The 112196-nt window shown below is 68.1% G+C and carries 102 protein-coding genes, 1 tRNA gene and 1 rRNA gene; 39 read left to right on the top strand and 65 right to left on the bottom strand.

Features of this window, described 5'->3' with window-relative positions; genetic code table 11:
- Positions 1-332: 332 nt before the first annotated feature.
- The 6 genes from ACIA1L_RS29430 to ACIA1L_RS29405 all read left to right on the top strand — a co-directional run bounded on the left by ACIA1L_RS29430 (position 333) and on the right by ACIA1L_RS29405 (position 6254).
- Positions 333-1217, top strand: a complete 885-nt coding sequence (locus ACIA1L_RS29430; RefSeq protein WP_396076257.1) for a bifunctional DNA primase/polymerase — start codon at positions 333-335, stop codon at positions 1215-1217.
- A gap of 427 nt (positions 1218-1644) precedes the next feature.
- Entirely contained in the window at positions 1645-2340 is a 696-nt protein-coding gene (locus ACIA1L_RS29425) for a hypothetical protein (RefSeq protein WP_396076256.1), read from the top strand.
- A gap of 249 nt (positions 2341-2589) precedes the next feature.
- Positions 2590-2790: a hypothetical protein gene (locus tag ACIA1L_RS29420; protein ID WP_396076255.1), complete on the top strand. Its 201-nt coding sequence runs from the start codon at positions 2590-2592 to the stop codon at positions 2788-2790.
- Positions 2791-2882: 92 nt separating this feature from the next.
- On the top strand, positions 2883-4661 hold the full coding sequence (locus tag ACIA1L_RS29415; protein ID WP_396076254.1) for a DNA cytosine methyltransferase: 1779 nt from the start codon (positions 2883-2885) through the stop codon (positions 4659-4661).
- Between the two features lie 230 nt (positions 4662-4891).
- Positions 4892-5698 (top strand): hypothetical protein, encoded by an 807-nt coding sequence (locus tag ACIA1L_RS29410; protein ID WP_396076253.1) that lies wholly within the window; start codon positions 4892-4894, stop codon positions 5696-5698.
- 217 nt (positions 5699-5915) lie between these two features.
- Positions 5916-6254, top strand: a complete 339-nt coding sequence (locus ACIA1L_RS29405; RefSeq protein WP_396076252.1) for an Lsr2 family protein — start codon at positions 5916-5918, stop codon at positions 6252-6254.
- A 271-nt stretch (positions 6255-6525) separates the two neighbouring features.
- On the opposite strand, the gene ACIA1L_RS29400 is transcribed toward ACIA1L_RS29405, so the two are convergent.
- Both ACIA1L_RS29400 and ACIA1L_RS29395 read right to left on the bottom strand, forming a co-directional pair.
- On the bottom strand, positions 6526-6852 hold the full coding sequence (locus ACIA1L_RS29400) for a hypothetical protein (protein ID WP_396076251.1): 327 nt from the start codon (positions 6850-6852) through the stop codon (positions 6526-6528).
- Positions 6852-7415, bottom strand: a complete 564-nt coding sequence (locus tag ACIA1L_RS29395; RefSeq protein WP_396076250.1) for a hypothetical protein — start codon at positions 7413-7415, stop codon at positions 6852-6854. The genes ACIA1L_RS29400 and ACIA1L_RS29395 overlap by 1 nt, the downstream gene beginning before the upstream one ends.
- A gap of 617 nt (positions 7416-8032) precedes the next feature.
- On the opposite strand from ACIA1L_RS29395, the gene ACIA1L_RS29390 reads away from it, so the two are divergent.
- The 9 genes from ACIA1L_RS29390 to ACIA1L_RS29350 all read left to right on the top strand — a co-directional run bounded on the left by ACIA1L_RS29390 (position 8033) and on the right by ACIA1L_RS29350 (position 14337).
- Positions 8033-9064, top strand: a complete 1032-nt coding sequence (locus ACIA1L_RS29390) for a hypothetical protein (RefSeq protein ID WP_396076249.1) — start codon at positions 8033-8035, stop codon at positions 9062-9064.
- Positions 9052-9813, top strand: coding sequence for a hypothetical protein (locus ACIA1L_RS29385; RefSeq protein WP_396076248.1), 762 nt, complete (start codon positions 9052-9054; stop codon positions 9811-9813). The genes ACIA1L_RS29390 and ACIA1L_RS29385 overlap by 13 nt, the downstream gene beginning before the upstream one ends.
- 386 nt (positions 9814-10199) lie before the next feature.
- Positions 10200-10622 carry a single-stranded DNA-binding protein gene (locus ACIA1L_RS29380; protein WP_396076247.1) on the top strand — a complete coding sequence of 141 codons (423 nt, stop codon included), beginning with the start codon at positions 10200-10202 and terminating at the stop codon, positions 10620-10622.
- A gap of 78 nt (positions 10623-10700) precedes the next feature.
- Positions 10701-11153: a hypothetical protein gene (locus ACIA1L_RS29375; RefSeq protein WP_396076246.1), complete on the top strand. Its 453-nt coding sequence runs from the start codon at positions 10701-10703 to the stop codon at positions 11151-11153.
- 513 nt (positions 11154-11666) lie between these two features.
- The gene (locus tag ACIA1L_RS29370; RefSeq protein ID WP_396076245.1) at positions 11667-12188 is read left to right on the top strand and encodes a hypothetical protein; all 522 of its coding nucleotides are present in this window, start codon (positions 11667-11669) and stop codon (positions 12186-12188) included.
- 85 nt (positions 12189-12273) lie between these two features.
- Complete coding sequence (locus ACIA1L_RS29365) at positions 12274-12495, top strand: hypothetical protein (RefSeq protein WP_396076244.1); 222 nt, start codon at positions 12274-12276, stop codon at positions 12493-12495.
- A gap of 219 nt (positions 12496-12714) precedes the next feature.
- Positions 12715-13293, top strand: coding sequence for a hypothetical protein (locus tag ACIA1L_RS29360; protein ID WP_396076243.1), 579 nt, complete (start codon positions 12715-12717; stop codon positions 13291-13293).
- 245 nt (positions 13294-13538) lie between these two features.
- The gene (locus ACIA1L_RS29355) at positions 13539-13664 is read left to right on the top strand and encodes a hypothetical protein (protein ID WP_396076242.1); all 126 of its coding nucleotides are present in this window, start codon (positions 13539-13541) and stop codon (positions 13662-13664) included.
- A 115-nt stretch (positions 13665-13779) separates the two neighbouring features.
- Entirely contained in the window at positions 13780-14337 is a 558-nt protein-coding gene (locus tag ACIA1L_RS29350; protein ID WP_396076241.1) for a hypothetical protein, read from the top strand.
- Here ACIA1L_RS29350 and ACIA1L_RS29345 read toward each other — a convergent pair.
- Both ACIA1L_RS29345 and ACIA1L_RS29340 read right to left on the bottom strand, forming a co-directional pair.
- Positions 14281-14892: a hypothetical protein gene (locus ACIA1L_RS29345; RefSeq protein WP_396076240.1), complete on the bottom strand. Its 612-nt coding sequence runs from the start codon at positions 14890-14892 to the stop codon at positions 14281-14283. The genes ACIA1L_RS29350 and ACIA1L_RS29345 overlap by 57 nt on opposite strands.
- Before the next feature lie 70 nt (positions 14893-14962).
- The gene (locus ACIA1L_RS29340; protein ID WP_396076239.1) at positions 14963-15400 is read right to left on the bottom strand and encodes a hypothetical protein; all 438 of its coding nucleotides are present in this window, start codon (positions 15398-15400) and stop codon (positions 14963-14965) included.
- Positions 15401-16197: 797 nt separating this feature from the next.
- Here ACIA1L_RS29340 and ACIA1L_RS29335 point away from each other — a divergent pair.
- The 4 genes from ACIA1L_RS29335 to ACIA1L_RS29320 all read left to right on the top strand — a co-directional run bounded on the left by ACIA1L_RS29335 (position 16198) and on the right by ACIA1L_RS29320 (position 20832).
- The gene (locus ACIA1L_RS29335) at positions 16198-16599 is read left to right on the top strand and encodes a hypothetical protein (protein WP_396076238.1); all 402 of its coding nucleotides are present in this window, start codon (positions 16198-16200) and stop codon (positions 16597-16599) included.
- 104 nt (positions 16600-16703) lie between these two features.
- Positions 16704-17840, top strand: coding sequence for a tyrosine-type recombinase/integrase (locus tag ACIA1L_RS29330; protein WP_396076263.1), 1137 nt, complete (start codon positions 16704-16706; stop codon positions 17838-17840).
- A 20-nt stretch (positions 17841-17860) separates the two neighbouring features.
- Complete coding sequence (locus ACIA1L_RS29325) at positions 17861-20320, top strand: tyrosine-type recombinase/integrase (protein ID WP_396076237.1); 2460 nt, start codon at positions 17861-17863, stop codon at positions 20318-20320.
- On the top strand, positions 20317-20832 hold the full coding sequence (locus ACIA1L_RS29320) for a DUF6262 family protein (RefSeq protein ID WP_396076236.1): 516 nt from the start codon (positions 20317-20319) through the stop codon (positions 20830-20832). The genes ACIA1L_RS29325 and ACIA1L_RS29320 overlap by 4 nt, the downstream gene beginning before the upstream one ends.
- Positions 20833-21069: 237 nt before the next feature.
- Here the strand turns inward: ACIA1L_RS29320 and ACIA1L_RS29315 are convergent, their stop codons facing one another.
- Positions 21070-23700 carry an NB-ARC domain-containing protein gene (locus ACIA1L_RS29315; RefSeq protein WP_396076235.1) on the bottom strand — a complete coding sequence of 877 codons (2631 nt, stop codon included), beginning with the start codon at positions 23698-23700 and terminating at the stop codon, positions 21070-21072.
- Positions 23701-24318: 618 nt separating this feature from the next.
- On the opposite strand from ACIA1L_RS29315, the gene ACIA1L_RS29310 reads away from it, so the two are divergent.
- From ACIA1L_RS29310 to ACIA1L_RS29285, 6 genes are all read left to right on the top strand, one after another.
- Positions 24319-24783, top strand: a complete 465-nt coding sequence (locus ACIA1L_RS29310; RefSeq protein WP_396076262.1) for a hypothetical protein — start codon at positions 24319-24321, stop codon at positions 24781-24783.
- A 198-nt stretch (positions 24784-24981) separates the two neighbouring features.
- Positions 24982-26016, top strand: coding sequence for a phosphoadenosine phosphosulfate reductase family protein (locus ACIA1L_RS29305; RefSeq protein ID WP_396076234.1), 1035 nt, complete (start codon positions 24982-24984; stop codon positions 26014-26016).
- Between the two features lie 338 nt (positions 26017-26354).
- Positions 26355-26942: a hypothetical protein gene (locus ACIA1L_RS29300; protein ID WP_396076233.1), complete on the top strand. Its 588-nt coding sequence runs from the start codon at positions 26355-26357 to the stop codon at positions 26940-26942.
- Between the two features lie 880 nt (positions 26943-27822).
- Complete coding sequence (locus tag ACIA1L_RS29295; RefSeq protein ID WP_396076232.1) at positions 27823-27990, top strand: hypothetical protein; 168 nt, start codon at positions 27823-27825, stop codon at positions 27988-27990.
- A 498-nt stretch (positions 27991-28488) separates the two neighbouring features.
- The gene (locus tag ACIA1L_RS29290) at positions 28489-28824 is read left to right on the top strand and encodes a hypothetical protein (RefSeq protein ID WP_396076231.1); all 336 of its coding nucleotides are present in this window, start codon (positions 28489-28491) and stop codon (positions 28822-28824) included.
- A gap of 303 nt (positions 28825-29127) precedes the next feature.
- Entirely contained in the window at positions 29128-29313 is a 186-nt protein-coding gene (locus ACIA1L_RS29285) for a hypothetical protein (RefSeq protein ID WP_396076230.1), read from the top strand.
- A 22-nt stretch (positions 29314-29335) separates the two neighbouring features.
- On the opposite strand, the gene ACIA1L_RS29280 is transcribed toward ACIA1L_RS29285, so the two are convergent.
- Positions 29336-29818: a hypothetical protein gene (locus ACIA1L_RS29280; RefSeq protein WP_396076229.1), complete on the bottom strand. Its 483-nt coding sequence runs from the start codon at positions 29816-29818 to the stop codon at positions 29336-29338.
- A gap of 211 nt (positions 29819-30029) precedes the next feature.
- On the opposite strand from ACIA1L_RS29280, the gene mobF reads away from it, so the two are divergent.
- The 3 genes from mobF to ACIA1L_RS29265 all read left to right on the top strand — a co-directional run bounded on the left by mobF (position 30030) and on the right by ACIA1L_RS29265 (position 42939).
- On the top strand, positions 30030-34340 hold the full coding sequence (mobF, locus tag ACIA1L_RS29275) for a MobF family relaxase (RefSeq protein WP_396076228.1): 4311 nt from the start codon (positions 30030-30032) through the stop codon (positions 34338-34340).
- A gap of 294 nt (positions 34341-34634) precedes the next feature.
- A complete protein-coding gene (locus ACIA1L_RS29270; RefSeq protein ID WP_396076227.1) occupies positions 34635-34856 on the top strand; it encodes a hypothetical protein in 222 nt (73 codons plus the stop codon).
- 253 nt (positions 34857-35109) lie between these two features.
- Positions 35110-42939 carry a putative Ig domain-containing protein gene (locus ACIA1L_RS29265; protein WP_396076226.1) on the top strand — a complete coding sequence of 2610 codons (7830 nt, stop codon included), beginning with the start codon at positions 35110-35112 and terminating at the stop codon, positions 42937-42939.
- 783 nt (positions 42940-43722) lie between these two features.
- Here the strand turns inward: ACIA1L_RS29265 and ACIA1L_RS29260 are convergent.
- From ACIA1L_RS29260 to ACIA1L_RS29160, 21 genes are all read right to left on the bottom strand, one after another.
- Complete coding sequence (locus tag ACIA1L_RS29260) at positions 43723-44172, bottom strand: hypothetical protein (protein WP_396076225.1); 450 nt, start codon at positions 44170-44172, stop codon at positions 43723-43725.
- 780 nt (positions 44173-44952) lie between these two features.
- The gene (locus ACIA1L_RS29255; protein WP_396076224.1) at positions 44953-45591 is read right to left on the bottom strand and encodes a hypothetical protein; all 639 of its coding nucleotides are present in this window, start codon (positions 45589-45591) and stop codon (positions 44953-44955) included.
- Between the two features lie 94 nt (positions 45592-45685).
- On the bottom strand, positions 45686-46378 hold the full coding sequence (locus ACIA1L_RS29250) for a DUF981 family protein (RefSeq protein WP_396076223.1): 693 nt from the start codon (positions 46376-46378) through the stop codon (positions 45686-45688).
- A gap of 2 nt (positions 46379-46380) precedes the next feature.
- Positions 46381-46887 carry a MarR family winged helix-turn-helix transcriptional regulator gene (locus ACIA1L_RS29245; protein WP_396076222.1) on the bottom strand — a complete coding sequence of 169 codons (507 nt, stop codon included), beginning with the start codon at positions 46885-46887 and terminating at the stop codon, positions 46381-46383.
- Positions 46884-47273: a hypothetical protein gene (locus ACIA1L_RS29240; protein WP_396076221.1), complete on the bottom strand. Its 390-nt coding sequence runs from the start codon at positions 47271-47273 to the stop codon at positions 46884-46886. Before ACIA1L_RS29240 ends, ACIA1L_RS29245 begins: the two co-directional genes overlap by 4 nt.
- A 68-nt stretch (positions 47274-47341) precedes the next feature.
- Positions 47342-48355: a hypothetical protein gene (locus tag ACIA1L_RS29235; protein WP_396076220.1), complete on the bottom strand. Its 1014-nt coding sequence runs from the start codon at positions 48353-48355 to the stop codon at positions 47342-47344.
- 29 nt (positions 48356-48384) lie between these two features.
- A complete protein-coding gene (locus ACIA1L_RS29230) occupies positions 48385-48834 on the bottom strand; it encodes a hypothetical protein (RefSeq protein WP_396076219.1) in 450 nt (149 codons plus the stop codon).
- Positions 48831-49097 carry a hypothetical protein gene (locus ACIA1L_RS29225; protein WP_396076218.1) on the bottom strand — a complete coding sequence of 89 codons (267 nt, stop codon included), beginning with the start codon at positions 49095-49097 and terminating at the stop codon, positions 48831-48833. Before ACIA1L_RS29225 ends, ACIA1L_RS29230 begins: the two co-directional genes overlap by 4 nt.
- Positions 49097-49483, bottom strand: a complete 387-nt coding sequence (locus ACIA1L_RS29220) for a hypothetical protein (RefSeq protein WP_396076217.1) — start codon at positions 49481-49483, stop codon at positions 49097-49099. Before ACIA1L_RS29220 ends, ACIA1L_RS29225 begins: the two co-directional genes overlap by 1 nt.
- Positions 49480-50103, bottom strand: a complete 624-nt coding sequence (locus ACIA1L_RS29215; protein WP_396076216.1) for a hypothetical protein — start codon at positions 50101-50103, stop codon at positions 49480-49482. Before ACIA1L_RS29215 ends, ACIA1L_RS29220 begins: the two co-directional genes overlap by 4 nt.
- A gap of 1 nt (position 50104) precedes the next feature.
- A complete protein-coding gene (locus ACIA1L_RS29210) occupies positions 50105-51964 on the bottom strand; it encodes a type IV secretory system conjugative DNA transfer family protein (protein WP_396076215.1) in 1860 nt (619 codons plus the stop codon).
- On the bottom strand, positions 51961-53580 hold the full coding sequence (locus ACIA1L_RS29205) for a hypothetical protein (protein WP_396076214.1): 1620 nt from the start codon (positions 53578-53580) through the stop codon (positions 51961-51963). The genes ACIA1L_RS29210 and ACIA1L_RS29205 overlap by 4 nt, the downstream gene beginning before the upstream one ends.
- Entirely contained in the window at positions 53577-55091 is a 1515-nt protein-coding gene (locus tag ACIA1L_RS29200) for an SCO6880 family protein (protein ID WP_396076213.1), read from the bottom strand. The genes ACIA1L_RS29205 and ACIA1L_RS29200 overlap by 4 nt, the downstream gene beginning before the upstream one ends.
- Positions 55092-55109: 18 nt before the next feature.
- Positions 55110-56891, bottom strand: a complete 1782-nt coding sequence (locus ACIA1L_RS29195) for a hypothetical protein (protein ID WP_396076212.1) — start codon at positions 56889-56891, stop codon at positions 55110-55112.
- Between the two features lie 263 nt (positions 56892-57154).
- Complete coding sequence (locus tag ACIA1L_RS29190; RefSeq protein ID WP_396076211.1) at positions 57155-57484, bottom strand: hypothetical protein; 330 nt, start codon at positions 57482-57484, stop codon at positions 57155-57157.
- A complete protein-coding gene (locus tag ACIA1L_RS29185; protein ID WP_396076210.1) occupies positions 57481-58527 on the bottom strand; it encodes a hypothetical protein in 1047 nt (348 codons plus the stop codon). The genes ACIA1L_RS29190 and ACIA1L_RS29185 overlap by 4 nt, the downstream gene beginning before the upstream one ends.
- 487 nt (positions 58528-59014) lie before the next feature.
- A complete protein-coding gene (locus ACIA1L_RS29180) occupies positions 59015-59332 on the bottom strand; it encodes a hypothetical protein (RefSeq protein WP_396076209.1) in 318 nt (105 codons plus the stop codon).
- A 21-nt stretch (positions 59333-59353) separates the two neighbouring features.
- Positions 59354-59974 (bottom strand): N-acetyltransferase, encoded by a 621-nt coding sequence (locus tag ACIA1L_RS29175; RefSeq protein WP_396076208.1) that lies wholly within the window; start codon positions 59972-59974, stop codon positions 59354-59356.
- A gap of 107 nt (positions 59975-60081) precedes the next feature.
- Entirely contained in the window at positions 60082-60903 is an 822-nt protein-coding gene (locus ACIA1L_RS29170) for a hypothetical protein (protein WP_396076207.1), read from the bottom strand.
- Positions 60904-61298: 395 nt separating this feature from the next.
- A complete protein-coding gene (locus tag ACIA1L_RS29165; protein WP_396076206.1) occupies positions 61299-62168 on the bottom strand; it encodes a L,D-transpeptidase in 870 nt (289 codons plus the stop codon).
- Positions 62168-64072, bottom strand: coding sequence for a protease pro-enzyme activation domain-containing protein (locus ACIA1L_RS29160; protein ID WP_396076205.1), 1905 nt, complete (start codon positions 64070-64072; stop codon positions 62168-62170). The genes ACIA1L_RS29165 and ACIA1L_RS29160 overlap by 1 nt, the downstream gene beginning before the upstream one ends.
- Before the next feature lie 480 nt (positions 64073-64552).
- Between ACIA1L_RS29160 and ACIA1L_RS29155 the strand changes: the two genes are divergently transcribed.
- A complete protein-coding gene (locus tag ACIA1L_RS29155) occupies positions 64553-65224 on the top strand; it encodes a hypothetical protein (protein ID WP_396076204.1) in 672 nt (223 codons plus the stop codon).
- Positions 65225-65265: 41 nt separating this feature from the next.
- On the opposite strand, the gene ACIA1L_RS29150 is transcribed toward ACIA1L_RS29155, so the two are convergent.
- The gene (locus ACIA1L_RS29150) at positions 65266-65451 is read right to left on the bottom strand and encodes a hypothetical protein (RefSeq protein ID WP_396076203.1); all 186 of its coding nucleotides are present in this window, start codon (positions 65449-65451) and stop codon (positions 65266-65268) included.
- A 143-nt stretch (positions 65452-65594) separates the two neighbouring features.
- On the bottom strand, positions 65595-66299 hold the full coding sequence (gene fabG / locus ACIA1L_RS29145; RefSeq protein WP_396076202.1) for a 3-oxoacyl-ACP reductase FabG: 705 nt from the start codon (positions 66297-66299) through the stop codon (positions 65595-65597).
- A 317-nt stretch (positions 66300-66616) separates the two neighbouring features.
- Here fabG and ACIA1L_RS29140 point away from each other — a divergent pair, with 317 nt between their 5' ends.
- Positions 66617-67432, top strand: coding sequence for a hypothetical protein (locus tag ACIA1L_RS29140; protein WP_396076201.1), 816 nt, complete (start codon positions 66617-66619; stop codon positions 67430-67432).
- A 31-nt stretch (positions 67433-67463) separates the two neighbouring features.
- Here ACIA1L_RS29140 and ACIA1L_RS29135 read toward each other — a convergent pair whose 3' ends face one another.
- Together ACIA1L_RS29135 and ACIA1L_RS29130 are read right to left on the bottom strand one after the other, a co-directional pair.
- A complete protein-coding gene (locus ACIA1L_RS29135; protein ID WP_396076200.1) occupies positions 67464-68465 on the bottom strand; it encodes an MBL fold metallo-hydrolase in 1002 nt (333 codons plus the stop codon).
- Between the two features lie 506 nt (positions 68466-68971).
- Positions 68972-69427 (bottom strand): PRC-barrel domain-containing protein, encoded by a 456-nt coding sequence (locus ACIA1L_RS29130; RefSeq protein ID WP_396076199.1) that lies wholly within the window; start codon positions 69425-69427, stop codon positions 68972-68974.
- A gap of 289 nt (positions 69428-69716) precedes the next feature.
- On the opposite strand from ACIA1L_RS29130, the gene ACIA1L_RS29125 reads away from it, so the two are divergent.
- Entirely contained in the window at positions 69717-70082 is a 366-nt protein-coding gene (locus tag ACIA1L_RS29125) for a hypothetical protein (RefSeq protein WP_396076198.1), read from the top strand.
- A gap of 104 nt (positions 70083-70186) precedes the next feature.
- Here ACIA1L_RS29125 and ACIA1L_RS29120 read toward each other — a convergent pair whose 3' ends face one another.
- Positions 70187-70366, bottom strand: a complete 180-nt coding sequence (locus ACIA1L_RS29120) for a hypothetical protein (protein ID WP_396076197.1) — start codon at positions 70364-70366, stop codon at positions 70187-70189.
- 97 nt (positions 70367-70463) lie between these two features.
- On the opposite strand from ACIA1L_RS29120, the gene ACIA1L_RS29115 reads away from it, so the two are divergent.
- Positions 70464-70634 carry a hypothetical protein gene (locus ACIA1L_RS29115; RefSeq protein WP_396076196.1) on the top strand — a complete coding sequence of 57 codons (171 nt, stop codon included), beginning with the start codon at positions 70464-70466 and terminating at the stop codon, positions 70632-70634.
- Positions 70631-71041, top strand: coding sequence for a glyoxalase (locus ACIA1L_RS29110; RefSeq protein ID WP_396076195.1), 411 nt, complete (start codon positions 70631-70633; stop codon positions 71039-71041). The genes ACIA1L_RS29115 and ACIA1L_RS29110 overlap by 4 nt, the downstream gene beginning before the upstream one ends.
- A 154-nt stretch (positions 71042-71195) precedes the next feature.
- Here ACIA1L_RS29110 and ACIA1L_RS29105 read toward each other — a convergent pair whose 3' ends face one another.
- Positions 71196-71552, bottom strand: a complete 357-nt coding sequence (locus tag ACIA1L_RS29105; protein WP_396076194.1) for a hypothetical protein — start codon at positions 71550-71552, stop codon at positions 71196-71198.
- Here ACIA1L_RS29105 and ACIA1L_RS29100 point away from each other — a divergent pair.
- From ACIA1L_RS29100 to ACIA1L_RS29090, 3 genes are all read left to right on the top strand, one after another.
- Positions 71542-71733: a hypothetical protein gene (locus ACIA1L_RS29100; RefSeq protein ID WP_396076193.1), complete on the top strand. Its 192-nt coding sequence runs from the start codon at positions 71542-71544 to the stop codon at positions 71731-71733. The genes ACIA1L_RS29105 and ACIA1L_RS29100 overlap by 11 nt on opposite strands.
- 63 nt (positions 71734-71796) lie before the next feature.
- On the top strand, positions 71797-72474 hold the full coding sequence (locus ACIA1L_RS29095) for a VOC family protein (RefSeq protein ID WP_396076191.1): 678 nt from the start codon (positions 71797-71799) through the stop codon (positions 72472-72474).
- Between the two features lie 544 nt (positions 72475-73018).
- A complete protein-coding gene (locus tag ACIA1L_RS29090; RefSeq protein WP_396076190.1) occupies positions 73019-73762 on the top strand; it encodes an EAL domain-containing protein in 744 nt (247 codons plus the stop codon).
- Between the two features lie 458 nt (positions 73763-74220).
- On the opposite strand, the gene ACIA1L_RS29085 is transcribed toward ACIA1L_RS29090, so the two are convergent.
- The 3 genes from ACIA1L_RS29085 to ACIA1L_RS29075 all read right to left on the bottom strand — a co-directional run bounded on the left by ACIA1L_RS29085 (position 74221) and on the right by ACIA1L_RS29075 (position 77560).
- Positions 74221-74514: a helix-turn-helix domain-containing protein gene (locus tag ACIA1L_RS29085; RefSeq protein ID WP_396076189.1), complete on the bottom strand. Its 294-nt coding sequence runs from the start codon at positions 74512-74514 to the stop codon at positions 74221-74223.
- 645 nt (positions 74515-75159) lie between these two features.
- Positions 75160-76224 (bottom strand): hypothetical protein, encoded by a 1065-nt coding sequence (locus ACIA1L_RS29080; protein WP_396076188.1) that lies wholly within the window; start codon positions 76222-76224, stop codon positions 75160-75162.
- Between the two features lie 385 nt (positions 76225-76609).
- Positions 76610-77560, bottom strand: a complete 951-nt coding sequence (locus tag ACIA1L_RS29075) for a tyrosine-type recombinase/integrase (protein ID WP_396076187.1) — start codon at positions 77558-77560, stop codon at positions 76610-76612.
- 609 nt (positions 77561-78169) lie between these two features.
- Between ACIA1L_RS29075 and ACIA1L_RS29070 the strand changes: the two genes are divergently transcribed.
- Positions 78170-79165 carry a helix-turn-helix domain-containing protein gene (locus tag ACIA1L_RS29070; RefSeq protein WP_396076186.1) on the top strand — a complete coding sequence of 332 codons (996 nt, stop codon included), beginning with the start codon at positions 78170-78172 and terminating at the stop codon, positions 79163-79165.
- Positions 79166-79273: 108 nt separating this feature from the next.
- Here ACIA1L_RS29070 and ACIA1L_RS29065 read toward each other — a convergent pair whose 3' ends face one another.
- The 8 genes from ACIA1L_RS29065 to ACIA1L_RS29030 all read right to left on the bottom strand — a co-directional run bounded on the left by ACIA1L_RS29065 (position 79274) and on the right by ACIA1L_RS29030 (position 86913).
- Positions 79274-80236, bottom strand: a complete 963-nt coding sequence (locus tag ACIA1L_RS29065) for a tyrosine-type recombinase/integrase (protein WP_396076185.1) — start codon at positions 80234-80236, stop codon at positions 79274-79276.
- Positions 80237-80352: 116 nt separating this feature from the next.
- Positions 80353-80426, bottom strand: a tRNA-Pro gene (locus ACIA1L_RS29060).
- Positions 80427-80531: 105 nt separating this feature from the next.
- Positions 80532-81959, bottom strand: a complete 1428-nt coding sequence (gene der, locus ACIA1L_RS29055) for a ribosome biogenesis GTPase Der (protein ID WP_396076184.1) — start codon at positions 81957-81959, stop codon at positions 80532-80534.
- Positions 81956-82636 (bottom strand): (d)CMP kinase, encoded by a 681-nt coding sequence (gene cmk, locus ACIA1L_RS29050; RefSeq protein WP_396076183.1) that lies wholly within the window; start codon positions 82634-82636, stop codon positions 81956-81958. Before cmk ends, der begins: the two co-directional genes overlap by 4 nt.
- A 214-nt stretch (positions 82637-82850) precedes the next feature.
- The gene (locus ACIA1L_RS29045; RefSeq protein ID WP_396076182.1) at positions 82851-83588 is read right to left on the bottom strand and encodes an alpha/beta fold hydrolase; all 738 of its coding nucleotides are present in this window, start codon (positions 83586-83588) and stop codon (positions 82851-82853) included.
- 4 nt (positions 83589-83592) lie between these two features.
- Positions 83593-84351, bottom strand: a complete 759-nt coding sequence (locus tag ACIA1L_RS29040; protein WP_396076181.1) for a pseudouridine synthase — start codon at positions 84349-84351, stop codon at positions 83593-83595.
- Positions 84320-85351, bottom strand: a complete 1032-nt coding sequence (scpB, locus tag ACIA1L_RS29035; RefSeq protein WP_396076261.1) for an SMC-Scp complex subunit ScpB — start codon at positions 85349-85351, stop codon at positions 84320-84322. Before scpB ends, ACIA1L_RS29040 begins: the two co-directional genes overlap by 32 nt.
- Positions 85352-85653: 302 nt before the next feature.
- Positions 85654-86913 (bottom strand): segregation and condensation protein A, encoded by a 1260-nt coding sequence (locus tag ACIA1L_RS29030; protein WP_396076260.1) that lies wholly within the window; start codon positions 86911-86913, stop codon positions 85654-85656.
- Positions 86914-87143: 230 nt separating this feature from the next.
- On the opposite strand from ACIA1L_RS29030, the gene ACIA1L_RS29025 reads away from it, so the two are divergent.
- Complete coding sequence (locus ACIA1L_RS29025; RefSeq protein ID WP_396076259.1) at positions 87144-87971, top strand: DUF72 domain-containing protein; 828 nt, start codon at positions 87144-87146, stop codon at positions 87969-87971.
- 15 nt (positions 87972-87986) lie between these two features.
- Here ACIA1L_RS29025 and ACIA1L_RS29020 read toward each other — a convergent pair whose 3' ends face one another.
- From ACIA1L_RS29020 to ACIA1L_RS28935, 18 genes are all read right to left on the bottom strand, one after another.
- Positions 87987-88658, bottom strand: coding sequence for a hypothetical protein (locus ACIA1L_RS29020; RefSeq protein WP_396076180.1), 672 nt, complete (start codon positions 88656-88658; stop codon positions 87987-87989).
- A 1-nt stretch (position 88659) separates the two neighbouring features.
- Complete coding sequence (locus ACIA1L_RS29015; RefSeq protein WP_396076179.1) at positions 88660-89592, bottom strand: ParA family protein; 933 nt, start codon at positions 89590-89592, stop codon at positions 88660-88662.
- A 113-nt stretch (positions 89593-89705) separates the two neighbouring features.
- The gene (locus ACIA1L_RS29010; RefSeq protein WP_396076178.1) at positions 89706-90620 is read right to left on the bottom strand and encodes a site-specific tyrosine recombinase XerD; all 915 of its coding nucleotides are present in this window, start codon (positions 90618-90620) and stop codon (positions 89706-89708) included.
- Positions 90621-90631: 11 nt separating this feature from the next.
- Positions 90632-91747, bottom strand: a complete 1116-nt coding sequence (gene ald / locus ACIA1L_RS29005; protein WP_396076177.1) for an alanine dehydrogenase — start codon at positions 91745-91747, stop codon at positions 90632-90634.
- Between the two features lie 209 nt (positions 91748-91956).
- Complete coding sequence (locus ACIA1L_RS29000; protein WP_396076176.1) at positions 91957-92136, bottom strand: hypothetical protein; 180 nt, start codon at positions 92134-92136, stop codon at positions 91957-91959.
- A 247-nt stretch (positions 92137-92383) separates the two neighbouring features.
- Complete coding sequence (locus ACIA1L_RS28995; RefSeq protein WP_396076175.1) at positions 92384-92983, bottom strand: NUDIX domain-containing protein; 600 nt, start codon at positions 92981-92983, stop codon at positions 92384-92386.
- Complete coding sequence (locus ACIA1L_RS28990; protein WP_396076174.1) at positions 92980-94704, bottom strand: CTP synthase; 1725 nt, start codon at positions 94702-94704, stop codon at positions 92980-92982. The genes ACIA1L_RS28995 and ACIA1L_RS28990 overlap by 4 nt, the downstream gene beginning before the upstream one ends.
- A gap of 134 nt (positions 94705-94838) precedes the next feature.
- The gene (locus ACIA1L_RS28985) at positions 94839-97004 is read right to left on the bottom strand and encodes a hypothetical protein (protein ID WP_396076173.1); all 2166 of its coding nucleotides are present in this window, start codon (positions 97002-97004) and stop codon (positions 94839-94841) included.
- Positions 97005-97102: 98 nt separating this feature from the next.
- On the bottom strand, positions 97103-98230 hold the full coding sequence (locus ACIA1L_RS28980) for a glycosyltransferase family 4 protein (RefSeq protein WP_396076172.1): 1128 nt from the start codon (positions 98228-98230) through the stop codon (positions 97103-97105).
- Positions 98227-99795, bottom strand: a complete 1569-nt coding sequence (gene murJ / locus ACIA1L_RS28975) for a murein biosynthesis integral membrane protein MurJ (protein ID WP_396076171.1) — start codon at positions 99793-99795, stop codon at positions 98227-98229. The genes ACIA1L_RS28980 and murJ overlap by 4 nt, the downstream gene beginning before the upstream one ends.
- A complete protein-coding gene (locus tag ACIA1L_RS28970) occupies positions 99792-100655 on the bottom strand; it encodes a hypothetical protein (RefSeq protein ID WP_396076170.1) in 864 nt (287 codons plus the stop codon). Before ACIA1L_RS28970 ends, murJ begins: the two co-directional genes overlap by 4 nt.
- 97 nt (positions 100656-100752) lie before the next feature.
- A complete protein-coding gene (locus ACIA1L_RS28965) occupies positions 100753-101676 on the bottom strand; it encodes a copper transporter (RefSeq protein WP_396076169.1) in 924 nt (307 codons plus the stop codon).
- 28 nt (positions 101677-101704) lie between these two features.
- A complete protein-coding gene (steA, locus tag ACIA1L_RS28960) occupies positions 101705-102883 on the bottom strand; it encodes a putative cytokinetic ring protein SteA (protein ID WP_396076168.1) in 1179 nt (392 codons plus the stop codon).
- Positions 102884-102957: 74 nt separating this feature from the next.
- Positions 102958-104706 (bottom strand): DNA repair protein RecN, encoded by a 1749-nt coding sequence (recN, locus tag ACIA1L_RS28955; RefSeq protein WP_396076167.1) that lies wholly within the window; start codon positions 104704-104706, stop codon positions 102958-102960.
- 52 nt (positions 104707-104758) lie between these two features.
- Positions 104759-105646: an NAD kinase gene (locus ACIA1L_RS28950; protein WP_396076166.1), complete on the bottom strand. Its 888-nt coding sequence runs from the start codon at positions 105644-105646 to the stop codon at positions 104759-104761.
- A complete protein-coding gene (locus ACIA1L_RS28945; protein ID WP_396076165.1) occupies positions 105643-106503 on the bottom strand; it encodes a TlyA family RNA methyltransferase in 861 nt (286 codons plus the stop codon). The genes ACIA1L_RS28950 and ACIA1L_RS28945 overlap by 4 nt, the downstream gene beginning before the upstream one ends.
- A gap of 31 nt (positions 106504-106534) precedes the next feature.
- The gene (locus ACIA1L_RS28940; protein ID WP_396076164.1) at positions 106535-106864 is read right to left on the bottom strand and encodes a hypothetical protein; all 330 of its coding nucleotides are present in this window, start codon (positions 106862-106864) and stop codon (positions 106535-106537) included.
- Positions 106861-107694, bottom strand: a complete 834-nt coding sequence (locus tag ACIA1L_RS28935) for a phasin family protein (RefSeq protein WP_396076163.1) — start codon at positions 107692-107694, stop codon at positions 106861-106863. The genes ACIA1L_RS28940 and ACIA1L_RS28935 overlap by 4 nt, the downstream gene beginning before the upstream one ends.
- A 118-nt stretch (positions 107695-107812) precedes the next feature.
- On the opposite strand from ACIA1L_RS28935, the gene ACIA1L_RS28930 reads away from it, so the two are divergent.
- Positions 107813-108148, top strand: a complete 336-nt coding sequence (locus ACIA1L_RS28930) for an alkyl sulfatase C-terminal domain-containing protein (RefSeq protein ID WP_396076162.1) — start codon at positions 107813-107815, stop codon at positions 108146-108148.
- 8 nt (positions 108149-108156) lie between these two features.
- Here the strand turns inward: ACIA1L_RS28930 and ACIA1L_RS28925 are convergent, their stop codons facing one another.
- The 3 genes from ACIA1L_RS28925 to rrf form a co-directional block, all read right to left on the bottom strand.
- Complete coding sequence (locus ACIA1L_RS28925; RefSeq protein ID WP_396076161.1) at positions 108157-109140, bottom strand: HAD-IIA family hydrolase; 984 nt, start codon at positions 109138-109140, stop codon at positions 108157-108159.
- Entirely contained in the window at positions 109137-110036 is a 900-nt protein-coding gene (locus tag ACIA1L_RS28920; RefSeq protein ID WP_396076258.1) for a Replicase polyprotein 1ab, read from the bottom strand. Before ACIA1L_RS28920 ends, ACIA1L_RS28925 begins: the two co-directional genes overlap by 4 nt.
- 2066 nt (positions 110037-112102) lie before the next feature.
- Positions 112103-112196, bottom strand: a 5S ribosomal RNA gene (rrf, locus tag ACIA1L_RS28915); the annotation flags it as partial.

Genomic DNA, 112196 nt, shown 5'->3' with positions numbered 1-112196 from the left:
GCCGCACCCGAAAGCCGGCAACCACACCATCCAGCCACACCCGGCCCGCTCGGGTCGTCAGCACAACCTACTGACCCCTCAAACTTAAGGACCTCACCATGCCACCGACGACCATCGGCGTGGCGTCCTACACCGCGCCGCCTCGCCCGTTCAGCGCCGCCACCCCGTGTCGATGTACCGCCGGCCGGCGTCGTTCTGCCCTCGCCGGACAGTTCCAGTTCTTATCCGCGGGGCGGGTAGGACGCCGCACCGAGACTGCCGCCCCGGGACGAGAGGGACGGTGAACGGCCGTGGTCTGTTCGCTTCCGCCGCCCGCAACAGCGCCACCCGCCATGGTAGGGGCATCACTGCTGGCCGCGGCGTTGGGCTACGCCCAGGCCGGGATCCCCGTGATGCCGCTCTACACGCCCCGACCCGACGGCACCTGCGACTGCCGCGACGGCCCCGACTGCGGCTCACCCGGCAAGCACCCCCGGCTCCGCCACGGACTACGCGACGCTCGCACCGACCCGGACGCGGTACGTCGCTGGTGGCGGATGTGGCCTTACGCCAACATCGGTTTGGGCACCGGCACGGTCCTCGACATCTGCGACATCGACACCAACACCGGCCTCGCCGCGATCCTCGACGTCCTCGACGTCGTGCGCCCCGCCGGGCCCCTCGTGCGGTCCGGGCACGGCTGGCACCTGTGGTACGCCGCATCTGGACTACCGTCGCGGGTCGGTGTGCTGCCCGACGTGGACTGGCGCGGCACCGGCGGCCTCATCGTCGCTCCACCCTCGCTGCACTCCACCGGCCTCCGATACACCTTCCAACAGCCCTGGACACCCGGCGAGGCACTACCCGCGTGCCCGCCGTCGCTACGCCGCTTGGTCCTACCTGCGGCGCCCGCGGATGCCGGTGACGGCACCACCACCATCAAACACCTCGGCAGGTACGCCGAAGCCGCCCTGAACGGCGAGATCGAACGCATCCTGCAAGCACCGCGCCCGCACCTGCGCGACGGGCACCGCCTCGCCAGCGGCGGCCGCAATACCGCCCTGAACCTCGCCGCATTCAACCTCGGCCGCCTCGCCGCCACCAACTGCGGCCTCGATCAGACCACCGTATGGCAACGCCTCACCGAGGCCGCCCTGCAGGCCGGTCTCGGCAGAACCGAAACCCACCGCACCATCCGCTCCGGCTGGAATGCAGGGCTCCTCCGCCCGCGCCGCTAGCAACGACCCAGTTCCATCTCGATCCGACCACCGATGAGGGCGCGGATCCCGAATGCTCAGCACCCGGGATCCGCGCGCCCGCTCCGATCCCGCGGTTGTCCACGCCCTGACGTGGAGGCCAACCGTCACCGACCGCGCCGCCGTCGAACGGCGAAGCGCCGGCCCCGTGTAGTGGGTAGGCGGGCTACCGCGGCCCGCTACGGCGGTGCCTGTGCCAGCTGCGACGACCGCATCGGGCGGTACGCCCTCGAGCTACGGCCTACACCACCGCGAACCCGCAGGTCCTACCGGCTCACCTCGGGCGAGCTCTCGCCCTTGAGTTCTGACCGGCGCCTGCGGACGCCGCTCGAGTCGCATATCGCGACTGCAGGGCGGTCGCCCAGAGGCGCCGGCACACACGCTGAAGGCCCCGAGCGAAGGGAACACAATGACCGACCTTCCGCAGGACCACATGAAGGCGATCGACAAACGCGCCGCCCTCACGCCGGGAGAGTTCCGGTGGGGAATGCCGCAGTACCACCGGGCTCGGGTGCCGCTGGCAGTGGCGGATCTACGCGCATACGACAACGGCAGGCTCACGGTCGGCCAGGTGCTCGGCAGAAATTACGCCGAGGTCTATCGGGACTCGAAGCTGGTGGCCCGGATGTGGCTCTACAGACAGGTCATGACGCACCTACGTTTGAGCAAGCTCGATACTGCACTGAACGTGGGCGACGAAATCCTGACCTGGCACCTGGCGGACAGCCAGGACAAGCCGGTGGCCTGGAACGGACCGGACGAGAACGAGTCGACGACGTTCAAGATGCAGACCGCCGTAAGCCGCCAGCAGATGCGGGTGTGGTGCCCGGCCGAGAGCGCCGCCCCGGCTTGGCTACCGCTGACCGGCGACAAGGACAGCCGGATCCTGGTAGAGAAGCTCACCAAGCCGGCCCCGTGGCTGGGCGGGCCGTGGCGGCTGACCGTGCCCTCCCCCGAGGAGGGCGCCACGCACGAGAAGTGGTGCGCGACCAAACACGACGCCATGGCCTACGCCCGGCTGTGGCGGACAGTGCTCGACTACCACGATGCCGTGACCGGCTACTTCAACCGGGTCACGGAACAGTTCGGGCGGTTCCCCCGCTGACGAGCGGGGCGGGACAGACCACGACGATGCAGCGCCGCAACATGCACTTCCTGCACCGTGACTACCCGGATGTGTTCGCCGACCTGGTGTTCCCCGACGACACCTGCCTGGGCGCGTTGGTCGCAGACCTGCCACCCGCCACGGTCGATGCGACGTGCGCTGACGCAAGAACACGTCAGCAGCTCCCCCTGTCCACGGATCACCAGGTCACCGTATCGGACTCAAATCCTCCCTCTGAACGAGAGGTCCATGACCGTGAACACCGCCAACCCTTCACATCCTGCACACCCCGATCCCGGAGACAGCACCGCATCGATCACCGTGTCGGTCAAGCAGTGCTGCGGGATCCTCACGGGCGACGAGTGCGACTGCGCCGCGTTCGCCGCCGAGGCCCTCGTCGTGTTCACCCGCCCGATCATCCTGCCGCCCGCACCCGATCGGCGATCGTAATGGGACGCCTCAAGGCCAGGTCACGCACCGCTACACACCGCCCGGCGAAACGGCGGCGCCGATTTCGTCACGACGCCCCGATCGCCGTCGACATGTTCAGCGGGTTCGGCGGCTTGACCGACGGCATCCGCCAGGCCGGATTCGACACGATCCTGGCGGCGAACCACAACGAGTACAAGACGCTGGTGCACGAGGCGAATCATCCCTACGCCGAGCATTGGATCGCCAACCTGGCGGACCCGGAATCGTCCGACTATCACGGCGCCGCCGACCTGCCGGCTGCGGACCTGCTGGTCGCCGGGATCACCTGCACCAACCACTCCGGCGCCAACACGCAGAAGGCATACGAGCAGGGCCTGACCCTGTTCGACATTGCCGGCGACGAAGAGTATGAGCAGCGTGTCACCCGTTCCGAACGCGACCGGGCCACCGCACTGTGCATCCTGCAGTACGCCGAGAAGCACCACCCGCGGATGATCCTGATCGAGTGCACCACCGAGTTCACCTCGTGGGGTCCGGCCATCCCCGGCCGCAAGAACGTCGGCGATGGCAGCACCTACCGGTGGTGGCGCCTGCAGCTGCGCAACATGAAGTACAAGGGCCGGGGCGTCTACCTCAACAGTCAGTTCTTCGGTGTACCGCAGTCGCGGGACCGGATCTACCTCGCGTTTTGGGACCAGAGCCTGCCCGACCCCGACCTCGACCACCGGCCGGCCACCTACTGCCAGCACTGCGACGACATCGTGCCTGCCGTGTGGACGTGGAAGACCGGCATCCCGCCGACCGGAGTGGTCCGTTACGGCCAGCAGTACCACTACCGATGCCCCCGCTGCCGCCGCGAGATCGTGCCCGCCATGGCCGCATCGATCACGGCAATTGACCTGACCAACCTCGGCACCCGCATCGGTGACCGCGCCAAGCCGCTGGCACCAGCGACGATGGCCCGCGCCGAACGGTGCCGTCGCCGGTTCGCGCAGTTCCCGGCGGTGCTGATGCCCGCCAAGGCCGTGCACGGCACGGAGAAGCATCCGTGGCAGCCGATGGCCACCCAGACCAGTCAACAGGAGACCGCGATCCTGTCCACCGGCACGTCCCCACCGCCGGTGGCGCTGACGGGACATGTCATTGCCGCGCACCGGCACAACGGCGACGGCCAGCACATCGGCCGGCCGATGGACACCGTGACCAGCACCCACGAAAAGGCGATGCTGGTCGCCGCGGTCAACAACTATCAGGGTGTTCCCCGCGGCCTGCACGCGCCGCTGCCGACGCAGGCAGGCTCGGAAACGCTCAGCCTCGTGTCCGGCGGCGTCGTGCCGTTTCGCAAGAACACCGTGCCGACCTCGCATGCCGAGCCGATGCCGACCGTCACGTCGGAGCAGATTCCCGGGCTGCTCACCGCGACCGCCACCGTCAATCATGACCCGGGCGACAATGACCGCAACCGAACCCTTCCCGCTGAAAATCCGGTCCGCGCCGACGGTGCGCTTGCCAACGGCCAAGGTTCCCTGTTCTCCGACTGGTTGGAGCTCGGTGACAGCGCCGACCCGGAGATGCCTCACCAGCCGCGAGGCACGCATGGAGCCTTCCCCACCCCGCGAACGCTCGAACTCCCGGACGCCGAGTGGCGCGCCATGCTCGCAGAGATCGCCCTCGAGGACTGCCACTTTCGGATGCTCGGCCCACACGAGATCGGTCGTGGCTGCGGATTCGACGTGGACTTTCCCGGACATCAAGGCACCTTCGAGGTGTGGGGCAGCGCCCGCGACCAGGTGGACGGGTTCGGCAACGCCGTATCACCCGCCGTCGGCCAGTGGATCGGGTCACGCCTACGCGCCATCCTCGACACCAGCCCGCCCGTCGCAGCATAAGACGCCGCCCGTCTAGTGAGGTCACCACCACACAGGCAACGACGCATACCCACCTGCCCGCATTTCGAAAGAGTGGCCGAGGCAGGCAGACCCCTTCTCTCCCACGATGGAGTTCATCTGCCATGAACATGACCGGAATCGACACGGCGAATAGCACCGGCCCCCCACGTGGACGCGGCCGAAACCCCCATCCAACGCTTCCGCCAGCAGCGGACCGAGGTATGAGGCACATGAGCACCCACACGTTCGAGCTGCTCAACGGCACCGTTACCGCCGCTGCCACCATCCGTCGCAGCGGCACCGTCATCTACCGGCTCGCCGGCCGCGCCACCGGCAGCGTCGCGTTCCTACCGGACGTCCTCGACGACCAGCCAATCCCGGACCGGCTCATCATCCGCTGCGGCGACGGCGACCACCTATTCGCCGCTCGCCTGCGCGACCTGCCGAATTTCGGCGAAGCGACGCTGATCGGCGGCGGGGACGGTATCGACCTGGCGCAGCCTAACTGGTTTCAACAGCTTTGGTTCCAGCCGCATCCCGGGGCCACTCCCGCCTACCGCAGCGCCGCAGCCATCGCGTACGCGCGAGTGGTGATCCAAGCCCTCGCCGCCCACTACCGAACCCTCAACCGAGCGCCGCTGATGCTCGCTGCGGCGCGCCGCACCGCCGACCGGCGCCTGGCCCGCACGTTTCACACCCAGATCCGCCCGGCCAACCGGATGTTCACCGAGGACCGGGCTGCCCTGAGCGCGATGTGGGCGACAGCCGACGGCCTGCAGCAGCTATCCCCGCTGCGGCTGCTGCCCAGCTCACCCGCACGGGACTGCGGGGCAACGATCTCGGCAGATCCGGACGTCTACGTCACCAGCGACGACGACGGTGACTGGCTGACCTGTCCCGCGTGTGACCAGCCCACCGTCACGATCACCGCCGGTGCGGCTCTCGGAGGCCTACTCGCCGCGCACGCCGATCACGCCTGCCCGCGCATCGGATCGCCCTCGCGGGCCGTCCTGATCCCGCATACCGACCCGGCCTGAGTCCCTACCTCCCGGTCTCTCCACACCGCGAAGCCGGGGCCGTGTCCACACCCCATTTCGCGTCGCCCAATGCGCTGCTGTCCGAGTCCGGCAAGGTAGACAGCGTGATTGCCGAGAGCGGCTCGGTTGACCAGCGCCATGCTAATGGCGGGTCGTGATAGTCAGCGCGCATTGCGCATATCCAGTACGGTGGAATTTCTCTCAGGAATGAGGACTCATGGCCAAGCAGATCATCACGCTGTTGACCGACGACATGGACGGCGGCGAAGCTGCCCACACCGTCGAATTCGGCCTCGACGGCGTCAGCTACACCATCGACCTGTCCGAGAAGAACACCGCGAAACTTCGCAAAGTTCTTAGCCCGTACCTGAGCGCGGGTACGCGGGTCGGCCGCAGTGGCGGCACCGGCCGCATCGGTTCGCGCGTCGCTGCGGCCGCCCGGCCGAACCGAGACCAGAACCGCGAAATCCGGCAATGGGCGACCGAGAACGGCTACGAGGTGTCCGAGCGGGGCCGCATTCCGGCGTCCGTAACCGAGGCATTCCACGCCCGCTAATAGACAGACATACTCTCCAACCGGCGCTGCTGCGTTGCCTGGCAACTTACCCCGACCACGGTGACCGCGGCCTCGGCCGTCCTCACCGACCACCGATCCGGGTCTTCGTGTGCACGGGGCGGCCGGGGTATCGGGCATCCTCGCCGTCGTGCAACCGCGCCCGAGCGCCGGATAGTCCACCACGCGAGCCACGCAGACATACATGCCTCGTGCCATGGGCGAGATCGGGCCGCCGGTGAGAATTCAAGGCTTCCGGTTCCGCTCGGGTTGATTACACGTCGCGTCGCCTGATCAGTTCCTGTGTGCCTCGCAGGCGGGCCAGGTGCTGGTCACGCATCGGATCGCCGGGGGCGCAGAGGTCGGCCAGGACCTGGAAGGACTCGGCGGCGGAATCCAGCGCCCCGGCACCCGGATCGATCTCGTCGAGGGCGATCAACATCGGGCCACGCAATTTATGGGCGCGAGCCACCAGCGTCGGGTCGCCGTCCGAAGCGGCCAGCCCCTGCTCGGTCAGGCGCACAACCTCGTACAGGCCCGCAGAGTCCACGTTCGCTCCTCGGCTGTCGAAGCGCACGTACAGCGCCGCAGCGTAGTCCATCAGCCGGACGGCGAGGTTCGGCCGACCCGATCCTGCCTTCTGCACCACGCGTTGGAACGCGCGGACGTACGTGTCGGCCACGCGCGGATCGCGGTCACGTTGTTGCGCGGCGCGGACCGCCGAGGCGTGACCTTGCACGGCGCGCAGGACCACGGTCGGCAAATCTGTTTCTGGCCGCGGCCGATTGCGTCGGCGACTTCGTCGCGGACCATCGGCGGCACGCCCGCCGGGTCCAAGACATGCACGACGACCTGCAGCGCGCCGACGGCCTGACGTTCCTCAATCGGATTGCCGAGCGCGCCGGCGCGGATGCGGTGCAGGACAGCCACTGCCATCAGCGCACCCGGGTCGACCACTTCGGGCAGGTCGGGACCGAGACCGAGGTGCTCGTCCAGCACCACGGAAGCTTCCTCGAGGGCAGCCGTCTCCAGCGCCGCTCTCGGATCCTGCGCGTCGGTGCAGGCCTGTACCCGGCGCTGCAGCCGCTGCGCGGCCGTCTCCGCCGCCGGAGGCGCAGCCGAGGTGGCGGGCCGCCGCTTGCGACCAAACGTGAACCAGGACATGGCGGTTAACCATACGGGGCAAGCCCACTTTCGGCGCCCTGCACAACCCCCTGGGGCGCTGGCCTCGGTACACAACACGCCGACCGCGCGGCCCACAACGCACCGATTTGCGGCGGATTTCGCGCGGCATGCGCGAACCGGGCAGCTCGCCTGCCGCCGATAACGGCCCGGAACACGTGGGCGCCTCTATCAGCGCCAGTGAAGTGGCATGCCATCAGCGGACCGCAGGCGAACGGGATAGCCAGAGGAGCCGCCACTGAGGACCCAAGGTCAGCCCACCGGCGAAGGGGGTTCACAAACCCCGGCAGACCATCTTGGCGGTCTTGTCTCGCTGCGCTCGACGCCAAGATCGTCCGCTCAGGCAGGGTTTGCACCCCCGCCCCCGGCGGGCTCTGACCGGCCCGTCAGCGCGTCACCCCGGCACCCGCACCGCGACGACCTGGACCGGCAACGCCGGCACGGGCCACACGGAGCCACCGCTGTAGCGCAGGACTCTCAAGGTTGCCAGCTCCACGGCGCATGTCCGGTCGATACACCACGGCCAGGACCGCGCTGTGCCGCCTCACCCTTGATTCGCCACGGTGACGCGACCGTCCGCCGCTCTTGGGAGACATCCGATGACCGTAGACGCTCTCACCGCATCTATCGACCCCGACTCCGAAACACCGGTGCATCGCTGCGAACGGTGCGCCGATGTGCAGACCAACCTGGTGTGCAGCTCGTGCGTCTCCTGCAACGACTGCCAGCGGGTGATCCGACAGGACGATGTCCAGGAGACCTTGGACGGCGCAGAGGTCTGCGAGACCTGCCTGTTCACCGCCTACTCGCGCTGCTGGGAGTGCGACGGATGGAACCGCGATGGTGACGACTGCGCCAACGGTTGCGACGATGACGACGACGTGTATTGCGGTGGCCTCATCCGCGAATATGGCTACAAGCCCGGCCCTGACTTCCGCGGTGACGGACCGCTGTTCCTCGGCCCCGAGATCGAGGTCGAGGTCTTCGACGGCGACCTGCGCAGGTGCGCCCAACTCGCCATCGATCATCTCGGAGAACTCGGCTACCTCAAGGAAGACGGCTCGCTACATCACGGCTTCGAGATCGTCACCCATCCCATGAGCTACGACTGGGCAATCGCGCACTTCCCGTGGGACATGCTCGCCGAACTGCAACGCTCCGGCTGCCGCACCAACGACGACACCGGAATGCACGTGCACGTGTCCCGCGCTGCGTTCACCGGCGCTGGTCACATCTATCGGTGGATGAAGTTCGTCTACCGCAACGAGAGCGACGTGATTGCGTTGGCCCGTCGCACGTCCACCCTGTTCGCTGCGTTCAGCGCCGACGCTCGCCGCTCAGTTAAGGACCACGCGAAGGGTGGTTACGGTGACGACCGGCACCACGCCATCAACACCACCAACGCCGCCACGTTCGAGTTGCGCATGTTCGCCAGCTCCCTCGAACCAGCCGAAGTCAAGGCGGCATTAGCGTTCGCCGCCGCGTCCATCGAGTACACCCGCGAGCTCACCGTCGCCGCCATCTGCCACGACCGCGGCTGGACCTGGCAGGCGTTCGTCGGGTGGCTCGCCGAGCACCCCACTTACGCACCGCTGCACAATCACCTGGAGCAGCAGTCATGTGCCTGCTGACCTTCCTGCCCCCGAACGTGACACCCGACCTCGACGCGCTGCACGTCGGCGCCGACTACAACCCCGACGGTCACGGCTTCGCCGTCGTCACCGACAGCAGGATCACCATCGGCCACGGCATGACCGCCGACACGGTGATCGACGCATTCGTCGCGGTCCGGCGCACCCATCCGGGCGGGCCTGCCCTGTTCCACTCCCGCCTGGCCACCCACGGCACGATCGCCGAAGCCAACTGCCATCCGTTCACCGTCGGCGGTGACCCCCGCACGGTCATCGCCCACAACGGAGTCCTGCCCGCCGATGTCCAGCCGCTTCCCGGCGACCCACGCTCCGACACCCGCATCACCGCCGAGGACCTGCTCCCGGCGCTCGATCCGCTGCGGTCGCGCAGCACCCGGCAACGGTTGACCCGGTGGATGACCACCGCGAACAAGATGGTGATCCTGACCGTCGATCCCCGCTCCAAGCAGCAGGCGTACATCCTCAACGAGCAGGAGGGCGTTTGGGACGGCGGCATCTGGTACTCCAACGACAGCTATCAACCCGAGGGTCCGGCGGGGATACGGAGATGGTGGACCGAAGACGAGTGGCCGTTCGAGGAGTGCCCCTACTGCGCGGGCGCCCTGGACGTTGTCCGCGAACGGTGCTCTGACTGCCTGTGGTGCCTAATCTGCGGTGAACTTCCGCAGGAATGCTTCTGCTACGAGCCGGACACGCTCGAACCCGCCGTCACCGCGGCGCGTCGCTGACAGTACCGGCAACACACGTCCCGCGGGTAACACAACCCCGCGTGCCAAGCTCCCCCTGCCGGTGGACTGGTCTCGTAGATCTCCGATCGCCGCCGCGCAAACCGCCAGCCGGCGGCCGGTGCAGGCGAACGGGTTGACCGGAGAAGCCGCCGCTGAGGACCCGAAGGTCAGCCCACCAGCGCCGGGGGTTAGCAAACCCCGGCAGACCATCTTGGCGAACGTGTCTCGCTGCGCTCAACGCCAAGATCGTCCGCTCAGACAGGGTTGGCACCCCCGGCCCCGGCGGGCTCTGACCGGCCCGTCAGCGCGACACCCCGGCACCCGGATCACCCGATCCGCAACCACCAGGGGCGCTCGCACCAGAACCAGCCGAACGGAGCCACACCATGTCGACCTTCAACTTCCACTTCGAGGGCAACCTCGCCGACGACGCGGAATTGTTCACCACCAAGGACGGCACGATCGGATGCCGGCTGAGGGTCCTGCACAACCGACGCCGCCGCACCGACAACGGCTGGGTCGAGACACCGCCGATGGCGGTAGCGGTCACCGCCTGGGAGAAGCTCGCCGAGAACGTGTGCGACCTGAAGAAGGGCGACACCGTGGTCGTCGACACCCGCGACAACCTGTCCTTCCACACCTACCAGCGTCCGGACGGCTCCGTCGGCGCCATCCTGCAAGCCACAGCCGCCTCCGTGGGCGTCTCCTGCCGCTGGAATCCCGCCGAGGCCATCCGGCCCGAACCTGCCGCCGCCGGTTGGGACCCGACCGCCGAGCAGCCGGACGACCGCGAGCCCGCCACCGTCTGACGCGCCCTGCCGGGACCGGCCCACACGGCCGGTCCCGGCACCAGCCAGCCACCTAGCTCTACTTCCGGGGAGTACACCATGGACCAGGCATTCCACTGCACCATCCAGGGCACCGTCGTCGGCAGCACCGAGCTCGGCCACGCCGGCCGGACCGGAATGGCGTATGCCCGATTCCGCATCATCCACCCCACCGGCTACCGCAAGAACGGTCAGTGGGTTCCCACCGCGCCGATGGAGTTCCAGGTCACCTGCTGGACCGAACAGCAGATCCTGCTCGCCCGACGCCTCAAGGCCGGCAACGAGGTCCTGGTCGACGTCAAGAAGATCACCGCGCTCACCCAAGACCGCACCGACGAACCGGTCACCAACCTCACCCCGGCCGGGTTCACCATCCTCGACGCCCCCAAGCCAGCACCTGCGGCTCGCGGGCAACGCAGCGGCGACCTGGTCCAAACCCCCTACGGCGAAACCATCGCCGCCGACGCATGGCCCGACGTGGTCACCGACCTGGAACTAGTGCACCACGGCTGAGACGACAGGCTCGCGGCGACCCAGACAGTCGTCGCGAGCCCGTCCAGTTGTGGCGCGGCGGCAAGCGTCTACACCTGCAGGACCGCCTGAACCGGCACATGGAGCAGGAGAACGCCGCCGAGGACGCCCGGAAGTACGAGAAGGCCCAGCTCCTCAACACGGTGTGGGAGTTCGCCCAGGGCCTCGACCCTGAGCAACGCGGAGCCGTGCTAAACGGCCGATCGGCGAAAGTGCCGACCCCGCGCCAGATGAAAGCGACGGAAGGTGCACCGATGACCGACAAGATGCAGGCCAAGCTCGTACTCGAAGCAGTATGGGAATTCGCCCTCAGCCTCACGCCCGACCAGCGGCAGGCCTTCATGGACGGCCGCATGTCCGTGGCCCTTCTGCCCGGCGCCCACGGGCGCGGGCTGGATCTCATGCTCGACCCGGCTCTACCAGACCCTGCCCGTATCGCATTCACTCCCAGATCGGCACCCCGAGGTGAACGCACCGGACCGTACTGTGTCGGACATGGACGAAGACGACCGCGCTCGCGGAATGAACTACTGGGGCTTGCCAGCCGGCCTGATGATGCTCGGCGTCTTCTGGGCATTGCTCGACCTGTTCGTAGGGGAGACCGGGCCGCCCTGGCTGCACTGGGCGGCCACCCTGGGCGAGGCGGCCTTACCGATCGGTGCAGGAATCCTGTTCCTGCTCAACCCGCTCCACCGCAAAGGACTACCCTCGCGGGACCTCGACCGGTTGAGCGCCAGTGTTCACCAAGCCGACGTCAACCGGCAGACCCGACGCCTACTCGCCGCAGCGCTGGTCTTGGCCTGCATCGCCGTTCCTGCCGGCATCATCCGCGTGGTCATGGCAACTGCCAGTCCCACCAGTAGTGTCGTCCTGCACAGCATCGTGTTCGCTCTCCTAGTGGCGTTGTCGGCGACGCTGGTAGACATGCACGCCGAGTGGCTGGATACGTACACCGCGGGCAAGCTGGCTTGGGTCATCCGCATCTTCCGGCGCATTCACCGCCGACCTACTGCCTGACGATCAGTTCACGCCAGGGGTGAGCTGAGACACCTCTGTCCAGTCCGTCCCTGGCCTGCCCCCTGTGTCGAGAAGAGGCCCCCTCGTGACCCCGGCCTCGAGTACCCGTCATGCGTTGCCCCTGCCCGCACCGTGGCTCACCATCCATGCCGCCGACACCACCGACCAGGTCACCGGCAACGTCCGATACCAATTCCGCGCGGCCCGCGCCGCGGGCACATTGGTCATCGCCTCGGACCTGGACTCTGCCGAGGGCGCTCACAGCGCCCGCATCCGGATCCAACTCGGCGACGGCCACCGGCGGTAGGACTACCGGCGCGACGACCTGCCGGTCATCAACGGCGTCACGCTCATCGGCGGATGCGTCCTCGATCCGGTCGAGTACCTCACCCGCACAGCCGAACGGACCCGGCCGGACTGGCGCCGGCCCACCGCGCCGTACCTCTCGACTGCAGGAGCTGTCCACAGCGGCACCCAAGCACCAGCCAGCACGCGCCGCACCCTCCGCAATCCGGAAGGCAGCGCCATGAACGACAACACCGACGTCACGGCAACCCAGACGTGGGGAAAGTCCGAGACACGCTTCTCTTCGCCGAACTCATCGACCGCCGCGGCGGCGCGGCAGTTTCTCGACAGACGACGCCCCGATTACGCCGCGAAATGGGCCGACGATGCGCAATGGGCCGCAAGGCTGCCCCATACGCTGAGCTGGAAGTCTCTCGCGGACCTCTACGACGCCCGGTTCCACCCGAAGGACCAGCTCGCCATACCGGGCCGAAATCTCACCGATGACAACTCCGACGCCGACACCGACCGCGCCAACACCATGAGTACCCGCAACCCCGAGGCGAAGTGGGACTACTGGAGCATCGGCGGCGGGTGGCGCGGTCACTTCGCGGTCAAGCATCCAGGTGCGGGACTCATCCTCACCCCGCCCGAGCACCCCTCACCAGGCGATGTGGTGTCCGCCGACCAGACAATCCGCTGCGACGGTGGCCCCAAGTCACTGCTCGACTTCGAGGCCATGCGGTGCGCGCGAGCCGTTGAAGCCGACCGACGGTACGACCAGTGGGAGACAGTCTGTGAGGCAACACCCGTCGTCTAGCCCTGGTCGCACTTCTACGGTCTCGTCACCGCGCAAGCCATCTCGATCAACGACGCCCGCGAGCAGTACCGCGACCAACCGCGATCACCAAAGCACGCCGCACCGGTCTCGACTCCGGCTGGGACCAGTGCGTCGTCGAGGAGTTCCTTGCCAACCGCGCGGAATACGTTGCCCGAGCCCGAGCCGCGGCCATTCCTGGATACGCCCTCGTGACTTGTGATTTGCGGTGGCTAGCGCCCGGACGCGTGGGATGGTTCGGCCTCAGCAGCGACGGAACCGGCGAACGCGACGCCTACCACGCCGAGGTCAACAGCTACCTCGACAGACTGCACGACGACGACACCATCGTCGTGCTCGACTGCCACAGCTGAGCCGCCCGACGAACGCCGCGTGGTCGCACCCCACACCACAGGCTTTCTCTTCAGGCCCGCACGAGGCAACACGAGCTCCTCAGGCCCGCACCTTACCCGCCGCAAGGAAGCCTGAATGTCCGTCACCTTCGCCGCCGAACTTCCCGACGGCACCGACAACCGTACGTTCCTCATCGTCTGCGATTCCACGACCGCACCGCTCGCACACATCGTCGGCTACGCCGAGGCCGAAGTCGAGGCGCAAGCCCACGGCCTGCTGTGCAACCGCTGCGCCGACTACGGCGCCGAGATACGCGAAGAATTCGCCGAAGGCGACCCCGTTCCGGTCAACGTCGCCAACGCCAACGCCGTCGAACTCCTGCAGCTGCTCGGATTCGACCTGGACCTGCAGGACGCGGCGGTCAGTCCGCTGGGCGACCCGCTCCCCGAGATGGTCGGCGCCATCGCGGCACGCCTGTTCTTGGACCGCGTCGACGTCGCGTTGTCCGGCGCGCTCGATGTGAACGACTGCGGCACGACGCCGTTGACGTACCGGCTCGGCGACACCGACCGTACGGGCGCCATCGTCCACGACTTCGGCCGCCGGCCCGGCTACCTGACCGACCGGCTCCGCCAGCTACGCGACCTGGCCCTCGCATGCGAGGCCCGCGGCCTGCGCGTGGTCTGGGACTGACCACCCGCATGCCTCCGCCCCGCCCACCGCCAAACCCCTTTCGTCACCCTTCGACTGAAAGCGGAATTTGCCATGTTCGACGACACCTCCGAAGGCCGGAAGATGCTCGCCGCAGCGCAGGACGTGAGAACACGCTTCCAGCCTGACGAATTCACCCGCGAGGTCGCGATGGCTATGTGCCGCCGCGCCGCGGACTTCCCGCAGCAGGTGCACTTCGCCGCGCAGCAACGCACGGCCGAGATCCGCCCCGGCAGCATCGACTGGCGCGACCCGCAGGTGTACGTCGCACTGGTCACGCCCGGCAAGGAATACGGCATCTGGGAGCACGGCCAGCCGGTCGAGCAGGTGCCCGGCTTCTGGCTCGGCATCACCGTCGACGAGCAACGCACCGCCCGCAACCTGGCCGAACAAGCCGCGGCCGTGCACCTGGCTGGGCGTCCCGGAACTGTCGGCTACGCCCGGGTCAATGCCGATGGCCGCGCCGTCATGTTCGAGAGCCTGCCGTGCGAATCGGTCCAGCACGACACTGCGGACAGCAGCACCGGACCGGAACATCCGAAACAGGGACCCTGGGGCGTCCGCGGCGATCAAAGCCGAAAAGAACATGCTCGTCGCGGCGCCCAGCTCACCCGGAGCGCACCAGCAACTGCCAGCCCGGACCGTTGCTTTGCTCGATCAATATCAAGCCGAGCCGAGTCAATACGTCAGCGACCCGTGCCGCCTCAGTGGCCGAGACCACGGCGAGAGCCGCAGGGTCTACCTGGACGCTTTTGCCGTAACCAGCCTCATATCTTCGGCCAGCAGCGATAAGCGCACAACCGTCCCAGTTGTAGGCGTGCGACACCAGTTCCACTCCCAGAACGCGACGGATGGCATCCGGCGGATATTCGCCAGGCTGGATACGATTGCCGACAAGGTCGCGCAGCCTCTCGTCGATCAGATCGGCAACGTCGGTCGGCTCATCATCACTCAGCGGCAGCCCAGTCACCTTCCAGCCGTTGAGCGGATCGCCGAGGTCAAACCCGTACACCAGCAGCGCCTTAGGCTGTTCATCCATCGACACTCGGCCATGCGACTAGGCGTAGACAAACCTTCGCAACCATAGGCCCAGTCTAAACGTCCGCCCACCGCTCCTTCTGCCATCGTCGGTGTACAAATTCATCGCGCACGAATCCGTACTTTCCGCCAGATGGTTCCTGCGGCGCGTGTTCGGCGGCGCCGCTATCTACAGCCTCGCGGGATGGTCGCATTCTCCCGACCCGATGCCCGTCCAGCCATCGGGATGCCTGGCCACCTCAGGGACCTTAACCGCGCCTACGGCGCGGACTACTGCTACCGCAGCCTCGCGCACATTGACGTGCGCGGCCGATCCCCATCTTCTCAACCGGTCCGCCCAGAAGATCCGCGGTCGGAACCGAGAAGCCAGCGAACAGATCCGGTGGTTGATCGCGCTCGCCGCCACCCCGCTCCTATGAGTCGCCGACGCTGGCTCGCTGCACGCTGCCCTACACGAAGAGGGCAGCTCGCCGTTCCGGCACGGCGGCAACCGGCGCAGCTATTCCGCCACAGCGGTCCAGTCACCCGTCGACGCATATCCCTGTGCCCAGCACCGCCTACCCACTCAAAGTCGACCAGCCAGTCGCGGAGCCCACGCATGCGTGACCAACGCACTCGTGTGCCACCCCACGCATAGGTCACGCCCAGCGCCAACTGCCCGAACCGCCTTGGCCTTGTTCCCGGCCTGCGCGACTACAGCGAGGTGATCGTCACCTCCGCAGACGGAACGGACCCTCGGGAATTACTCCGACTGAGCAGAAGGGATATGGCGGGATCCCCTAGTAGAGAAGAGCATCCGCCCCGATGAATCCGGTCCTGACCGCCGCCGAACGCCTCACCGTTCGTCCGAAGAAACTACTCACCGCGTCGAACCGCAACCTCGCCCGCGACAACATCCTCAGCTGGACCCTCCCGGCCGGCCCCGTCCGCCTGGCGGACGGCCGAACAGTCAACCCGTGCCCCAGCGCAGGAATCTGCCTCAGGGCCTGCTACGCGATGAACGGCACCTATCGGATTCCCAGTGTGCGCGAACGACACCAATGCAATCTTGCGTACGTCCTCGACGACCTACCCGGCTGGACCGCACACATGATCACCGAAATCAACACCCGGCGGCAGCCCGTGATTGTCAGAATTCACGACGCCGGCGATTTCTTCTCAGTTCTCCGGGGTTCGTCAGTCTGTGGTGTGATGTTGGGCCGGTGACCGGTGTGGCATGTTTCGCACGGGTTCTCTGGGGGTGTAGCTCTGTGGCTTCTTATTGATCAGTAACGAGGGGTAGTAACACGATGCGCGCGTTTGCGGTGACGATGCCGTCCGGCAGCCGCTATTGGACAGTGCTCGATGACCAGATGGACGCCGTTCCGGTGGCTGACCGGTTCCTGCGCGAGCTGCGATTTGGTCGGGATCGCGCCGAGTCGACGACCAAGTCGTATGCGGCGGCGGTGGCGCTGTACTTGCGCTGGTGCCGTCGTACCGGCCGGGACTGGACAACCGCGGCCGCGGACATCGGGCTGTTCATGACCTGGTTGAAATACACCGCCGGCTCCGGTGACGGCGGAGTCGTCTCCGGGCCTGGCGGTGCGGCGGTCCGCAGCGAACGGCGAATCAATGGTGTTCTGGTCGCCGTGCGCGGCTTCCTCTCGTTCGCCGCCGCCGAGAACACTGCCCCGGGCTGGATCTTGGGGCAGCTGTACGAGCTGGCAGACACCCGTGATTTGCCGCTCGAGGCTCAGGGTGAAGACAGCCGCCTGGGCTATCGGATGCGTGCCCGGCACCGGTTGCAGGAACCAGACAGCCCGGTTGACCGGGCCAGCGACGAGGAGATCGTCGCACTGTTCCAGCAGTGCCGCAGCGCCCGCGATCGGTTGATTGTTCTGCTGCTCGCCCGAGCGGGTCTGCGCCGCGGCGCCGCGGCCGGACTGCGCCGCAGCGACATGCATCTGGCGGTGGACAGCAGCGTTCTTGGCTGTCTCATCGAAGGAGCACACGTGCACGTGGTGCGCCGGGAGAACAGCAACGGAGCCTGGGCGAAGTCCCGGCGTTCCTACGCGGTCCCGGTCGACTTCCTGCTGGTGCAGGCCCATGACCTGTACATCGCCGAGCGGCAGCAGTGTCCGGCCGCCGTGTCGAACGACTTCCTGCTGGTCAACCTGTTCCGGCGGCCGGTGGGCGCGCCGATGACGCCGGACGCGATCGGGGAGCTGATTGAGCGGCTGGCTGCCCGTGGCGGGCTGCGGCGCCGGGTCACGCCGCACATGCTGCGGCACGGGTTCGGTTCGACGCTGGCCGACGCGGGCGCGACCCTGGACGAGATCCAGCACCTGATGGGTCACCAGCATCACTCGTCATCGCAGCCTTATCTGCATCCCGATCCGGCCCGGCTGCGGTCGGCGGTCAGCCGCGTCGGCTCGCCCCGGGAGTTCGCCGAGGACGGTGCGAGGTGACCGGTGCGCAGCGAGCGGCAGTGCCATTGGTCGACGGCGACAGCAGGATCATCGCCAGCTTGTGGCGGGCGATCGAGTCCGACTTCCTGACGCTGATGTCGTGGCAGCCGGAGATGCGCGTGCTGACGTTCCCGCGGTCACATCCGCTGCTCGGCATCCGGGTCTGCGTGGTGCTCGGGTGCGAACAGACGCGCTCCAAGGCGACCGGTCTGTGCCCTACCTGTGACGCGCGCTGGCAGCGGCAGGCCGATCGGCCGGCGCTGGAGGACTTCATTGCGGTCCGCCGGGTGTACCTGTGGTCTAACGAAAGCGTGCCCTGCTCGGTGCCCGGGTGCGAGCTGCCGGGCAAGGGTTGGAAGTCCAAACTGTGCCACGCGCACTACCAGCAGCGGCTGCGCACTGTTCGTCTGCCGCTGGAGCTGTTCTTGCGTCACCCCGACGTCGTTCCCTTGCCCGGGTACGGGGTCTGTCTGGTGGCGGCGTGCAGCCGGGACCGCGAGGGCGCCGGCTCCTACTGCGGGCGACATCGTGACCGCTGGCGCCGGCACCGCGCCGAACACCCCGGCGCCGATGAGCTGCGATGGCGGCAAACCGATCCGGCCGCGGTCGACCGTGACCAGGTCAGCTTGGGAGGGCTCGCGCCTCGCATCGTCGCGGAGATCGTTTTCGCGTTGCAGGAACGTACTCGGCAGGGAATCCGAACCTACCCTCACCAGCTACGCCCGATCTGCACAGCCGCATTGTCGTGCCATGCCCGGTCGTTGCAGAACATCCCAGCAACGATGCTGGCGTCGGTGCCCGCCACCGTGCACAAGAGCATGGTCACCGCCGCTCGCCGACAGCAGCTGAGCCCGGAAACCGAACGGATCAAAGACGAATGGGATCTCGCCGCGTTCGGCCACGGGGGAACGCTCACGTTCACCGAGATCAGCCAGCCGTGGCTGCGGGAAGCCACCAAACGGTGGGCCTACGATGACCTGCCCCGGCGCCGCGGCGATGTCGGCCGGGTAGTCCAGACGCAGATCAACTCGCTGGTACTGCTGTCGGACAGTCTCCGGCTGCAGCGCGAAGACGGCGGCGACCGGCTCGCGGCACTGTCGAGGACGGACATCACCGCATTCGGCAATCGCATGGCCTACCTGCACCAACAAGGTGTCGTCAGCGGACACAAACGGATCTACACATGCCGCGACGTACGCCGCATCGTGACCCGGATGCGCGGCATGGGACTGACCCGCACCGGTCAGCCGCTACATCGCCTGCCCGAGGACTTCGCGCTCGGCCAGCACGACGTTCCGGAAACACCCGACGACGCGGAAGGTGGGCGCGACCTTCCCCCCGAGGTCATGCGTCATCTCTGCCAGTATCTGCCCCGCCTGGACGACGTCAGTGTCGAACTTCGAGTAGCGGTCGAGTTGATCATCGACACGGGGCGGCGCCCCAACGAAATCTGCCAACTACGCTGGGACTGCCTCGAACGCGACGGCGACGGCAAACCCGTCCTGATCTACGACAACCTGAAAGCCAACCGTCTCGCGCGCCGGCTGCCGATCCCGGAAGCGACCGCCGCGCTGATCACCACGCAGCAGCAGCGGGTCATCGCCCGTTTCCCCGGTGCGTCACGGAATCAACTGAAGTTGTTACCCGCGCCGACCCGCAATCCCCGCGGAGCCAAAGGGATCGGCAAGATCTGGGTATCCGGGCGCCACCGCCGGTGGGTCGACAGCCTGCCGCCGCTCCTGGTCCCCGTCCCCGTCATCGAGGACGGCCAGCAGATCACCAAACAGCTACCGTTCGACCCGGCACGGGTCTGCTTGTACGCCTACCGCCACACCTACGCGCAACGGCACGCCGACGCCGGAGTCGCCGTCGACGTACTACGCGAACTCATGTCACACCGTCAGATCAGCACCAGCCAGCAGTACTACCGCGTCGGCGAACAGCGTCGCCGAGACGCCGTCGAACGGGTCACCACCATGCAGTTCGACCGCCGCGGCAACCGGATCTGGCGCCAAGCCAAGGCCCTGCTGGACTCCGAGCGGGTCCGCCGCGCCGTGAGCGAAGTCGCTGTCCCCTACGGCTCCTGCAGCGAACCCAGCAACGTCGCCGCCGACGGCGACGACTGCCCCGTCCGGTTCCGCTGCGTCGGCTGCGCCCACTTCAGCACCGACATCTCGCACCTTCCCGACCTCGAAACCTACCTCGCAGACCTCCTACGCAACCGCGAACGGCTGCTGGCCACCGTCGTGGTCGACCACTGGGCCAAGGCCGAAGCGATGCCCAGCGACGCCGAGATCAGCCGCGTCCGCCGGCTGATTGCCCGGGTCAAAGCCGACCTGGACGATCTCACCCAGGCCGAACGCTCCCAGATCGAAGACGCCGTCGCCATCGTCCGCCGCAACCGCGGCACCATCGTCACGCTTGGGCTGCCACGAGCGCGTCAACCCCTACCCGACGTCCGACCGGAGCGCACCGCATGAACGACCACATGAGCCACGGCCGGCAAGCCGACTCCGCACGCCGCCGTCAACGCGTCATCAAGGCTCTCAACACCAGCATCACCGCCGGCAGCGAGATCAGCGTCTCAGCCATCGCCCGAGGCGCTAAAGTCGACAGGTCGTTTCTCTACCGCCACCCCGACCTGCTCGCGCAAATACACACCGCACAAGCAGAACCCGTCGCCATCACGGGCAGGCCGAGCGTAACGATGGCCTCCCTGCGAACGGACCTCGTCAATGCGCAGGATCGGGCCAACCGGCAGGCTTCCCGGATCCGGCAACTGGAGAAAAAGCTCTCCGAACTCATGGGTGACCAAGTCTGGCGTGAGTCTGGACTCGGCGCTCCCGACGACGTCGACCAGATGAAGCGTCGCATCAACGAGCTCGAACAACAAGTCGTTGATCTCGAGGACGCCCTGTTTGAACGCAACCAAGAAGTCGAGGCGGCCAGAGCGGCCAACCGTGACCTCATGAACCAACTAAACCGCTCATGACCAGCACCCTGATCGTCCATGCGGCTGTCTGTGCAGCCCCAGGCAGCAAAGGATGCTGACCCCGACGGGCCGCGCTCGACTACGCTAAGTCACTTAAACGAAGAGAAGCGCTTTCCGGCAACCCAGATGAGTGCGTAGCGCCTTCCAACGCTCTCGCTCAGGAGCGTGAACGCGCGATAGCGCACCGCGCTCGCTGCACATCGGAGAACCCGCTCGCCGGCGACTCGAAGAGTGGTGTCAGGTGTCGGTCTCCCCGGCGAGGCTACTCTGCAACTTCAAGCAGTAAGCATTCTCTGGATTTAGAGCTAGACCCGCAGATACCCACTTACTCGCCGCAGCAGCATCATGGTCATACACGCACAGCCACGCAAGGCGAGAGAGGTCGTTGGCGTCTGCCTCATCTGTGCGAGCTTCGAGTAGGCTACGCAGTTTTCGTACCACCAAACGCTTCTCGTCAGCGTCTAGGCTGATCTCTTTACGCGACAATAGTCCGATTAGCCTAGAAGCGGCGGCGCTGAGCTCGCTTAGCGGCAGGGTGGCCAACTCTGCAAGCTGCAGCCGAGCATGCATCTCCGCTAGCGAGTCGGAGTTTGCACGATGGAGGGCGATCACTCGGCGCCAAGCGTCTTGATCATCTGGATGAGACTCCAGGTAGCGATTTATTGAATGAATTGCATCCGCGGTTGATCCGACGTAGTCACGCTGCAATTCTGCGAGCGTCAACCATGCAGGCGGGTATTCAGAGGCAATGTACTCAACTACTGCGAGTTCCTGTGTCAGGTCGGCACCCTTCTCTGCCTTCTGCGCGATAGCTCTAGCGAGTCGATCGATCCTTCTTCCAAAGCCTTGCCCCAAGTCCGTGGTGGTCATTGCGCCAAAACCCTTAATGAGCTGCAGGTCCGCGTCGACCGCAATCTTCAGCGGGCTAGTAACTAGCTTCTTCTTGCCGAACAGGGCCGCTGCAAGGGGTACCGACAGGAACTCGCCATCTTCGTCTTCGTGAGAAACGTTCTCAATCAGGGACGACTGCTCTAGTTCTGCGACCCCTCTTTCGACGTCCATGCGTTCGTTCGCAGGTCGCAGGAGTACTGCCTCGAGGCCGACTCTGGGAACCATAGAGCGCCAGCTGCACAGAGTCAGAAACACCCTTTGGGCCACGGGTGTCAATGCCGCGTATGACCTTTCGAAGAGAGCGTCAAGCATAGCGTCTTTAGAAGCTACAACCCTCTTAACGGTGATCTTGTGACCAGCATGGGCCACTTCTCCCAGCATGACTTTCGCGATATATGGATGCCCGCCGGACTCCTCAAACAAGTCATCTCTATAACCTTCATCCAGAAGGCTACTTATCCCCAGGCGTAGTGCATTCTCGCTTACGAGATCGGCAAACTCTTCCCGCGCCATACCTCTCACCTCAATCGGGTAGTCCGCTTTGAAATCACGGGTCCTTGTGGTGATGAGAACTTTATTCGGTAGGCGAACAGCATTGCTTAAGAAGGCGTATAGTTCAGCCTGCCCTCGAATCGTTTCAAAGTTGTCGACCACAAAAAGGAAAGGCCCATTAGCTGATGTCCCCGACAAACATTCCGTGAGAAACGTCTTGGCTTCCTTTGACTTCAGCGTTTCGCCGGGCCTCATCATGTTGGCGAAGTCTCGAGCAATATCCTCCGCACTCAGCACGTCTGCTTTCACCACGCGCGGACCCTCTGAAAGAAGGTCGATATCGCGAGCGCTGAACCACACGATAGCGAATAGGGAATCACACGCAGAGAGTTGATGTAGCACTTCAAGCGCGAGTGACGTCTTCCCGATTCCTCCTCGCCCCTGAAGCGTTACGACCGGGTGCCGATCATCAGTGAGCCGCGCCTTAAGCTCTGCTTCGAGGGCTGCACGCTTGACGTACCCCTGGCGTCGCGGTGGCATGTTCGTGAAGACGTTCCCGACAACGTCAAGGTCTGGAGAAGCGGCCGTTTCGCTCGGCGGGAGCGCTTCAACGGGTAGAAGGTACGCAGAGCCGTCCTGCTCCTGTCGTTCATCGGTTATATAGGACAGACATTCGAACGCCTGATTTCGGAAAGCCCCGTTCGGCAAGAAGAAATCAGTGAGATCGGGATCGGTAAACAAAAGATTTGCGTGTCTCGGCTCTTCGTTGAAGAGATAAACCCCGTCAGATAAAGAGTGATTGTTTTCTTTCGTTAGATACACAAATTGTTCGCGTCTCCCACTAAAAACACTAACACGATACTTTCCGGACAAGTTTCGCTTCAAGTAGGCCCATGGCCGCTGAAATGCTGGAGCATTGGTCAGAATGAGGGCTAGGGACTTATGCAAGTCTAAGCAGGCTCCGGCGAGGCGCGCGGTTTTAGGCGCGCCGTGGCCGCGGGTTCGATTCCTCAGCCATACGAAGGTCCGCACCCAAACGCGGAGGCTAACTTTCCGATTACTCGTCTCCTCGACTTTTGGGTCGATTTCCAGGCAGGCCCGACTCAGGCTGTCCACTGCAGCACGCTGCCAGCTGGGGTCGTCGGGGCCGCAACTGATGGTCAAGGCCATCTGGGAATCTCGGACGTAGGGCGTCAGGTGCTGACTTGCTGTCCCAGTTGCCGCTTCATCAAGAACGCTGGCCCATTCCCCGATTCCATCTGCGCGAAGTAGCCTATATTCGAGGGCGTATCGATGATGCTCTCTGTCATCCGTCATGCCTGTGAGAAGCTCAACGACAAGCAGCTTCACCAGCATTTCGCCGAGGTACATCAAATCGAAAAAGTACGCCGCGTCCGAGTCTTCTCGTGCGAGCGCGAGGCGCTCAAGCATCCGCTTGGCCGGCAGGAAGTCCGTCTGCACGTCATCAAGATCGATGGTCGACATAGCTCTCCTTGCATGCCAGCGCCATCGAAACAAGGCTGGGGGAAGGCTTGCTCTGGCGGGTCCAGATACCGCGCGCGATAGCTTAACCCAAAAGGCAAGGAGGAGGAATTACCCGAGAGCGTGGTGAACTCGCGCGCCGTCCAGGTACGAGAGCCACAGGTCAACGCCCGGAAGCTGCGCCGGCCAGTCCAATGAATCACGGTAGAGGGCGCTCGAGCCCCTGGGTGAAAAACGGCGGCGCGCATATCGGTTGCCATGCGGCTATGTCGCCGCATCCGCGATGAGCCAACGCCTCCCTGTCGCGGCGCTGTGACGGCAGCGGACTCGGCGCGTAGCTGTGTGCGCTGGCTCTCGCCCCCAAGAGCCGGTGTTGGAGCGGCGACATAGCTCCGGATCCGGAAGTTACGGAAGGCCATATTCGGGCATAAACGGCCCGCTCGACCGGGCTCGGGAAGCAGTCCTGTTCGGAGGGCAGTTCACTGCGTTCACCCGAAGGGGCAGCTCCCGACGAGGTCGGTTGCGCAACATCTGTTGTGATCTTTAGTCTCGCATCATATAGCTGCTGAGCTGCGCAAACTCTGGCGAGGCGTCCACCTAAGGCGGTGAGACCCCTGGAGAATCAGCGATGACTACCTCTTCGCGTGGCGTCACGTCTGGGACGCCTGTCGCACGAGCCGGTTCTACGCCTACACCAAGGAAGTCGACCGCATCGAACGCCTCGTCGCCCCCGATCCCCCGCCGAATTTCGCCTGGGTCTACAGCTACGGCGGCACTCAAGACACAAGCCTCGACCCCGCACGGCACCGCGTCGCCGACGTGTTTCCCACCGTCGAGGCACTGCACGCCGCCGACCACCACGATCAAGCCGCCTCCGACCTACTCGCAGTCGATGGCCCCAGCCCCGTCGGGATGACAGCGAACAAAATCCCGAAGGTCCTCGCCCTGCTCGGTCACCGCACCTTTCGTTCCTGGCAAGAACAGGCCGACGCTCAGCGCGCCGCATTGCAACAGCGCCGTCAGCGGCGTTTCACCGTCAGCCCACCGCCGACGCACAGCGGCACCAGCGCACGGAAGCCGGACTAGATCCGTCCGCTGCGATCCCGTACGGCGCCGACATCTACGCAGTGCTCTGCACGAACGCACGCCGCGCGCGTCCGGCGCCGCGGCAGCCACCAAGTCGTCCTCAGCCTCGGCGGCCACGCTACCCGCCGACGCGCCCTCTCGGGCTGCCCAGCGTCGCCTACCCCGTCACCGTCGACCAGCCATCCTCGGAGCACCTCCATGCGTGAACCGCGAACTACTGTCCCACCCGGACGCGCGCGCCAGCTCGAGCACCGCGCCCTCGACAACCTCGAGCCCGTTCCCCACCTGCACAACTACGACGAAGTGATCGTCAATTCCTCCGGCGGCAAGGACTCGCTCGTGACGAAGGCCGCCATCCGGCGGTTGGCCGTCGCCCAGGGCTACCCGCTGCACCGCGTCGTCGTGCAATACAACCGGCTCGGCGACCGCGTCACCTGGCCCGGCACCGCCGACATCGGCCCAAACGCACCGCAACTACTCGCCGCGTACGGCGACCAACCCGGCACCGAACAACTCGTGACCCAACAATGCGACCGGCTCGGCCTCACCCTGTTCGTAACCTCCAACCCCACACCTGGTGATCTGCTCGACCGCATCGCCGAACGCGGCCGATTCCCGGACGGCGGACGACGGTTCTGCACCAGCGCCGAAAAGCGCCAACCGGGGCAAAAGTTCATCACCGCCCGCTACCAGCGCCTCGCCCTCGACCGACCGGCCCGGCTCCTCTACGTCTTCGGTTTCCGCGCCGCCGAATCAGCAGCCCGCGCGAAGAAGACCCCGTTCGTGGCCAACGCCAACGTCAACAGCCGCCGGACCGTCGACGAGTGGTACCCGATCCACCACTACACCGACGAGCAGGTATGGCAGACCATCCACACCGAGCAACTGCCGTACCACTGGGTGTACCGAGCCGGTATGCGCAGGCTCAGCTGTAGTTTCTGTGTCCTGGCAGGACTCGACGACCTCGTGCTCGCCGCCGCTCTGCGACCCGACGTCGCCGCCGAATACCTCGCGATCGAACAGGCGAACATCGCCCGTGGCCGCGCATCCGGAGACCTGAAGGGACGCACGTTCCAGAGCCACCGCACCATGGCCCAGATCATCGACGCCGCACGCCACCACCCGATCGTCACAGAACTCGGCCTGCAGGTGCCGCAAACCTGTCCGCCGACGACGACACGATCATCATCGTCAGCGCGCCGCCTACTTGGGCTGACCGCACGCAGACGGTGAGAGCGTGAAGGTCTCGCACCGAGGTCACCGCAGTCGCCGGGCCGCCACCGACTAGATGACGCGCCCCCCGTTACGAGCAATCCACAGAGCGTCTGGGTGCGCTCGCTGAGGACCCGAAGGTCAGCCTCACCGGCGCCGGGGGTTAGCAAATCCGGCAGACCATCTTGGCGATCGTGTCTCGCTGCGCTCGACGCCAAGATCGTCCGCTCGAACAGGGTTTGCACCCCCGACCCCGGCGGGCTCTGACCGGCCCGTCAGCGCGGCACCCCAGCGCCGGGATCACCCGATCCCACAGGAAGGGCCGCATCGGGATACTGCGCCTGTTGGAGGCATGCACCATGACCGAGAACCTCGTCGACCAGACGATCTCCGCCGATCAGACGGCCACCACTACCGAGCGGCCGGCCGTCCCGGAGGGCTCGGTGTACCTGGCCGACGTCCTCGCTGCCGTCCGTAAGCACGCCCGCGACAACAGCTGGTGCGATGACGCCGAGTACGTCACCAAGGAGGCGCTCAACGAAGGCTTGACATTCAAGCCGGCCGGCAACGCATGCGGCGATCGGTTCTGCAACGCCTGCTACGGCAACGACGCTGTCGCCGTCGAACGTTTCACCCCGGTCGAAGAGACCGACCCGTTCGTCACCAAGGCCCGCCTGAAGGCGGCCATCAAGAAGGCCATCTACCTCGGCTACGACGGCAGCGGCCCCCACCGCCTGTATCGAGAGCTCGTCGACATCTACGACCTGGACGAGGTTGTCCTGCCAGTCCTCACATACTCGGTCACGTTCACTGTCACCGAGGCAGGACTGCGCGGACGAACAGTCGACGAAAGCGGCGTGGCCTACGCCCTGCTCGGCGGAGACACCACAGGCTTCACCGTCGTGACCGAATCCACCGAGCAGGCCACCCCCACCCTGACGTCATAGCCCTCACCCCTGCCCGGCCGGTTCGCACCCGGCCGGGCAGCACACCACCTCGTCACCAGCCCGATATTGGACGCCTACAGATGGCAGCGCACCAGCCCTCCAGCAGACCGAACTCAGCCCGCTCCACCCGCCGACACCCCGGCGATCCGCGGCAACGTTCTGACTTATGCCGGCATCCTGCACTCGAAGCTCGCCGCAGAGCAGGCGTCAACGACGAACCCCCGCGACAAGAACCACGATCAAGATCTTCTTTGCGTAGGTGGGCGAGGGTACAGACCGTATGCTCCCGCCGGACCGGTGCGGCCGGCCCATGGCCGCTGGCGCGTCCAGAACGGACCAGCCGCCCCTATCACCGTGACCGGGTGGGAACGGTTAATGCCGGATCGAGCCTGCGGCCCGATAGCCGCCTGGAGAAGCCTACCGCCGGCAGGCCGTAGCCGTCATGGACAGCACCGCCGCCACTGTCCCGGGTGCCTCGGCGCGGCGAACGGCACGCCAAAGGCGCACATGTGTCGCCGTCTCCTGAAAACTGACCCCCTGGCGTCTCTCGGGACCACAGGGGGTCAGTCTTCAGAAAGCGTTGACACACATGGCGTCACCGTGGCGGCGATGGGATGCAGGCCGCCGTTCATGCCGGGGTACCGCATTCCCGGCCCCCAGTGGTGCCCGAGCCGACCGGCAACGGTCAAGCCGGTCAGTACATCTTGGAAGCGCGGTCACTAATTCATCTCCCGGAAGGCGGCCACGCTTCCAAGATCTCCTGCCCTTCCTGCTTGACCACCACTCGGCCGACCACGGGCAGCCACCGACCTGGCAACGCGGCAGCCCCGGGCACGAACGGGAGCCAGCCGCACCCACACACCGCCGAGGAGGCAACGCCATGTACCGCACCTCTGACCTCACCGTCCGCCGCACCCGCCGCGACACGGGCGCCGACGACGCGGCCCGCCGCCCCCGCCGCCGTTACGTCCTAACCGGCGAGAAGGACGCCTTCAACCCCGACCGCGCAGCCGACATGATCGAACTGGCTATCGTCCGCAACTACTAGCGGGCACCGGTGGAGGACCTTCGGGTCCTCCACCCGCCAGTGCCCCGTTTCGGTCCGGTATCCGCAGCATGCAGGAACGCGACGTCCAGCGAATCGGCCTGCGGCCGATGGCCTCCCGCCGGGCCAGCGCCGGCGCTGGACCCCGCGCCTCGCCGGCGGGGCAGGCTCCGGGATGAGCAGCAACTATTTCTCACGGTGGGTGGGTGTCTCGGCGTGGGTCATCCCGCCGCCTGCCCCAAGGGGTAATCACACCGAACGCCGAACCACAAGGAACCCACTTGCGGCCCGACGCCCGGCGCGATGAATCGAAGATCAGGCGACGGGATGACCCACAAACACCGAGCCACCTACGGCAAGGCCCGAAAACAAACAGTCAACACCACAAATAAGGCCAGGTCAGCGCATAGATAAATGCCACTAAATGCGCTATGATTAACGAGTCAGGGAGGGCAAACCCTGGCAACGCTGATAAACGATTAACAACTGAAAGTAGGAATCGTGAGCCGTCGCGAACTCGTGCCCATCGACGAGACTGTCTCCTGCGTCATCGTCGGATGGGACCGCCCGCTCTGCTCGTACTTCGCCCACGTCTACCTGACCGGCGACGACAACGAGTACGACGCCCCCACCCACGCCATCGGCGATGACTTCTTCGAGGTCACCGACCCGGGCGCTGTCGTGGACATGGTGAGCACCTACGCGAAAGTCCCCGACGACCTGATCGACATGCTCAAGACCGACGAGAAGAATGAAGGACGCGCCGACCCCCCGGCACTGGTCGCCATGCTGTCCGCGCCGCTGTTCGACACGAGCGCCCTGCCCTGCCCGTTCTAGGTCACTGACTCTGCGGAGTTCGCGGCTCCCGGAAAAGGCAACCGGGGCCGCGAACTCCGCCCGCACCCCGCGCCCGCGTACATGCCGACCGCAGCGCACCCGACGCCGCTTGCCCCTGGCACGTAAGAGGCCGACGGCCCCCGAAGGGGACAACCCCGAGAGGTTGTACCGGGCAAGGTCCGTCGGCCAAACGCTGACCAAACGATTCACCGGCGCGCGAACGCGCCGTGAAAGCAGGTCGATCCCAAGGCTATCGCGCGGCGCACCCCAGGCTCAACACCCCACGGCCCGAAGGACCCACCGATGCCGTTCGCCCCCACCGTCGCCACCCTCACCCTCGACGACCTAACCGACATCGCCGAGCAGCTAGCCCCGGTGCTGGCCAACCACCACGACGACCGAGCACCGCTCGACGCCGCCGCCACCGAGCGCGCCGAAGCGATCTTCGGTCAGTACGGCGTGACCCTCGCCGACGCGGGCAACGCCTAAAGACACCCGCCGTCACAGCCGCTCAAGGGTTGCCGTCATTCGACGGCAACCCGTCCGGCATGTCCGGCGAACCGCCCGCGATCGGGCCATCGTCGTAACTCCCGCCTGCCGCCGGAACTCTGCCCGGCGTCTCCGCCGCCGGTCGACCCGCGCCACGCGGGCGCCCCCGCCGACGCGGCGGCGCGGCCCCGGTCAGCTCTTGCACCCGCGCGCCGACCTCCTCCACCGGCGCGCGTTGCTGCGCCTGTCGCACCCGCGCCGCCGTCACGTCCGCGATTCCCGCCGCCACGTCCGGGCGCAGCACCGCCAGCACGGCCAGCGCCATATCCTCGCGGCCTTCCGCATCGCGCACGTCCGCATCCAGCCGCTCCAACGCGTCCGCGCGCCGCTGCCGGACGCGGTCGACGGTTCCCGACGCCGCCGTCACATCGGTCAACGCTTCCAGCTCTGCCGCCTGACGTCGTTTTAGTTCCGCAATCGTCTCGTTCGTCGCCCTACTCGCCATAAAATCACGCTACCTATTACCCGAGCAGTCAGGCTATGACCTGGAATCGTTCATAGTTGGTCTGAATTTCTCGCCCATTCGTTCATTACTGGCCACACCCGCAGCCACCTGCACGCATGTTCGGGTGCCTCTCCATGCTCTTGTGGAATATGCACACCCCCTGGCATTCCAATGTCGATAAGGGGGCGGGTCGCGGCCTACGCTGGGCGTCATGCTCTCGGTCACCCGTATCGCACCCGGTGCGGGGATCACTTATCTGACCCAGCAGGTCGCCACCGGCCGCCACGATTTCCGGCCCGCCGCCAGCTCCTCGGTGGTCGCCTACCACGCCGACCCGGCCGCCAACGGCGAGGCGCCCGGCTGGTGGGCCGGCCAGAGCCACGCCCTGTTCGGGCTTCGCGGCGAGGTCACCGAGCCGCAGATGCGTAACCTGATCGGCGAGGGCAAACACCCCGTAAGCGGCGAGCAGCTCGGCAGGTTGTGGCGCCAGTACGTGCCGATGGACGATGCTGCGCGCACGTCGGCGACCGAGACGGCGTGGGGAAAGCTCCCCGCTGACGCGACCTACGAGCAGGTCGCGCAGGTGTGGTTGTCCATCTGGACGGCGCCGGAGCGGCGGCCGGTGGCGGGCTTCGACGTCACCGTCTCCCCGGTCAAGAGTGTGTCGCTGTTGTGGGCGTTCGGCGATGACCACGTCAAGCAACAGGTCATGGCCGCCCACCACGAGGGCGTCCGCGCCACCCTTGAGCACCTGCGGGCGCACGGCGCGTTCACGCGCACGGGCACGAACGGGATCACGCAGGTCGACACCGACGGCTTGGCGGCGATGGTGTTCGACCACCGCATGTCGCGTGAACAGGACCCCCAGCTGCACTCGCACATCATCGTCAGCTCGAAGGTGCGCGTCGTCCGCGACGGTCGTGAGCAGTGGCTCGCCCTGGACAGCAGAGCGTTCTACCAGGCCAGCATCGGCGCAAGGGTCGCCTACGAACGGGCCGTCGAGAACGAACTCGGGAAACGCCTCGGGGTCCGGTTCGCCGAGCGCGCGAACTCGCCGATCCGGGAGATCGTCGGGATCAGTGCCCGCGCGCTCGTGCAGTATGCGAAGCGCCGCGCGGCCATCGAGGCCGAAATGACCGGCCGCGCCACCACTCCCGGGAGCGGTCGGCAGGGGCTCACGATCGGGCGGTGGCGGCGCTCCGCCCAGGACGCCACCCTGAGCACCCGACCGGTCAAGCACGGGACGGAGTCGACCCGCCAAGCGGTCGCTAGGTGGCGGCGCGAGGATCGGGCGGCAGGCCTGGACACCACGACGGAGGTGCGGCAGATCGTCTCCGGCCGCGTCCTCGATGACGTCGACCGCGACGCCCGGCGGGTGATCAGGCACGCCGTCCGGGAACGTCCAGCGCGTGAGCTGAGCGTAGAAAACCTGAACTCGGCGGCCCTCGACCTTGGTATCGATCGTGACGACGATCGCGCCCGGATGGTCAACGCCGCGATCCGGCGACTGCCGCATCTGGCGGTCGAACGGGCGGTCGCCGACGTCACCGCCCAACGAGCGGTATTCAGGATCGACCACCTCGAGCTGGCGCTCGGCCGGATCCTGCACGTTGCCCCAACCGCAAGGCGGGCGGACTGGCAGGACGTGCAGCGCCTCGCCGCCCGCGCCGTGCGTACGCGAACCGCTGGTCTGCGCGTGTTGACGCCGCCCGCGTTGGTCGAGTGGGGGCCGTCGCTGCTGCGCGGCAGTGACCGGCAAAGCATCTACAGCCGCCACCGCGACCTGGTGTTCTCCACCGAGCCGGTCCTGAACGCGGAGAAGGACTTCATTGCTTACGCCGCCCGCCGCGGGGCCACCGCAGCTCCAAACGTGCTGCTGGACCGGGTGGCCGACGACCTCGACCTGTCCGTAGAGAAGCGGACAGCGCTGCACGCCGTGCTCGGTGACGACCGGCGGGTCACCGGCATCGTCGGTCCCGCCGGCACCGGCAAGACCTACCTGCAACGTGCCGTCGCCGCCGCCGGACACGAGGCGGGCGTGCCAGTGCTGGGGTTGACAGTGGGGCAGAACGCCGCGTTCGTCCTCGCCGCTGCCACCGCAGACGCCAACGGCAAGGGTGGTATTCGCACCGAGAACATCGCCATGTGGCTGCACGCCCAGCACTCGCCGCCGGAGGGCACCACCACCGCTGATTGGGCCTTCGCTCCAGGGCAATGGGTGATCGTCGACGAGGCATCCCAGGTCTCCACCCCTGACCTGGTACACCTGGCGCATCTACTCGAACCAGTCGCCGGGAAGCTCATTTTGGTGGGCGACCCGGAGCAGATCTCCGCGATCGGGCCCGGCGGCATGTTCCGCTACCTCGCCTCGCTCGGCAACACCGTCGAGCTGCGGGAGGTCCGCCGGTTCACCGACGTGTGGGAAGGCCCCGCGTCGCTCCGACTGCGCGCCGGAGACACGACCGTGCTCGCCGAATACGACCGCCGCGGCCGAGTCATGTCCGGGGACCGCGAGACCCTCACCCGGCGGGTCATCGACGGGTGGACCGCGGACATCCTGCAAGGCCGTACCAGTCTCATCCTGGTCGAGACCGAAGCTGACGCCGCCGTCATCGCGGCGCAGGCCCGCCGCTCGTTGATCCGTGCCGGCGTCGTCCCGGCGGGGCGCACCGTGCAGCTCGGCAACGGCACCAAGGCCGGCGTCGGGGACACGGTCGTGACCCGCCGCAACGACCGCGAACTGGCCGCCGGGGGCCTCTTCGTCGCCAACCGCGACCAGTGGAAGGTCCTTGAGCTTGGCCCGGACGGGGAGCTCCTGGTAGAGAACACCACCACCCGGGCCGCGACCACGCTGCCCGCCGACTACGTGGCCCAGCACGTGCAACTCGCCTACGCGGCGACCGTCGACTCCGCGCAGGGACGCACCGTCGATGTCGCCCGCGCGCTCGTCGACGAAGCCACCAGCCGCGCCCGGCTCTACGTGATGGCCACCCGAGGACGCCTGCTCAACCTCCTCGCGGTCATCGTGAACGACGAACCCCCCGAAGGACACCCCACGCAGCAGCCCTCCGCCGGCGTCACCGTCCTGGCCGAAATCCTGCGCGCCGACAGCGCCGACCGGTCCACCACCGAAACCGAACGGACGCTGTGGGCCGACGCGGACTCCCTGCACTTCTGGGGGCCGGTCTACGACGACCTCACCGCCCGCGCCACCGCCGGCCAGTACATCGCCGTCGTCCGCGGCGCCGCTGGCACGGATGTCGCTGCACGCCTGGCCGCCGATCCGGCCATGCCCGCGCTTGCGCAGCGGCTCAACGCGCTCGCCGCTGCCGGCCACGACCCCCTCGATGTCCTGCGCTCGGTCACCGCCAGCCGCGAGTTGGATTCCGCGCAGGACGTCGCCGCGGTCCTCGCCTGGCGCATCGACACCTCGTACAAGGACTTGCAACCCGATCCGAGGATCGCCACCAGCCCCGCCCAAGCAGCGTCGTTCACCGCCCGCATCGTCACGACCGGCGACCACGACCTGGCCGACGCGCTGCGTCAGGTCGCCGAACGCGCCGATCGCCGCGTCGAAACGCTCGCCGACCTCGCTGCCCTGCGCCAACCCACCTGGGCGCAAGCGCTGGGCGCCGTTCCCGAAGACGAAGCAGGGCATAAGCAGTGGCTGTCGCGCGCCGCGGTTGTGGCGACCTACCGGGACCGGTACGCAGTCACCGGCGACGAACCCATCGGACCCGAACCGTCGACCCGTGATCCCATCCGTTGGGGAGCGTGGCAGCGCGCGCACATCGTCCTCGGCATCGCCACCCTCGCCGGGCAGGTCGCCGCCGCACCCGACTACGAGCTACGCGAGCTTGTCGCTCTGCAACGCTCTACCGAACGCCGCGCTCCCGACTACGTGGCCGGCGCGCTGCGCGTCGCGCACACCGAACTTGCTGCTGCCGAGCAGCACCTGCGCGCCAGCCATCTGGAGCTCGCGGCCGCCCAGAAACGTCCCGACCTGGCTGAGAAACAGGCCACCGGGCAACGGCAACGGTGGTGGGCAACCAGCCCGCTCGGCGTGCGCGATGCCATCCGACAGCACCCCACAACCGCCACCCTCGAACTGCCCCGCGAGGACCTGCAACGCCTGCAAGACAACCTCCAGGACGCTCGCAGCCGCGTCGACACCGCCCGCACGAAGGTGGACGTGCTCGAACAACGGCACCACACCTGGACCAACTGGTACACCACTGCGCTGCCCACCCGCTACGCCGGACTCGCCGCAGCCGCCGAACTCACCCGCCGCGCACACCGCACCAACCCCGGCATGAAAGACCTCATCAGCGCCGTACGCGACACCACCGCGAAAATCCGAGCCGTCGACGCCACCCAGCCCCGACCCCACCAACGCCCGGTACCCGAGCACCTCACCGAGGACGCCGACCACGCCCACGACCGGCTTCTCGACCACGACATCGACACGCACCCGGAGCTGGACGGGGACCTCGAACTGGAAACCGATCCCACCCTCGACTAGCTGCTACTGCCACACGGACGGCGCGCAGACCGCATCGTCGATGACATCGGCTCCGATACCCGTCGGCGGCGCCATCTGGGTGAATTGCGCGTGATCAGCTTCGGCAATCTCGACCATCCGACTCACTGGATGGATGCTCTGCGCCGGCTTCCGCCAACCCCGCTGGCAACAGCATCACGGGTCCAGAATCTCGGACAGCGGTGCCGGTAGCCGTGTTACCTCAAGCTACTCAGCGATCGTCGAGGGTAGCGGCATTGGTGGCTGGGCACCGGCCGGGCGAGTGTCGGCGGCCGGATGAAGGTCAAGCCGCGTGTCGGATCGGCGAAGACCAACCGTTCCTGTTCAACGCGCGAAACAGACTCCGAAGCTTCCGATAACGTCGAGGTCGCCGGTGGTGTTGCCGGCGAGCTGGCGCCGGTGCCGGACCAGTTCACGATGAAAACCTTCACCGACCAGGTGTACGCCCGCCCGGGTCGCGGCGAGCCCTGCCGAAGAAGCCAGTCGGCGACGACTTAAGGCCTTCGGATGAGAGGTTCTTAACGTGTCTCGGCGCCTGCGCCCTTTCGTCGTGCTGTCGGAGACTGTTGGTACTGGGATGGGCTTCTGATTCGGCTGTGGGCCTCGGCATAGCCCGCACGGCCGTGGACTCTTGCCCAAGTCGTACGGCCTAGGAACTCATCGGCTGAGCCGTCGCCCACCAATCGCACCTGCTGAACAAAAGCCGCGAATCGTATCGTTCAGACATCTGTTGGTTGTCGAAAGGTTGCAGATGCTGCGGCAGGAACCTCGTTCGTTCGTGGTGCGCGCTGTTCGCGATCAAGGGCGGCGTCCTCGCCGTCTCGTGACGTTGACCTTGGCCTGCGTGCTCGCGGTGCTAACGCAGTTCCTGACGGTGCCGCCGGCGTCGGCCGCTGGCACGGTCACGGTTACCAGCCCGGGCGGCCAGGCAGGCCCCACCGGCGTCGCCTTCGCGAAGGCGATGACAGCGTCCGGTGGCACAGCCCCCTACCTTTGGTCTGCCACCGGCCTCCCGCCGGGTCTGACGATCGACGCGTCAAGCGGTCTGATCTCGGGCACGCCTGCGACGGCGGGTAGCTATCCAACCAAGGTGACTGCCACCGACTCCACAGGCGTTGCGGGATTCGCATCGTTCTCCTTCGCCACCGGGGTCATCGTTACCTATCCCAGTAGCCGGGCCAGCAACATCGGCACCGCGATTGCTCCCTTGGCGCTCAAGGCCGCCGGCGGTACCGGTATCTACACGTGGACCTCCACGGGCCTCCCTGCGGGTCTAAGCATCGACGCGACCACCGGGGTCGTCACCGGTACTCCCACCACCGCCGGCGTCCACTCGGTCAAGATCACCGCGACGGACGGCGCCGGTGTCTCTGGCGCGACCGGTTTCACCTGGACCGTCGCCGTCGGCGCCACCGTCGCCGACCCCGGTCCGATTCACGCGACCATCGACGTGCCGGTGTCGAAGCAGATGGCTGCCACCGGCGGTAAGGCTCCCTACTGGTGGGCGGCCACTGGCCTGCCCGCCGGCCTGTCCATCAAGTCCAGCACCGGCCTCATCTCCGGCACCCCCACCACCGCAGTCACCGGACCGGTGCTGGTCACCGCAACGGACGCCGCGAACGTTGCCACCACCATCTCGGTCCCGTTCACCGTCGCCGCCCTGCTGAAGGTCACCGACCCGGGCACCCGCAACGACCCGAGCGGCAGCCCCGTATCTGTCGCCCTGGCCGCGACGGGCGGCACCGCTCCCTACACGTGGAATGGCAGTGGCCTGCCCGCCGGTCTGTCCCTCAACTCCACCAGCGGCGTCATCTCCGGCACCCCCACCACCCTGGCCAGCCACACCGCGACGGTGACCGTAACCGACGCAGGGCTACGCACCCACACCGCTTCATTCAGCTGGAACGTCGTGGCACCGATCACGGTGGCCAACCCGTACGGCCAGGTCGGCCCGACCGGAGTCGACTACACCAAGGCCCTGGCTGCCAGCGGCGGCACAGCGCCGTACCGCTGGACCGCGACCGGACTGCCCATCGGACTCACCCTCGACCCCGCCACCGGCACCATCTCCGGTACGCCCACCACGGCTGGTAACTACACCCCTAAGGTGACTGTCACCGACAGGGACGGCAACACCGGCAGCGTGTCGTTCTCCTTCGCCACTGGCGTCATCGTCACCTACCCGAGCAGCCGCGGCAGCGCCATCGGCACGGCAATCACCCCGCTGACCATCAAGGCCGCAGGCGGCACCGGCAACTACGCCTGGACCGCCACCGGCCTGCCGCCCGGCCTCATCATCGACACCGCGACCGGTGTGGTCACCGGCACCCCGACCACCAACGGCGTCTACTCCGCGACCATCACCGCCACCGACACCACCGGCACGTCCGGAGCCACCGGATTCACCTGGACCATCGCCGCAGCCGCCACCATCACCCACCCCGGCACCGTCCACGCCACCACCGGCGTCGCCATGGCCCGGCAACTGAGCGCCACCGGCGGCAAAGCCCCGTACACGTGGGCTGCCACCGGACTGCCTGCCGGCCTGTCTATCAAGTCCAGCACTGGCCTCATCAGCGGCACCGCGACCACCGCTGCCACGACGACCGTGTCGGTCACCGTCACCGACGCCCTCAAAATCACCAGCACGCTGGCATTCCCGATCGCCGTTGGCGCTCCGGTCACGATCGCGAGCCCGGGCACCCACACCAGCACCGCCAGCGCCGCCATCGCCGATGTGCGTCTGAGCGCAGACGGTGGTACCGCGCCGTTCACCTGGATCGTCAGCGGTCTGCCTGCCGGCCTGACAGCCACCGCGACCGGCACCATCACCGGCACCCCCAGCTCGGCCACTACCTCGGTCGTCACTGCGACCGTCGTCGACGCCGCTGGCCGCACCGCCACGACGTCGTTCACCTGGAACATCGCTGGACCCGTGGCCCTCGCCGATCCGGGTGCCCAGACCGGAACCATCGGTGTCGCGACCTCGCTGCAGCTCGCCGCGATCGGAGGCACCGGCGGCTACCGGTGGTCCGTAGCAGGCCTGCCCACCGGGCTGAGCCTCGACGCCACTACCGGCCAGGTCACCGGCACACCCACCGCTACTGGAAGCTGGCCCGTCACTGTCACGGTCACTGACGCCAGCGGCAGCACCGCCCGCACCATCGTTACCTGGACCACGGCCGACGCCCTCGCCGCCACCGATCCCGGCGCACAGAACACCACCGTCGGTGAGCAAACCCACCTGCCCCTGACGGCTGGCGGCGGCACCGCCCCCTACACCTGGACCGTGCACGGTCTGCGTGCCGGATTGACCTTCGACCCGGCTAGCGGCGCGATTGCTGGCTCGCCCACCAACGCTGGCACTTCGACCGTTACCGTGACCGTCGTCGACGCCGCCGGCCGCACCGATCGGGCCATGTTCCTGTGGACAGTCGCGCTTGCCGTCCCCGGCGGGCTGACCGCCGAAGCAACTGAACCGCAGACTGTCGCGCTCAGCTGGAGCGCGGTGCCTGGAGCGACCGCGTATCGGATCTACCGTGACGGCGCCCTCGTGGCAACGACCGGATCCGACACAGGCTTGTTCGACCGGCAGCTTGACGGAGCCACCGGCTACCGCTACCGCGTCATCGCCCTCGGCGCCGACAACCTCGAGTCGGTGCCCAGCGACGAGGCGGCGGTGACCACCATGCCGACGCCTGCCGCACCCGAAAACTACGCCGCCTGCAAGCAGAGCGACACCGACACCGGGTGCACCTACACCGTCAGCACATTGGCCGACCCGGCCCTCCCCAGCCACGGCCAATTCCCGCTGACCGACGGCGTCCACGGCGGCGCCGCTGCCGGACCGGCGTGGCAGGGCCGCCACAACCAGAACAGCTACTCGTTCACCGTCGACCTCGGCATCAACCGCCCTCTCACCGAGATCACCACCACCTGGCTGCAAGACCGGGCCGCCGGCATCCAGCTGCCCCTGACCGTGGCCTACGCGCTCTCCACCGACGCGCAAGAATTTACCGATATCGCGACGGTGTCACGGCCGAACGTTTCGGCGGCTGACCAGGTGCGCGCGTACCGCGCCGTCGGCCTGAATCAGGCCGCCCGCTACGTGCGAGTCACGGTCAACGGCGCTGGGGCGTGGACCCTGGTCGACGAGATCGAAGCCCGGGGTTCCACCGCGGACATCCTGCCCGCCCTCACCCTGTCGACGCCGACACCCGCACCCATCGATCAGGACAAGAACGTACCCGTGCTGAACATGACCGTCGCGGAAGCGGTCGGCACGCTCTCGTGGCGGGCCGACGGGCTGCCCGATGGCCTGGCCATCGACCCTGCCACCGGTGTTATCACCGGCACCGCCCGTGCCGCCGGCGCCTACACCGTCACCGTGACGGCGGCAAGCACCAAGGGCCGCATCGGATATGCCTCCTTCCCGATGCGCGTCTACCCTTCAGCACCTACCGGCCCCGTCTTCCCCGCCGGTGTCGTCGACAGGTTCAGCCTGGGCGGCGTCAATCGGGGCGTCACCGTCCTGGACGGCAACGCGTACACCGCAGTCGGCACGCGCATCGTCGAAACCTCCCCGACTGGCCTGTCGGTGTGGCGGGCCGGGCAGACCACGGCAGGGTGCACCGACGACGCCGACGACGGCGACAAGGCCACGTTCAGCCTCCCTCACGTCATCGGCAACGACGGCAACCGAATCTATGTCGCCGACTACGGCTGCGGAGTCGTTCGCAAAGTCAATCCACACAATGGAGCAACCGAGAAGGTCATCAGCGCCGAGACCAACGGCGACAGCCACGCCATCGTCGGACGCTACCTCTACGTCAACAACAAGTGGGGATCTCTGATCCGCCACGACCTGGAAGCCGGCGAACGCCGTGTCCTCACCCCCGAGGGCCAACAGCTACTCGGCAAGATCACCGCCGACGACAACTACGTCTGGCTCCTCACCAATAACAAGATCTACCGGCTCAACAACAGCGGGCCGACCACCAGCCCGGTCTTTTTCGGCATGCCCTTCGACTGGGCCGGGCAGCTCGTCTCGGTCGGCGACTTCCTCTACTTCAGTTCCAAAGACGGCACCAAGATCTACCGGATGAACAAGTCCGACGGCGCCACCCGGTTCATCGCCGGCGACGGCGCCAACGGCGATCTCCTTTACGGCATCACCGGCTTCGCCGCCTCCGCCGGTTCCCGCCTGTACGTCAGCGACGAACAAGGCCTCGCCGCCATCACTGCCGCGCCCGCCCGCTCATACGCGCCAGCACCCGCCAGCCCGGAACTAACCGCGGGACACGTACAGCGATTCGGTCCCAGCAATCCAGCCCTCCACTTCGGCGTGACAGTGCTTGACGGCTATGCCTACACAGCAGTCGACGGACGTATCACCAAGACCGACATCGACACAGGTGCCACCGTCAACCACGCCGGCAGCACGACCATGACCTGCCTCGACGCCCCGACCGGTCAGGCAGCGACCTTCGAAAACTCGCAGATCATCGGCAACGACGGCACTCTGATCTACACCGCCCACTGGAGGTGCGGCGTCCGCGCGGTCAACCCGAGCACCGGCGCCACCCGCAAAATCGTCAACGCCGAAACCAACGGCGACAGCTACGCCATCGTCGGACCCTACCTGTACGTCAGCAACAAGTGGGGATCTCTGATCCGCCACGACCTGCAAACCGGCGAACGTCGTGTCCTCAACCCTGGCGGCCAACAGATCGGCGGCAAGATCACCGCCGACGACAACTACGTCTGGCTCCTCACCAATAACAAGATCTACCGGCTCAACAACAGCGGGCCGACCATCAACCCGGCCTCTTTCGCCATGCCCTTCGACTGGGCCGGGCAGCTCATCTCGGTCGGCGACGTCATCTACTTCAGCTCCCAAGACGGCACCAAGATCTACCGGATGAACAAGTCCGACGGAGCCGTCCAGCTGATCGCCGGCGACGGCGCCGATGGCGACTTCGTCTACGGCATCAGCGGCTTCGCCGCCGCCGGCGCTCGCCTGTACGTCAGCGATGACCGCGGCCTCGCCGCAATCAGCCCGGCACCCGCCCGCGTCTACCCGTCCGCCCCGCCCGCGCCGGTCCTCAACTCGGGCCGCGTGAACCGGTTCGGGCCCGACCAGTGGACCAAGGGCATCACGGTTATCGACGGCGTCGCCTACACGGCAGTCGACAAACGCATCGTCCGGACCGACACCACCACCGGTGCGTCGGAAGACCTCGCCGGCGGTACGACGTCCGGCTGCGCCGACGCTGTCAGCGGATCGGCCACCTTCACCAACCCCCGCATCATCGGCAACGACGGCTTCCTCATCTACACCGCCGACTACAACTGCGGCGTGCGCGCCACCAACCCGAACACCGGCGCCACCCGCAAAATCATCAACTCCGAAACCAACGGCGACTCCTACGCCATCGTCGGGCAGTACCTCTACGTCAACAACAGCTCCGGCTCCTTGATCCGCCACGACCTGCAGACCGGCGAACGCCGGGTACTCACCAAACCTGGCCAGGAGATTTACGGCCCGATCACCGCTGACGACACCCACGTATGGGTCCTCGACCCACAGGCACGACTTCACGGCATCGACGTCACCACCATGAACGGTGAACGCCGCAGGCTCGAAATCCCGAGCGGCTTGTGGCACAGCCCGCTGTCGGTCGGCGACTACATCTACGTCCGCTCCCACAACGACACCATCCTGCGTATCAGCAAGACCACCGGCAGCACTCAACTGGTCGCCGGTGACGGCGCCCACCGCGACGATCTGCTCAGCCTCGTCAACGGCATTGCCACCGACGGCATCCGTCTCTACGCAAGTGACCAACTGGGTCTCGCTGCCATCATCGAGGCGGTCCGCCCCTACACCCCACCGGCACCGCTGGCGCCGAACCTGTCGGGTGCAGCGGTCACGACGGTCGCCTCCCTGCCCGGCGCGCGATGGGGACTGACCATTCTCGACGACTTCATCTACACCGCTAACGCGTCACAAATCTTCAGAACCACGCGCACAGGCTCGACGGTGCCCGCCGCAGGCAACGCCGCCACCATCAGTTGCCGTGACGGCGCCACCCGCGACGACGCCACCTTCCGCTACCCCACCATCATCGGCAACGACGGAAACCTGATCTACACCTCCGAATCCTGCGGAATCCGCGCGGTCAACCCCGCCACCGGCTCCGCCCGCATCATCAGCAGCTTCACCGGACGATCCGTCATAGCAGGCGAACACCTCTACACCCTCACCGACTACGGCACCCTGTACCAGTACGGACTCCGCACCGGAACCACTAACACCGTGAGCCAGAACATCACGGCTGGCTCCACCATGACAGCCGACCGAACCCACATCTGGCTGATCAACGGAACCACACTCAAATCGCTGCCGGTCACCGACACCGACGGCAAAGTGTCGGCAACCCCCATCGGCGGCACCATCACAACGGTCACCAATACCCTGCCCTACCCCATCGAGCCCGGGTACATGACCACAACCGGCGACAAGCTCTATGTGAAGGCCTACACACCGGACCATCCCGCAAAAATCGCCGAAATCAGCAAGTCCGGCGCGATGAGCCTGCAACCAGCAGGTCTCTGGACCGGCACCAACGGCGGCATTGTGGCAACTGAGAGCGACGTCGTCACCTTGGACACGGGAGCTTCAACGACAGATGTCCGACGCCTACGCGTCGGCGCGATTAGCCCGTATTATCAACTCGTTTCAACGCAATACATCAATGACGGCACACTGTTCGTTCCCTCAAGCCATCTCGACGAGGCATGGCTCTTCAACGCGGAGTATCCCCGCGTACTGGAGTGGGATCCAGAAACGCAGCTATGCGTATCGCAATGTCAGGGAATTATTGCTTATGCGCAGCAGCGTCGCATTAAGGCGCCAGCATTCGGAAACAGCCTTGATGATTACGAGCGACTAATCATTAAGGAGTTCGTCGAAAACCAAGGCAAATTCGAGTTCGGCGACGGTTCCATCGCCGAGGCAGTAAAAGAATATTACTTCCAAGATAAATGCAGAAGGATTGCGAATCGTCCGGGGTATTGCGAAGACCTGGAAGAGATTCGCAAACATATTGAGACCTTCGAAACCATTCTCGACATTGTGTCTTCGGTAGCCGACTTCCTAGGCAAGAATTTCCGCGGAGGGCATAGCGATTGCGTCCGAATCGGCAAAGGATGCCTTACAATTACCGGCAAGGAGGCCACCCCAGAGGAAGTGGCCGCAGCAGAGGAAGTCGCCAAGCTTGGCAATGCAGTCGTGCTTCGGGACCCGCCTCAAGGCGGGGGCACTCGGGGTGTGAACACCTCGGATCTACTGGTCAACGGAAAGCAGTACGATATCTACTCACCCAAGACGAAGAACCTCGACAGAATTGCGTCAAATATTAAAGCGAAGCGAGACCAAGTCGAAGGCGGCGGCGTCGTTCTGAATCTACGAAATTCAGAATTGAAGGCGTCCGAAGTCGACGCGGAGCAACTGCTTGCTCGCGCAAATGGAGCGCCTTCCGAGCATCCGCCGTTGAGAGAAATTATTGTCGTCGAATAGGAGGGGTTGCATGGGGAAGTTTCGGTGCGTATGTGGCGAAGTTATTTCTACTAGCGGAGAAAATCCAGACGAATGGCTGATCATCAAAGACCAGGAGTTCGGAAAGCTTTGGGATGCCGAAAAGGGGTTCGCTGACATCTTCCAACAGATGCAACGGATGTTCTTATGCCCGGTGAGCGGCCACATATGGATCTTCTGGTCGGGATTCACAAATCCCGCTACTTGCTACTCCCCGGAACTGAGAACGCCCGAAACTGGCGGGCTGTCGGGAAAGACGAACTGAGGATTAGGCTAGACGGCCATCGCCTTCGCGTGGTTGACAGTCGTCGTCACACTCTTCTCTGTAGTCGGCCCTTCCGGCTAGCTGGAAACTGTCTTCCTATCTTCGCGAGTATCCGTCATCCCGGCGCGAGACTGGCTGGCGTGGATCGACAGCTAGGTGGGCGAGGCGCAACTTTCTTTCACTTCCACCCCCAGTGAAGATCCAGGACTCACGATGACTCCGATGACCTAGCGTTCCAGATACTCGGAACTCCAATCGATGGAGCTAGAAATATTCGTAAAGGCCTGGGCACATCTGGTTCTGTCCGCGATTTTCGGGTGTCATCCCGCGATAATTGATCGATGCCAGTCGTGAACGATCGCGCGGACCAGGCCCGCCGTTCAAACCCCTGACGAACTGGTGTAGTACGAGCACTCTCATCGCCGTATGGAAGGGTGCGAGCCACAGACGGCGAGTGGCATAAACTGCGGTGATAGTCGTAGAAGCCTGGTGGACATCGGTCACCGGGCCTCGATGCGTTCGGAGCGGCACAGCCCACAGGTAGCAGCTCGGTGGCCACGGTGGTCTCGGCACATCGCCTCGACGGGAATCCGGATAGCCGCGATGGGGGCAGTCTGCCGGGCGGGACCACGGTACCCAGGCTGCCGCTCGATAGTGGCCTGCTCGCGGCGCATCCAGCCGCGCCACGCGGCGAGCCAGTCGGCCTTGCGGCCCTCGGGGTCCGGGCGGGCCCGCCAGTAGTCGCGAAAGGCGTCGGTGGCGCTTTGGGCCACGTCGGGAGTGTTCCGGCGGGCCCACTCCTCCATCTCGGCGGTGACGTCGAAAGTTGCGGGCAATCGGGTGCCGCGGACGTCGGCGTCGTTGCGGCGCCGCGCTGCGCCTTGCGCGTCACGCGCGCGCGGATGGTCCCGGGTGGTTGACCTCTCCGTAGGAGAGGTCAAGAACGTCATGGGTCCGCCTGGCGGTACCCCGGGGTCCGCCTGGCGGACTGCTGAGGGTCCGCTTGGCGGTACCTGCCGCTCGGGGTCCGCCTGGCGGACCCATCCGCCAGGCGGACCGCTGTGGATAACCCCGGGCGGCTGACGACTATCGGCTCCGTCGATGCGGTCAGCTGAGCAATTCGTCATCTGGTCGGCCTGCTTCAGTGCATCGGTGGCCGGTTGCGGGCGGCCTTGAGGGGCGTGCGCACGCCTGAGAGGTCTGTTGGATGGCGGTTCCTCAAGGGGACTGGCTTCGTCCGGCTGTTCGGGCCGGAGCTCTGGCGGCCGACCCGGCTCACCAGCCGGACTGTTGGAGGTGTGTCGGCGGGATGCGCGAGTGAGAGCGACGAGGTCGTGGGAACCGTGCAGGAGGGCGTATCGGGTGCGGTGGTGGCTGCGGTCGGGGCGATCGCGTTTGAGCCACCCGGCGCTTTCCAGGGGGCCGAGCCATTCGGTGACGGTGGATTTGGCGAGACTGGTCATCGCGGCCAGGGTGGGTAGCGACGGGGTGTGCTGGTCGGGGATGATGCCGGTGTCCCAGTCTGCTACGACGCTCAGCGCCAACAGGATGGTTTTGGCTGGAGCGGGCAGGCGGGAGCGCAGGATCGCATGCTGTAGCTCGAGGACGTGCTTCACTCGATCTCCTCTGCGTGCGAAAGGAATCGTGCTGAGGGTCGGATCGCTCCCTCTGTCCAGGGCGCGGTCCGGTGACGGTGCACGCCGCGGCGGCCACCAGCCAACGGGGACGGGTCAGGGTGTGGCGGCGTCGAGCACCTCTCGCGCGGTCTGGGTCAGCGCGTCGTTCAGCGCGGCTCGCGCAGCCGGCGGGACATGCATGACGGTGATCTGAGCGGCCAAGTTGCCGTCATGGACGGTGATGCTGGTGCCGATCGCCGGGTCAGTGCTGATGTAGGCGCCCTCGCCAAGAGCGGGGATATCGGTGACCGGCGCTTCACGAGCGTCGAAGTTGCGCTTACTACGGAACACGTCGTCGACGGTGCCGCCGTCAACGCGCTGGGTAGAGATGACCACAAGGGTCTGTGGCTGGCCCCCACCGAACGGCCGGGCGCAGCGCGCGAACGCGATCCTCGATCGGAGGTCGAAGCGGTCGGCGACGGGTGCGGTCCCCGGTTGGCCCAGCAGCGGCCGCAACGCCGTGAACCCGATGCTGTCGCACGGGCTCCGGACCGCCTTGTAGGTGGGCCTCGGGTAAGTCATCGACGGGGGCACCGACGGCGGCGAGGTCGCGCCGGAAACCGCACCTGGTGAGCTGGCGGAGACGGCAGGTGACGGGTCGCTGCGGTCATGGTGGCATCCGCCTGCCGCGACGGTGAGCCCGGCGGCGGTGATGGTGGCGGCGAGTCGGGTTGCGGTGCGATACGCGTGCATGGTGACTCCTGTTTGCGTTCGGGAAGGGTGGTGCGCGGGCGGATTGCTAGCTCGCAATTGGTGTGCGGGATGGGTGGTGGCCGGGGAGCCGGGGTCACCAGCGGTAGACCGTGTTGCCGTGGACGGCGTTCACGAGCATCCCGGTGTGGGTGTAGAAGTTCACCGCTGAGAAAGCGGTGAAGCCGAGACCGGCGATCGTCCAGCACCAGTAGAGAGTCAGCCAGGTGCGGCGGCGGCGCGGGTCGAGCGCGAACGGTGTCAGCAGGCAGCCGATCGCGGCTGGTCCGTAGAGCACGGCCGCGAAGAAGGTGTTCTCGATGGCGGGGTGGTCGTGCATTAGACCGGTGAGGGGTTCGGCGGCGGGTGCGGCGCTGATGACGTCGAATCGCAGGATCGCCAGGCAGCACCAGACCAAGACGACGCCGAGCGCGAACACGACGACGCTGGCCGGGGCGAGCAGTGCGTGGAGCCGGCGCTCGTCGAGCGGGTCGTCGCGGTGGGCGAGGCGCCAGGCCGCGGCGAGCAGCAGCACCCCGAGCAGCAGGGTCGGTTCGCCGAAGATCGTGTCGATGTAGGGCTTGGCCGGGGCGAGGGGGTGGGTGATGGTCATGACGCCGCCGAGTCCGGTCAGGACGGTGCCGAGGAGGCCGAAGGTGGCAGCCCAGCCGTGTTGGTCGCCGCCGTGCACGATCTGTAGCGGCAGCCGGTCGCCGCGGACGCTGGCCCAGTAGCGCGGGACGAGCAGTAGCGCCAGTCCGGCGCAGACACCCATCAGGGTGTTGAACATGATCATGACGGTCCGATCTGGTGGTCGGTCGTGGGTCTGGTCAAGGTGGCGGCGGTGTGCAGCAGCGCCGGGGGTACGCCCTCCACGGTTCCCGCGAGCAGGAGTTGTTGTGCAGCGCGGATGCGGGGGCGCAGCTCGTGCAGGACCTGCCAGCCGGACACGGTGGGGCGTAGGAAGCGGTGTCGGTGGTCGCCGGGGTCGGGCACCCTGCGTATGAGTTGCCGGGTGGCGAGGGTCTTGGCGGCGAGGGTGACGGTGGCTTTCGCGAGGCCGCTGATCGCGGCGATGGTCTGCGGTTCGATTTGGCGGTGGGCGATGACCAGGTGAAGTACGTCGTAGCTGGTCCAGTTCAGCCCGGCCGGGTGCAGGACCGTGTGTTCGAGGTGGCGGCGTACCTGGTGGGCGGCGCGGCAGAGCACCGACACGGCGTCGCAGTCGTCGCTTCGTCCGGACATAGCGGTGTCCGACAGTGGAACCGCCGGCGGCTGGTCGATGGCGAGTTCGCTCATTGCGCGTCCGTCGGCGACGGGTCCGGGTCCGCTGGTGGGTTCCGCCGCCAGCGGGGCGGTCTGCGGTGGCGGCCGCGGTAGTGGCCGTCTGGTGGTTCCGGCTGGTTGGCTTGCGCGGCCGTTGGGTCGTCGTCGGTGTCGAGGTCGTGGTTGCGGTCGTCATGTGAGGTGTTCACGGTGTCCTCCGTGGTGGCGGTGTCGTCGGTGACGGTGACGGGTTCGCTGGGGCGTGGTCGTGGTGCGCGTCGGTGCTGGCCGTACGTAGGCTTCCGGTCGAGCACCGGCCAGTCGTGGGGTCGGTGGACGGTGACGCTGTTAATGGGCCACGGCCACGGGTCGCGGTCGTCCGACTGTGGCTTTGCGGTGCTCAGGTCGCGATGATGCATATGGACTCCTTTGACGACGGCTAATGTTGTTCGCAGGACTGCAGCAAGCATTGCGGAATGGCGCTCCGTCATGAACGCCCATACCGATATGGCGCTAGAAAATACGTTCCGTAATAGGGGTATGGGATCTTGTGATGTTTCGTTCCGCCGTCGCCTGCTTGTTCGTATCCGTAGTAGTTGGACATTGAGGTGTCGGCCCATTTGTGGAATAGGACGACGTGCCCGGCGCCACCCGGCGCGGGGTTGATCATGAGGTCGCCGGGGCGCAGTTCCGTCTTGCTGATCTTTGAGGAGTGCGCAGCGAGTGCGCCGGTGTCCATACCTGGTCCGGGCAGGCCTAGGGTCATGGAGACGTATCCGGAGCAGTCGCGCCGGTAGCCCTGGAAGAGGGCGTCTGGGGCGCTGCTCATCAGGTACGGGACTGGCCCGCCCGACCATGCCGTCAGCCATGATTCGGCGCGTTGGAAGATGCCGCCGACCGCCGCGCACGGCGCTTTAGCGCTGTCCACTGAAGCTGATACAGGCGGGCAGTCCGGGACACAATTGCCGGGGCCGCCCGTCGAGGTGATGGTGGCATCACCTGTCACTGCGGCTACTACTTGCGCAGCGTCGTTTTCGAATTTTGCATATCGGTCTGGGAATCCGGATTTCTGCACGCTTTGCGCCGCCACTGTCAAGGGCAGGGTTTGCCAGTTCTTGACTTTGACGAGGGCGTTGTAGAACTTAGTGCTGGCGTAGACGGGGTCGATGAGTTGGGCGACGGTGCCCCATCCTTGGCTGGGGCGTTGCTGGAACAGCCCGACCGAGTCGTGGTCGGTGGCTACATCGGAATTTCTGAGGTCGGATTCAGTCATGGCGGTCGCTACCGCGATCACCCAGGCCCGCGACGGCAGGTGCAGGTTCTTGCCGGTGGCGACGATGACGGCAGCGTTGTCGACTTCACTGCTGGACCATTCGCCGATGGCGCCGGCGTGTTTGCGCAGTTGCCCTCCCCCGCTGCCGGTACCGCAGGTGGTGGTGGGCTTGGGGACGGACACGATGGCGCCCAAGGGCAACCCGCACACCAGCACCAGAAGGGCCATGCAGGCGAGCATCCCCTTGCGGCGCCGCGTCATCGTGGGCTCGCCACGGGCTCGACGGTCGTGACGAGCCACCGGCCGTCGACGGGTTCGCAGCTGACCCGGACCGCTCCCGCGTCGGTCGGGACGTCGGCGACGATCACCGTCGGCTCAGTGCGCACCGTCGTGGGGGGCCCGGTGACGGTGCGCGCCGGGATGTGGCGCGGGTCGACGGTGGACAGCAGCGCCCGGTAGCGCGGCGCCGTATACGGGGCGACGCCGGCCAACCAGCGAGCGGAGTCGAGGTCAGGGCGTGCCCAGGCCCGCACGTACGCGTCGGCCGTCCGCAGGGCGGCGGTCACGGCCGTGGCGTCGGGTGTCGCGAATCCCGCGACGACCGGCGGTGATGAGGTCGGCGTCCCCGCCGGGGTGTGCGGGGTGCAGGCCGCCGTCAGGCCGAGCGCGGCGAGCAACGCGACGGCTCCGGCCAACCGGGGGCTCACTGCGCGGTTCCGGGCGGGCCGTCGCCGACCCGGACGGCGATGGCGGCGTTGGTGGCAGCGGCCATCGCGCGGATTGCGTGGTGCAGCGCGGTCAGGGCCGTCACGCGGGCTGGTGTGTCGCTGGCGACGTGGGCGGCGATCAGCGCATCGTTGATGCGGACGCCGTGCGCACCGAGCGCGCGCAGGGTGTCGAGGTAGTCGGTGAGTTCGTCCGCGGCGTCCGGAGTGCCCGGTGTGTCCATGGTGTTGGTGGTGTCGGTCATCAGGGCTCCAGGTCCGGGTTGTCGTGGTCCGGGTCGGGTTCGGGGTCGTAGTCGCCGTCGAGGTCGCCGTCGGCTTCGTAGTCGTCGCGCAGCTCCTGGTCGGCTTCGTAGGCGGCCTCGAAGTCGGGGTCGTGGGGATCGGTCATGTCGGTCTCCTGTTCAGCGAGCGGGTCGGTGTCGAGGTCGGGGGTAGTCGGGTCGGCGGGCGGGTCTGCTCGCGTGTCGGCGGCGGCTTTCTCGGCTTCGGCTTCGGCGTTGTCGCGTTGTTCTTCGAGGCCTGCGGTGATGCCGGCGTACAGGCCCTGGATCAGGTCGATCTCGTTGCGGATGGCGGCGATGAGGTCCCGCCAGGTGGCCTCGGAGGTGACCGGCGCGGGGTGTGTCATCGCTGTGCACCTCTCTGCGCGGTGTTGCCGGTCTGCGTGGCGGTAGCGCGGCGGCTGGCGATGTCGGCGTCGGCGATCTGGTAGGCGTTGATGCGCCAGTTAGGGGGCCAGTCGAGGTCGAGCTGGCGGACGGTGTGGGTGCCGTTGCGGCAGCGGGTGCTCTCGTCCCAGTCGCGCCACCGCAGCCGGGCGCGGGCGAGGCGTTCGTGCCACACCAGCAGTCCGCCGGGGTCGGCGTTCTCGTCGGTGGCCGCCTGCCAGCCGGCGGCCAGCGCCGTCAGTTCCTCGAGGAACGCCCCGTGGCGCGGCCAGCACGGCGGAATCTCTTCGACGAGCTGGTAGCGGGGCACGAACCAGGCCACCCAGTCGATGAGCCACGCCCACGCTTCCTGCGCGGCGTCGCGGTCGAGTTCATTCCAGCGCAGCGGCCACGGCATGTCCGTCGGCGCCTTGCGTTTACTGCGTTTGGCAACTTGCTCCACCCGCGCGGTCAGGGTCGCGTGTTGGTCGTTGAGGGCGGTCATGGTGAGGTGCAGGCTGTGCAGCCCCTCGTGGAGGGCGGCGATCGCGGTCATCTCCGGTGACGCGTCCGGCGGGAGCTCGTAGGGGACGTCGTCCATGTCAGGCCGCCTGCGCGAGTCGGCGGCGGAACACGTCGCGCCCGGCGGTGAGCTCGGCGGCGTCGGGGCGTTGCCACCAAGCCGGGACGTCGAGTTCGACGGGCGGGAGGTTGCCGATCAGCGCGATGGCGCGGCCTTCGGGCAGGGTGCGCAGGTCGGAGATGTCGAACAGGTCTTCGCGGCGAGCGTTGGCGTTGACGCTGGCCCGGCCGCCGCCCCAGGAGGCCCCCGAGGACACCTCGTCGACTTTGCCGGCCAGGGACTGCGCGTCGCGGAGGCCTGCGACGTCGGCGGAGCCGCCGACGAACAGGCGGGCGTTGGCCGAATCGAGGATGGTGCGGCCACCTTTGTCGCCCCACCGGTCGAGGATCTGGTGGGAATTCTGCGCGAAGATCGATGACGCGATGCCGGAGCCGCCGCCCTCGTTCATCAGCGATGGCAGCGACGGCAGGGGCGCGATGTTGGTGATCTCGTCACCGATGACATACAGCGCCGGCTCGATACGCCCGCCGGGCGCGGTGAGCGCTAGCCGGCGGGCTTGGTACAGGATGTCCTCGGCGAACGCGGCGAGTAGCGGTGCGATGAGGGCTTGGGCGTCGCGGGTGCCGACGAGGTAGATGGTGCCGGATTCGCGTAGCCAGTCGATCGGCGTGAACTGCGTGCCGCGCGGCGGCGAGCAGGCCAAGAGGACGCGGGGGTCGTTGAACGCGTCGAGGCTGCCGGCGACGACGGTCTGGATGGTGTCGCGGGCCCGGCCGCCCATCTCGCGGTGGCGGGTGAGCCGGTCGGCCCACGCGTCGACGCCGTGCGCGCGCAGGATCCGTTCCGGGCGTGGGTTGGCCGGGTTCTGGGACCAGGCGAGGACGTCGAGCATGGTGGCGTGCTCGTCCAGGGCCGCGGCGTGAAGGAGTCCGCGCAGGATCGTGGCGGCCTGGTCGCGGAACCATTTGCCGTTCTCCACGGATTCGTCGCCGATCCCGGACCCGGATGCGAAACCGTTCGCCCGCAGCATTGCGACGATCGGGTCGGCGGCGCCTTCGATCGGTGACCACGCCAGCCGGGGGACGCCGACGATCTCGCCTTGCGGCTCGAAAATATGTGTGGGTCCGATCGCGGCGCGGCGTTCGTAGGTGACCTCGGCGACATCTAGACGGGTGGACGTGGTGAGGACCGCGCCGCGGGCGTCCGCCACGGCCGGGATCACGTACCGGGTGGTTTTGTTACCGACCCGTGGGGCGGCGGCGACCAGCAGCGTGTACTCGTTGGCCAGGTACAGCGGCTTCTTGGTGAGGACGTCGTTGCCGAGGAACCGGCCCGTCTCCAACGGATCCGCCGCACGGGCCTGTTTGGCGGCCCGGGTGGTCTCGTCGTCGGTCTCGGTGACGGTCAGACCCGGCCGGACCACGTCGACGCGCGCCACGACGGCGTCGGCGCTGAGGGTGCGGTCGATGTCGCGGCGGCGGGCGAACCCGGCGCGGCGCACGAACCGGCGGGCCGCGGCCACGCCCGGCACGAAGATCGCGGTCAGGACCACGCAGAACGTGGCCATCCACAGCGCGTACAGCAGCCACCCTGGGCCGAGCTGCCCCCGTGCTTCCTCGGGCCACGCCATCGCGGGATGGCTGCCGTTGACGACCAGGTGCAACGCGATGCGCGGCGCGTCGCCCGGCGTGGTGTCGGGCCAGGCCGCGTGGGTGAACAAGCCGGAGAGTTGCCCGGCCCACCACAGCGTCCAGATGCCGATCGGGGTGATCACGACGGCGACGCCGAGCAGGACTAGCCGGGCGGCGACGTCGGTGCGCATCACCCCGCGCCGGGCGACGTGATGTCCGGGTGAGGACAGCGGTGGCCGCCGGTTCATGGCAGCTCCCGCCCGAACGACACGTCCAGCCCCTCAGCATCGGTGCTGTCGGTGGGGGCGGTCTGGGTGGCGACGGCTTCGATGCGTTGCTCGTAGTCGTCTTCGGAGAGGCCGTCGACGCCCTCGACGAGTTCCATGCGGCTGTCGGTGCGCACCATCGGCGTCTCCATGCGCGACAGCTGGTGCTTGACGACGTAGGGCCGGTTGCCGACCTTCCACAGGGCGACGCCTTGGCGCAGGTAGCGCAGCAGTTCGGTTTCGACGTCGGTCGTGCCGAGGAATTCGCGGGCTTGGTCGAGGCTGCCGGCGGCTTGCCGGTACGACACCCGCACCCCGGAGTCCTCGATCAGGCCGCGGGCGATGCGCACCTGTTCGGAGTCGGCGGATCCGGACGCGGCCAGGTCGGAGAAGCGGTGGAAGGCCAAAATGTTCGCGATACCCAGCGCGCGGGCCAACTTGAGTTGCTCGCGCATCCGCCGGATCAGCGGCAGGTGCCGGGCGATCAGCGCGAACTCGTCGTAGATGCACACCCGGGGCGGGGCGTCCGGCGCGGACAGCTCGGTCTCCAGCCACGATTGGGCGCAGGTCATCGCCATCGCGGTCAGCTGATCGCTGCCGCGCACCATGCGCAGGTCCAGCACCGCACCCGACTGGCTGAAGTCCAGAGCCGCGTTCGACTCCGCCGGGCCGTCGAACACGCCGCCGAGTACCCCGGAGACGAGGCGTTCCAGGGCGAGTCGCACGCGCCGGGAGTCGCCGATGAACGCGTCCAGGGGGTATTGCAGGCGGGCCAGGCGGTGCTGCCACCGGCTGGTGTCCCCCATCACGGCGAGGACACCGCTGAGCGTCGGCGTCGCCATCCGCGTAATGCTGGTGCCGTCATCAGCGCCGCTGATCGCGTCGACCGCGTACTCGATCAGCGACCGCTCGGCCTCCGTCAACGCTTGCCCGAGCTGGATCTCGAGGAGCCCTTCGAGCAGCAGCAGCCGGCGGGCGCGTTGTAGGTGCAGCCACTGCTGTGCGGTTTGCTCCGGGTGCCGGCGAATCCCGGCGAGGGGGTTCATGACGACACCGAGGCCGGGGCCGATCCGGACCGGAACGATGCCGGCGAGCGCGGCAAGCTCGTCGTACTCGCCCTTGTAGTCCGTGACATACCAGCGGGTGCCGAACGGCACGCCGCGGAACGCGACGGTCTTGAGCAGGCTGGACTTGGCGGTGCCGATCTCACCGGTGACGACCATGTTCGGCGCGGTGACGACCTTCGCCCGGTACAGCTCGTGCAGAGAAAAGCAGTGCTGGCTGCGCGAATACACCTCGGTGCCGATCAGCGGCCCGTCGACCGGCAAGCCCGGGTCGGACACGAACGGATACACCGAGCACAGCTGCGCGCTGGTCGTGACCAGCGGCGGAAGCCGCAGCCGCCAGCACACCCGGCCCGCCGCCTTGCCTGCGGCGCCGCGCTTGCCGACCGAACTCGGCCCGAGCAGCCGCGTGGTCTGCCGGGCGACGGCGCGTTCCTCTCGCGTGAGGGCCTCGAGGGCTCGGGTGTCGTCGCGGTCCTGCGCGCGGCGGGCGATGCGGTCGGCCAGCGATCCCTCATGGCGAAGCCGGCTCATGCGAACCACCCCCGCAGCGGCTTGAGACCGCGTGCCAGCGGCAACGCCGCCGCGGCGAAGGCTTGGTCCTGCTCGCCGGCCAGGGACACGGCTTCGCAGCCGGCCCGCGACAGCAGCCGTTTGACCGAGCGCACGTCGCGTTCCAAGGTGTCGATGCTGGTGGCGGTCACGGCGACCAGCACCGCGTAGCGGTATCGGATGTGCCCTTGGGCTTGTTCGCGGTCGATCTGCTCGACCGATCGGGCTTCGTTGTCCTCGCTCGCCGTGCGAACCAGGCGCAGTTTGCGTTTGGTCAGCTCGTCGCCGGCGCGCGACACCTTGTCCCGGCGGGTGGCGAGCATGGCGAGGGCCGCAGGGACCGGTTCGGCGACCATCGTGACGGTCCGCCACGCGGTGGTGCGGGTGTAGAGGGGGGTCAGCCAGGTCGCGGTGACCGACTGGCGGGGCATCTGCGCCACCCACAACGTGCGCGAGTAGCCGGAGTCGTGCTGGTAGGTGTTCCAGCCGAGCGTGCGGGCGGCGACGGGGCCGGCCAACCGCGGTGTCACTCCTACTGGAACGCCGGTGCGGGTGGCGGTGCTGCCCCGCAGGTCTACGACTTCCTGGTCGGCCGGATCGAACTGGGTGCGCAGGACCGCCGCGTACCGGCGCGGGGACAGCCATCCGCTGGTGGTGATGCCGGCCTCGGCGACGGTCGCGGCGATCCCGGCGAGCCGGTCCAGCACCACCACACCGATCGCCGTGTCAGTCCCACCCGCTTGCTTGATTTCGGCGGACATGCGGGCGGTGTCGAAGACGACCGTGAGGAACACCTCGTGCCGGCGTGCTGCCGGAGCTGCCGACGCGGTGAGTTCTGCCAGTGACCGGTAGGCGGCGGTGGTGGTGTCGACCGCCCGGTTGACCAGGTAGCGGCGGGCCCGGTTCCCGACGTCGGGCACGGCCCGGCTGGACACCGACCAGCGGACCAGGCCGGTGTCGGCGTACTCGGTGCCGAGGATTTGCAGCACCTGCGCCCAGTCGACGAGGCGCTGCTCTTGGACACTGCGGTCGGCGAGGACGAAGTTGGTGCCACTGCACAGCAAGGTTGCGGTGACGGTCCGCTCCCGGCGGTGGTGCAGCAGCCCCACCTCGGTCATTCCGTCGCCGGCGACGGCGGTCAGCCACTCGTAGCCTGCGGCCGGGCCCGGCAGGTCGAGGTGCCCGGCGCGCACGTCCGGGGAGTACAGCGCGCCGCGGTACTCGTCCTGACCTGAGCGGCGTTGCAGCAATGCGCCTACGACGACGGGCAGCCACTCGGTGACCCGGCGCCCTTTGAGGCGAAGCAGTCCCAAGGTCACCAGGAGGGCGGCGGCGGTGAACAGGCTAATCGCCAGCCAGCGATGCCCGACGGTCAGCAGGTTGGCGCCGATCACTGCGCAGATCACACCCGCGACGACCATGCCGAGCTGACTGGCGGTGAACCCGAGGATCGCGCCGCGGCTACTCCTGGGCGGGAACTTGAACTTGATCACGAAGGTCTCCCCGTTGACTTAAAGTGCGGCGATCGCGATTTCTTCGGCCCGGACCCCGGTGCCGCCGCCCGACGCGGCGCCACCCGCTCCGCGGGCACCCGCGGCCCCGCGACCACCGGATGCCGGCTCGCCGACAGGTGAGGTCTCGGGCTGCTCGCCGCCCCCGGTGTCGCCGCCCTGACCGGGCGTCGGCGGTGCGATAGATTCCGAGCCGGTGTTCGGCCCTGACGTGCTGCCGTCGCCGGAAGGGTCGCCGTGCTGGCCGTCTTCGGCGTCGGCGGTGGGGCTCGGCCCGTCTGCGGCCGGAGCACCGACGGGACTCGCGGCCCCGGGGGCCACCGACTCGGCAGGAGGCGTTCCTTCGGCGCCACCCGGTGCCATGTCGCCGCCTTCGGCCGCCGAGGGGCTACCAGGCTGTCCGCCCGTCACGCCGTCACCCTGTGCGTCGGAAGAGGGATCCGCGTCGGCGGCAGAGCCAGTACCGAAGTCGCTGTCACCGGCACCTACGAGGCTGGACGCACGGCCAGCCGCGCCGTCCGCACCCGCCTCAAGATCTCCCTTGGCGGACTCCCCGCCCGCGGCGTCCATGTCGGCAGATGCGTTTCCGTCACCGGCCATCGCGCCCACGCCGGGTTCGGTGCTCTCGTCGGCGCTTTCATCGTCGTTACCGACGCCTGCCTGGTCCTCGTCCTCGCCCGCCGGCTCATCGGAGTTCGCTTGTGCCGGGTTCTGCTCGTCGGTGTCGGTGGTGGCCTGTCCCGGGGTGGTGTTGATGTCGTCAGCGGCCGAGGACATCTGCTCGACGGCCGCGTCCGCGGTACCGGAGTCACCGCCGCTGCCGGAATCACCGCCGCTGCCGGTCGGCTCGGTGAGGGCCTTGCCGAACGACTCGCCGACCTCCGAAGCGTTACCGGCGGCCGACAACACCCCGAGCGCGTTGACGTCGGACAGGTAGCCGTCCCACATGCTCGTCAGCCGCAGCAGCACGGCCGGGGTCAGCACCATCACCCAGATCAGCAGCAGCCCCTGCAGCGAGGCCATCAGGCTGTCCGACTCGTACGCGGACCGCGACCCGTAAATCCACAGCGCTGCGATGAAGAATTTGCTGCTGGCCAGGGCGTTGACGGTCCAGAACCAGCGCCGACCCCAGTGCCGGGTCTCGGGCATGACTTGCCCGGTCATGGCCATCGCGCCGAGCAGCGCGGCGCCGGTGGTCAGCAGGCTGCGGAACACGAGCATGATGAACAGCAAGATCAGCCCGATGATCGAGAACGCGGCGATCAGCAGCGCGACGAACCCCGTGCCGACGCCACCGGACAGTGCGGTGATCCCCTCGACGATCCATGACGGGTTCCAGGGCTTACTGGAGTTCGCGTCGATGAGCGCGTTGGTGGCCGTGTCCCAGGCCTGCACGATGGTGAACGCGATGCCGCCGGCGAAGCTGATGCCGAGGATGGCGCGGACCAGACCGCCGAGGGTCGACAGCGGGCCGGGGCCGCTGACGCGCAACCCGTTGATGATCGTCGAGATCAGGAAGAACAGGAAAACGAGGATGATCAGGACGCCGGCGATCGAGTTGTAGACGTCGTAGAACGCGTCGCTGGCTGAGGCCACAGACGTGAACTTGAAAACGATCTTGGCGAGCCAGGACAGCATCACGACTTCGCCGGCCACCACCAGGTCGACCAGGCCCTGCACACCCCAGCTGATCCCGGACGCTAGCGCTCTCTCGACTGCGTGACTGACTTTGCACTCGACGTCGGTGAGGGCGCAGGCACCATCGCTGTCGTCGTCCGGCACTGGCGGCGAGGGAATGCTGGGCGTCGGGCTGGCGGTCGGCGCGGGCGACGCTGTCGGACTCGGTGTCGGCAATGGCGGCGCGCTCGGTACGGCTGGGCTCGGCGTCGGTGCGGCAAGGCTGGATGGTGCGGCGTGCGCTGGGGTGACTGTCACGGTGAGAGTGCCGACGAGCGTGCACAGCAGCGCGAGCACGAGCGCCGTGACGGCCCTGCGGTGAGGCCGAGCGGTCCGTGGGACGGCCGGGGCGCCTGTCATCGCCTGGTTCACTGCTGCGCCAGCAGAAACGAAATGATCGTCGTGGCAGAACCGACGATGAGGGCCACCAGGCCGGCTTTCCACATCATCGCTTTGCCGCGGTCGCTGATCAGGTGGGCGCCGAAGATGGGGCCGACGCCGAAGGCGATCGCACCGCAGATCAGTCCGGCAACAGCAGCGACGATGCCGAGGAACATGGCGCCGTTGACGAGCGTGTAGAAGATGTCTCCGTTGCCGGGCACGGCCGACGGGTCCGGCTTGACCTTGTCGAAGTCGAAGCCGCCGTCTCCTGGTTCGCCCGGCTCGGGGATGGGCTCGGCGAGGATGCGGGAAATCACGGCAGAACCTCCTCGAGGTGATGACCCGCCGCCGCAGGCGTGAGCGTTGAGGTGGCTGCGGGCGGTGATGCGTCCTGGGAGGACTTGAGGACCGCGGCGGATGCGTGCAGCAAGGCGCGGCGGGTCGGGCGGCGCAGCCGCCGCACGTCGACGGGCTCCGGGGCGGCGAGCGCCGGGTCGTACGGGACGGTGACGAGGGCGGCGACCTGTCCGGCGAGCTGCCGGGTGACAGCACGGACGGCGCGCGGCGTGGACCTGTTGAGGGCCGTCACGACGACCACCACCCGGCTGGTGTCGAGGTCGGCGCGGCGCATCGCGGTGAGCAGATGCATGGTGTGTCGCAGGCTGTCGGTCGTCGCGCGGGCGACCAGGACGGGCACCGATGCCTGGGTGAGGGCGAGCCAGATCCGGCGGGTGTCGGCGATTGGCAGGTCGAGCAGCACCGTCGCGTGCGCGGGGAACAGTGCCCGCGCGACGGTGAGCGTCTGCCCAAGAGCGGGAGGCTGCCGGTCGCCGGTCGTGGAGGGCTCGGCGACCAGGGCACGCAGGCCGGTCGGACCGGTCCTCGCCCACCCGTCGATGTCCACCGGGCCAGTCGGATGCAGGTCGAGGGCATGGACGGCGTCGGCCACCGAACCGCTGTCGGCGCTAGGCATCCGGTCGGCGAGACCGTTCCACGAGCGGCCTACCGCGTCGATCGCGACAACGGGTGCCGGGCTCGCCAGGGCGAGGAGTCCGCCGAGCGCGGTGACCAGCGTCGAGCGGCCGACTCCCCCGTCCGCCGCCGACACCGCCAACAACCGGCTGCGGGAAGCAGTGGCATCAAGCCACACCTGGTCGACGAGACCGCGGGGACCTAGCCGTGCAGGTACGGGCCGCGTGGTGGCTTCGGAATCGATGAGGAGACCCGCGGCCGGCGGAGCAGCAGATGTGGGAAACTGCTCCGCCGGCTTGGGTCCGGCCACTGTGGACGGGTCCGGCGTGGACGGCGTCGCGCTGTAACGGGGATCAGCGGGTAGCTCGTCGCGGGACACGTTCGACATGTGGCCTGGCCTCCTCGGAATCGATTCGCGCCAGAGAAAGTGGGGCGGCGCGTATGCGGGAATCGGCTGGCCGTGGGTACCGGCGTCGAACCTCAGGGAAGTGAGGTTCGACGCCGGTTTGACCCCCCGGCCGGACCATTCGCACGTGACCGAAGAACCGAGCGGACTTCCTTAGAATTCGGCTTCGCTTTGTTCGATCACCTATCCGAGAATGACGAAGCACCTGACGTTTAAGAAGTCGGCATCCGTCAGCAAGTATCAGCGTTCGACATCACATGCCCGCAACCGTCAGCATGCGTCAGCACGCATTTGCGCATGATGTCCGAGGCACAGAAACACGCGATATCTATATGCGGGCATGCAGATGGCAGACCACGCTGACTGCCGAATGTGCTTGCAGTCAGCGTGGATGATCAGCCAGCAAGGAGAGTCGAGTTCGCCCAACGCTATTCGCGCGGACAATGACCCGTGGTCGTCTTTTCGCGGGTCAGGTTGTCCGCGGTTCACGCAGCGCGTCAAGTAGTGCTTTTCGGGCAACCACTAGTCGGCGCCCAACGTGCACTAGGGGAAGCGGAAAGGTGCCCTCTTCGAGGGCTTCTTTGACTTCTTTGGCTCGTAGGCCGATCTGCTTGCCCGCGACGAGGGGCGAGAGATATTCGGGCATTTCCTGGATTTGGGCGCGGCGTCTGCGCAGGTGGATGCGGTCGCGGAAGGCCCAGCCGTCAGGGCTGTTCTCGCGGCAGGGTTCTTTCGGCACCGAGTAGCATTTCGTGCAGAGCACGGTGCCTAGTTCCAGTGCGGCCATGACAGATCCGTCGGGCCGGGTTCAGGCAGCGGCCGAGGCCGCGCCAGCGCTGGGGTGGCGCAGCAGCGGGTGACGCGTCAGCCCGGTCTGGACTGTGTAGGTGGGCCGGGTGAGGTACCCGCGGCGTGCGAGCCAGGCGGCGGCAGTGCCGGTGTCGACGTCAACGTAGGCGGGTAGGCCGGCCGCGTCGAGGGTGCGGTGGTGAGCGTCGAGGAGAAGGCTGCCGCGGCCTGTGCCCCGCAGCGCGGGGGTGACGGCGAGCATGGCGAGATGGTGGTGCGGTAAACGCGGTTGGTGGTAGGCGGCGAGGGCATCGGCGAGGGCGAACGCCTCCCGGTGACGGCCGTGGGCCTTGCGGAACCGGCGGCGGTGTTCCCACGGGCGCGGCAATGGTGTAGTGCGGTCGAACCAGACCGCGACGCCGGAGGAGTCGCTGAGCATGTCGACATGTCCGTAGGTCAAGGCGTGTTCGGTGATGATGCGGGCGTGTGCGTCCAGGATGTCCTCGCGGTGCGCGTCGTCGGGGACCAGCCAGCGCGCGAGGGGCTGGTAGCGCAGGCCATCGGCAAGCAGCACGGCGGCTTGGCGGAGATCGCGCGGCGTAACGCGGGCGACTGTTGGCATAACAAGCGCGAACGGCATGACGCCTCCAGGTGGTTGAGGGTGTTGTGTGGGCGGCCACCGGCATGATGACCGCCCACACGGACGTCGACTTCGGACTGGACAGATCAGAGGTGCTCAGGGCTTGGTCAGCCGGTGACGGGCACGTGCGTGGTACGCGGCGTCGGTACCGGGGCCGGTCCGGAGCCGGTGTCCCGGCCGGTCGTCGACTCGGGTGTCCGCGGCGGTGTGCTCGACGTGGTGGGTTTTGGGCCTGGCTGGTGGTGCGAAGCGGTCGGGGTCGCGGTGGGCTTGTGTTGTGTGGCTGTCGGTGTGGGGGTGGGCTTGTGGTGTGAGGCCGTCGGGGTGGGTGTCGGGTCATGCTGCGTGGGCGTCGCGGTGGGTTGCGTCGTCGGTGGGGTGGGGTGCGACGTTCCCGGCGCGCAGGTGACGGAGGCGATGTTGATGGTGGCGGCCTCGGCGCCGGCACCGGCGGTGACCCGGACCTGCATGCCAACGATCGTGGTGGAACCGTCGTCGTTGCGGATCTTGACGCCGTACGCCACCGCCACCTTCTTCCCGGTGCCGGACGCGCCGCTGGCGTGTGACGACACCGATCCATCCGTGCAGGTCGCGGTGACCTCGTCGGCGTGGACGAGGCCGTCGAACGCGGTGAACCCGGAAACGGTGGCGGATGCTTTGCCAGCACCCGCGGAGACCGTCGCGGCGTTGATGCTGATGGCGCCGTCAGCGGACCGCGCGCCGCCGGAGGACGATTGTTTGGCACCGTCGGTGCTGGACACGGCGGGGGTGGCGCCGATCGGGGCTGCGCCGGAGGCGGAGATGCCGTAGGCGGCGTCGTGGTAGCTGCCAGCGGCGTCGGCCTGGCTGCTCCAGACGGCAATACCGAGGCCGGTCAAGGCGAGAGCGGCAAAGGCGGTAACGCCTGTGCGTGTAGCTCGTGCATTCATCGAGGATGGGTCCTTCCTAGAGGTCGATGATGTGGGGAAGGGCTGCCGACCAATCGTTGTCGCGCTCGGAAGTCGTGTGTTGCGAACGTCTGCGTACGTGTTGCGCCCTGAGGGTGTTGGCGCAGTGGAAAGCGCTCGGATCCAGGCGAACATGATGGTGTGCGGCCGGGTCTACCGCGCGTGTGGCAGAGGATGTGGCAGCAGATTCAGCGTGTGGTCAGTAGGGCGGCCATCGAGTCCAGGCCGGCGGTGGCCACCACCGCGACTGCGGCCGTTCGGGAGGATGACGCGGTGGCGCGGGACCGGATCCGCGCGGATCATGCGGTCCGGGTGGTGGACCCAGCACAATCGCTAGGCCGGCGAAAGCGAGAACCACGGCAATGCCCGCCGCCATCTCAAGCACGGCCATCACGACCCTTCTTCCGGCTGGCGACGCGCACGAGGGTGCCCAGCGGAACCTGAGCGAGAGTGCGCAGAGCCGACGTGGGTACGCGGATGCAGCCGTGGCTCCCGGGTTGGCCGGTCGGGGCAGACGTCCAGGCGTGGATAGCGACCGTTCCCGGGCCGCCGGCGTACCGGTCGAATACGGTGCTGTGCGTTCCTAAGGCAAGGATCAGGGGGGTCCAGGGTTGCTGCGGGTCGCGGATTGAGGCGAGCAGGAAAGTGTCGCCTGTCGGGGTGGGCGTGTCGCTGGTGCCGACGGTGACTGTCCACGACTTGGTGATCTCGCCGTCGCGCAGCAGGTCCAACCGCGCCGCGGCGAGGTCGACGCGCAGTTCGTGGCGAGTGATGGCCCGGCGCAGGCCGGCCGCCGCAAGCCATCCGGCGGAGCCATTCGGGCGGCTCGGCAGCAGGACTTGCACCCATCCGGGTTGTTCGGCGACGACGGGTAGCCAGGTGTCATTGCCGAGCTGGGTCTTCGGAAGCCGAGCGAAGGCCCGCCCGCCGGGGGCGGTGAATACCGGCACGGCGGCCGGGTTGTGCACCACCGACGATGTTCCGGCCGTGGTGAGCGTCGGTTGGTGGGGAGCGCGGGTGAGCGTGGCCTCGGTGTCGACGACGGGTAACCGCCGCAGTACCTCGGCGGGCACGTGCGGGACCGCGATCGGCGCGGGCGCGATTGTGATCGGGTGGGTGCCGACGTTGGCGGGGGCCGGCGGGTGATGCCTGGTGCTGACCACGGTGAGGGTCACCGCGGTCAGCACCATGGCCACACCGGCCACGCACAAGACGCGCATCGCCCGGGATGAGCCCACAAGACGCATCAGGACACGACATCCGTCAGGAAGGTGCGTCCCGGTACGCCGAGGCCGGTGGCCGCGTCATAGCCGGGTCGGGTAGTCAGCGATGGCTGCACACCGGCGTCCACGTCGACCAGGTAGTCACCGGGCGGAAGATCGGCGCTGATACCGGGTGTCCAGATCCCCGCCGCGACGTGAGTGACGTCGGCGAGTGCGGATCTGCCGGCGCCTGCCTTGGCGTAAAGCACAGGGGCGAGCAGTCCGATATTCGTGTCTGGGCCGGCCTTGGCCTGAGCCAGCGCGGCGAGCGACGCGACGATCGGCGTCGCCAGCGACGTTCCACCGACGGGTCCGGTCTGGAAGGTGCCGTTCGTGGTCGTGCCGATGGAGAAGCCGGTGTACGGGTCGGCGAGTGCGGACACGTCCGGCACCATCCGCTTGTTTCCGGAGAGGGTGGACTGCCACGTCGGCTTGGTGACGTACGCGCTGGCGCCGCCTCCGGCTCCGCCGATGAACGCCGGGTTCAGGCGCTGCCATTGACCACCGGTGAGGGTGTTGCCGGCGTTTTCCCAGCCGGTCTGCCACAGCAGCTTGTTGTCGGCACCGAGCGCCGCGGTGGTGCCGCCGACCGCGGTGACCCACGGCGAGGACGCAGGGAACGACACGTTGCCAGCGCGGCCACCGGGCAGCGTGGACGTGTCGCCGTAGTCACCGGACGCGAAGTACGTGCCAATGCCCAAGATCGTGGCGCGGGCCAGCATGCTGTTGGTCGCGGTCGACGCCGCCGGGTCAGGCTCGGCGAGCATGCTCCACGAGTTCGACACGATGCTGGCATCCAGCGACGCGTCGCCGATCACCTGCGCCAAGGCTTCTTCGAGCTGGGTGCAGTCGGCGGCCGGGACGTACACGATCCGCGCCGCCGGGGCGATCGTGTGGACGGTCTGCACGTCGAGCGCCTGCTCAAGATGCCAAGAGTTCTGATCACAGTCCACTCCCGCCGTCGGGGTGGTCGGATACCGCTTCACCTGGTACCGGTCTGCCGGCAGGGCCGGGACGCCATTGGCGACGAACGCCTTGTTGGCGTCGGCCAGAGTGGTCGCATTGTCGTAGGCGCCGACGATCACGACGGTCTGCCCAGCACCGGTGTCGGAAGGTGTGAGGCCGTACAGCGAGCGCAGCTGCGCACCGTTGTAGCCGCACAGCTGGTTCGACTGCCGGTCCGGCCCGTACTTCTGCGGCACGTCGGCGTTCCACTGACCCCAATACGTGTTGCAATACCGGCCCGTTCCGGAACTTCCGGCTGCCGGCCGCGCCTTGGGGGCCGAGGTCGCACATGGCCGGTTCCCGGTCGGTCGCGAGCTGGCGAGGGCTGGCACACACCCCGGCGCCGCAGACACCTGTCGCGGTCGGACGTGTAGTGGCCGGGCGACCTGCTGGGTCAGGCCGCTGACCGCGAGGACGTCGGAGGCCACTGGTGCGGGTAGCCGCGCCGGTGAGGCCGCCGCCCGCACGGTCACCCCATCGACGGTGACGCGCTGCAATCTCGTGTCGAGCGCCGCTGTCGCCGTCCGGGCGGTGCCGTGAATGGTCAGCCGTGTTCCGGTGGAGTCGAGGTGACCGACCGAAAATCCGGCGTTGCGCGCCCACGAAGTGACGCGCGCCACCCGCGCTGGGCTGGCACCGAAACGTTTACGGAGCTGGCGGCGGTCAAGGAATCGATGTGCCTTCCCGCCGACGGCGGCTACGGCGGAGCGCTCGACGTCGGCCGGTTTCGCACCGGCCAGCGTCAACGTCAACGTGACTGGCTCGTTGGGGGCGACCGTGCTGCCCCCGCCCGGCACAACCGGGGCGGCGATGGCGGGTGTCGACAAGGCCAGCAGAGAGACCGCGATGCCGGCTGCGGCGAAGCGCAGGTAACGGATGTGCACGAACAACCTCCAAGGTGCCGGCGTATCACCGGCTCGACGAGTTCAGAGCGTGATCGCAGGTGCGTCACCGTCGGGGCGGCAAGGGCTCACGGCCGGCTTCCGCGAGGCGGCACGCCACCACCAGGGCGCGACGCCGCATTCGACGCATCCGCGTCGAGGCACCGCGGCCCACCGGCCCGCGGATTTGCAGGGCACTGCAAACCACAGTGGATGCGCAGGACGGGACTACTCGAAAGTCAGCCGCCGGACGGTGGATGGGGATCACATCGACAAGCCTGGTAAACCGACGTCTTCGTCGGAAGTCGGCATCCGTCAGCATCCGTCAGCACGCGTCAGCACAGCTAGAATGATCTTGCGGACAGCAGCAGCGGCCGGGTGGACTCTTGACGCGGCCTGGCTCGCCGATTAAATACATGCCCAGGACTTCGATGGAGGTCTTCAGCACGCCGCGACGAGCGGCCAACGTGGGGGTCTTGTTCGATGAGCGTGCCAACGCACGAAGTGCTACCCACCGACTGCGGGATACGGCTCCCATCGCAGGTCAGGGCCGCGCTGGTAAGCCTTGGATCAGCCTGCAACCTCGCGGCGCTGGCACTCAACCAGGCAACACTCGGCGAAATCACGGCCACGGTCGCCAGCGAAGGTGCCCATGCTCGCGGCGGCGATGTCGAGGTGAGCACCGCCGACATGCTCGCCGTGAGTGCCTTGAGCTACGTCGATCAGCTCACCGTCGTTTACACCATCATCACCGCACGGTATGCCGCCTACGCCGCTGCCACAGCCTTCGCCATTGCTGCGGACTGTGAGCCCGCGGCTCCAGGCGCTGAACAGCTCTCGCTGCTGCCGTCACACCTGCTGCGGGAACCTGAGGCATTGCTACCCAGCATCGGGTTCGCGCAGGACACGGCGAGTACCCCCCTCGCCGAGCAGCAGGACCATGTCGCGCAAGCGCGCCAGGACCTCATGCAGATCATCAAACGACACCTCGATGGCAGCCCGATCTCGCAATATGACGACCCAGCGGCCGTCGCCCGACGCCTCCACCAATCGACTGACCTGTCGCTCATGTTCGCCACCGCTCTGCACAACTACGCAGGCACCACGGCGTGGGCCATCGGCGTGTTCACCGGCCCCTCACCCGAGTACGACTGAGCTGCAACGGGAAACGGCCCGCCTCGAAAGGCGGGCCGTTGTCACCACACGAAGTCCGGATCCTCGGTCATTCCGAGTTCCGCGACCGTCACATCGAGTACCAGCGCCAACAGCCGCCGGTTCGCCTCGTTCGGAACGTTGAAGTTCGTCTCCCAGCGATACAGCGAGTTTTTGAGCGCCTCCACAGTCGGCGCCGCACCGCGGCGCCGACACAGCTCGTAGCGCATCCGCTGCGCCGTCTGACGTTGCGAGTATCTCCGACGCATCCGCGCCCGGCGTATACGCCGACCCACCGAATACTGCGGCTGCGGTGTTCCCTCGTCCTCCATGTTCCCGTCGCCCCCCGGCACGCGGTCACGGCACATCATGGTCAGTGCCCCATCCCGACGCCGCCGTCAACGGGAAGCACGGCGCCGGTGACGTAGCTGGCCTCGTCACTGGCCAGAAAAGCGATCACGTCGGCTACCTCCTGCGGCGATGCCGCACGCTGCAACGGAATGCGCGACAACATGTGCTCGCGCTGCGCCTCGCTCAGCCCAGCGGTCATGTCCGTCAACGTGTAGCCAGGAGCGACCACGTTCGCCGTGATCGAACGGGACCCGAGTTCCCGGGCCAAACTACGTGCCATCCCCACCAAGCCAGCCTTGCTGGCAGCGTAGTTGCATTGACCCGCTTCGCCGAGCATGCCGACCGCCGACGACACGAAGATCAACCTTCCCCAGCGCGCACGGACCATCTTCATCGTCGCGCGCTTTGCGACGCGCCAGGCCCCGGTCAGGTTCGTATCGACCACACCCGCGAAGTCATCCTCATCCATCCGCAGCAACAACTTGTCGCGTGTGACACCCGCATTCGCCACGACGATCTCGACCGCGCCAAGCTCCGATTCGACCGCATTGAAAGCAGCGTCCACCTGAGCTGCATGATCCACATCACACCGAACCGAGAACACGTCATTCTCCGGCGGTGACTGACGGTAGGTCACCGCAACCCGGTAGCCGCACCGCACGAACGTTTCTGCCGCCGCTCGACCGATCCCGCGGGCTCCCCCCACCACTAGAACCGTTCGGCTCATAATTCGATCCCCCTGCATACGTCGATGCCGCTTTCACCTGCCGAAAGCCGCCGCGCCCTCATCGATGGGGCACGCTGATCCCCTCATCAGACCGAACAGTGTGCATGGTGTTGCGGATCCATACCAGACAGTGCCACTACCGCTACTGGGACTAGCGATTTGGATGACTACATTCAGCGACAGCGATGGCCCTCCGCGTCTCGGCCGGGATGGGGTTCCCGTGCAGGGGGAGACAAAGGGACCACACGCGGTGATCGGCGCTGATACGTTCGATGATGCTTCACGCGCGGCCAGCGTGACCTGACCCCGAGGACGACATGACAGGTGAGACTCAGACAGGACTCTCCACCACCGACATCAGCGACGAACTCGCCCGTCACGTCAAAGCATGGCGGCAGCGGCTGGACCCGAACATCTTCCCCGACCACCACACCGGAGCGCGCCGGCGGCAGAGGGTCAGCCAAGAACTCGCCGCAGTTCGCATCGGCTGCAGCCTCGCCTGGTACCGCAGCCTCGAACGCGGAGAAATCCACAACTGGTCGAGCGATCTACTCAACCGCGTCGCCATCACCCTGCACCTGAACGCCGACGAACGCGTCCTGCTGTTCCTGCTCGCCACCGGCAACGAGCCACAACCCTCCGCCGATGCAGCACCCATCGCCAACGGCCTCGAGTCGCTGATCACGACGCTGCGCAGTCAGCCCTGGCCGGCTTACCTCAACGACGAAGCCTGGGACTTGATCGCCTACAACCAGCACATGGCCGACTGGTTCCCCTGGGTAACCGGAGGCGAGTCGAACATCATGCGCTGGGTCTTCACCTACCCCGAAGCCAAACAGCAACTACACCGTTGGGAAACCGACTGGGCACCCCAGATGCTGGCCCAGATTCGCTTCGTCCACGCTCGACTCCCCGAACATCCCAGGCTCAAGGTCATCATCGACGAGATCCGGGCCAAGTGCGCCTTCGCGCGGGACCGTTGGGACGACACCTCGACCTACCAACACCCCGACGGGGATCGTCGCTCGCTGTTCTTGCCGTACCACCAGCGGGAAAAACCGGTCAATATCGTCGCCCTGCAACCACTGCGCGCCCCGAATCACCGGCTCATCTACGTAGTTCCAGCGAGCTGAGCAGGGCAAGCGCCGAAACACACGACTGCGGTCAGCTCCCCACCCGGACAATCCGCTGCTCGAACTCGGCAGCGTGAGCGAGCACCGCCAACAACTCGTCGCGCGGCTGACCCAGGTTGGCGTACAGCGCCGACAACGTGATGACCAGGCGCTCACGATGACCCCACCGGGCACAATTTTGCGGTAGCCGGATCTCGTCGGCAGCCTGCCAATAGGGCACTCCCGCCGCGAACAGGTGACTCCCCTGCTCGGCGACCAGCTCAAGGTAGGTGCGGAACAGGCGCACGCCATCAAGATCCGTGACAGGACCATGCCCGGGAACCACGAACTCGGCGCCGGTCTGCAGAATCACGTCACATGCCTTGATCCAACTCTCGGCCGGACCTGTCCACATGATGGGGTGATCGTCAACGAACAGAATGTCCCCGGTGAACACCGTGCGGGCGTCCGGCACATGCACGATCACGTCGCCGTCGGTGTGCGCCGGTCCCACCTCAATCAGCTCGACCACCCGATCACCCACTCGGACATCCAGCCGCCCGGTAAACGTCCGGTCCGGCCCTGTGACAGCGATGTCACGGAAGTCGAAGTGCCCGAAGTAGCGGCGCATATAATCACCCAACGCCGTCGCTGGACCATCGGGCGCACTCAACGCCGCGAGCTGCGCGGGAGGCACCTCGTGCGACAGCGCATCCCGACATGCTGCGGACCCGATCTTCGTTGCACCGGCCACCAGCTGGTTGCCCCAGCAGTGATCACCGTTGGGGTGTGTCGTCACTACAGTCTCGATGACCACCCCCGGGCAGCTGTCCTTCACCGCGGTCAGCAGCTCCCGAGTCATCGGCAAGTCGAACTGAGTATCGACCAGCAACGCCCGATCTCCCGACACCACCAGCCCACAGTTGCTAAACCCCCAAGACCCCGAGGGCCTCAGATACGCGAACGTGTCCGCGGCAAGCTGGTGAATCCCCCGGCTGTACGAAACGACCATGGACTCATCCTCGATCACCAACAACGGATCGGGCAATCCCATCCCACAACGCCCGGTCCCTCGTCGAGCATTGTCAACGACCCGTCAGGTCGCGAGATCCGCTGCCTGCTCGCTCAGTGCACGCAACCGGACCGAACAACGAGCCGGTCGGGACGGTACGCATTCCTCGGCCGTAACGACCATACGCGGGCGACCCGCTCCGTCCGAGCCAATTCGAGCAGGGCTCACCCCTTGCGAAGTTAGAGCGACAGATCACCCGCCAACGAATGTGGACCCCGGCCGCCGGATGGCTTGGCGGTGCGCCGAAGCGCACGGTGGCGCGGCCCAGGCCGGTGCCTTAACACCCAACTTGGGCCGCGTACGTCGTTGATAGGCGCCTGCCTTGCCCGCTACGACAGATCGTGCCCGTCCTCATCGGCGGCGCCTTCGGTTGGCACCAGGTGCCAGATGTGTGGAAGCCCAGCACGTACTTCGGAGCTCGGGCGGTAGTGAATCAGCCGACGCAGGGCGGCGGCCATTCATCGTCATAGAATGGAGATGGGGGTGGGTCAGTTTGTGGGGGGCGTGTCGCGGTAGCTGCCGGTGTAGTAGGTGCCGACCTGTTCGCGGTAGGCGGGGGTGTTGAAAGTGTCCTTGTCGTACTCCGGCGAGTCCTTGATCTGGGCTTTGGTCCGGTCGACGTGCACCTTGTTGTCGTCGTGGTCGACCCGGACAACTGTGCCGGCGGGCAGCAGTACCTTGCGGCCGAAAATCCAGGGTCCGGTGTCCACGACCAGGTAGGCGTTGCCCACGTCGTAGGTGGCTTCGTCGATCTTGCCGATGCTGCCGTCGGTGGCCTCGACGTGGTAGCCGGCGAGGAGGTCCGCTCCGGCCAGGTCCGTTCCGGTCTGATTGTCGGTGCGCGCCGCGTCGTCGCGGTCGGCGTCAGCGATATGTGCGGTGTCGGGATTGCTCGTCGCTGCGGGGTCGCGCCATGACCACGGCTCGAACACGAAAGGCTGCATGACAGGCTCCTTGATCGCCGTCAGTGAATATGCTGTCGGTGGTGACGTACCCGCCCGGCACGCCTCGAACCCTGCACCCGTCGGCGGACAACGACGGGTGCTGGCGCCGACTGGGTGGGAGGCTGCAACGGGCTCGATCAGCCCGGCGGGCGGCGGTCCCTGAGGGGCGGACCGCGTCGGGATCTGTGTCGGGTTCCGGGGCGATGAGCGGGCCGTGTGGGTTGCCTCTGGGCTCATGCCAAGCGCTTTGTGCCCGGCAGCGCTTGCGCTGCTAGGCGACGATCACGAGATGGCACGAGAGTATGTAGGTCCCGTTCCCGACGCCCAGTGGCGTCTCCTGCTCACCGAGTCCCTGGATCGTGCGGATGAGTTTCGGGTGCACATGCCCGACGGCGATGGCCCTTTGAGTTTCGGGCGTACGGAGTTCATGAAACTGCCGGCGGTGCAGGCGCGACCGTGGAGCGGTATGGCGGACGCCATCGAGATCGCCGGCCCGATGTCATCGGCTGCGAAGGACCTGTTCCTGCGGCTTGAGGTGTCCATCGAATCGTTCGACCCGGAACGCAAGCTGTGGGACTACGAGCTCCTGACGGGCGGAACGGTGACCCTGTCGATCGGCGACTACCACGACCTCATGGTGCAAAGCCTCGACTAGCAGACTTGCCGCCACGGCATCGGTATCCCGCTGGTGCGCGAAGGTGCCGCCGACGATGCGCGGCCCCGAACGCGCCCAGCCGGTCCGGACTCAGACCCATTTGGCTACCGGCGTTGCCGGGAGCTTTTGCGGATCGTGTCGGCGGAGGCTAGGAGTCGGGACGTCCGACCAGGCCGAAAGTCCTGGATGTCCTCCGGCTGGCGCCGCCGGCCCGGTGGGGCCTGCCCGGCAGCATCGGGGTCGTCGTGGGTGGCGGTCGCCGTCACAGTGCTGTTCGCCTTCATCAGCGCCTCGCTTGTTCTGCGGACCGGCCGCCGCCGACCAGCGCCGAGTTGACGGCGATCTCCAGGCTCGCTACGCCGGGATCACTCCATCACGCAGGTGGACCGGTACGAGGGGCTGCACATCGACGGCAACGGCGAACGCGCGCCCGCCTACGTCCGTTACTGGACCGAGCAGACGCCCGTTGCGCGGCTCCACGCTGGGACGTCGCGGGTGCCTCGCGCCCCGCCGGACGATGACGCGGGGTCGCAGGAAAAGATCAGTCGATGAACCGACGGGGCAGCCTGCATCACCTCGAACTCTGGATGGACGACGCCACCACGCCACAAGGTCCCTGGCCGTGGCTCCTGACCCGGCTTGGCTACACCGTCGACAACGTCTGGGCAACCGGATGCGCCTGGGCCAGCGGTGAGGCATACGTCGTGCTGGAATCCGGACGAGACCACATTCGCGGCCGTCACGAACGCCTGCACAGCGGGATGAATCACGTGGCCTTCCGCGCAGGCTCCCGCGACGAACTCGACCTCTTGGTCGCCGATGCTCCTCGGCACGGCTGGTCGTTGATGTTTACCGACAGGCACCCTCACGCCGGCGGCCCCCACACCTACGCCGCCTACCTTGAGGACCCTCACGGATTCGAGGTAGAGCTTGTCGCTGACGAGCTCGAATTCCCGTGAGCCTCGTGCCTGCCTCATCGCGCATGTTGGGGTTTGGCTCACCAGGTCAGCCGCTCGGGTGCCCTCGAGCACGGTTGGCGTCGACGGCCGCACAAGCTGTCACGCGGTCACCGCGGGACATTGGGACTCTGGAAGGTGCCAGGCGCCTGCCGGATCACCTGTTTGGTCGAGAACCGGGCCTCCGACCGCGACGCGCGGGCCCGGCACTTCGGGGCCGGACAGTCTGATCAGTCGGGCCGTCGACGGCGCCGGGGCTGGAGAACGACACCGGCGGCGCCGCAGCCCGCGAAGACGTGGGCGGCGGCCATTGCGCCGCGGTGACCTGCGCTCCGGTGACGGGCAACGCGGGCGACACACGGTCAAGCAGACGCTGCGCCAGATCGGCGTCGATGTCGAGGTCGTCGCTGATCCGCACATCGGCAGTGATCGCCAGGTCCACGACGTCGTCGCTGGTGAACGCTCCGGCTCCGAGGGTGCTGATCCGCCGGGCGAATTCCTGCATGCTGACCATCGGCAGTTCCATCCTCGGGTTGCTGTTAATCCACCGTACCGCCGCCTTGATCGGCTGTTCTCGTCCGCACGCCACGCAGCCCGCCACCCGCTATGCAGCGTCGCCGAAGCCAACCGGGCAGCAGGGCAGCTCGCCGCCATGTCAGTGGGCCTGCCGCATCGTCGACCGCTTCATCGTCTAGGCCGGGCGTCGGCCACCCGTGTCGCTGGGGGATCCCGGAGCCGGGTGGGTTACGGTGCCGGCCATGGAGTCTCGGGTACAGGCCGCCGTACCAGTGGTGTACGTGCGTGACATGGCCGCAAGCCGGGCGTTCTACGCCTTGTTCGGCTACCACGAGCAGCGCGCGGGCGGCGACGACAACGCCAGCTGGTCATACCTGCAATGCGCCAAGCACACCCTACTGCTGGCCTGCGTGCAGCCGCCGCTGATCCCGGCCGAACTCCCGCTGTTGATCTACCTGTACGTCACCGACCTCGCCACCACTCGGGCAGCACTCGACCAGGCCGAACACGCCCACGAACTCGTCGGTTACCCCGATCACGCGCCCGGCGGGGAACTGCGTACCCGCGACCCCGACGGCAACGTCGTCCTCATCGGTCAGCGCACCGCGATCCCACCCGAGGACCGGGCCACACCGACTGGCCCGCAAGCCCGTTTTTCCCTGATCAAGCAGGCGGCTGAGGCCGTCAGCCGGCGCGGCGGCGCCCCGGCCACCTGCCGCATCGGGGAACCCGACGGCACCGCCTGCGACCGCCCGGCCGAGGTGAAACTCGCCGACACGTGGGGCGCCACCGTCTGGGGCTGCCTCACCCACGTCGACGAAGCCCTGATCAACGCGCCGGGTAGCTTCATCGCGACCGAGGACCAGCAAGGTCTCGGGCCATGGCTGCACCAGCGCCTGCGACCCGCCCCCGGAGCCTGACCGGCACGATTGTCGACAGCGCCATGGGTGGCAACGCGCCCTCTGCAGAGAGACACCGCCTGCGCGCCCGTTCAGGTTCGTGTCGGCCCAGGAGTAGCTGGCGCCGACACGAGCCATAACGCCTCGGTTCTCAGCTGCGCACGCCTCGCATGCACACCAAGAGCACCGTGGCCATCGGCGGCAACGCCCGTTCTTAAGGCTTGCGACAACCGTGCCGCGGAGCAGCGGGATTTGGAGATTCTGCCGAGACGCCGACCTAGGGCGGGGCAGACTGATCTCGTCTCCAGGTGGTCAGGAAGACGGACAGGAGCAACCGGACACGCACCCCGAGGCGTCCCCGGCGGCCAGCAGCACGTAGACCTGCAAACGCGGGCCGCGTCCCGGGCCTGTCCCTGTTCCTGTCCGCCTGGGCTGGCCCTGCCCGGGTCCCCAGTCCAGGCGGCAACAACACGCACTAACCGCCCGCACAAATCCGGGCCGAACCTGCGCACGGTTTGCGTATCCCTTGAGGGTGCCTTGAGCCAGCCGGCCGACTCAGGAGGTTGTGACAGTCGCGCAGCTTCCCTCGCCCGCCACCCAGGCCGTCCGCGACGTGCTGCGCGAGCGCGCACTGCAAATCGCGTTCCAGCCGATCGTCCAGCTCGAGGACGGCAGAGTGAACGGCTACGAAGCCCTCGCCCGCTTCGACCGCCGCCACTTCGCCAACCCCGCCGAGGCGTTCGCGGCGGCCGAGTCAGCGGGTCTCGGTGTCGACCTGGAGATCCTCGCCATCGACCAAGCGCTGCTGCGCCTCGGTGACCTGCCCCACGGTGCGTGGCTCAGCCTCAACGCCTCCGTCGACGCACTGCTCGACCCGCGCACCATCTCCCTACTGTTGGCCCACGCCCGGCACGGCCTGACCGTCGAACTCACCGAACGCACCCCGGTCGCCGACTACACCGCCCTGCGGGAGGTCATGGACCTGCTCCGCGCCGCCAGCATCAAGGTCGCGATCGATGACGCCGGGTCCGGCTTCGCCAACCTCACCCAGATCCTGCAGATCCAACCCGACATCATCAAACTCGACATCTTCCTCACCCGCGACATCGACCAAGACCCCGTCCGCATCGCCCTGGCCCGCGCCCTGTTCACCTTCGCCGAGAGCATCGGCGCGATGCTAGTCGCCGAAGGCATCGAAACGTACTCCGAGCACGCCCAACTAATGGCCCTCGGAGTCCGCCACGGCCAGGGCTACTACATCGCTAAGCCCGGACCCCTGCCGAGCCGCCACATCGAACCCCTGCTGTAGGCCCAACGGCGACCCGGCTGCCGAAGTACCGGAGCGTTACCTCGTCGACGGCGGTCACCTGCGGTGCCGTCGCTAGGTCTTCGGCGCTCTGCAGACAGCGCGATTTCGCTCCCAGTCAGGAACTCGCGGAATCTCAGAATTAGAGGGTGAGCGACCACGACGATCCACTATGGGACATCGGTCTCACGCCGGGCCAAGCGCGGTACATGGACTCGACCTGCCGCGAGCCTGACCTAGTGCTAAGCGTTGGCGCCCCGGCGGATATGCGCGGACACCTCTGGCCCCCCGCTCCAGCGGTGGGCCACAGCGGTACGGAGTTAGCGGGGGGCCGCGGCTCTAAGCCTTCAGACGGTACAATGGAGGTCGTTACGCTTAGCCGGACCGGAACTGCCTCGCTGTCGCGAACGAGGAGCGTTGACCCCCTCATCACCGCTTGTGGAGTTCGCAGCGCTCGATGTTCACCTGGACCGCTTCCGCTGCATCCGCTGGATCACCTTCGCCCGCTCCGCGTCATATTGCTGAGCCGATATGGGCGTCACGGTGTGGTCCCGGAGTACCTTCTCGATCTGCTCGGGCGTGAAGCGGCGCTTCCGGGCTATGTGGACGTGGTCCACGTCCTCGTTGCGGCACTGGTCGGCCAACCAGCGTGGCGTCACGCCCAGGATCGCGGCAGCCTCTTCCACGGTATAGGTGACTGGGCCATCCGGACGCCTATCTCGTGTTCCCGCGGCTGGCGACTTGCCCTCGGTCATGGTCCACCCTCCTAGCCAGTGAGCCAGCAGCCCTTCAGCGCTCACAGGTCAGCTGTTCCTCGGCCCACACCCGCGAGGGAGTCGCCCCTTGGCGCAATCGCTCGCCATCGAGCTGAGCCTGCATCCTCAGACTCGTTCAGTGAGCAGCCGACCGGAAGGTGGCATCCGGCAGCACGCGTCAGCACGGGTCCGGTCCCCCTTGGGGCGTTGCAGTCCAGGCGCGGCGTCTGCGAGAGGGGTAGCCGAGGGGCCTCGGAAGTTAAGGCCGCTACTGACCGGCGAACAGCGCCCGGGAAGGCGAGTCTGATGTGATTTAGGTCACGGAGTCGGGAGAGATCCCAGGATCTATGCCACTGGCTGACCTTGGGAGTGATCGGCTTCCAAGGTGGTTTTCCCAGCTCAGAGACATGCCACCTGATCTTGGTCGAAAAGTCGGTGATTCTGAGTGACCACCTTGAGATCGCCCGGTGTGAGCATTGTGTGAGCAAAAAAAATCGCATCGCTCTCCGTCGATGGAGAACGATGCGTTTGCCCAGCTCATCAAGGGTGGAGCTGAGGGGACTCGAACCCCTGACCCCCACACTGCCAGTGTGGTGCACTACAGGCCCAACGACGACGTACCAGTCGCCGATTGAGGCGTCAACGTCACATCAGCTGATCGCGTGAGGCGCTTGCTCGTTCGCGAACCGCCTTGCAGAACTGCATGTCGATCGCCTCTTGGTCGTCTCGATCATCGATATACTCGCCGTACAACGTGCGGCAGCCTTCGATCCCGGCGAGCAGATCCTCGAGCAAGTCGTGAGCGGGCCGGCGAGGATCTAGCGGGGTGAGCCGCACCGGTGTTGCCGTGCCGTCCTCACCCTCGGGTCGACCGCCATGGTGAACGAGCAAAGCGCCAAGATCAGGCGCGAAGCCGTCGGCGACTTGCATCGCGTCCGACACCATCTGCGGCACGATCGTGAAGGCGTTGTTGCCGCCACCGAATCGCTCGAGAACCTCGTTGGGAGTCGTGATCGGCAGCGCCTCGATCCCGGCCGCCTCGCTCAACACCCTGGCCGCATGCATGCCCGATTTGTCGGCAGCGACGGCGGCGGCCGCCTTGAGCCAATGCGCGGCAGCAACAGACGCCGAGACCGGGTCGAGCTCCAGGAGGAGTTGATCGCTGCTCAACGGGTTTCGCGCCAGCATCGAGTCGGCCGCAGCGACCTGCATCGGGCTCGCAGCGGCGCGACTCAACGCCACCGCCTGCACTGCCCGCCCGCTCAAGTCGTCTCGTGCTGCCGACTCGACCGCACTAATCTCCGCGACAATATCGTCGACGACCGCCTTCGTCAGCTCCACGTCAGCGAACTCCCGAAGTGCCCGGCCCACCCGATGAGCGGACTCCTCGACCTGGTCGTAGCTGACTATCAGCAAGCGGTCATCGCCGGGTACGTTCGGCTCCCTGACGGCAGTGATCACTTCTGCGAAGGCCTCCCGGGGCAGTTGCCGCTGCCGGCCATCCGTGTTGATCTCTCGGTCCGAGGCGAAGCTGGCAGGGTGGGTATAGCAACGCCACAGCGACTCGGAGAGGAGGGTCAATGTGGCTGCAAGCTGCTCTCTCGCCGCCGCGGTGCCAGCAAGCTTGCCCACCACTGCCGCGCGCTGTCCTCGTCCGGTCGCCCAGATCCGAAGCAAATTTGTGTCCTGATCGATGGCGTAACTGGTCACCGTGAGTTCCTCCCATATAGCGGACGTTGCAGGTTTCATCCTCGATTGAGGCGCCGATAACATCGCCTCCTATAGACCGATGGGTGGGGCGCGGAATTTCTCGAACCGCATCAGTCGTTGTCTCGCCCAGCCCGCGCCCGCATCAACGCCGATCGCTCCGCGAGTTGCAGCATGTACGCGCGTCGCGCGTGACGTGCCATCGTCTTGCGAACCTCCGGCTCCAGCACTCCGAGAGGGTCGACCTGCTTCTCGAACCGCAGTAAGAACGACGTGGTCGCGGCGGCAGTACGGCCTTGCCGATCCGCGGTGTTCGCCCACGACGCGTGCGCAGCAATCCGTGCGCGTCTCGTCCGTTGCTTCGCGTTCAACGCCACATCGATTCCCTTCAGACTCGTTCGCCGATTCGTAGCCGCGCATGGGTCAGTTGAGCCCGTTCGGCGGCCGCCGACGCGCCATACCGGCGCGGCATATCGTCCGACGACCACCCCATCACCACCATCAGATCCCCGGTGTCGCCGCCGGCGAGCTTCCATTCGTGCGCGAAGTTGTGTCGCCAGCGGTGCGCGTGAACGTTGGCGACCCCGGCCTGCTCACCCCGCCGCCTCAACATCAGCTTGATGCCGTTCGCGGCCAGCGGCATGTCCCCTCGCTCCGGCAGCCACACCGCCGGCACGTCTGAGCCTCGACGTCGACTCCGTGCCCGCAGATAGCGGCTCAAAGCCCGCCCCGCCTTCGGCCCGAACCTCACCCGGCGGTCCTTCATGCCTTTGCCGTGGAACAGCAGCGTGTCGACGTTGAGGTCCACATCATCCAGTTGCAGCCCGGCCACCTCGGACAACCGCGCCCCGGTGTTGTAGAGGACCCTGATGATGGCTTCGTCGCGCAGCGACAAGAAGTCTGCGGCCCTACATGTGGCGAGGATCTTGGCAGTGTCCTCGTCGCCGAGGATCGGGATCAGCGGCTGGGTGGTCTTCGGCTGCTTCACCCGCTCCAGCGGGGACCGCTCGATGTCTTCCTCCTCGGCCAGCCACTTGAAGAACTGCTGCAGCCCTTTGTGCTTGTTCAGCGCCGTCGACGCCGAGCGTGTTCGCACCATCCATGCCTGGAACTCCTCGACGTGGCCGCGCTGCACCTCGACGGGATCGTTCGCGGCCTCGTGGGCGACCAGACGCTCCGCCTCGGCGATGAGGAACCGGTCGAACTGGGCGACCGCGAGCAGGTAGTTGTAGCGAGTCGTCTCGGGATAGTTGCCGCTGCGCAGGGTGCGGTCCCAGTCCCGGCCGTAGTCAGACCAGATAGCGGCAACGCCATGGAAGACTTTCCGCAGATCCAGCACGACATCACCCCCACGCCGGTACGGCCAGCAAGCCCTCGACTCGATCAAGGAAGACGAACCGCAGGTTCGCGGTCCGCCCCTTGATCCTCGGCGCTGGAACGACTCTGCGGGAAGTCGGCATCTGTCAGCATCCGTCAGCATCCGTGATCGAACCCGGCCAAGCTCGGCCCGGATCAGGCGGTGGCTGACAACCATCTGGTCCCGGCTGCCGGAGCAGCGACAAGCGGGACGACCGTCGTGAGGGCGACGACGATACCCCGCACTCGGGAACTCACAACGGCACGAATCATGACACTGCGGCGAGAGTCCCTACTGCTATCAGCACCGCCCGTCTCGGACAGATCCCTTTACTACATGCAAGGACACGTAGGACGGCCCGCCGACAGTCCAGGTCCCGTTGCCGAATGAGCGACCATCTGCCTGCGGCCTCAGGCTCATGACCCCTGCCACTAGGGCCTCAAGAATCCAGGCCGTCCAGCAGGGGTGATGGCCTGTCCCGCCCACCATCCCCGGAGCGCCCCTCAATATCGACAAACTTGGCGTGTTGCGCAAGCGCTCAATGAGCGCTAGCTTTCTGCGAGTACTCGATGAGCGCTCACAGGAGGCCTCGTGTCGTCGACACCGCCCGCCGGCCCTGTCCGCAGACGCCGTGCCGAACTCTCGCTCACCCAACAAGAGGCCGCGAGACGAGCCGACGTCTCGGTCGCCACCTGGCGCCGCCTGGAAGCCGCCACCGACCTGACCGGGTTCAAACCCGACAACATCAGAGGCTTCGCGCGTGCACTACGCCTCGGTATGGCCGACTTCCAGCAGCTGATGGGATCAGCAACGGCGGGCGCCGACACGGAGGAAGACAAGCTTGTCGTGTACTTCAACGCCGCCTTCACCGGCGACCCGCTCACCGCAGCCGATGCCATGGCACTGAGCAACACGGTCGTCTTCTCCGACTTCGCACCGATGAAGAACAAGAAGTTCCAGGTCCAACACGCCCTCGGCTGCGGCTTCCCCGCCTTCCTCAAAGGCGAAGCCTCCATCAGGGAGGTGGACCTGCTTCGTGATCTGCCCGACTTTGCGCTGACCCAGGTGAACAACCACTGGCTGGTACGCATGGGGGAACGCATCATGCGCGTCGGTCACGAACTCGGTGAAGGCCGCATCCCCCGTCCTGTATGCCTCGCTGACGAGTACGCCCTGTCCATCGTCATCGTGAACACCGACCCACCTAGTGTCGGCGACGTCCTCGACATGTACCCGGGCCTGCACGACCGCGAGCATCTTCCGCCGGGCTACTGGGAGCAGGAAGACAGCGGGGAACTGATCTGGGATTGGCGTGACCGGATGCTGGGTGCGCTATTGCCTCCGGAGGAGGCTCACAACTACCGCCGACATGACCTGCTGATGATGGAGCACTACGGCCAAGGTGTGTACGACACCGCCGATCCCCGTCACCCGCTGCGCTGGTTCAACCGCGATGACACTCGCGAGCAGTACGAGTCGGCCCTTGCCTATGTTCGGCTCTCCGAAGAGGAACAAGATTCCCACGCCAGAGAGGCGCTCCAGCGCGTCGACGCGTACCTGTTTCCTCATCCCGAACCGCGGGACTGACAGGCGCATGCCACCGCCGGTGCCGTTAGTCGTGGTGCCTGCCTTTGAGCAACGGATCACCCGGCCGGGCGCATCACCCGTGAGGCGATGCCCCCGGCCGGAGGCCGGTCAGACGTTCTCGCCGATGCCCATCCGAACTTGAAGTTCCTGTGCCCGCTCCGCGGCAGCGCTCGCCCCGTAGCGGCGGGGCATGTCCTCCGATGCCCAGCCGAGCAGCAGCATCAGGTCGCCGGTGTTGCCGCCGGCCTTGTGCCATTCATGGGCGAAGTTGTGGCGCCACCGGTGTGCGTGGGTGCCGGAAACTCCGGCGGCGGCGCCGCGGCGTTTGAGCATCAGCTTGATGCCGTTCGGCGACAACGGCTTGCTGCCTTTCTCTGCCACCCACAGCTGCGGTACGTCGGCGGCGCCTTTACGTTTCGCGCGGGCCCGCAGATAGCGGGCGATTGTGCGGGAGGTCTTCGGGCCAAACCGCACCCTCCGGTCCTTGGCGCCTTTGCCGTGCAGGTGGACCGACTCGGTGTTCATGTCCAGGTCGGTCAGCAAAAGATTGCCGATCTCCGACAGCCGGGCGCCGGTGTTGTAGTACAGCCGGATCAGCGCCTCGTCCCGCAACGCCATGAACGTCTTGCCCTTGGTGCCGTCGAGCAGTTTCTTTGTGTCGTCGTCGCCCATGATCGGCACGAGTTTCTGCGGGGTTTGCGGCTGCTTCACCCGCTCCATCGGTGAGCGGTCGATCTCGTCTTCTTCGAGGAGGTACTTGAAGAACTGCTGCAGGCTCTTGTGCTTGTTCAATGCGGTGGACGCCGATCGGGTCTCGATCATCCATGCTTGGAACGACTCGATGTGCGCCTTGGTCACCAAGGTCGGATCTTGTCCGGCGTCATCCGCATCCGGGTCCGGTGACTCCGCGGCCAGATATTTCGCTAATTGGGCGGCGGCCAGAAGGTAGTTGTAGCGGGTCGTCTCCGGGTGATTCCCGGCCCGCAGGGCGCGGTCCCAGTCGCGTAGGAAGCCGGCCCAGTCGCCCTTCTCCAGGCCGTCACACAGTCGGTCGAGCTCCAGTAGGGGCATCTCTCGTCACCTGCCGAGTCAAGGGGTCTACAAGCGGCGTGCTCGATCCCGGTGACGTCGTCAGACACGAAAAAGGGGCCTCCGCAAGTCTCTGACCTGCGAAAACCCCTTCGCTGTCGGGCTGACAGGATTTGAACCTGCGACCCCTTGACCCCCAGTCAAGTGCGCTACCAAGCTGCGCTACAGCCCGATGCCACGCCCCAAGAACCAACCCCAGCGCGCGGCAACACCGTTACCCTACCCCAGACCCCGAACCCGGCCTCCACCGGCATGCCGGATCGCGATCCGGGAGCGGTCAGCCGTGCGCCTTGCCCCGCCCACCGGGCCCAAGCTGCTTACGGGGCCGCACAGCCACCTCGACCGGGCTGCCTTCGAACCCGAATTCTTCCCGCAGCTTCCGCTCGATGAACCGCTGGTAGCCCGCATCGAACTGTCCGGTCGTGAACAGCACGATCCGCGGCGGCGCCACCCCGGCCTGCGTCGCGAAGAGCACCCGCGGCGCGCGGCCGCCTCGCACCGGGTGGGGGGTGGCCTGCGTCAGGGCGGTCAGCCATTGGTTCAGCGCTCCGGTGGGGATGCGCTTTTCCCAGCTGGCGAGTGCCCGGCGGATGGCGGGGGCGAGTTTGTCGACGGCGCGGCCGGTTTTGGCGGAGATGTTGACGCGGATGGCCCAGGGGATGCGCTTGAGCTCTCGGTCGATCTCTTTGTCGAGGTAGAAGCGGCGGTCGGCGTCGACCAGGTCCCACTTGTTGAAGGCGATGACCAGCGCTCGGCCGGCTTCGACGACTTGGGTGAGGACGCGTTGGTCCTGCTCGCTGATGACTTCGCCGGCGTCGAGGAGCACGACGGCGACCTCGGCGGCTTCGACTGCTCCTGCGGTGCGCAGGGAGGCGTAGTACTCGGTGCCGGATGCCTGGTTGACGCGTTTGCGGAGGCCGGCGGTGTCGACGAACTGCCAGACTTCGCCGTCCATTTCGACCAGGCTGTCGACCGGGTCGACGGTGGTGCCGGCGACCGAGTCGACGACCGCGCGTTCTTCGCGGGCGACCCGGTTGAGCAGGGACGACTTGCCGACGTTGGGGCGGCCGACGAGGGCGACGCGGCGCGGGCCGCGGGGGCCGCCCTCGATGATGGGCGGGGCTGGGGGCACGGCAGCGAGGATGGCGTCGAGCAGGTCGCCGGAGCCGCGACCGTGCAGGGCCGAGATGGGGAAGGGTTCGCCGAGGCCGAGCGACCACAGCGAGGTGGCTTCGACCTCGATGGCCTGGTTGTCGGCCTTGTTCGCTACGAGGATGACCGGTTTGGCGCTGCGGCGCAGCATCCGGACGGCCTTCTCGTCCATGTCGGTGGCGCCGACAGTGGCGTCGACGACGAAGACCACCACGTCGGCGGTCTGGACGGCGATCTCGGCCTGGGCGGCGATGGCGGCGGCGCGGTCGCGGGCGTCGGGTTCCCAGCCGCCGGTGTCGACGACGGTGAAGCGGCGGCCGTTCCACTGGGCGTCGTAGGGCACGCGGTCGCGGGTGACGCCCGGGACGTCTTCGACGACGGCCTGGCGCCGGCCAATGATCCGGTTGACCAGCGTCGACTTGCCGACGTTGGGGCGGCCGACGATGGCGACGACCGGCTGGGGGCCGGTGTTGTCGTCGGTTTCCGACGCGGCGGTGCCGTCGGAGAAGGTCACTTCGTCGAACTCGGAGAGGTCGACGGGCATGTCGTTCACGAACTCACCTTGCTGTTGAGCATGTCGAGGAGCCGGTTCACGACGTCGTCGATCCCCAGGCCGGTGGTGTCCAGCTCCCTCGCGTCGGCGGCCTGCTTGAGCGGGTCGGTCGCGCGGGTGGAGTCGAGCTTGTCGCGGCGGGCCAGGTCGGCCTCGGTGGCGGCGATGTCGGTGGCGTCTTCGGCGCTGCGGCGCTGGGCGCGCGCCGCCGCGGACGCGGTGAGGTAGACCTTGAGGTCGGCGTCCGGCGCCACGACGGAGGCGATGTCACGGCCTTCGACGACGATGCGCGGGGCGCCAGAGATGATGTCCTGCTGGAACTGCACCAGCATGGCGCGTACCTGCGGGATCGCCGCGACGGCCGAGACCGCGCCGGTGACCTCGGGGCCGCGGATGGCCGCGTCGACGTCGGTGCCGTTGGCTTCGAAGTGCGGTGCGAGCGGGTCGGTGCCGATGGAGAGGTCGGTCTCCATGGCGACCTTCAGCACGGAGTCGGTGTCAGCCAGGTCGACGCCGGACTGCAGCACCGACCAGGTGATCGCCCGGTACATGGCGCCGGTGTCGAGATAGACGCCGTCGATCGCCGTCGCGAGACGCCGGGAAACGGTGGATTTGCCCGATCCGGAGGGGCCGTCGACGGCCACCACACACCGCTCGGGCCGTGCTACTTGCGCCACCGTTACCTCCACCATCTCCGAAGACGAACCTCACCATTGTGCCCGGTCGCCCGGACGGAACAACGGCGGTGGTCCTGCCGGTCGTCATCCGCCGGCACATCCGATAAGTACGGCGCCACAAAACCCCCGTCAGGGCCAGTCCACCACCACCCACCACACCCGGCCGCGCCGCCGGCACCGACTCCCACCAGGCACCAACGCACACACCCGGCAGTTATGCCCCTAGGGCGGAAAGCAGCGTCCCGCCCAGCCCCGGACTCGCCACATGGGCGTTATGCCCCACCCCCGGTAGCGTGACAACCGGCACACCGAACCCGGCCAGCTGCGCGTCCGAGTTCATCGGATCGTGCTCGCCCCGCGCCAATGTCACCGTCGCTGAACAGCCCGCGATCAGCCCCGCCATGTCTGGCGCCCCGACGCCGAAGGCTCGGCCGTCCAGAGCGAGCCGCCATCGCCCGCCTTCCTGGTGCAGGCCCGCGTCCACTGCCGGATCGCCGGGTTCGAGCAGACCGGCGAGCCCGGACACTTTCAGATACCGCGCGGCGGCCTCGTCCCGCGAGTCGAACCAGGTCACCGGCCGGCTGGCGAGCCCCCGTGCCCGATCCAACTCGTCGGCGCTCCAGGCGACCTTGATGCCCAGCCCCACCACGGCGGTCACCGAGGTCTGCGCGGCCACCGTCAGCGCGACCACACCGCCGAGCGAGTGCCCGAGCACCGCCGTCCGCCCCGGCTCCACCAGCGGTTGCACGGCGGCAGCCAACGCCTCGAACGTGTACTCCGCGAGTGGCCCGGACCCGCCGTGCCCGGGCAGGTCCGGAGCGACCCAGCGGCCGGGCCAGCGCTCGGCGAGCACGGATTCCCATCCGGCCCACACGTCACCGGTCGCGCCCAGACCGTGCAGCAGGAGCAGCAGGGGTTCGCCCGTGCCGCCGCCGGTCACCCGCAGGGTCATCGGACTACTCGCCGACGGTCTTGAAGAGGGCGCCGATCTCGGCCATCGACAGGTGCCGGAAGCCGCCGGGTCGCAGGTCGCCAAGCCGGATCGGCCCCACCGCCGTACGGATCAGTCGGGAGACCGGGTGGCCGACCTCGTCCATCATCCGCCGTACGATGTGTTTGCGCCCCTCGTGCAGGGTGAGCTCCACCTGCGCGGTCTTGCCGATCGCGTCGACGAGCTTGAACGCGTCCACCTTCGCCGGCCCGTCTTCGAGCTCGATTCCGGCGAGCAGCCGCCGGCCGACGTTGCGCGGCAGCGGCCCGGCGACCTCGGCCAGGTAGGTCTTCGCCACTCCGAAGGAGGGGTGCATGAGCTTGTGCGCGAGCGTGCCGTCATTGGTGAGCAGCAGCAGGCCTTCGCTGTCCGCGTCGAGCCGGCCGACGTGGAAGATGCGCTGCTCGAACATGCCGAGGAAGTCGGCCAGCTCGTTGCGCCCCTTCTCGTCGTCCATGCTGGAGACGACGCCGCGCGGCTTGTTCATGGCCAGGTAGACCAGCTTGGTGTCGGTGATGATCCGCTGCCCGTCGACGTGGATCTCCGCCGTCGCCGGGTCGACTTTGTCACCGAGCGTCGCCACTCGACCATTGACGGTCACCCGCCGGCGGAAGATCAGGTCTTCGCAGGCGCGCCGGGATCCGACTCCGGCGGTCGCCAGAATCTTCTGCAGCCGCACGGAGTTGTCCGGATCAGCCTGAGGCATCGAGCACTTCTTCCACATCGTCGGGCAGGAACGGCGCCAGCGGCGGCAACTGGTCGACCGAGTTGAGTCCGAGCTTCTCGAGGAACAGCGCCGTAGTTCGATACAGGAATGCCCCGGTCTCGCCCTCAACGCCGCATTCCTCGATGAGGCCGCGCGTCACCAGGGTACGCATCACGCCATCACAGTTCACACCGCGGATAGCCGAGATGCGCGACCTCGTCACCGGCTGCTTATATGCGACCACAGCCAGCGTTTCCAGCGCCGCCTGCGTCAACCGCACCGACTGCCCGTCCAACACGAACCGCTCGACATACTCGGCGTACTCAGGCCGCGTGTACAGCCGCCAACCCCCGGCCGCCCGCCGCAGGTCAAACCCGTGCCCTGCCGCCGTATACCGCGCAGAAATGTCCTCCAGCATCGCGGCGACCCGCTCGGTCGGCTGCTCCACGATCTGCGCCAACTGCATCTCGGCGACCGGCTCGTCCACCACGAGCAAAATCGCCTCCAACGCCGCCCGCAACTCGCCCTCATCGAGCGGCTTGAGCTCTACCTCTTCTTCGGTACGCGTCGACGCGCCCCCAACAGCACCACCCCCGCGCCCGCCCCGACGGCCCTGCGCAGGTATCCCGGAAGCAGCTTCCTCCGGGACCGGCTCCACCTGGCCGGCCTCCTGCGCACCCGAGACCGCATCCATCGCCTCGGCCCGCGCTTCACCAACCTCGTCAGGCGCCGTTCCCTCCACCGGCACCGGCGCATCCACCATCGCCGCCGGCTCAGCAGCCTGCCAAGCACCATCCGCAAAAGCGTCGGGCACGCTCAGCTCAGCCTCGTCGCCAGTGGCAGTCCGCCCGCCTCCGAATTCGCCGACCGCCTGCTCGGCTCCCGCCTCCGCAGCCTCCCGCTCGACGCCTGCCTCGCTCTCGGCGGGCACGTGCTGGGTTTCCTCTTCGGCAGCCGCCTGCTCCCCTGTCGCCTCAAACTCAACAGCCGACCGCTCGGCTCCCGCCTGCTCGCTCATCGCCTCCGGCGCGACAGCCGCTTGCTCATCCGTCGGCACAAGGTCGCCCACAGGCTGCTCGTCCGTAGCCTCAAGCTCGGCGGGTGCCCGCTCGTCCTCATGCTCATCGGCCGCAACGTGGGGCGCATCAACAACCGCAACCTCGTCCTCCGCGGCCTGCTCCAGGTCGTCCGCGGCCGACTCCGCCTCGGCCTCGGCACGACGAGCGGCGGCATAGGCGGGATCCGGCGGACGCTGCGGCCGTTCCCAGGGCGGAACCCACGACGCCGCCTGCGCAGCCAGGGATTCGGGGCGCTCGTCCGTCATCGCATGTCCTCTTCCGATGGAACTTCCGGCCCGGCTTCCGCCCACGGACCGTCCTGGTCGCCGTCTTCCACACGCACGCCGCCGTCGTCCTCCGAGACCGCACCAGCATCGTCTCCACCGACCAGCGCCTCATCGTCATCCGAGACCGCCACACTGTCGTCCCCCACAACCAGCGCCTCATCGTCATCCGAGGCCGCCACAACGTCCGCTCCGGCGGCGAGCGCCGCGTCTTCGTCGGGGTCGAGGTCGAGGTCGGCGGGTTCGGAAACGGCGGGTTCGGGAACGGCGGGTTCGGTGTCGGGGTCGGCGGTGTCAAGGTCGAGGTCGAGGTCGGCGGGTTCGGCGGTGTCGGGGTCGGTGGCGGCAGTGTCGGGTTCGGGTGGGGTGCCCTCGTAGTCGTCGATGTCGAGCTCGCCGCCGGCTGCGGCCCCGCCGATCCAGCGGATCGTCAGTTCGTCCAGGGAAACCGGCTGCTCGAAGTCGACCAGGCCCTCCCGGTACAGCTCGAGCAGTGCGAGGAAGCGGGCGACGACTTCGAGGGTGCTCTCGCAGTCGGCGACGAGCAGGCTGAAGGTCGAGGTGCCGGCGCGCCGGAGGCGTTCTCTAATCAGGTTGGCGTGCTCGCGGACGCTGACTCGCACCTGGTGGATGTGCGCGATCGACACCTCGGGCGGCGCCGGTTTCGGCGTGAACTGCTTGAGTGCCAGCTTGAACATGCGCTCCGGACCGATGCCGAGCACGAGTTCGGGGAGCGCTTCGGCGTACCGAAGCTCGAGGGAGACCGCGCGGGGCCAGCGCCGCGCGCCCATCGTTTCCAGCTCGGCCAGATGGGCCGCGGCTTCTTTGAAGGCTTTGTATTGCAGGAGCCGCGCGAAGAGCAGGTCGCGGGCTTCGAGGAGGGCGAGATCTTCCTCGTCTTCCACCTCGGCGGAGGGCAGCAGCCGGGCCGCTTTGAGGTCGAGCAGGGTGGCTGCGATGAGGAGGAACTCGCTGGCCTCGCCGAGGTCCCAGTCGTCGCCCATCCCGCGGATGTAGGCGATGAAGTCATCGGTGACCTGGTGCAGCGCCACCTCGGTGACGTCGAGCTTGTGCTTGCCGATGAGCTGGAGCAGCAGGTCGAACGGCCCGGTGAAGTTGGTCAGCCGCACGGTGAATCCGCCGCTACCCTCCGCAGCCTCCTCGTCGACGAGGGTCGCGACGGCCCCGCCCTCCCCCGAAACACCTGGGAGCGGCATCGCAGCGGAGGGATGCGCCATGGCAGGCGTGGCAGGACCGGGCTCTTCAGGCACGTGCTGACCGTAGACCACAGGTCCGACAAGCTGTTCCCGGCTCACTGCACAACCCCCACAACCGTCGCGAACAGCCTCTTAGGGGTCAAACGCCGCGAAGCCTCACCGGTGACTGAGTTTGATCAAGACGGGGGGAGAATCGGCGTTTTCCATCGGAGTAAGGAGGTCACGCGGTGCGTCTGCACGTCGGGTGCGCGATGTGGAGTCTGAAGTCCTGGCAGGGTCGATTCCTGCCGCATCCACAGCCGGCGCACGAGCGCTTGCGGTCCTACGCAGGCTGGTGCGACGCGGTCGAGGGCAACACCACCTTTTATGCGACGCCGGCCCGGGAGACCGTGGCTACCTGGGCGGCGCAGACCGGCCCGGACTTCCGGTTCGTGGTGAAACTGCCCCGGACGATCACCCATGACCGGCGCCTGACCGGCGTTGACGAACAGTTGCGGGCCTTCCTGCATGCTATTGAGCCGCTTGGCCCCCGCGCGCACGCCCTGTGGATCCAATTGCCGGGCTCATTCACTCCCGCCGACATACCGACTCTGGCCGGCTTTCTGCGCCGGCTTCCCCCTTCTCATCGGTACGCCGTCGAGGTCCGCCACCAGGACTTCTTCGCCGATCCCCGGGCGACCGGAGCGCTCGAGGATGCGCTAGCCACCGTGGACGCCGAGTGGATCCCGTTCGACACGACCGCGTTCTTCCGCACGCCGCCGACCAGCGACGCTGAGCGCGATGCCTGGACGAAGAAGCCGCGCATGCCGCGGCGCGCGGTGGCGCTGACCGATCGCCCGATCGTGCGCTACCTGGGGCGGGATGCAACCGACGAGACTGTCGCAGGTTGGCAGCCGTGGGTCCGCACCGTTGCCGGGTGGCTGCGCGAGGGTCGCACGCCGACGGTGTTCATCCATACCCCCGACAACGCCGATGCTCCGGAACTGGCCCGCAGGTTTCACGACGAGGTCCGCGCCCTCGTCCCCGCGCTTGCCCCCCTGCCGCAGCCCGAGCCTCAGGAGCCCCTGACCCTTTTCTAGTCACGCGCGAGGCGGTCAGCCCCAGAGACGCAGGAAGAGCAGGCTCAGCGCGTCGAGAATGACCAGCAGCAGCGGGTATTCGAACGGGAAGAAACAGCAGATCAGCAGGACGAGGACGCCGATGTTCTTGTCCTCGAACCAGAGCCGCATCCACTGCATGCCTGAGCCAGGGTTGCGCAGCGCCGACCACAACGCGCCGAAGCCGTCGAGTGGCGGGATGGGGATCAGCGCCAGCAGGCCGAAGGCCAGGAACCCGCCGGCGAACGACAGCAGCACCTGGTCGACCATGGACGACACGGGCACGCCGCGCAGCAGGTCCACCATGGTGGCGAAGCTGAGGACGTTGACGTCGGTGCTGAGGGCGTACCCGAGAAAGAAGAGCTGGGCCACGAGGAGGCAGGACAGCGGGCCGGCGAGGAAGACCGCGGCGGCGCGGCCTCGGCCGCGCCAGCGCGGCACCTCGTCGACCGAGACGATTTTGCCCCAGCCCATGCCGCCGATGGCGGCAGCGACCGCGCCGAACGGGTCGATGTCTTCGCGCAGCCGCGGGCCGAGCTTTTCCCCACGCTGAGTGAGGCCGAGGGTACGGGCCGTCAGTCGAATCGCGAAGGCGCGCACGAGGAGCGCGAGCAGGAAGGCGACGACCAGCGCAGCGAATGCGACCGGTTCGCCGAGGGCGAAGAGCAATCTAGCCTCGTTCCGCCTTGGCGGCGATGACCTCGCGGGCGAGCTGCCGGTAGTTGCGGGCACCCGACGACGCCGGGTCCAGGGTGGTGATCGGCGCCCCGGCCACGGTGGACTCGGGGAACTTCACCGTCTTGGTGATGACCGTCTGGTAGACCTTGTCGCCGAACGCCTCCACGACGCGCTGCAGCACCTGGCGGCAGTGGGTGGTACGGCTGTCGTACATGGTCGCCAGGATGCCTTCGAGCTCGAGGTCGAAGTTGAGGCGTTCGCGGACCTTGTCGATGGTGTCGAGCAGCAGGGCGACACCACGCAGGCTGAAGAACTCGCATTCCAGCGGGATGAGCACGCCGTGGGCGATCGTCAGCGCGTTGATCGCCAGCAGGCCCAGCGAGGGCTGGCAGTCGATCAGGATGAAGTCGTATTCCTTGCGGACGCTGCGCAGGACCCGGGCCAGCGCCATCTCGCGGGCGACCTCGTTGACCAGCTGGATTTCCGCCGCGGACAGGTCGATGTTGGCGGGCAGCAGGTGCAGACCGGCCACGTCGGACTTGATGATGACGTCCTCGGCGGTGACATCGTCCTGCATCAGCAGGTTGTAGATGCTCAAATCGAGGTTGTGCGGGTTGACGCCCAGGCCGACCGAGCAGGCGCCCTGCGGGTCGAAGTCGACGAGGAGGACCTTGCGGCCGTACTCGGCGAGCGCTGCGCCCAGGTTGATCGTCGTCGTGGTCTTGCCGACGCCGCCCTTCTGATTGGCGAGGGCGATGATCCGCGCCGGGCCGTGCCGGTCGGTCGGCATGGGCTCGGGGATCGGGCGGCGCATGGTGTAGGCCGTGGGGTCGGCCGGGCCGAGGTCGGCACCCAGATCAAGGGAACTCTGCTGTTCCCGCAGGGCCGAGGTCCATGCCTCGGCGCGCTCGCCGTTACCCGCCATGCCTCTGTAGCCCCCTATCGACCCGCAGCCGGAGCCGAAAGCCGACTGTACGCCACGCGAGGGGGTGATCCCGGGTCACCCGTACGGCGTGTCGTGCACTGGTGGCCCAACGCTCAACGAGCGCGCGGGTGCGCGGTCGCGTACACCTCGCGCAATCGGTCCACAGTCACCAGCGTGTAGACCTGTGTGGTGGTCACCGAGGCGTGTCCGAGGAGCTCCTGCACGACCCGGACGTCCGCGCCGCCGTCGAGCAGGTGGGTCGCGTACGAATGGCGCAAGGTATGGGGTGACACGGCGTGCGTACCCTCGACCGGCAGCCCGGCGGCTTCGGCGGCGCGGTGCAGGATCGTCCAGGCACTTTGCCGGGACAGCGCTCCCCCACGCGCGTTGAGGAACACTGCCGGCGTGCCTTTGCCGGCGGCGATCAGGGTGGGACGGCCTCGAACGAGATAGGCGTCCAATGCGGCCCGCGCGTAGGAGCCGAGCGGTACGAGCCGGGTGCGGCCGCCCTTGCCGCGCAACGTGACGACCTCGGAGTCCACGTCGTCCACGGCCAGCCCGACGGCCTCGGAGATCCGCGCGCCGGTGCCGTACAGAAATTCGAGGAGGGCCCGGTCGCGCAGCGCGAGCGGCTCGTCGCCGATGACCGCGTCGAGGAGCCGGGTGATCTGATCGACGTCGAGGGCTTTCGGCAACCGCTTCGGCGGCGCGGGCGGCTTCACGTCCCGGCTCACATCGTCCGGGGCGATGCCCTCGCGGGCGGCGAAACGGTGCAGCCCGCGGACGGCGCTGACCGCGCGCGCCGCGGAGGACGTCGACAGCGCCGGGTGTTCCTCGGTGCCTTCGCGCAGCAGCACGAGGTGCCGGGCGAGGTCGGCGGGAGTGACCGCGGCCAGGTCGGTGACGCCGGCCGCGGTCAGTGACTCCAGATAGCGCTCCAGGTCTCGCCGATAGGAGGCGAGGGTGTTGCGGGACAGGCCGCGCTCGACCGTGAGGTGGTCAAGGTAGGTGGCGACGGCCTGCCGCAACGCTGGACTTGTCAGCTCAGGGCCTCGGCCAGCGTCAGCGCCGTCATGCCGTGGGCCTCGGCAACCGGGCCGTAGGTGACGTGGCCGGCGTGGGTGTTGAGGCCCAGAGCCAGCGCCGGGTCGGCCTTGACGGCGTCGCGCCAGCCGCGGTTCGCCAGCTCGAGGGCGTACGGCAGGGTGACGTTGGTCAGGGCGTACGTGCTGGTGTGCGGCACCGCGCCGGGCATGTTGGCGACGCAGTAGAACATCGACTCGTGCACCTTGTAGACCGGGTCGGCGTGCGTGGTGGGCCGCGAGTCCTCGAAGCAGCCGCCCTGGTCGATCGCGATGTCGACGAGCACGCTGCCCGGCTTCATCCGGGAGACCAGTTCGTTGGAGATCAGGTTCGGGGCCTTCGCACCGGGCACCAGCACCGCGCCGATCACCAGGTCGGCGTCGATCACGGCCTTCTCGATCTCGTACGCGTTCGACGCGATGGTCTGCAGGTGACCGCGGTAGTCGGCGTCCGCGGCCCGCAGGCGCGCGATGTTCTTGTCGAGCACCAGCACCTCAGCCTGCATGCCCAGGGCGATCGCCGCCGCGTTCATGCCGGAGACGCCGGCGCCGATGACGACGACCTTGGCCTGGTAGACGCCCGGGACACCGCCCATCAGCACGCCACGGCCACCGCCGGAACGCATGAGGTGGTAGGAGCCGACCTGCGGCGCGAGCCGCCCGGCGACCTCGGACATCGGGGCGAGCAGGGGCAGCGAGCGGTCGGGCAGCTCGACGGTCTCGTACGCGATGCCGGTGACCTTGCGGTCGATGAGCGCGTCGGTGCACTCCTTCGACGCGGCCAGGTGGAGGTAGGTGAACAGCACCTGCCCCTCGCGCATGCGCGGGTATTCCTCGGCGATGGGTTCCTTGACCTTCAGCACGAGGTCAGCGGTGCCCCACACGTCGTCGGCGGTGGCGAGGATCTTCGCGCCGGCGGCGACATAGTCCGCGTCGGCGATCGAGGATCCGGTGCCCGCACCGGCCTGCACGAAGACCTCGTGGCCCGCGCGGGTGAATTCGAAGACCCCCGCGGGCGTGATCGCCACACGGAACTCGTTGTTCTTTACTTCGCTCGGAATGCCGACCTTCACGAGTCGACACCGTCCTTTCCGGGAGAGACGTCGATGGCTCACACCCGAGACGGGCTGCTTCGCAGATTACCGTCCCACCAAACGGAAGATACTGCCGATTCGCAGGTCGAAGATCAAGAAGCGACGGTCCGCCCGATCCGGTGTTACTGCAGGGTAATAAGGGTGAGCAGCACCGCAGCGGGACAGATGTGATGCAGTGGTGGGCCACTTCACATAGTGGTGAGCGCCGCGGACAGGACAGCGAATGCCGCGAGCGCTCCCAGCGCGAAGATCGCCGTGCCGGCGAGCACCGCGGCCTTGAGTGTCGCGAAGTGCCGGACGACCACGTACGCCACCAGCGCGGCGAGCCACACGCCGACGATGAGGTAGATCAGCGCGAGGAAGCCCACTCCGACGATGAGGCCGGTGCCGACGGCGATCTACACCGCAGTGCGGCGGGGGAAGTCCGGCCGGATGACGAGAAAGGTCACCAGCCCGGTGACCAGGGCGAGAACGACGGCGATCACGATCAGGATGTCCACGGCAGGGATGGTGCCACCGGGCGACCCGGCCCGTGGAGTCCCGGCGGGGGTCCTGCACAGCTCCTTCACAAAAGGACCGCCGAGGGAAAACCTCGACGGTCCTTTTGGGCAAACGTCAGGCCAGCGGTGCGGTGTCGGCCGGGCGCAGCGTGGCCCAGCCGTCGTCGCGGGCACGGGCCGCGCTGAGCAGCCCGCCCACGGCCGGGGCGTTGGTGATCTCGCCGCGCAGCACCATGGCAACCGCCTCGTCGAGGTCCACCCAGCAGATCTCGATGTCGGCTTCCTCGTCCTTGCGGGCGTGCCGCTCGGCCTCCGGCACCGGCGACAACTCCCGCGCCAGGAAGATCCGAATCGTCTCCGCGCTGAAGCCCGGCGAGGTGTGCAGGTCGATCAGCAGGTCGAAGCGGCGGGCGATGATGTCGGCCTCCTCCGCCAACTCTCGCCCAGCCGTCACGGCAAGGTCCTCACCCGCGACGTCGCGCAGGCCGGCGGGCAATTCCCAGAGCTGCTGACCGACCGGGTGCCGGTACTGCTTGATCAGCGCTACCCGACCGACCTCGTCGAGCGCCACCACACCGACGGCGTTCTTGTTCACCACCACGTCGCGGTGGGCGGTCCCGCCCCCGGACATGGTCACCTCGTCGGTGTAGACCGAGAAGATCGGCCCGGCGTACCGCTCGACCCGCGACTTCGTCTCGTGCGTGAAGGCGCTCACGACGCTGTCACCGGGGCCTTGCCGGTGTCGGGGTCGGCCGAGGCAGCCACCTCGACCGGCAGCTCGTCCGCGGCGGCGTACGTGACGGCGGCCTTGACCAGCCCGTCGAAGAGCGGATGCGCCCGGGTGGGGCGGCTCTTGAGCTCGGGGTGCGCCTGGGTCGCCACGAAGTACGGGTGGGTGTCCCGGTCGAGTTCGATGAACTCGACGAGCCGCCCATCCGGCGACGTGCCGGAGAAGACCAGGCCGGACGCGGACAGCTTGTCCCGGTAGTCGTTGTTGACCTCGAAGCGGTGCCGGTGCCGCTCGGAGATCTCGGTGGCGCCGTAGGTCTCGGCGACCACCGAGCCCTCCTTGAGGGTCGCCGGCCAGGCACCGAGCCGCATCGTGCCGCCGAGGTCACCCTTGCCGGCCACGATGTCCTGCTGGTCGGCCATCGTGGAGATCACCGGGTGGGTGGCGTCCTCGGCGAACTCGGCCGAGTTGGCGCCGGCGAGACCGGCCAGGTGCCGGGCCGCGTCGATGGTCATGCACTGCAGGCCGAGGCAGATGCCGAGAATCGGGATCTGGTTCTCGCGGGCGAACTTCGAGGTGTTGACCTTGCCCTCGATGCCGCGCACCCCAAAGCCGCCGGGGATGACGATGCCGTCGACACCTTTGAGAGCCGCCGCCACACCGGCAGCCGTCTCGCAGTCGTCGCTGGGCACCCAGCGCAGCTGGACCTTGACGTTGTTGGCGAAGCCGGCCGCGCGGATCGCCTCACTCACCGACAGGTACGCGTCCGGCAGGTCGACGTACTTGCCGACCAGCGCGATGGTGATCGTCCGCTTCGGGTGGTGCACCCGCTCCAGCAGGTCGTCCCAGGTCGCCCAGTCGACGTCACGGAACGACAGACCCAGCCGGCGCACCACGTACGCATCGAGCCCGGCCGAGTGCAGCACCTTCGGGATGTCGTAGATGCTCGGCGCGTCCGGCGCCGCCACCACGGCCTCCCGGTCGACGTCGCAGTAGAGGGCCAGCTTGTGGCGCAGCTTCTCCGGGATCTCCCGGTCGCTGCGGCAGACCAGCGCGTCCGGCTGGATACCGATGTTGCGCAGCGCGGCCACCGAGTGCTGGGTCGGCTTGGTCTTGAGCTCGCCCGACGGCGCCAGGTACGGCACCAGCGACACGTGCAGGTAGAACACGTGGTCGCGGCCGATCTCGTGGCGCACCTGCCGGATCGCCTCGAGGAACGGCAGCGACTCCATGTCGCCGACCGTGCCGCCGACCTCGGTGATGACGACGTCCGGCACCCGGCCGAACTCGTCCGGGTCGGCCATGGCGAAGATCCGCGACTTGATCTCGTTGGTCACGTGCGGGATGACCTGCACGGTGTCGCCGAGGTATTCGCCGCGGCGTTCCTTGGCGATGACGGCCGAGTAGACCTGGCCGGTCGTGACGTTCGCCTTGCCGGACAGCGCCCGGTCCAGGAACCGCTCGTAGTGGCCGACGTCGAGGTCGGTCTCGGCCCCGTCCTCGGTCACGAAGACTTCCCCGTGCTGGAACGGGTTCATCGTGCCGGGGTCGACGTTGAGGTAGGGGTCCAGCTTCTGCATGACGACCCGCAGGCCGCGCGCGGTCAGCAGATTGCCGAGGCTGGAGGCGGTGAGGCCCTTGCCCAGCGAGGAGGCGACGCCTCCGGTGACGAAGATGTGCCGAGTCTCGCGCACTGTTGGTGCCAAGGCCTGCTCCCGTGGGTCCGGTCAGTTCGGTCGTGCAGACCGGCGAAGTTCGTTGTTCACGAACGCGCCATCCACGGGATTTCACAGTAACACCAACCGCGGCGGCCGTACGTTCGGGCTGCTCGGCGCGCGTGTCAGCGTACGGTCACGCCCTCGGTGCCCGGTTCGTCCACCGCCCGGTCGCGGCGCGAGGACAGACCGGGGCCGCCGGGACCGTCCGTCTCGTCCTCGGCCGGCCGGGTGCGGTCGGCGGCGTGTTCCAGCACGCGCAGAGTGGTCAGGACGTAGAGCGGGACGGCGACGGCGGCGGCCGCACCGGCGATCGCGAAACCGGCGCCGCCGAAGACGCCGGCGAGCACCACCGTGACCGTCGCGCCGGCGAGCGCGGCCCGCAGCGCCGGGTGCAGGCCAAAAACCCGGTTGAGCCCGCCCCACGGCGAGAACTGGCAGAACGCCAGCATCAGCGCACCGACCAGGGCCAGGATCGTCAGCGGGCTGTCCAGGGCGTGCGCGCTGGACGTGGCTACGCGTTGGATGGCCGGCCCGGCCGTGCCGTCGAGCAGTGCGGTCAACGAACGGCCAAGGCTGCCCTGCTCCAGGGTCGGACGGCGCCAGTCGAGGACGGCGAAGCCGATGGTCACGCCGAACCCGGCGAGGGACGCCCAGGCGACCCGGGGAAAGGTGAGCCAACCGCCGGTGCTGATCGCCGCCGCCACGCACACACCCGCCGTCACAGCAACCGCGCCGAGCGGGTCCGCGCCCAGGTACGGGCTGCCCACAGTGATCACGGTGAGGCCGCCGACCAGGACCACGACCACGGGGCGCCAGGGACGGCGTACCCATTGAGCGGCGCAGCCGGCCGCGGTCAGGGCGCCCGCCACGAACACGCCCAGCCCCACGCTGCCGACGCCCGCATAGCGGGCGCCCTCGATGGCCGAATAGCCCGCAACGCCGTTGAGCTGGAGGTGCGCCCCGGTCAGGAGGTCCGCGCCGATGACCCCGGCGGCGACCGCCGCGATCAGGCCCACCGGCCAGAGCGTGCGCCCGAACCGAGGCGCGAACCGGATGACGGCCGTCCCGAGTGCGGTCAGCGCAAACGCCAACGCGGCGAAGGCAAAACCGGGCCGCTCGGCGCGCCACCACGGCACCGCATCGGCCAGCAGGGCGGCCGGAATCGCCAAGGCAGCGGCGACCAGCAACACCTCCACCGCCCACACCACCATGCGCGGCGCGGCTGCGGGACCGGTCGGGCCGGCATGCCGCCGGGCCCGCATCATCAACGGCACTACCAGCAAGAACACCGCCAACTGTACGGCGGACAGCCCGGTGAAGAACGTCTCGGTGATGCCCAACTGGACCGCGGCCCGCCGGTTCGCGTCATGCTCGCCGAGCACCGAGTCGTCCGGCGACGCGGGACGCCCCGACACCGTCTGTGCGGTACGCCCGGTGAACAGCTTCTCCGGCGCGGCCCGCCCCAGCGCGGTGAGGATCGTCGGTGCCAGGTCGACCAGTTGCAGGTAGCCGTCGCGGCCGGTGCCGGCGGAGGTCAGCCACCCGCCCTGCCAGCCCGGCCCGTCGGCGATCGCCACGTGCAGCCGCGACGAGGTGTCCGTGTCCGCAACGCCCGCCACCACGAGCAACGATCGCTCGGGCCGGGCAGCCACCACCCGCGCCAGGGCGGCGTCCGCAGCGGTCACCTGCTGCTCCCGGACCGCCCCGGAACCGCTCACAGAGCCTAGGTCGACCATGCTCAACACGCACTGGGTGAAGAGGCCCTTGGGGTCTGCGGGCAGCACGGGGACGTACCGGTCGACCCGACCGAAGGGCCGGGCCGCGGCGATGGCCGCGCCGGGTCCGACCGCGTTGGTGCAGCGCACGGACTCGGCGAGTGCACCGGGCACCGCGCCGTACGGCTGGTTGTCGGCGTTGGCGCGGACCACGCTGCTCAGTTGGGGCAGGTTGGCGCCGATGCCGTCGGGTCGTTCCAGCACCGGGCCGACCGCCGGGCACTGGCCGGACACCGGGCGCGCGTCCCACACCGCGTAGTTGCCGGCTCCCAGGGTCAGCCAGCCGTCGTCGGGGCAGGTGGCGTGGTGTGCCGAGCGGACGGACAGCCAGCCGATCGATCCTCGGGTCGCTGCCTGCCACAGGGCGGGCGTCCGTTGCGGGTCGAGGTCGTCCCAGCGCAGCCCGGCCGCACCGGCGACGATCACATAGTCGGCCGTGTCGCCGGGCACGTCGGCGGTGGGCCGCACGGACAACCCGGTCAGGCTCGCCGCGACGGTCAGCAGGATCAGCATGATCGGCACCCAGCCCCGCCCACGCCGCGAGCGGGACGGTGGCGCCGAGTCCGGCCTGCTCCCCCGGCGGACCCCGGCGAGCAGGCGGCGCGGCAGCGTCACCCTTGGCCCGCCGGCACACCGGTGACCGACGCGTACGCCCGCAGCACATCGGCGACGGTGTCCTGCTCCGTAGGCCAGGTCGCCGCCTGTCGGGGCCCCCGGGCGGCATAGTCGGCCCGCATCGCCGGGTCGGCGAGCAGGTCCCGGACGGCAGTGTCGAGTGCGTCGACGTCGCCGGGCGGGATGAGCACCGCCGCGTCGCCCACCAGGCCGGGCAGCCCACCCACCGCTGTGGAGATCAGTGGTACGCCGGCGTGCAACGCCTCCTGCGCGAACAGCTGCCGAGCCTCCCAGTCGCTGGTGATCACGGCGAGGTCCGCCCCGGCGAGCAGGTCGGGCACGTCCGTACGGTGGCCGAGCAGGTGGACGCGGGCCCGCAACTCGGAGGCACGCTGAGCCAGGAGCATGTAGCTGGGTCCGCTGCCGGCGATCACGGTGACCGGTGCGGGGTCGCGGTCCCGCCAGCGGGCCGCGGCTTCCAGCAGCACGTCATAGCGCTTTTGCGGGTGCAGCCGGCCCACCGAGACGATCAACGGCACCTCGGGGCCGAGCCGGAACTCGGCCCGGACCGCGGCGCGGGTGCGCTTGGGTGTGCCCAGCGCCGGGGCGGCCACTGCACCCAGGCGGGCCTCCCGGGCGCCGAGCGTCTCCGCCCGGGCAACCAGGTCTTCCGACGCGCCCAGGGTCAGCGCCGCGGAGCGGGCCACGATCCGTTCGACGAGGGCGGAGGCGCTGCCGCGCAGGCCGCGGGCCAGGACGGCGTTGTGCCAGGTGACAACGAGCGGCGCCGGTGGGCGCGCGAGGGCGGCGACGAATGCAGCGCGCAAGCCGTGGGCGTGGACGACGGCGATATCGCGGCCGCTGAGCGCGCGACGCAGCGCGCGGATCGCGCTGGAGTCCTGCGGGCCGGGGTTCGCGGGGATCTCGACCGGGGCGAACTCGGCGCCGGCCGCCGAGAAGCCGAAATGCTCGTCGGTTGCCACGGGCCCGCAGACCAGGACTGCACATCCGGCCGCGAGCAGACCGCGGGCGAGGGAGGCAATGTGCTGACCGACCCCGCCAGTGCTGGAACCGAGCACCAGGGCGACCGACCCCTGCCACGACGCCTGCGCCGCGTCCGTCACGTGCGATCCCTCCCGGGAAGTTTCGAGACCAGCGAGCGGAGGTAGCGCCGGTCGAACGGATGGACCACCGCGGCGAACGCGACCGCGACGACAACCCCGCCCAGCATGCCTTGCAGAAGGCTGCCCCATACGCCCGGGGTACCGCCGAATGCGTGCCGTAGTGCGGCGACCACGCCCCACCCGGCGCCACCTGCGACCGCCGCCGCCACGATACCCACCACGCTCGCCCGGAGCAGTCCGGAAAGCGCCTCCGGCCCGGCGTGGCGGCGTACGCCCAGCACCAGCAGCAGTCCGATCACCGACATGCCGATGGCGTTCGCGGCGCCGAGGCCGGCGAGTTCGGTCGGCCCGTCGAGGACGGTGGTGAATCCCAGCACAGCAACGGCGGCAAGTCCCCACCCGGCAGCGGTGGGCAGGGCAGCAGCCCGGGTGGCGCCGCGCGCGTACAGGGCTCGGGAAAGCAGCGCGAACAGGGTGTATCCCAGCAGGCCGGGCGCGAAGCCGACGATGGCCGGCGCGGCTGCGGGCGTGGAGATGAGGAAGGCGGCGGGCTGGGCGAGTGCGGCCAGCGCTGCGGCTCCCAGACAGGCGAGCAGCATCGCCGAGCGGGCGGCGGGTGCCAGGGCGGCGGTGAAGGATTCCTCGTCGCGGCGGGCGAAAGCGGCGGCCAGGCGCGGATATACGGCGGTCGCCACCGGCACGGCGAGCACCGCCCACGGCAGCAGGAAGACGGTCTGCGCTGCCATGTACCTGGTCAACGGGCCGTCGGCGGCGACCGAGAGCACGGCGGCGAGCACCAGCTGCTGTGCGCCGACGGTGACCGCCCCGGCCCAGCCGAGACGAAGTGCTTGGCGGCCTTCGTCGCCGGGGAAGCTCAGGGTAGGGCGTAGCCGCAGCCGACGCAGCGGGATCAGCAGGCACAGCGCGAGCACGACAACGCCCAGGGTCGTGCCGCCGGCGAGGATCAGCTCACCGGTACGGCTCAGCCCGGCGACGCCGCTGCGGGCGCCGTCGACCAGGGCGTAGCTGAGGTAGGCGCCCATGACGGTCACGCTGGACAACAGCGGCGCGATGACCGGCCAGGCGAAGCGGTGGTGGGCCTGCAGCACACCCGTGAGCACGATGCCGATGCCGTACAGCGGGAGTTGCGGCGCGAAGATCCGCAGCATCCGCGCGACCACGAGTTGCTCGTCGGGTTCGAAATGGAACAGCCCCGAGACCGGGCCGGCGAGCAGTGCGACCAGCACCGCCAGCGGCACCGTCAGGGCCAGCACCCAGGTGAGCAGAGCGGAGGCGACTGCACTGACCCGCTGCCGGTCGCCCGCGTCGACCGCCCCGGCGAGCAACGGTACGACCAGGCTGGCCAGGGCGCCACCCGCGACCAGCTCGAACACGACGTTCGGAACGCTGTTGGCGGCGTTGTAGACGTTCGCGAGCCCGTCTTCACCGACCGCACGCAGAAAGACCAGGAGCCGTCCGAAACCCGCGATGCGAGCCACGATCGTCAGGACCGCGATGACGGCGGCCGCTCCGGCCAGCCCCGCGCGGGCGCGGGTCGGGGTCACGAAGTCGGGCGGCGGCCCAGCGCGTCGAGTTCGCGCAGCCCCGGGGTGTCCTGAATGACCTTGGTGAAACTGACCTTCTCGCTGGCCGCGGTCAGTCCGGCGAGCACCACGAGGGCCAGCGCACGCCCGGTGGGGCCGGTCTTCGCGGCGAGAGCCACGCCGAGCAGCGCGCCGAGCGCATTGGCACCGGAGTCGCCGAGCATGATTTCTTCGTCCAGGTCGGCGGGCAGCAGCGCCGCGCTTGCGCCGAGTGTGCCGGCGGTCAGCGCCCCGCCGCGGCCGACGACCATCGGCGTACCGATGATCATGGCTGCTTTGCTGGCCCGGCCGGGCCGCAGGTCGAGCAGGTTGAGCAGGTTCGCCGTGCCCGCGATGACGCCGGCGCCCAGCAGCACATCGGCCGCACGCCGGACCGCGCCGGCTTGCTGGCGGGCCTGGTGGGCGCGGACGCCGGGATCGCGGGCCAGCAGCGCCGCGGCGCACAGCCCAGCCGCACCCACTCCGGCGATCTTGACGAGCCCACTGGTGACGCGGCCCTCGCGGAGCGCGCCGAGATGGCCTCGGAAGCCTTTCGTGGACTTCTGCTCGGGCCGGCTACCCACGACATCGTCATAGAACCCGACCGCGCCGCCGGTCGCCCCGGCGGTGAGCACCGCCAGCGCGGCGGCGGCGCTCGGCGCGCCCACAGCGGCTCCCAGGGTGGCGCCGGCGGCCAATGCGGGGCCACCGGCGAGTGACACCGTGCGACCGTGGAAGTTGGTGCGGTCGAGTTCACCCGCGCGGGGATCACGGCGGATCCATGCCAGTGCGGCCCGGGCGGCAAGCGCACCAAGGCCGGCCGACTTCACCCTGCTGGCCATGCGTCTGCTCCTGACTCGCGACGACCGGCCGCCACGCGACGGCCGACCGCCGAGTCTAGGGCGTACGGCCCCGGACCGGCGCGGTGACTCGGCGGGGTCAGGGTGCGGTCTTGGGAACCCGGGCGGTGGCGTCCAGGCCGTACTGGCCGACCTTGCCCGTCATCCGCTCGACCACCGTCAGCGCGGTCGCCAGCTGGCCCTGAGCGGTGTTCGCGTTGTCCACTGTGGAAACCCTCTGGACCAGTGACGGGTCGTTACGCACCTCGGAGACGAGGTTGCCCTCCCCGATCCCACTGCCGGCTACCACCACCGGACGGTCCTTCGAGAACTGGGTAGCCACCGTGACCGCATGCTGGTTCTTCTGGCCCGCGTCCCGGTCGACCGGCGGAAGACCCGACACCACCACGGTCACCTCCGCGCCCGGCACAGCTTCCCCGCCGGCCTCCAGATATCCCGAGGCGGTGTAGGCGGCCAGCACCGACGTCAGATCCTGCTCAGCGACCGGAGGGGTCTTCACCAGCAGCGCCCGAGCGAGCAGCGCACTGGAGGTCTCCACGCCGTCGCTGTTCAGCGGGAGCCCGTCGATCTCCACGGTCGGACGGGACGCCTTCTCAGCGAGTCCCAGCAGCTCGCTGCGAGCGTTTGCCGGGTCGAGGAATTTATCCTGCAACGTCACCTGGGCGGTGACTGTGGCGCCGGCGACCCGCAACATCTTGGTCACGCCGTCTGCCGAGTCTTTGCCGCTCGGCAGAACGACGACGACGATCCGGCGGCCGGTGAGCTTGCCGGCGAGCAGCGCCGGGGCCAGTTCGGTGGCGAACTCCTCGCTGCGGTTCAGCTCCTCGTGGAACTGGTTGGCCTGCGCGCGGTAGTTGCCGTTGTCCTTGCGCAGCTCGTCGACCTGGTTCTGCAGGTTGTCGGCCAGCGGCCCGTTGAGCGCGGCGGTGCCCACCACCAGACCGATAGCGAGCGCGAGGAAGACCGCGGTGAGCGACACCACGTGGTACCGGAAGTTGATCACAACAATGCCTCGTGGTCCGTATCGCCGATCAGAAGAGCTGTCCCAGTTGGAAGATGAGATTGTCCCACCACTCGGACACCACGGACAAATAAGCCTTACCGACCGTCGACACCGCCACGGCCGACGCCATCGCCGCGAGCGCCGACAGGACCAGCAACAGCAGCGACGACCCGGAGAAGTTCTGCTTGTAGAGCCGGCTGACGCCCTTGGCGTCCACCAGCTTGCCGCCGACCTTGAGCCGGGTGAGGAAGGTCGACGCCATGCCGCCGCGCCCCTTGTCGAGGAACTCGACCAGGTTGGCGTGGGTGCCCACGGCGACGATCAAGGACGCGCCCTTGTCGTCGGCGAGCAGCATGGCAAGGTCCTCGCTGGTGGCCGCGGCGGGGAAGGTGGTGGCCTGCACCCCGAGCCCGTGCACCCGGGACAGCCCCGGCGCGCGCCCATCCGGGTACGCGTGGACGATGACCTCCGCACCGCAGCGCAGCACGTCGTCGGTGACCGAATCCATGTCGCCGATGATGATGTCCGGGGTGTAACCCGACTCGACCAGCGCATCGGCGCCGCCGTCCACCCCGATCAGGACCGGCTTGCATTCCCGGATGTACGGCCGCAGCACGTCCAGGTCGGCCTTGTAGTCATAGCCGCGGACGACGATCAGCACGTGCCGCCCGGCGATGCTGGTCACCACGTCGGGCACGCCGACGCCGTCGAGGAGAAGGTCTCGCTCCTGCTTGAGGTAGTCCATGGTGTTGGCGGCAAACGCCTCGAGCTGCACCGACAGCCCCTCGCGCGCGTCGGCCATCGCCTTGGCGACCGACTCCGCGTCCTGACGGAGGCCGGATGCGATCGGCTTGTCGTCCCGCAGCACGGTGTCGTTGTCGAGGCTGATCACGTCACCCTCGTTGAGCTGGTCGAAGATCTCCTCGCCGAGGTTGTCGATCAGCACGATGCCGGCCTGGACGAGCACTTCGGGACCCAGGTTGGGGTAGCGCCCGGAGATCGACGGCTTGACGTTGAGCACCGCCGCGACGCCGACGGCGACCAGCGAGTCGGCCGCCACCCGGTCGATGTCCACGTGGTCGACGACCGCGATGTCACCGGGGCGCAGCCGCCCGACCAGGCGCTTGGTCCGGCGGTCGAGACGAGCGGTGCCGGCTACAGCCCCGGGTTCGACGCTCCGGGTCCGGCGCAAGGTGGGAAGTCGCATCCCGGCCATCCTGACACGCCGGATCGACCTGCCCGAACGCGACATGCGCAAGGTCACCCAGGGAAAGCGACAAATCACCCGCTGTGCTTCTCCCGGTCGGCCACCGCCAGCAGTTCCTCCGCGTGCGCGATGCCCAGGTCGGAGTCGGGCAGGCCGGCCAGCATCCGGGCCAGCTCCCGCGCCCGCTCGGTCTCCTCGACGATCCGCACGCCGCTCGTGGTGATCGCGCCGCCGGTGTCCTTCGCGACGACCAGATGCCGATCGGCGAACGCGGCCACCTGCGGCAGGTGCGTCACGACCAACACCTGATGGGTACGCGCCAAGCGGGCCAACCGTCGCCCGATCTCCACCGCCGCTTGACCGCCCACCCCGGCGTCGACCTCGTCGAAGACCAGAGTCGGCGGGCCACCCGCCCCGGCGAAGACGACCTCGATCGCCAGCATGACCCGGGACAGCTCGCCACCGGAAGCGCCCTTCTGCAACGGCAGGGCCGGGGCACCCGGGTGCGCGATCAGCCGCAGCTCGATCTCGTCGGCACCGTCCGGTCCGGCGGCGAGGCCGTCGATGACCGGCTCGTCGCGCCCGGCGCTGCGCGGCAACACCCCGATCTCCACCCGCGCGTGCGGCATCGCCAGCCCGGCCAACTCGACGCTGACCTGATCGGCGAAGCGTCCGGCGGCCTCGGTGCGGGCCGCGGTCAACCGTCCCGCCAGCTCGGCGACCTGCCCGGCCAGCCGCAGCCGCTCCTTGTCCAGCTCGTCCAGCAGGTCGTCGGACGTGTCCAGGTCAGCGAGCCGGGTGCGGGCGTGCTCGGCCCAGGCGATGACCCCGTCGATGTCGTCGGCGTACTTGCGGGTCAGCGACCGCAGCGCCGCCCGCCGCTCGTAGATGGCCTCCAGCCGAGCCGGGTCGGCGTCGAGCCGGTCCAGATAGCCGGACAGCTCGGCGGACACGTCGCCGATCAACGTTGCCGCCTCCTCGAGCCGGGCGGCGAGCTCGCTCAACGCCGGATCCACTCCGGCCTGCGCCTCGAGGGTGCGCCGGGCGGTGCCCAACAACAGCGTCGCGTCCGGCGTCTCATCCGCGGCTTCCACACCACCGGCGAGCACCTGCGCGGCGAGCGACGCGGCGGTGCGCAGCCCCTCGGCATGCTCCAGCCGCTGCACCTCGGCGCGCAGCTCGTCATCCTCACCCGGCTGCGGGTTGACCCGACTGATCTCGTCCAGGCCGAGCTTGAGCAGGTCGGCTTCCTGGTTACGCTCCCGCGCGTTGCGGCGCCGGTCGGCGAGATCGTCGACCACGGAACGCCACTGCGTGTACGCCTGCCGGTAGGTCTCCAGCAGCTTCTCATGGTCGGGACCGGCGTAGCGGTCCAGCGCCGCGCGCTGCTCGGCCGGGCGCAACAGACGCAACTGGTCGGACTGCCCGTGCACGGCAACGACCTGCTCGCCCACCTCGCCCAGCATCGCCACCGGCATGCCCCGCCCGCCGACATGCGCTCGCGAGCGGCCCTCGATCGTCACCGTGCGGCTCAGCAACACCGAGCCGTCGTCGTCGACCTCCGCACCCGCGTCGACGATGCGCGCCTGCACCGCGCCGGCGAGGTGCCCGGCGAGGCGCAGCCGCCCCTCGACCACCGCGCGGCCCGGGTCAGCCCGCACCCGTCCCGCGTCGGCCCGGCCGCCGAACAGCAGCCCCAGCCCGGTCACCACCATCGTTTTGCCGGCCCCGGTCTCGCCGGTGATGGCGTTCATGCCCGTGGTCAGCTTCAGCGTCGTGTCGTCGATGACGCCGAGCCCGGTGATGCGCAGTTCCTCCAGCACAGGGCGAACAGTATCGGTGCCCACCGACAATCGCCCAGTGCGGTCCCGCTCATCAGCGTCGATTACCGCGCCACCCCTCCACGGGCAGGTGGAACTTAGCCACCAGCGTGTCGGTGAACGGCCGCGGCTTGAGCCGTACCAGCCGCACCGGAAGCCGCCCCCGTTCGACCGTGACCTGCGCACCGGGCGGCAGATCCCAGGTCCGCCGCCCGTCGCAGCACAGCACCGCAAACGACGTGTAAGGGTCCACCGTCAGCACAAACGTCGACGTCGGCGCGGTCACGATCGGCTTGCTGAACAAGGCGTGCGCGCTGATCGGCACCAGCAGCAGCGCCTCCACTTCCGGCCACACGACCGGGCCACCCGCGGAGAACGCGTACGCCGTCGAGCCCGTCGGTGTGGCGCACACGACACCGTCGCAGCCGTAGCGGGACAGTGGCCGCCCGTCGACGTCGACGAGCAGCTCGAGCATCTGCGCCCGCTGCCCCTTCTCGACACTCACCTCGTTGAGCGCCCACGAGTCGGCGATCAGCCGGCCGTCGTACTCGGCGCGGACGTCGAGGGTGAGCCGTTCGTCCACGGTGTAGTCGCCGGCGACGATGTCCCGGACGGTCTGGTCGATGTTCTGCAGCTCGGCTTCGGCGAGGAACCCCACCTTGCCGAGGTTGATGCCGAGCAGCGGCGCCTTCGCCGGCCGGGCCAGCTCGGCGGCGCGCAGAAAGGTGCCGTCCCCACCGAGCGCGAAAACAATCTCCACGCCCTCGGCGGCGGTCGGATCGTCGACCGGGGTGACGCCGGGCGGCAGTTCGAGATCGTCGACCTCCTCGGCGATGACCCGCACTTCGAAACCGGCGGCGACCAGGTCCTGCGCGACAGCCTGGGCATGCTGGGTGCTCTGCCGCCGCCCGGTGTGCGTCACCAACAGTGCAGACCGGGTCATGCGTCCCCCATCTCCGGCGAATCCGGCAACGCTGCCGACCCGCCGGAGGTTACCGCGCCGGTAGGCCCGGCGGCGACCACCGCATGCACCCGCTCGGCGTCCGCGGGCGGGGCTCCCCGGCGGAACCACACGAAGAACTCCACGTTGCCACTCGGCCCGGGCAACGGACTCGCCGCCACGGCTGCGACGCCCAACCCCTGCTCAGCGGCCGCCGCGGCGACATCGAGCACCGCTTCGGCGCGCAGCAGCGGGTCACGAACCACCCCACCGGCGCCGACCCGTTCCTTGCCGACCTCGAACTGCGGTTTCACCATCAGGGCGAGGTCACCGTCGGGGGCGGTGCACGCACTCAGCGCGGGCAGCACCAGCCGCAGCGAGATGAACGACAGGTCGGCCACGGTCAGCGCCACCGGCCCGTCCAGCACGTCCGGGGTCAGCGTCCGAACGTTCGTACGCTCCATGACAGTCACGCGTTCATCCGTCCGCAAGGGCCACGCGAGCTGCCCGTAGCCGACGTCGACCGCGTACACCCGGGCAGCGCCGTTGCGCAGCAACACATCGGTGAAGCCGCCGGTGGAGGCGCCCGCGTCGAGGCAGCGCTTGCCCCGTACGGTCAGCTCGGGGAAGGCGGTCAACGCGCCGGCCAGCTTGTGGCTACCCCGGGAGACGTACTCGTCGGCCGGGTCCTCGCCGGTGACCACCACCGGGTCGGCCGGATCGATCATCGTGGCGACCTTGGCCGCCACCGTGCCGCGGACCTGGACTCGCCCGGCGGCGACCAGTGCCGCGGCCTGTTCCCGGGAGCGGGCCAGCTTGCGGCGGACAAGCTCAGCGTCAAGACGCGCGCGGCGGGCCATCAGGACACCACCTTCGCAGCGGTACGGGTCATCAACGGTCGATGCTCGCCAGCGTTTCCTGGAGCACCTGGTGCGCGGCTTCGTACTCGGCGATCTGGTCAGCCGGCGCCAAGGCGGCGGCGTTCGCGAGTGACTGCAGCACCGCGTCCACCGCGGGGTGGCCGGTCGACGCCGACCCGTTCAGCAGCTCCGGGGTGATCTCGACGCGCGGCAGGACGGGTGCCTGCTGTCCGGGCGGCGGCGCAGGACGAGCGGCCGCCCCGGCAGGCATGCCAGGCCGGAAACCGCCGGGCGGCGGGCCAGGCCGGAAACCGCCGGGCGGCGGACCGGGGCGCGGCGGCTGCTGGTTCGGGTACGTCACGGCATGACCTCCGGCGTCGTGCTGTCCGGGCCGGCGACCTCAGGTGCCGGCGTGACTTTCGCAGGGGTGGCTTTCGGGTTGGCCTTGACCGGTGTGGCCTTGGCAGTCTTTCCGGGAGCGGCTTTGCCAGGGGCGGCCTTCCGGGGCGCGCGCTTCACCGGCGGAAGGACCGTCTCAGCGGCGGCCGCTTTCACCGGCGCGGTCGGTGCAGCGGCAGTTCCGGCGGGCTCGCTGCCGGTGGCCGCCGCCTGCCGGGCTGCTTTCGCGGCCTTGGTGGCCTTCGCGGGCACCGCCTTGCCCGGCATGGCGGTCGCCGGGGTGGCCTTCTTCGCGACCTTGCGCGCGGGTTCCGCCGCGGCCGGCATCGCGTTCGGGGTGACCGGCTTGGCCGCTTTCTTCGCGACCGCCTTCTTCATGGCCTTCTTCACCACGGCCTTGTCCACGACGGCCTGCTGTGCCGGGGGCACGACCGCGGCCGGGCCGGGCTCGGCGATGGTCACGTCCGCGGCGGGCTCGACGCCGGACTGCGCACGCGCCGCCTTGAGTTCCTTTTCGAGGTCACGCACCCGCGCGGTCAGGTCGGACACTTCATCGGCGGTGGCGAGCCCGACCAGGCCGAGGGCGCGGTCCACCTCGTAGCGCACGATGTTGGTCAGCGCCTCACGGTTAGCCACGCCGGTCGACAGGAGGTCCTCCACCAGGCCCTGCAACTGCCCGGCCGTCGCACCACCCTTGGTGAGAAGTTCGCCGGCAACCTTCTGTGCCTTCTTGCGCGGTGCCTCCGTCAAGCCGAGCGCCATCTCCAGATACGCCCGCCATGCGTCCTGCATGAGCCTCTCCCCTCGCGCTCGCGCCACGATCGTGCTGCTGCCACGCTACCGGGCATACCCGGTCCCGCCGTCGGGTACCGTGCGGATCGAGATCGGGTGTCGCGGAAGGAGAGCCCCAGTGGCCGACGTGGACGAGTGCCGTCAGGCGTTGCATCAGCTGGCGGCCCGGCTGGACGCCCACGCGGAGACCCGCGGCAAGCTCGACCTCGATCGCACGCTGGCTTGCCGGGTGCCGGATCTGGCGACGGCGTTCCACGCCAGGCTGGTCGGCGGCCGCCTGATCGACATCGCCGACGGCGACGACCCCAAGGCGAAGATCGCGCTGACTGCCGCCAGCGACGACCTCATCGCCCTGGTGACCGGGAAGCTGGACGTCACCAGGGCGATCGCCGCGCGGCAGGTGCAGGTCAAGGCCAACCCGCTCGACCTGCTGAAGCTCCGCAAACTGCTGTAGCGGTCGGGTCAGACCAGCCACTCGCCGAGCAGCTTGGCCGCATTGTCGGAGCCCGCCCGCGGCGTACCCCCGGCCCACATGAAGCCACACAGCAGCCGCAACGCGTCGACCGACGAGCCACCGCCTTCGAGCCGGCCGTCCGCCAGCTGCCAGCCACCGGCCGACATCGCACCGACCGGGATCCGCGCGTCCTGCGCCGGAGCAAACAACCCGGAAAGATCGGCACACACGTACGTCGGACGGCGCGATGCCGGCGCGGTAAGCAGTTCCGCCGGTCCGCTCACTCCGGTCAGCACGAGCACGCTGTCCATCCCGGCCCGGACCGCTCCCTCGATGTCGGTGTCCAGGCGGTCACCCACACACAGCGGACGCCGCGAACCGGACAGCGACGCCGCGGTCTCGAACAGCGCCGGGGCGGGCTTGCCCACCACCACGTCAGGCTCCCGGTCCAGCGCTGTCCGCAACACCGACACCAGCGACCCGTTGCCGGGCAGCGGGCCACGCGGACTCGGCAGCGTACGGTCGGTGTTGGTCGCCATCCACAGCGCCCCGGCCCGGACCGCGAGCGACGCCTCGGCCAGCACCCGCCAGCCCACCTCGGGGCCGTAGCCCTGCACGACCGCCGCGGGTGACTCGTCGGCATGCTCCACCGGGGTCAGCCCGGCGTCGCGCACCTCGGCCCGCAATGCGTCAGCCCCCACCACGAGCACGGGTGCCCCCGCCGGCAGCCGCTCGGCCAGCATCGCCGCGGCAGCCCCGGCGGAGGTCAGGACCTCGTCGGTGGCGGCGGGCACGCCCATGCCGGTGAGCAGCGCAGCGACGTCAGCCGCCCGCCGGGACGCGTTGTTCGTCGCGTACGCCACCGCGGTCCCACCGGCCCGCAGTCGCTCCACGGCCTCGGCCGCCCCGGCGATCGGCTTGTCGATCAGGTAGACCACGCCGTCCAGATCGAAGACGACGAGGTCGTACCCGTCGGCGAGGGCGTCACTCACGCCCGGTCGCCCGCTTTGTCGTCCCCAGCCTTCTCATCCTCGGCCTTGTCGACCGCCTTCAGGTCACTCGCATCCCGGTCGGCGTCAGCGTCGACATCGAGTTCCAGCCCGTCAACCGGCTCGTCGCCAGCTCCCAGCTCGTCCTCGTCAGCCTCATCCTCGTCGGCGTCGTCGGCGTCGTCCTCATCGGCGTCGTCCTCGTCGGCGTCGTTCCGGCCGTCCGAAGCGTCGTCGAGGTAGGCCGCGTCAGCGTCCTCCCCAGCGACCGGGTTCTCAGCGGCGTCGTTCTCAGCCGCCTCGTCCTCGTCGTCCTCATCGCCCTCGATGGTGACGCCGTCGAGTTCCAGCAACCGCTCCGCAGCGTCAGTCAGGTCGTCCTCATCGGCGGTCGCGGCCCGCGAGAACCACTCCCGCGCTTCCTCGCGACGCCCCGCAGCCAGCAGCGCATCCGCGTAGGCGTACCGCAGTCGCGCCGCCCAGTCAGCGGCGTCATCCGAGGTCAGCTCCTTGACCTGCAGCATCGCCACGGCGGCGTCGTGCTGGTTGAGGTCGCCCCGCGCGCCAGCCGCAACGATCAGCAGCTCAATCGCGCCGGCCTTGTCGAGCGCCTCCCGGTCGGCACCGCGGAACAGATCAATCGCCCGTTCCGGGCGCCCCAACGCGCGCTCACAGTCGGCCAGTTCGGCCAGGTGGGTCTGCAGGCCCGTCATCCGATGGTACGTCCGCAGCTCCGCGATAGCCGTCGTCCAGTCCCCCGCGGCGTACGCGGCCAGCCCCACGGCTTCCCGCACCACGGCGATCCGCGACGCCAGCCGCCGCGCCGCAACGGCGTGCTGCAGAGCGAGCTCGGAATCTTCGTCAATGATCGTCCCAGCAGCTACGAGGTGCCGCGCCACCCGGTCGGCGGTATCCCGCGACAGGCTCAGCAGCTCGGCGCGCACCTCCTTGTCCAGGTCGGTCGCGACGATGTCCTCCGGGATGTCCGGGGTCTGGAAGGCGGGCTGCTCGTCCCGGCCCAGCTCCCGAGGCGCCTGCTCATCCCGCGGTCCCCGCTCGAACCGAGGCCCACGGTCGTCCCGCGTCCCCCGCTCGTCACGCGGCCCCCGGTCGTAACGGGGCCGGTCCTCACCGCCGCGGTCGTAGCGGGGCCGGTCCTCACGCGGTCCCCGGTCGTCGCGGAACCCACGGTCCTCGCGCGGCCGGTCGAAACGCGGCCGATCGTCGCGCGGCCCGCGGTCGTCCCGGCGGAATCCACCGTCCCGCGAACCACCCTGCGGCCGATCGCCCTGCGGCCGATCGCCACGGAAGCCGCCGGTCCGGTTGCCCGGCCGGTCGCCGCCACCCTGGAAACCGCCGCGGTCACCGCCACCCTGGTAGCCGCCGCGGTCACCGCCACCCTGGTAGCCGCCACGGTCACGGTCGCCGCCGCGGAACCCGCCGCCCTGCGGCCGGTCGCCACCGCGGAAACCACCCCGGTCGCCACCGCCCTGGAAGCCGCCACGCGGCCCACCCTCGGTCCGGTCCCCGCGGAATCCACCGCGATCCCCGCCGCCTTGGTAGCCGCCACGGTCACGGTCGCCGCCACGGAACCCGCCGCCCTGCGGCCGGTCGCCACCGCGGAAACCGCCGCGGTCGCCGCCGCCCTGGTAGCCGCCACGGTCACGGTCGCCGCCACGGAACCCGCCGCGGTCGCCGCCACCTTGGTAGCCACCACTCTGCGGCCGGTCACCGCCACGGAACCCGCCCCGGTCGCCGCCGCCCTGGTAGCCGCCACGGTCACGGTCGCCGCCACGGAACCCGCCGCCCTGCGGCCGGTCACCGCCACGGAAACCACCCCGGTCGCCGCCACCCTGGAAGCCGCCACGGTCACGGTCGCCACCACGGAAACCGCCCCGGTCGCCGCCACCCTGGTAACCACCGCGGTCACGATCGCCGCCACGGAAACCACCGCGGTCGCCCCCACCTTGGTAACCACCGCTCTGCGGCCGGTCACCGCCACGGAAAACACCCCGGTCGCCACCACCCTGGAAGCCGCCACGGTCACGGTCGCCACCACGGAATCCACCGCGGTCGCCACCGCTTTGCGGCCGGTCACCACCGCGGAAACCTCCGCGGTCGCCCCCACCTTGGTAACCACCGCTCTGCGGCCGGTCGCCGCCACGGAACCCGCCCCGGTCGCCGCCGCCCTGGTAACCACCGCGGTCGCGGTCACCGCCACCCTGCGGCCGGTCACCGCCACGGAACCCACCCCGGTCGCCACCACCCTGGTAACCACCGCCTTGCGGCCGGTCGCCGCCACGGAACCCACCCCGGTCGCCACCACCCTGGTAACCACCGCCTTGCGGCCGGTCGCCGCCACGGAACCCGCCCCGGTCGCCGCCGCCCGGGTAACCACCGCGGTCACGGTCACCGCCGCGGAACCCGCCGCCCTGCGGCCGATCCCCACCACGGAAACCGCCCCGGTCGCCACCGCGGTCACGATCAGCACCACGGAACCCACCGCGGTCGCCGCCGCCCTGGTAACCACCACGGTCACGGTCACCGCCACGGAACCCGCCGCCCTGCGGCCGGTCACCGCCACGGAAACCGCCGCGGTCGCCACCACCCTGGTAGCCGCCACGGTCACGGCGGGGGGCGCTCCCGTCTCCCCGGTCACCGCGGGGGTTTCCGTCGGAGCCACCGTCACGATCCCGGCGGGGCCGGCTCTCGTCGTCGCGGTTGCCGCCGTCCTGCGGTCCTGGGTTCACGGGTCAAATCCTTCCGATTTCGGCGGTACCGCGCGGAGGGCGGTCGCCGGAGCACTTCACATTCAGGGGTACAACGGGTACACGTCGGTCCGGCACGGACCGCGACGCACATCGGTGGCGTCGCGGGAGCGTCCGTACCACGCTACTAGGCACCGGACACGCAAAAGCAGTCGAGGGCCAACCCCCGTAGGGGAAGGCCCTCGACTGTACGTTGAGTCCGGCGGCGTCCTACTCTCCCACACCCTCCCGAGTGCAGTACCATCGGCGCTGGAGGGCTTAGCTTCCGGGTTCGGAATGAGACCGGGCGTT

This window comes from Actinoplanes sp. NPDC051859, from assembly GCF_044452725.1.
In the GTDB taxonomy this organism is placed as follows: Bacteria; Actinomycetota; Actinomycetes; order Mycobacteriales; family Micromonosporaceae; genus Actinoplanes.
Note: the sequence above shows the minus strand (reverse complement) of the source record. Positions and strands in the feature narration are given on the sequence as shown.

Coding starts and splice junctions, on each gene's coding strand:
- ACIA1L_RS28935 (WP_396076163.1), bottom strand. CDS start 107,694: ATGCAGGACGCATGGCGGGCGTATCTGGAGATGGCGCTCGGCTTGACG.
- mobF (WP_396076228.1), top strand. CDS start 30,030: ATGCTCTCGGTCACCCGTATCGCACCCGGTGCGGGGATCACTTATCTG.
- ACIA1L_RS29245 (WP_396076222.1), bottom strand. CDS start 46,887: ATGAGCGAACTCGCCATCGACCAGCCGCCGGCGGTTCCACTGTCGGAC.
- ACIA1L_RS29350 (WP_396076241.1), top strand. CDS start 13,780: ATGTCCGTCACCTTCGCCGCCGAACTTCCCGACGGCACCGACAACCGT.
- ACIA1L_RS28970 (WP_396076170.1), bottom strand. CDS start 100,655: ATGGCCAGCAGGGTGAAGTCGGCCGGCCTTGGTGCGCTTGCCGCCCGG.
- ACIA1L_RS29255 (WP_396076224.1), bottom strand. CDS start 45,591: ATGCACGCGTATCGCACCGCAACCCGACTCGCCGCCACCATCACCGCC.
- ACIA1L_RS29260 (WP_396076225.1), bottom strand. CDS start 44,172: ATGACGTTCTTGACCTCTCCTACGGAGAGGTCAACCACCCGGGACCAT.
- ACIA1L_RS29065 (WP_396076185.1), bottom strand. CDS start 80,236: ATGCCCCTACTGGAGCTCGACCGACTGTGTGACGGCCTGGAGAAGGGC.
- ACIA1L_RS29330 (WP_396076263.1), top strand. CDS start 16,704: ATGCCGTCCGGCAGCCGCTATTGGACAGTGCTCGATGACCAGATGGAC.
- ACIA1L_RS29300 (WP_396076233.1), top strand. CDS start 26,355: ATGACCGAGAACCTCGTCGACCAGACGATCTCCGCCGATCAGACGGCC.
- ACIA1L_RS29315 (WP_396076235.1), bottom strand. CDS start 23,700: ATGTCGACCATCGATCTTGATGACGTGCAGACGGACTTCCTGCCGGCC.
- ACIA1L_RS29120 (WP_396076197.1), bottom strand. CDS start 70,366: ATGAAGGCGAACAGCACTGTGACGGCGACCGCCACCCACGACGACCCC.
- ACIA1L_RS29415 (WP_396076254.1), top strand. CDS start 2,883: ATGTTCAGCGGGTTCGGCGGCTTGACCGACGGCATCCGCCAGGCCGGA.
- ACIA1L_RS29250 (WP_396076223.1), bottom strand. CDS start 46,378: ATGTTCAACACCCTGATGGGTGTCTGCGCCGGACTGGCGCTACTGCTC.
- ACIA1L_RS29420 (WP_396076255.1), top strand. CDS start 2,590: ATGACCGTGAACACCGCCAACCCTTCACATCCTGCACACCCCGATCCC.
- ACIA1L_RS29125 (WP_396076198.1), top strand. CDS start 69,717: ATGGCACGAGAGTATGTAGGTCCCGTTCCCGACGCCCAGTGGCGTCTC.
- ACIA1L_RS29100 (WP_396076193.1), top strand. CDS start 71,542: ATGCTGACCATCGGCAGTTCCATCCTCGGGTTGCTGTTAATCCACCGT.
- ACIA1L_RS29405 (WP_396076252.1), top strand. CDS start 5,916: ATGGCCAAGCAGATCATCACGCTGTTGACCGACGACATGGACGGCGGC.
- ACIA1L_RS29205 (WP_396076214.1), bottom strand. CDS start 53,580: ATGAGCCGGCTTCGCCATGAGGGATCGCTGGCCGACCGCATCGCCCGC.
- ACIA1L_RS29045 (WP_396076182.1), bottom strand. CDS start 83,588: ATGACCCTGCGGGTGACCGGCGGCGGCACGGGCGAACCCCTGCTGCTC.
- ACIA1L_RS29150 (WP_396076203.1), bottom strand. CDS start 65,451: ATGCGCTACGAGCTGTGTCGGCGCCGCGGTGCGGCGCCGACTGTGGAG.
- ACIA1L_RS29175 (WP_396076208.1), bottom strand. CDS start 59,974: ATGCCGTTCGCGCTTGTTATGCCAACAGTCGCCCGCGTTACGCCGCGC.
- ACIA1L_RS29140 (WP_396076201.1), top strand. CDS start 66,617: ATGACAGGTGAGACTCAGACAGGACTCTCCACCACCGACATCAGCGAC.
- ACIA1L_RS29375 (WP_396076246.1), top strand. CDS start 10,701: ATGGACCAGGCATTCCACTGCACCATCCAGGGCACCGTCGTCGGCAGC.
- ACIA1L_RS29220 (WP_396076217.1), bottom strand. CDS start 49,483: ATGACACACCCCGCGCCGGTCACCTCCGAGGCCACCTGGCGGGACCTC.
- ACIA1L_RS29430 (WP_396076257.1), top strand. CDS start 333: ATGGTAGGGGCATCACTGCTGGCCGCGGCGTTGGGCTACGCCCAGGCC.
- ACIA1L_RS29165 (WP_396076206.1), bottom strand. CDS start 62,168: ATGCGTCTTGTGGGCTCATCCCGGGCGATGCGCGTCTTGTGCGTGGCC.
- ACIA1L_RS29285 (WP_396076230.1), top strand. CDS start 29,128: ATGCCGTTCGCCCCCACCGTCGCCACCCTCACCCTCGACGACCTAACC.
- ACIA1L_RS29390 (WP_396076249.1), top strand. CDS start 8,033: ATGACCGTAGACGCTCTCACCGCATCTATCGACCCCGACTCCGAAACA.
- ACIA1L_RS29400 (WP_396076251.1), bottom strand. CDS start 6,852: ATGGACTACGCTGCGGCGCTGTACGTGCGCTTCGACAGCCGAGGAGCG.
- ACIA1L_RS29155 (WP_396076204.1), top strand. CDS start 64,553: ATGAGCGTGCCAACGCACGAAGTGCTACCCACCGACTGCGGGATACGG.
- ACIA1L_RS29225 (WP_396076218.1), bottom strand. CDS start 49,097: ATGACCGACACCACCAACACCATGGACACACCGGGCACTCCGGACGCC.
- ACIA1L_RS29380 (WP_396076247.1), top strand. CDS start 10,200: ATGTCGACCTTCAACTTCCACTTCGAGGGCAACCTCGCCGACGACGCG.
- ACIA1L_RS29110 (WP_396076195.1), top strand. CDS start 70,631: ATGAACCGACGGGGCAGCCTGCATCACCTCGAACTCTGGATGGACGAC.
- ACIA1L_RS29030 (WP_396076260.1), bottom strand. CDS start 86,913: ATGGCGCATCCCTCCGCTGCGATGCCGCTCCCAGGTGTTTCGGGGGAG.
- ACIA1L_RS29185 (WP_396076210.1), bottom strand. CDS start 58,527: ATGTCGAACGTGTCCCGCGACGAGCTACCCGCTGATCCCCGTTACAGC.
- ACIA1L_RS29370 (WP_396076245.1), top strand. CDS start 11,667: ATGGACGAAGACGACCGCGCTCGCGGAATGAACTACTGGGGCTTGCCA.
- ACIA1L_RS29170 (WP_396076207.1), bottom strand. CDS start 60,903: ATGAATGCACGAGCTACACGCACAGGCGTTACCGCCTTTGCCGCTCTC.
- ACIA1L_RS29135 (WP_396076200.1), bottom strand. CDS start 68,465: ATGGGATTGCCCGATCCGTTGTTGGTGATCGAGGATGAGTCCATGGTC.
- ACIA1L_RS29240 (WP_396076221.1), bottom strand. CDS start 47,273: ATGCATCATCGCGACCTGAGCACCGCAAAGCCACAGTCGGACGACCGC.
- ACIA1L_RS29320 (WP_396076236.1), top strand. CDS start 20,317: ATGAACGACCACATGAGCCACGGCCGGCAAGCCGACTCCGCACGCCGC.
- ACIA1L_RS29235 (WP_396076220.1), bottom strand. CDS start 48,355: ATGGCCCTTCTGGTGCTGGTGTGCGGGTTGCCCTTGGGCGCCATCGTG.
- ACIA1L_RS29025 (WP_396076259.1), top strand. CDS start 87,144: ATGTGGAGTCTGAAGTCCTGGCAGGGTCGATTCCTGCCGCATCCACAG.
- ACIA1L_RS29410 (WP_396076253.1), top strand. CDS start 4,892: ATGAGCACCCACACGTTCGAGCTGCTCAACGGCACCGTTACCGCCGCT.
- ACIA1L_RS29425 (WP_396076256.1), top strand. CDS start 1,645: ATGACCGACCTTCCGCAGGACCACATGAAGGCGATCGACAAACGCGCC.
- ACIA1L_RS29105 (WP_396076194.1), bottom strand. CDS start 71,552: ATGGTCAGCATGCAGGAATTCGCCCGGCGGATCAGCACCCTCGGAGCC.
- ACIA1L_RS29095 (WP_396076191.1), top strand. CDS start 71,797: ATGGAGTCTCGGGTACAGGCCGCCGTACCAGTGGTGTACGTGCGTGAC.
- ACIA1L_RS28950 (WP_396076166.1), bottom strand. CDS start 105,646: ATGACCCGGTCTGCACTGTTGGTGACGCACACCGGGCGGCGGCAGAGC.
- steA (WP_396076168.1), bottom strand. CDS start 102,883: ATGCGACTTCCCACCTTGCGCCGGACCCGGAGCGTCGAACCCGGGGCT.
- ACIA1L_RS29180 (WP_396076209.1), bottom strand. CDS start 59,332: ATGGCCGCACTGGAACTAGGCACCGTGCTCTGCACGAAATGCTACTCG.
- ACIA1L_RS29395 (WP_396076250.1), bottom strand. CDS start 7,415: ATGTCCTGGTTCACGTTTGGTCGCAAGCGGCGGCCCGCCACCTCGGCT.
- ACIA1L_RS29015 (WP_396076179.1), bottom strand. CDS start 89,592: ATGGCGGGTAACGGCGAGCGCGCCGAGGCATGGACCTCGGCCCTGCGG.
- fabG (WP_396076202.1), bottom strand. CDS start 66,299: ATGAGCCGAACGGTTCTAGTGGTGGGGGGAGCCCGCGGGATCGGTCGA.
- scpB (WP_396076261.1), bottom strand. CDS start 85,351: ATGAGCGAGCAGGCGGGAGCCGAGCGGTCGGCTGTTGAGTTTGAGGCG.
- ACIA1L_RS29210 (WP_396076215.1), bottom strand. CDS start 51,964: ATGAACCGGCGGCCACCGCTGTCCTCACCCGGACATCACGTCGCCCGG.
- ACIA1L_RS29385 (WP_396076248.1), top strand. CDS start 9,052: ATGTGCCTGCTGACCTTCCTGCCCCCGAACGTGACACCCGACCTCGAC.
- ACIA1L_RS29085 (WP_396076189.1), bottom strand. CDS start 74,514: ATGACCGAGGGCAAGTCGCCAGCCGCGGGAACACGAGATAGGCGTCCG.
- ACIA1L_RS29280 (WP_396076229.1), bottom strand. CDS start 29,818: ATGGCGAGTAGGGCGACGAACGAGACGATTGCGGAACTAAAACGACGT.
- ACIA1L_RS29335 (WP_396076238.1), top strand. CDS start 16,198: ATGAATCCGGTCCTGACCGCCGCCGAACGCCTCACCGTTCGTCCGAAG.
- ACIA1L_RS29295 (WP_396076232.1), top strand. CDS start 27,823: ATGTACCGCACCTCTGACCTCACCGTCCGCCGCACCCGCCGCGACACG.
- ACIA1L_RS29130 (WP_396076199.1), bottom strand. CDS start 69,427: ATGCAGCCTTTCGTGTTCGAGCCGTGGTCATGGCGCGACCCCGCAGCG.
- ACIA1L_RS29265 (WP_396076226.1), top strand. CDS start 35,110: ATGCTGCGGCAGGAACCTCGTTCGTTCGTGGTGCGCGCTGTTCGCGAT.
- ACIA1L_RS29360 (WP_396076243.1), top strand. CDS start 12,715: ATGAACGACAACACCGACGTCACGGCAACCCAGACGTGGGGAAAGTCC.
- ACIA1L_RS28945 (WP_396076165.1), bottom strand. CDS start 106,503: ATGGCCCGCCGCGCGCGTCTTGACGCTGAGCTTGTCCGCCGCAAGCTG.
- ACIA1L_RS29345 (WP_396076240.1), bottom strand. CDS start 14,892: ATGTTCCGGTCCGGTGCTGCTGTCCGCAGTGTCGTGCTGGACCGATTC.
- ACIA1L_RS29040 (WP_396076181.1), bottom strand. CDS start 84,351: ATGTGGAAGAAGTGCTCGATGCCTCAGGCTGATCCGGACAACTCCGTG.
- ACIA1L_RS29215 (WP_396076216.1), bottom strand. CDS start 50,103: ATGGACGACGTCCCCTACGAGCTCCCGCCGGACGCGTCACCGGAGATG.
- ACIA1L_RS28985 (WP_396076173.1), bottom strand. CDS start 97,004: ATGCTGATCCTGCTGACCGTCGCGGCGAGCCTGACCGGGTTGTCCGTG.
- ACIA1L_RS29270 (WP_396076227.1), top strand. CDS start 34,635: ATGAAGGTCAAGCCGCGTGTCGGATCGGCGAAGACCAACCGTTCCTGT.
- ACIA1L_RS29305 (WP_396076234.1), top strand. CDS start 24,982: ATGCGTGAACCGCGAACTACTGTCCCACCCGGACGCGCGCGCCAGCTC.